Origin of the sequence: Pectobacterium carotovorum, from assembly GCF_033898505.1 — a bacterium.
GTDB lineage: Bacteria > Pseudomonadota > Gammaproteobacteria > Enterobacterales > Enterobacteriaceae > Pectobacterium > Pectobacterium carotovorum_J.
The window spans coordinates 57,672-173,014 of record NZ_JAXAFK010000005.1; the positions used below are offsets into that span (position 1 = coordinate 57,672).

A 115,343-nucleotide genomic window follows, 5' to 3' on the forward strand; every position below is an offset into this window, starting at 1 on the left:
GGTGAGGATATCGAACAGTCCGATAATGATGACGAACGAGGTGTTCTTCATGGCGGCGATAATATGGTTGGTCATGGCAGGCAGGCAGATACGCAGCGCCTGCGGCAGGACGATTTTGGTGGTCGTGTGCCAATAACCGAGATTGAGCGCCATTGCCGCTTCGTATTGCCCGCGTGGTACGGACTGCAAACCACCGCGAATCACCTCAGCCTGATAACAGGCGAAAAATAGTGCGATACCGATGATGATGCGCAGCAGTTTGTTGATTTCCATCCCGGCGGGCAGGAATAGCGGGAAGACGTTAACGGCGACGAACAGAATCGTGATGAGCGGCACGCCGCGCAGGCTTTCGATAAAAATAACCGATAGGCCGCGCAGAAAGGGCAGCGGCGATCGCCGCCCCAGCGCCAGAAGAACCGAAACCGGCATCCCGATGACGACGGTGCCGCTAAACAGCAGAATCGTCAGCGGCAGTCCGCCCCATTCGCTGGAAGGTACATAAGATAATCCCAACACGCCGCCGGACATCAGGATAGCGATGCCGACGACGGCGACGATCCACAGCGGTAAGAGGATGCGCGAGTGCCAGAAGCGCGGCATCAGCGACAGGCCAAGAGCCAGAAACCAGATTCCCATCGCCAGCACCAGACGCCAGTGTTCATCGTAAGGATAAAGGCCAAACAGAATAGGACGATGTTTTTCCACGATCACTGCCCAGCAGGCGCCAGCGGCTGCACGGCAGATGTCCGGGTCAGCGGTGTACCACACGGCATCGAGAATACCCCAGTGCAGCAACTTAATGCCGACATTCCACATCAGTACCGCCAGTAATAACGTGAGCACCGTTTGCGGCACGCTGCTGAACAGGTGACGACGCAGCCACAGCAGTGGTGTGCGCAAGCGGGGAGGAACGGCGGAGAGTGACAGGGACGGAAATAGCATGCGGTGCTCCTCAGCGCTCTTTGATGGCGACGACGCGATTAAATAAGTTCATCAGCAGCGATGTCACGATACTGACCGTCAGGTAAACCACCATCATGATGGCAATCACTTCGAGTGCCTGACCGGTCTGATTCATCAACGTATTGCTGATATTCGCCAGTTCCGGGTAACCGACCACGACCGCGATCGAGCTATTTTTTGACAGACTGACATATTGACTGGTCAGGGGCGGAACGATGACGCGCATGGCCTGCGGGATAATGATGTGGCGCATCATGTGCCACGGCGAAAAGGACAGCGCACGTGCCGCTTCCAACTGGCCTTTTGGGATAGACTGAATCCCCGCCCGCACGATTTCTGCGATAAACGCGGAGGAATAGAGTGCAATGCCGAGCAGCAGCGCCGTAAATTCAGGGCTGATGGTAAAGCCGCCGCGAAAGTTAAAACCGCGCAAGATCGGGCGATCGAGCTCTGCCGGTGCACCGGAAAGCCACCAGACCAGCAGCGGTAGCCCGATAAGCGCTGCCAGCGTCCAACGGCCTGTCGGCAGAGCGCGCCCTCGACTTTCCCGAACATAGCGCGCTACGCGATTCAGGATCAGGCTAAGCAGTAGGGCGGCGAGCAGGGCGATTCCCGTCCACAGCCAGCCGTAGTGTGCGGCGGGAACGGCAAAAGACAGCCCACGATTGGTCAGAAAGCCCAGATTACCAAGCTCGATCGCATCCCGCGGCGAGGGCAAATTGCGTATCACCACCGACCAGAAAATCACCTGCAAGATCACCGGAATATTGCGCATCATCTCGATGTATCCTCCGGCGAGTCGCGCCAGCAGCCAGTTGCGAGAGACGCGGGCGATGCCGACGGAGAAGCCCAACAGCGTGGCAAGTACGATGCCACACAGTGTGATGTACAGGGTATTCATTAACCCGATGCCCAGCGCGCGCAGATAGCTGTCGCGTGGGGTAAACGCGATGCGCTTTTCACCAATTTCAAACTGTGCCGCGTGGTCGAGAAAGCCAAAGCCTGTCGCGATATTCTGCGAACGCAGGTTTTCGACCACATTGGCGTACAGCCAGTAGCTGAAAACGACAATCAGGAGGCCGAGCAGGCACTGATAAATCCAGGCGCGCAGCGCTTTGCTGTCAAATGCGTTCAACAGACGGCGCGAATAAGATAGCGCTCCCGGCCACGGTGGTGCAGAGGCTGACAACAGCGTCTTGTTTGGTGATTTCATTACCGGCGGTCTTTTCTTCTGGTGATTACCGAGTAGAACACGCACCCGGTGACAGCGATGCGTGAATGCGGTGGTATGACGTCAGCCGACGATTTCCCTGCTGACGCCAGTAGCATGGCGACTTAACGAATAGGCAAGCCGTAGAGCAGTCCGCCTTTCGTCCAGAGATTATTCAGGTCGCGCTCCAGCGGAGCCGGGGTGTCTGGTCCGAAATGACGGTTATAAATATCGCCGTAATTCCCCACCTGCTTAATCAGGTTGTAAGCCCACTGATTATTCAGCCCCAGTTTCTGACCATAATCACCGGTGACCCCAAGCAGCGCCTGTTCATCCGGATCTGTTGATTTGAGTTTGCTGTCCACGTTCTTTTGGCCAATGTCCATCTCTTCCGCGTTGAACGTGGCGTACACCACCCATTTCACAATGTCGTACCACTGGTCGTCACCCTGACGAACCGCCATCGCCAGCGGTTCCTTGGAGTAAATCCCCGGCAGAATCACGTGGTCAGCGGGTTTTTCCGCATCAAAGGTGCGCACGCCGGGCAACGCTACTTTGTCACGGGCAATGACGTCGCAGCGTCCAGACAGATAGGCCGCGACATATTCTTTATTGTTCTCAATAACCACCGGGGTGTAATGCAGGTTACGCGACGCGAAAATCTGCGCGACGTTGCGTTCGGTGCTGCTGCCCGGCGTGATGCAGACGGTTGCGCCATCCAGATCTTCCACTTTCTTCACATTGGCGCTGGTTCGCACCATAAAGCCTGTTCCGGTATAGAAGGTTGGCGGCGCGAAATTCAGCCCCAGCGAGGTGTCGCGCGACAAATCGGCGGTGATATTGCGTGACAGCACGTCCACTTCACCAGATTGAATTGCCGGGAAACGTTGCGCGGTAGACAGAGCGGCAAAACGCACTTTGCTCGCATCGCCAAAAATAGCGGCGGCTAAGGCGCGGCAATAATCGACGTCCAGCCCGGTCCACTGTCCTTTGCTATCAATCGCGGAAAAGCCGTGGCGCGCCGGGTGTACGCCGCAAACCAGTTCACCGCGTGCTTTGATCTTTTTGAGCGTTTCGCCATTTCCTGCATCAGCGGCATTGGCGTGTACGACGGGCAGCAGAAGACCCCCTAAAGTCAGCGCTGTGGCTGTCGTCAACGAGAGTAGTTTTCTCAGCATAAGTATCCTCAGAATGATTGGTGTTGTTTTAACGTGTTGTAATTAATTGTTTTTATTGTGATGCGTTCTTTTGTATACAAATGTTCTCAATGTTACATTCAAATGGCAAATAGCATATTTCTCTATCTAAAGCTGAATAGTAGATATAGCCATCGTGGAGAGGATTCGAAGGGGAAAAGCGAGCTGTACCTTGTGCTGTCAGCAAGGTACAGCGGGGAGGGATTAGTGAACGAGCAGGCCTTGTACGCCTTGCCAAATGAGCTGGGTACTGAGAATTAACATGGTGAGGCGAAAGGTCGTACGGAAGAGTTTTTCGGGCAGATTATCCAGTAGGCGCGTACCCAGCCAGGTACCCAATACGCCGCTGATAATCATCGCCGCCAGCATCGGCAGCCAGTCGTGATAGGCAAACCCCATCAGCCCGAATGCCAGAATCTTCAAGCCGTGCTGTAATACCATGCAGAGCGCATGAGTGGCGATCAGCGGCTGTTTGGTCAGCCCTTGAGAACTGATAAGCCCTGCGACCATCGGGCCTGTTGCGCCGACGATCATGGTGCCGAGACTGGTGAGCGCGCCGCCCAAAATGAAGAACAGCCGGTTAACCGGTTTTGGTGCGGTACGTTTACGAAAAACTGACCACAGAATGAAAAGAGCCAGCGCGATTTTTGCCACGTTGTCTGGGATCCAGACTGCAATAGGGGCACCCACTGCGATGCCAATGACGCTGCCGATAAAAAACCACAGCGCCAGCGGCCAGACGATATACAAACGTTGGATCAGGCTACGGCTGAGGTTGGAGCCTAGCTGGACAATGCCGTGCACTGGCAGCAGGCTGCTGACTGGCATACCCAGTCCCATGATGGCAAGCAAGGTGACGCCGCCGCCCAAGCCCAGCGCTGCCGTTAGCGCCGATGTCAGGAAACTGCAAAAAATCAGGATACCGGCAAAGAGCGGTGAGATATCGGGTGGAACAAGATCTAGCATGGTGGAACCCATCGCGTGGTAGAGCAAATGATAATGCCTGATGCGATCGAGACGTATCAAGCATCCTTACTGCCGTTAACGATAATTGTCGTGCAGCAGACGTTGGTACAGTGCCAGCGCCTCGGTGCGCGGCAACGCCTGACTGGCGCAGTCGATAAATTTCTCCGCAATCAGGTTGTCCGGCAGCGGGTTCTCCGCGCTGGAGCCGAGTGCGCCCGCCACGCGACGATGATAGGTGTTCCCGTCATGAGCCACCAGCGTGACGTGCGCCGTATGCGTAGTGGTTTCGTCATGGCAGATCAGCTCAACGCGCGCCATCAGCGACTGCGTGGTCGGGTCGTGTAGTGCTGCATCGTCAATAAAATCATCCAGCATCAGCTTCCCTTGCACCCAAGCGCGGGCAATGCAGTAATGCAGGCTGAATTTCCCCGCCAGCGGCGTATCCGGTGCTGGAATGTTGATATGTGGAAAGCGGATGGGGTGGATGGCAATCTGAATGCGTTCCAGCGACTCGGGAGCCAGCCCGGTTTCCTCACGCAGCGCCAGCAGCCCGTCCAGCGGTGCCAGAATGGCGTAGCAGCAGGGGAAATATTTAAAATTATTGCCTTTTACGGGGTCGAGGATGTGGGACGGTGCAGACCAGGGTTCGGTTAACGGCGTGGTGTCGACGTTTTCAGCTGCGCGGTTGTAGACGTTGAAATAGCCGTGGTGATGTTCAAACGCGGTATCTCCCGCACTATATCCCTGACGCGCCAATAATACTGCCATGACGGCGCTGCGGTTGGCGTGGCCGACCGCCAGTGATTTCGTCTGGCTGCCAAAGTTGGATTTTATGCCGGAGGCTAGCGATGCGGTGATTGCAAAGGCGATTGCCGTTTCTGCTTCGCTAAGCTTCAACAGTACCGCGCAGGCGGCTACGCCCGCGAAAATGCCGACGGACGTTGTCGGGTGCCAACCGTTGCGATATTGAAAAGGGCTGACGGCTTTGCCCATGCGTACCGCAGTTTCATAGCCGCACAGGTAGGCGTGTAGGATCGCTTCGCCATCAGCTTCCTGCTCGTCAGCCAATGCCAGCAGTGCGGGCAGCACGGCAACGGAAATATGTCCATGCAGCCAAGAGTTGGAATCGTCGAAGTCGAGCAAATGCGCGGATGTGCCGTTTAATAACGCTGCATCCAGCGCGTTGAGTGTGAGATCGGTACCGAAAATCCTGCTCTTTCCCACGGCAGCAGAGGGAACTATCACCGCCCTGAGTTTTTGTGCACCGTCCTGAATTCCTCCCGCGAGCGTGACGCCCAGCGTGTCAATCACAGCGGTTCGTGCGTGAGCCAATACGTCGGCAGGGAACGTCTGGCGAGAAAATTCCAGCAGATTATGGGCAAGCTGGCGGGCAATGGTCATGAAAGTATCCTGTCGTTATCGTGAAATTTTTTATGTTGATTGGTTTATGCCGAGTGGTTTGTACCGAATTGCTTATGTCTAACGACAGCGCATTAGCCCGCCAGCAGCTCGGTGAGCGTCGCGAGCGAACCCGGCTGCTCAAAGTGGAAAGCCGCCTGATAAAGTTGATCGCTACGGGCTTCCCCCAATACGGGGAGGGTTAGCGCGTCAAATTTGGCGCGCAGTTCGGCGTCGGTCAGTGGGTTTTGCGGATGGCCGCGATAAACATCGGTTTCCGCATGCAATATTTCGCCGTCTTCCAGTTCGATATCAATAAACGCGGAGCTGGCCGATTGCCCCTCGACCGTGTCAATCTGTAGGCGCGGTAGTAGCTGGCGCGGTGTCGGATCGTCAACGGTCTGCTGCGTAAAGTCCGTATCGGTGAGGCGGTAGCCGCTCAGTGCCAGTGCAATACAGTGTGGGATGCTGAATTTGCTCTCCAGCGGGTTTTTTGGGTTGGCGATCCCAGCATTCACCATCCCCATCGGATGGACTTTGGCATGAATACGGGCGATGGCACGTCCTTTCAACTGCGGGTAGAGCTTAAGTGCGGTTTCGATTGATGCATGCGTTCCCCGACAGCTGGCATACAGCTTGTAGCCGTTACCCAGTAGCTCCCAGCTCTCGCCAAAATCGAGCGGCGGGATAACGGCACTACCGTCCTGCACGAATGTTTTCACCCAGCCATCGGTTTCATAAAAGTGATGGGCGGCAATGAAGCCCTCATCAGCCAGTTCTGCTGCTGTGATGCCGTCCATTGCCGCTTTACCAGCATGAAACGGTTTGCCGTGCGTACCGGATGATTTCTGTAATCCCCCCATCATGGTCGCAGCTGCACCCAACGCATTGGCAATCGCGTTGGGTTCAAGGCGTAGGATAGAAGCGGCAACGGCAGCAGCTCCCGCGCGCCCGACAATCGACGTCGGATGAAAGCCCCGGCGTTGCAGGCTGCGGCCCACGCCGGGCACCCAGCCGCCACCCAGTCTGGCCATGACTTCAAAGCCGGTGATGAAAGCGATAAGCGTCGTGCGCTCGTCCGCCCCGTAGTGCTGTGCCATTGCCAGTGCGGTAGACCAGCAGGGGCCGCTGGGGTGCCCCGCACCAGCCGGATGCGTATCATCATAATCAGCCGCATGAGAAAGCGTGCCGTTGATCAGGGCCGCCAGCGCTGGCGTGGTTTTCGCACCGAGAATGATTTGTGCATTCCCTTGAGCCTGCCAGCGTTGTGCCACGCGTTGAACCGCGCTGGCTGCGTTGTCTTCAACCGCGCCAATGGCGACGCCCAGATAGTCAATGAGCGCTCGCTTGGCTTCGTGCCATACGGCATCGGGTATCGTAATGGTGTGGGCGGTGTGAATGAACTGGCTGAGTGCGTCGCTGCGGGGAAACGTCGGGATGGCAGACATCGTAGGAGCTCCTTAAACGAAAACGCGATGGTATTGCCAGTACAGCCGAGCGGTTCTGGGATTCACGTTTTGTCTTGTTGAATGCATTTGTATACAGTGTGTGGCGAAAAGCATATGCAATCGCCCATTCAGTGACAAAGACGCTTTTTCGCTAAGCTAAGCACAAAATATGCGATGCGATATCTTGCTAAAGGCAGGGCGTCGGGCAAACTTGAATTTTTCTCAATGCATGACGATCCGTAGTGCAGCATGAATGTGCGAACCACCACGAAAGGCGAGGAGTTTTTCCCGTCTGCACGTGGCTTTATTCCGACCGTCACACGATATATCAAGGGACTATGAACTTAACACTTAACGATAAAGCGCTGGCGCTGTCGCCGTTCGAGATATTGATTAACGCGATAGAGAAAGGCGAGCTGTTGCCTGGCGAACGTTTACAGGAAACGCGGCTGGCGAAGCAGTTTGGACTAAGTCGCACGCCGATTCGTGAGGCGCTGCACCGTCTGGAGGCCTTGGGGTTGGTGGAACCGGGCCCACAGCGTGGACTGATGATCGCGCAGATCAGCTATGAGCGGCTGCGTCAGCTTTTCGCTGTGCGTGAAGGGTTAGAGCGGCTGGCGATGGAGCTTTCTGTAGCTTCTGCGTCGGCAGAAGAACTGGAACTGCTGCAGGATATGGTCGCCGTGGAGAAGACACTCACTGACAGCAGGCAACTGCACGATCATAATCGGCTTTTTCATCGTCAGATTTATCGGTCGACCCATAATCCGTATCTGAACGAGATGCTGGAGAACCTGCGTATTCATCTGTCGCTACTGCGCGGAACCACCTATGAATCGACGGAACGTACCGAAGAAGCGCGGCGTGAACATCAGGCCATTGTGGAAGCGCTGGTGCGGCGTGATAAGGATGCGGCACAAGATGCAGCCTGCCAGCATATTCGTAATGGCTATCGTGCCCGACTAAGCATGTTAAATCAGCAGCTTTGATCGAACTGTCGGAAAAACACGACACTTGGGGTGATCTGCTGTCGCAAAAAAGAGACATTTAATTCATTGATTAATAATGGTTAATATTTTTTATGATAAATCCGTCTCTGAATAGCGACATATTTTGTGAGCGGGGTCTCGTTTTTATCACCTGGTGTTCGTTTGCTTTTCTTCCCGTGAATAAATAAAAATAACATTGATTATTAGCGGGTTATCATTGAATTGAGAGGCGATGGTAATAAAATTATGTATGTTGGCATAATTTGTGCTTAAATATACGGGTAGATGCTCATTCCACCTTCTATGTTTGCTTCGGCTTCATAATCCTGGGAATGACGCAGAGCCAATTTGAGGTGCCTATCGTCCAACTCCAGATGAAGATGCAAATCTCCATCGGGCTTTCCGGACATAACGTTGAGTGAGGCACCATTCTGTTGTCTGACAGACCTGATATTTTCAACGCTTACCGTTTATCGGTAAGCGTTTTTTTTCGTCTGATGAAAATGTTCGGTAGCCGTCTTCTGTCGGGCTATACAACGCAGCCAATAAAAAGAAATAAGGCTCCAAAAGGAGCCTTATGAAAGGGATGCGTAGCGATCAGTCTGCAGGCTGCTGTAGCGTGAGCAGTAGCCCTTCGCGCCGCATTTGTGCGGCTTCATCCGGCAGACGCAACCGATCGAGAGCGTCGGCGCGCCAGGCATAATCATAAGCGTCCGGGCGGAGCTCCAGCGCAGTGCGGAAGGCGTCGCTGGCCTGCTGCCATTCGCCGTGTTTCATCAGCAATTGCCCTAACGTGCTGCTCAACAGCGGCGTTGCTCCCTGCTGCTTGATGTACTGGTGTAGCACTTTTTCCAGCTGTTCCGGGTTTCCGGCTTTGAGGCGTGGCATCAGCAGGATCAACCGCTCGTCATATTGACGTTTCAGGCCGTCGAGAATGATCTTTTGAGCGGTATCATGATCGTCACACTCGATCAAATGCTCAGCCATCGCGACCTGAAGCGGAATCTCATGGCGCACTTTACGGCTCTGATTATTCCACCACGACTTCAGCCCTTCGCTGCCGCCATCCGCCATCGCCTGATTCATCAGACCGATATAGGCCTGCTGCTGTAGATCCAGCAAACGTTCTTCAGGGTACAGATTGATCTTGCGCATCGCAGGCAGAATATCCAGCAGCGCGCTATAGGCGTGAGTACGCAGGAAAGCCTGCTCCGCTAAACGCAGCACCTCAGGGTGGCGGGGCGCGACCTCCAGCAGTTTGTCCACGCCGTGACGCGCGGCATGATCTTCATTACGCGCTAGCTGAATGCGCACGCGCGTAATATCCACCGGAAGCTGGTCGGTATCTGCAACCTCGGCGGCACGCTCCAGATATTGCTTGGTGCGGAATTCGTCGCCGCGCTGCTGAGCGGCTTCGGCTGCCAGCAAATAGTTCACCACGGGTTGCTCGGCATGGTCGGCATTGCGCGTCAGCAGCTTCTCTACCTGCAAATAATCTCCCTCGGCCAGCTTGAGCAGCGCGGCTTTGGTCTGCTTTCTGGCGCGGGTACGTTTGCGGCCGAGGAACCAGCCGCGCGTGCGGGATCCGGTACGAAAGAGCCGGCGGAGCACCCATTCCACCGCCAAAAAGGCGAGAAAGAACAGGACCAGCATGATGACCAGACCGGTCACGCTGGTTTGAATGTCGTAGTTATCCGTTTGGATCAGGACATAGCCCTGATGGCCTGCGATCATTGGGCCGACTACGACGCCTGCGATCAGGATCAGGAACAACAATAAGACTTTTAGCATGTTCATTCCCCCTGCTGCGTGGCTGGCGCCTGAGCCAGCAGGTTACGAACGCGCGTTTGCATCAGTTTTTCCAACAACGCCTGACTTTGTAGCTCCATTGGGACATCCAGTGAAACTGACTGTTGGCTTAAGGCATCGAGCTGATCCAAAAAGGCCTGCGTTGTGGGGTCGGTAGTATCGAAGTAGGCGCGAACCCAGGTTGCAGCCGTTTCCAGAGACTGTTTGTACACTTCATTCTGGTGACGAGGAATGGCCTGGGCGGCAACCAGCAGACGTGAACGGATATTCTCACGCAGGTACACATCCTGATTCGGTGCCAGCAGCGGTTCGGCAGCGCTGTCGCGGCGACGGATGGTGATAAAATCCGCCATGAAATTGTGCCAGCTCTTGCTTAGATTTTGTCGCCATTCGCTCAAGGAGGCGGAAAGCTCGGTGCTGTTGGCGTCCATCGGTGCTTCATCGGTGTTGTTATCGGCGAGCTGCAAGTTGTCCAACTGGTCGGTGAGCTGATTCACTTTCAGGATAATGCCGTCAAAATCCACCTGGCTCACGCCTGCCAGCGCACCGATGTCGCTGGTCAGCGCGCGACGGATTTCTATCAGGCTGGGATCGTTCATTTCCGCCAGACTCGCGTCCGCGCTTTTCAGCAACGCGCCTGCGGTGGTGACGTCTTTGTCGCTCCACAGCTTACGTCCTGCCAGTTTTACCAGAAAGTCTGCCTGGGCGATCAGCCAGGTATTGGTGTCATGGCTGGAAAGTGCCGCCAGCTTATCGCGCAGTTCATCTGACTGACGCGTTAGCGCCTCAAGACGCTGTGCGGCCGTGTCCTGCGCTTTGCTTTGCTGCTGCTGAGCGTCCTGCCACTGCTGTTGTTCCTGCTTGTGCTGCTGCTGCAAGGCATTTAACTGTGCTTCCAGACGTTGAAGCGTGGCAGTTTCTTTCTGCGCCTGCTGGTGCCCGTGGTAATACAGCCCCGCACCTATCGCCAGCGCAATGACAATCGCGATTGCCCCCAGCACGGCACCACTGCGTTTGGGCTGCGGAGTGGGATCCTGCTGCTGATGCGCGGGTTCAACCCGTTCAGCAACCTCGTCGGATGGAGCTGTGGGGGTATTGTGTTCCGTCATAATGGTACATCCCATGATCAGGTTTATTGTAGTGCGCGCACGAGCGCATCGTTATCGGCGTTATCGGCGACCCGGATATCGCGCCAGCCAAGCTGACGAGCCTGTTCTGCCAGCCGTTCGCTGACGACGATCAATTGGCAGCCGAGTAACCAGGAAGCCCGATAGTAATCAGGTACTAAAGTATAGATCCGTTGTAGCATTTCTCCGCTGGTGATCACCAGTTTGTCGATGCCTATTTGTTGCCAGTGGCGGCTTTGCTCTGGCCCATCATAATGAACGTCTCTGCGCTGATAACATTCGCAGTAGGTCACCTGCACGCCGCGTTCAGTTAGCGTTTCTCCCAGCAGTTCCCTGCCGCCGTTGCCGCGCAGTAATAATGCGCGCTTGCCGGAAATATTTTGCAGTTCAGGTAGTTGCAGGAGTGTTTCGCTGGTTTCGCGTTCGGGAGGGTAGATTACCGGATGGGCGCTGGTTTTATGCAGCGCCAGTGCCGTGGTGCGGCCAATCGCATAATAAGCGAGATGGGCGGGCCAACTGATGCCCGCTCGTGCCAGCATCGGATCGGCGTAGTGAATCGCGTGTTGTGAGAGCGCAAACACCAGATCGTCGGCGCGTAGTGCCTGTAACAAAGCAGGCAGGCGAGCGAGTTCTCGTCCGGGTGAAAATTCGATCAGTGGACTGTGCCAGGCGTTATAGCCAAGCTTTCTTAAACGGGTCACCAGTTGTTCGCCAGTTGGTGACGGACGGGTAACCAGAATCGTCATGATGAGCTCGACCCGTGATAAACGGCCTGAAGGATAGCGCTGGCCCCTTTTGCTAATAGCTCTTCAGCCAGCGCAATACCGATTTGTTCGGCGTCGGAGACGCTTCCTCTACGTTCACCGACGATCATTTGGCTACCGTCCGGGGCGCCAACCAGCGCACGGAGCCACAGCGTATCGCCTTCCAGCTCGGCGTAGCTGCCAATCGGTACCTGACAGCCACCTTCAAGACGCACATTCATGGCGCGTTCAGCCAGAACGCGGGCAGCGGTAGCGGAGTGATTGAGTGGGGCAAGGAGTTGGCGGATACGATCGTCATTTAAACGGCATTCGATGCCGATAGCGCCTTGTCCGACGGCGGGCAGAGAGTCTTCCGGGCTCAAGGCGCTGCGGATACGTTCTTCAAGGCCGAGGCGTTTCAGACCGGCGACGGCAAGAATAATGGCGTCATAGTCGCCGTTATCCAGTTTTGACAGGCGCGTTCCGACATTGCCGCGCAAATCACGAATCACCAGATCGGGGCGTCGGGCGCGCAGCTGACATTGGCGGCGCAGGCTGGAAGTGCCAACACAGCTGCCTTTCGGTAACTGTTCGAGGCTGTCGTAATGATTGGAAACAAAAGCGTCGCGCGGGTCGTCGCGTTCGCAAATCGTGGTCAGGCCAAGGCCATCCGGGAATTCGACGGGTACATCTTTCATGGAGTGGACGGCGATGTCGGCGCGCCCTTCAAGCAGTGCCAATTCCAGCTCTTTAACAAACAATCCCTTACCGCCGACCTTTGCCAGTGGTGTATCCAGAATGATGTCGCCGCGGGTCACCATCGGCACCAGTTCCACGTGTAAATCCGGGTAGAGGCGATTCAGACACTGCTGTACATATTGTGCTTGCCACAGGGCTAGCGGGCTTTGTCGGGTGGCAATTCTAATAATATTGGCTAACATGCTTGATACCGTTTTTATCATTTTCCGCCATCGTATCATTGATGGTGCGTTGGTGTCAGGTTGTGGGCATTAGCGGTGCGCCTTTTAAAACGGTCTGGAATTCGGGTGCCGCAAACATAGATAGGAGACCGTGCTGATGCAGTCGGGTAGGTAAATTCGTAATAAAGCAAGATAGATAAGTCTAACTTTCTTTACTTTCTTTACGCCCATTCAGCAAGGTGTTAAATTGATCACGTTTCCAGCAATAATTCGCTAAACATTCTTCTAATTTCATCATGCGGATTTGGAACACGGGGTTTTTCTAGGCACTGGGATAAATCAGGCGAAACGTCTTGTACTTCTACATCGAGACTTTGAAGCAAAGACTGGATGCGATCAACCAACTGCGTGTTGACCGTGCTCTGGGAGCAATGAAACCCGCTTTTCAGCAGGTTTACAGTCTTCTGCCCATTTTATTACATCATCATCACCCGTTGATGCCCGGCTACCTTGAAGGCAAGGTGCCTCACGGTATCTGCACTCACACGCCTGATGAAAAACAACAACAGTACCTTGATGGCATTGCGCTGCGCTGGGGTCAGTTTGACTGTTCTCATCCGCAGGGCGAACTGCCGATCACGGGCATCTATTCCATGGGAAGCACCTCGTCTATCGGGCAGAGTTGTAGCTCCGATCTCGATATCTGGGTGTGTCACCAATCCTGGCTGGACAGCGAAGAACGCCAGCTCCTACAGAAGAAATGTACGCTGCTGGAGCAGTGGGCCGCAGCGCAGGGCGCTGAGGTCAGCTTCTTCCTGATGGATGAAAGCCGTTTCCGCCACAATGAAAGTGGCAGCCTGAGCGGTGAAGACTGCGGCACGACGCAGCATATTCTGTTACTCGACGAATTCTACCGTACCGCTGTGCGTATGGCGGGTAAACGCATCCTGTGGAACATGGTGCCGGTCGAAGAAGAATCTCACTACGACGAATATGTGCTGTCGCTGTATTCACAGGGGGCGCTGGCACCTAACGAGTGGATGGATTTAGGCGGCCTAAGTACGCTGTCGGCGGAAGAGTATTTCGGTGCGAGTCTCTGGCAGCTGTATAAAAGCATCGATTCTCCTTATAAAGCCGTACTGAAAACGCTGCTGCTGGAAGCCTATTCCTGGGAATACCCCGATACCAGCCTGCTGTCGACCGAAATTAAAAAACGTCTGCATGATGGCGAGATCGTCTCCTTCGGTCTGGATCCTTACTGCATGATGTTGGATCGCGTGACGCATTATCTGACGGCGATCAACGATCCCACGCGCCTCGATCTGGCGCGTCGGTGTTTCTACTTAAAAGTCTGTGAAAAGCTCTCCAGAGAAAAAGCCTGCGTTGGCTGGCGTCGCCAGATTCTGAGTCAACTGGTGCAAGAATGGGGCTGGAGCGACGAACATCTGGCGATGCTGGATAACCGCGCTAACTGGAAAATCGAACAGGTACGCGAAGCGCATAATGAACTGCTGGACGCGATGATGCAGACCTATCGCAACCTGATCCGCTTCGCCCGCCGTAATAACCTGAGCGTCAGCGCCAGCCCGCAGGATATCGGTGTCTTGACCCGTAAACTGTATGCCGCGTTTGAAGCGTTGCCAGGCAAAGTTACCCTGCTGAACCCACAAATTTCGCCCGATTTGTCGGAACCGAACTTAACCTTTATCTATGTTCCGCCGGGTCGTGCGAACCGTTCTGGCTGGTACCTGTACAATCAGGCGCCGTCGATGGATGCCATCGTCAGCCATCAGCCGCTGGAATATAACCGCTATCTGAACAAGCTGGTGGCGTGGGCATATTTTAATGGTCTGCTGACACCAAGCACGCGTCTGTACATTAAAGGCAACGAGCTGTGTGATATCACGCGCCTGCAAGCGCTGGTGGATGATGTCGCCAGCCACTTCCCGCTGCGACTGCCTGCACCCACGCCGAAGGCGCTGTACAGCCCGTGTGAAATTCGTCATCTGGCGATTATCGTCAATCTGGAACACGATCCGACGGCGGCTTTCCGCAATCAGGTCGTACATTTCGATTTCCGTCATCTGGATGTCTTTAGCTTCGGCCAGCAGCAGCAGTGTCTGGTCGGCAGTATCGACCTGTTATATCGCAACTCGTGGAACGAAGTGCGTACCCTGCATTTCAGCGGCGAGCAGGCTGTGTTGGAAGCACTGAAAACCATTCTGGGCAAAATGCACCAGGATGCGGCGCTGCCGGAATCACTGGAAGTGTTCTGCTACAGCCAGCACCTGCGCGGGCTGATTCGTACCCGTGTGCAGCAATTGGTGTCCGAATGCATTGAGCTGCGCCTGACCAGTACGCGCCAGGAACCGGGTCGCTTCAAAGCAGTGAAAGTGGCGGGTCAAACCTGGGGCTTGTTCTTCGAGCGGCTGAGCGTGTCGGTGCAGAAGCTGGAAAATGCGGTCGAATTTTATGGCGCGATTTCCAACAACAAGCTGCAAGGCCAGCCGGTTCAGGTTGAAACTAACCATGTACATTTACCGCCGGTGGTCGATGGCGTCGCCAGCGAAGGGATCATCCAATTCTTCTTTGAAGATCTGACAGAAAATCAGGGCTTTAATATCTATATTCTGGATGAATCGAATCGCGTTGAGGTGTATCACCACTGTGAAGGCAGTAAAGAAGAGCTGGTGCGCGATGTCAGCCGCTTCTATTCGTCTTCGCACGATCGCTTTACCTATGGTTCCAGCTTTATCAATTTCAACTTGCCGCAGTTCTACCAAATTGTGCAGTTGGACGGCCGCACGCAGGTGATCCCGTTCCGCAGTAGCGCGCTTTCTCATCTGTGCATCACGCCCGTGGTGGATGATGAGATGATGACAATGAAGCAGCGACTACAGATTTTATAACCACTCTATACTCGGCTTTCAGCGTACTCAGAAAGGGATGTACTGATGGATTCGTTGCAACGCCGAAACCTGATACTGCTGGCGCTCGGACAAGGGCTGACCGGCAGTATTATTTCCCTGATGACGCTATGTTCTACGCTGGTTGGCGTATCTATGACGCCGGTTCCGCTGTTGACCACCTTGCCGATTACCGCGACGGTGTGCGGCGCGGCGCTGATGATCTACGCCGTTTCGTCGCTGATGACAAAATATGGCAGGCGCAATGCGTTCATCATCGGCACGCTGCTTGGGCTGTCGGGGGCGCTTCTGGCGGCGTTGGCGATTGTGCTACACAGCTTCTTCCTCTTTGTGTTCTCGACGTTTGTTCTGGGGATGTCCTGCGCCTTCAATCAATATTATCGTTTCGCCGCGGCTGAAATTTTTACCGACAATCAGCAGAAAAATCGTGCCATTTCATGGGTGATCAGCGGCGGTGTTCTGGGGGGCTTCCTCGGTCCGTTCGCGGCGAGTCAATCGTCTCTGCTCTGGGCACCGTACCCGTTTTTCGGCAGTTTTATCGCGGCGGCGTTCATCTGCGTCATCACATCACTGCTACTGCTTGGTCTTAAACTGCCTCCGATGTCCGTTGCCACGGCCAACGCTCAGCGTAGTGAACCGCTATCGTCCATCCTGAAAAGTCGGGCGTTTGTCTTGGGAACGGCGAGCTGTTCCGTCGGATTTGTGGTGATGACGTTATTAATGAATTCCGTGCCGCTGGCGATGCATCAGCACCACTTTTCCGTCAGCCATAGCGCGACGGTGTTGCAATGGCATTTTGTGTCCATGTATGCGCCCGCGCTGCTGTTAGTGCTGCTGACGCAACGGCTGACGCCGATTCAAGTTGTGGCGATTGGCATGGCGTGTAACGTGGTGGGCGTGGCGGTCGCGCTGAATGGTTTGACGTTCTGGCACTTCCTCTTTGCGCTGGCGCTGTTCGGCATCGGGTGGGCGTTTATGTTCAACGGCGGGACATTTATGCTGAATGCATTTACGCATTCCGTGCATAAATCCCGTTTGCAGGGCATTAATTCGCTGATGATTTACGTGCCTAACGCCTTGGCCTCGCTGTCTGCCGGGAGCCTGATGGCGCTGACCAGCGGCTGGCCGCTGGTGAATATGGTCGGTATCGGTATGATGTTGTTACTGCTACTGGCACTGGCATTACTGGGGCGGCGCTGAGGTACGGTGCAGTGCCATGGAAAAGATGGCTGTTACCCGAAGCGAACGGTTTCCCCGGCCTGCGCCGAACAGGCTGATGACAGCAGCGCGATAAAATCCTCACCGCTGCGATCGCATATCCAGCGTGCGTCCTGAAGGTTGAAGTGGTAACCACCTGCTTTGGTCGCCAGCCAGATTTGGTGCAGCGGCTCCTGCCGATTAATCACGATTTTGCTGCCGTTCTCAAAACTCAGCGTCATCACGCCGCCGTTGGTTTCGTAATCGATATCGGCATCACCCTCAAATCGATCCAGCGTTTCTTCCAACTGAAGCATGAGTTCGTCGGCTAATTGGTGGAACTCGCTATCGTTCATTTTCGATTCCTATTGATTTTCATGATCCACCTGCGATTATAGAGAGCATACGAGTATTAATGACAGGTCTTAACGTGATGAAGAACGTATTTCGCCAGTTTTTTCTGGTGTTAGCAGTAGTGAGTTTATTCGGTTGTGGCCTGAAAGGTCCGTTGTATATGCCTGCCGATGGCAAATCCGGTGCGTCAACGACTCAGCAAAACGAGAGCCAGCCGCCGCAAAAGAAAACGTCAATGCGTCCTTAATGCGTGACGACAAGAATACATAACAGGTCACGTAGATGTTTATCGCGCCCGGTTAAGCAAGCGGGGGAGTCAGGATAATGCAGTTCGCTAAGATGCACGGATTAGGCAACGATTTCATGGTTGTTGATGCCGTTACGCAAAACGTTTATTTTTCACCCGAATTGATTCGCCGTTTGGCGGATCGGCACTGTGGTGTGGGGTTTGACCAACTGCTGGTCGTTGAGCCGCCCTACGACCCTGAATTGGATTTTCATTACCGTATTTTTAACGCGGATGGCAGCGAAGTGGCACAGTGCGGTAACGGCGCGCGCTGCTTTGCCCGCTTTGTTCGCCTGAAAGGGTTGACCAACAAGCGTGATATTGCCGTCAGTACGCAGACGGGCCGGATGGTGTTGTCTGTGACGGATGATGAACTGGTGCGCGTTAATATGGGCGAACCGAATTTCGAGCCGCAACAGGTGCCTTTTCGCGCGGTCAAAGCAGAGAAAACCTACATCATGCGTGCCGACGAACACACGGTGCTTTGCGGCGTGGTGTCGATGGGTAACCCGCACTGTGTGATTCAGGTTGAGGATGTGGACACGGCGAAGGTGGAAACGCTGGGGCCGCTGTTGGAAAGCCACGAGCGTTTTCCCGAGCGTGCCAACATCGGTTTTATGCAAATTGTTGATAGCCACACGGTCCGTCTGCGGGTGTACGAACGCGGTGCGGGAGAAACACAGGCGTGTGGTAGCGGCGCGTGTGCCGCCGTGGCAGTAGGAATCCAGCAGGGGTTATTGTCCGCGAACGTTCGCGTATCTCTGCCGGGCGGGGATTTGGATATCCAGTGGGATGGGCCGGGACATCCGTTATTCATGACCGGGCCTGCAACGCATGTCTACGATGGATTTATTCATTTATGAAGAATGTCGAGGAACAGGCAGAGCGCGAGATCGCACTCAGTGACGAGATGGTTTTGCAGTTCCTGCAACAGAATCCCGATTTTTTTATCCGCAATGCGCGTCCCGTTGAGCAGATGCGCATTCCTCACCCCGTCAGGGGAACCGTGTCGCTGGTGGAATGGCAACTGGCGCGTCAGCGTAACCACATTACTCAGCTTGAGGAAGAAATCACGCTGTTGATGGAGCAGGCAGGCGCGAACGAAGCGTTGTTCAATCGCCTGCTTGGGTTACAAACTGAATTGGCGTCGGCGGATAGCCTGACTGACATGCTGGATCGGCTACAGCGCTGGGCGCGTCAGCTTGGTCTAGCGGGGGCGACGGTTCGTCTGTTCAACGATAAATGGCGCATTGGCGCGCCGTCTGGTTTTACCCATCTTGGGCTAAACCGCACCACGTTTGAGCCGCTGCGCATTCAGCGTTTCGGACAAAGCAATCACTATCTTGGCAGTCTGAACGGGCCGGAGCTGCTCCTGCTGCTGCCGCAGGCCAGGCAGATTGGGTCAGTTGCGCTGTCGCTGATGGGCAATAATCACGATTTGGGCGTGCTGATTTTCAGCAGCCGTGACAGCCACCATTATCAGGATGGCATGGGAACCGTACTGCTTCAGCAAATGGCCATGATGCTGCCAGCGATGTTGGCGCGCTGGGTTGAGCGGGTATGAGCCGACAGCCCACGTCACCGGAGGCACCTTCCTCTTCCCCTCTACAAGCCGATGTTGAGGCTTTCCTGCGTTACTTGAAAGTAGAACGTCAGCTTAGTCCGCTCACGCAGACCAGCTATTTACGTCAATTGTCAGCGATTATCACGATCCTCTCCGCGGCGGGTGTGGCTGACTGGCGTAAGCTCGATGCCGCTGGCGTGCGTTCCGTGGTGTCCCGCAGTAAGCGCGATGGCCTGCATTCGGGGAGTCTGGCGCTGCGCCTATCGGCATTGCGCAGCTTTCTCGACTGGATGGTGTCACGTGGCGTACTGGCGGCGAACCCGGCGAAAGGGATATCCACGCCGCGATCCGGACGTCCATTACCCAAGAATATGGATGTGGACGAAATGGGCAGGCTGTTGGAGATCGATCTGGACGATCCCCTTGCCGTGCGCGACCGCACGATGCTGGAAGTGATGTACGGGGCGGGGCTGCGTCTGGCGGAGCTGGTCGGTATGGACTATCAGCATATCGATCTGGCAAGCGGTGAAATCTGGGTCATGGGAAAAGGCAGTAAAGAGCGTAAATTGCCGATAGGAAAAACGGCGGTAACCTGGCTGGAACGCTGGTTGGCGCTGCGCGAACTGTTTGGTCCACAGGATGACGCCGTGTTTATCTCCAATCAGGGACGACGCATTTCGATGCGTAACGTGCAGAAGCGTTTTGCCGAATGGGGGATTAAGCAAGGCGTGAATAGCCATGTTCATCCGCATAAGCTGCGCCATTCCTTTGCGACGCACATGCTGGAATCCAGCGGTGATTTACGGGCGGTACAAGAGCTGCTCGGCCATGCCAACCTGTCCACGACGCAGATTTACACCCATCTTGATTTTCAACATTTAGCCTCCGTGTACGATGCTGCGCATCCACGCGCCAAACGAGGGAAACCCTGATGCATTTTTACCGATCTCTTGGCCCGATCCGTGCGATCACGTTCGATCTGGATGACACGCTGTACGACAACGCGGACGTCATTCGGCGCACAGGGCAAGAGTCAATCCGCTTTCTGCAACAGTACCATCCTGCACTTCGTGACTTTCAGGCGGATGATTTTCAGAACTTACGCCAGACCTTGCTTGAGCGCGAGCCGGACATCTATCACGACGTGACCGAATGGCGTCGCCGTGCGGCTGAACTGGCCATGTTAGAACGTGGACTGAGTGCGGCAGAAGCTAAGGATGGCGCAAAAGCGGCAATGGAAAATTTTGCCCACTGGCGCAGCCAGATTACGATTACCGAAGAGACGCACCAGACGTTAGCGGCGTTAGCCGAGAAAGTGCCGCTGGCCGCCATCACCAACGGTAACGCTGAGCCACACCGTTTTGGCCTCGATCGCTATTTTTCGTTTATCCTGCGCGCTGGCCCGCACGGTCGCGCCAAACCGTTTGATGACATGTACCATCTGGCCGCGGAAAAGCTCAACCTGCCTTTGCATGCGATCCTGCATGTGGGAGACGATCTCACGACCGATGTGGCGGGGTCGATCCGCTGCGGTATGCAAGCCTGCTGGATTAACCTGCGTGAAGGCAGCCTGACGCAGATTGGGGATGCCCGACTGCTGCCGCATATTGAAATTTCGCGGTTGGCATCGCTGTCGGCATTGCTATAATCACAGCATTAATCTGTATAAATCACCAGTGGAAACGCCCTTGTCGATGCGGCGTTTCCCTCACCGGATAACCCGTACCTATGGACGTTTCTGATCTGCTCGATGGCCTCAACGACAAACAGCGTGACGCGGTAGCCGCGCCGCGCAGCAATTTATTGGTGCTGGCAGGGGCAGGCAGCGGCAAAACGCGGGTACTGGTACATCGCATCGCCTGGCTTTTGTCCGTCGAAAACTGTTCGCCGTACTCCATCATGGCGGTGACGTTTACCAACAAAGCGGCGGCGGAGATGCGTCATCGTATCGATCACTTGATCGGCACCAGCCAGGGCGGCATGTGGATCGGCACCTTCCATGGGCTGGCACACCGCCTGCTGCGTGCGCACCATATGGATGCCAATCTGCCGCAGGATTTCCAGATTCTGGACAGCGAAGATCAGCTGCGTCTGCTGAAACGCCTGATTCGGGCACTCAATCTGGATGAGAAACAGTGGCCGCCGCGTCAGGCTATGTGGTTCATCAATGGGAAGAAGGATGAAGGTCTGCGTCCGCAGCATATTGAAAGCTACGGCAACCCTATCGAGCAAACGTGGCAGCGCGTGTATCAGGCCTATCAGGAAGCGTGCGATCGCGCCGGGCTGGTGGATTTCGCGGAACTGCTGCTGCGCGCCCATGAACTGTGGCTGAACAAGCCGCACGTGCTGAACCACTATCGTGAACGTTTTACCAATATTCTGGTGGACGAATTTCAGGATACCAACCGTATTCAGTACGCCTGGATCCGTATGCTGGCGGGCGACAGCGCCAAAGTGATGATCGTCGGCGATGACGATCAGTCGATTTACGGCTGGCGCGGGGCGCAGGTCGAAAATATTCAACTGTTCCTGAAAGATTTTGCCGGCGCAGAAACGATTCGTCTGGAGCAGAACTATCGTTCGACCAGCAATATTCTAAAAGCGGCGAATGCGCTGATTGCCCACAATGGCGGGCGACTCGGCAAGAACCTGTGGACCGATGGCGTAGAAGGCGAGCCCATCTCGCTGTATTGCGCGTTTAACGAGTTGGATGAGGCGCGTTATGTCGTCAACCGGATTAAAACCTGGCAGGAAAATGGCGGAGCGCTGAAGGATAGCGCCATTCTGTATCGGAGCAACGCCCAGTCGCGCGTGCTGGAAGAAGCGCTGTTGCAGCAAAGTATGCCGTACCGTATTTACGGCGGCATGCGCTTCTTTGAGCGTCAGGAAATTAAAGATGCGCTGTCTTATCTGCGCCTGATCGCCAACCGTAACGACGATGCGGCGTTTGAGCGCGTGGTGAATACGCCGACGCGCGGTATTGGCGATCGCACGCTGGATGTCGTGCGTCAGACGTCGCGCGATCGTCAACTGACGCTGTGGCAAGCGACGCGGGCGCTGTTGCAGGAGAAAGTGCTGGCAGGACGTGCAGCGGCATCGCTACAGCGTTTTATCGAATTGATCGATGCGTTGGCCTATGAAACGTCGGAACTGCCGCTGCATGTACAAACTGACCGGGTTATTAAAGATTCCGGCCTGTGGAGCATGTACGAACAGGAAAAAGGTGAGAAAGGGCAGGCGCGGGTAGAAAACCTGGAAGAACTGGTGACGGCGACGCGCCAGTTCAGCTATCAGGAAGAAGATCAGGACCTGATGCCGCTTCAGGCTTTCCTGTCGCATGCCGCGCTGGAAGCGGGGGAAGGTCAGGCGGATGCCAATCAGGACGCGGTACAGCTCATGACGCTGCACTCGGCGAAAGGGCTGGAGTTCCCGCAGGTGTTTATCGTCGGTATGGAAGAAGGCATGTTCCCCAGCCAGATGTCGCTGGATGAAGGCGGGCGTCTGGAAGAAGAGCGCCGTCTGGCTTATGTCGGCGTGACGCGCGCGATGGAAAAGCTGACGATAACCTATGCGGAATCCCGCCGTTTATACGGCAAAGAGGCCTATCATCGGCCTTCCCGGTTTGTCGGCGAGCTGCCTGAAGAGTGTGTTGAAGAAGTGCGGTTACGCGCGAGCGTCTCCCGCCCGGTCAATCACCAGCGTCTCGGCACGCCGGTCACGCAAAACGACAGCGGCTACAAATTGGGGCAGCGGGTTCGCCATGCGAAATTTGGTGAAGGCACGATCGTGAATCTGGAAGGCAGCGGCGATCACGCCCGTCTTCAGGTCGCGTTTCAAGGGCAAGGGATTAAATGGCTGGTTGCCGCCTATGCCCGGCTGGAAACGGTGTGATTGTCACGATGCGGCTTGAAGTATGACGGGGTTATATAACTTATAAAAACCCTGTCTTAGTCTTTATCGTCATTTTCGACAATGCTAGGTGGTCTGCCGCGTATCCATGGATGTGTGGTATCACAATAAAAAAGGAGCATGCCCATGACGCTAGATCAGATTATTGCCGAATTACAGAAGAAGAAATGGGTCGATCTCACGCATACGGTGACGGAGTCGATTCCTATTTTCAGCGCGTTTGAAGGCGTGTTGCAGCGCAAGACCTTATTCAACGTCGAAGATCACGGATTTTATGCACAGTCTGTGACGTTTGCGACGCAGACGGGGACGCATATTGATGCGCCGGGGCATTTTGTCGCGGGTAAACGCTATCTGGATCGTATTGATAATAAAGAGCTGTTGCTGTCGTTAGTGGTGCTCCACAAGCAAGACGCTGTCGCACGTGATGCTGACTACCGTTTGTCGGTTGACGATATCCTGGCGTTTGAGCGTGAGCACGGGGAAATTCCGTCAGGTAGCTTTGTCGCGTTTGCCAGCGGCTGGAGTACACGCTGGCCCGATATTGATGCCTTCGCCAATAGAGACGAACAGGGCAACAGCCATACGCCGGGGTGGTCGCTTGAGGCGCTGACGTTCCTGTTTGAAGAACGTCGTATTAGCGCGGTTGGGCATGAAACGCTGGATACGGATTCCGCCGCTGATTTCCGTCGCAACAACGGGCTTATTGGCGAGTTCTTCGTGCTGAACCAGAATGCCTGGCAGGTTGAGGTACTGAATAACCTACATCAGCTGCCGCCTACCGGTGCTTATATCCACGTCAGCTACCCTAATTTCGCCGGTGCGCCCGGCTTCCCTGTCCGTGCCATTGCCTATCTACCGGACAACGTCTAATCGATACACGCGGTTCCTTTTTGCTTTGGGGACTGCGTTTCTTGCCGATTTCTGCGCTGTATTTATTGGATAAACCTTATTCGTTTGACCAATATTTTACAGCGTGTTTCAGCCGAGGTTTTAAAGTTGAAGTCTTTTTCATCTCGGCGTAACATGCGCGCATCATTATTCTCGGAGGACTAACGCCTTGGACACACCCAGTCGATACTGGCTCACTAACCTGTTCATTAGGTACAACTTCTAAGGCTATCTTCCTCTGCTGATAGCCTTCGTGGTTGTCAGCGACGCTGTTTTTGTCGCTACGAGTCAGATCCGTCGAACGGACTGAAACCTGCTGGTGACACCTCACCTTTGTTTCTGTGCTTCAATCGCGTTGTCCATCTCTGCTACTGAAAGGGGAGCTATGGCCCATGCTGAGCGCATTTAAACTGGATAATTGCCGTTTATCTCGTCTGGAACTGGATGACTCCGATGATCTCACCACGTCAGTTTGGGTCGATTTGATCGAACCGGAAGACGATGAGCGTGAAAAAGTACAAAACGAACTGGGACAAAGCCTGGCAACCCGTCCGGAACTGGAAGATATTGAAGCGTCGGCACGTTTTTTTGAAGATGAAGATGGCCTGCATATTCACTCCTTTTTCTTTTTCGAAGATGCTGAGGATCACGCCGGTAACTCCACGGTGGCGTTTACCATCCGCGATGGTCGCCTGTACACCCTGCGTGAGCGTGAACTGCCCGCGTTCCGCCTGTACCGCATGCGCGCCCGCAACCAAACGCTGGTGGACGGCAATGCTTATGAACTGCTGCTCGATCTCTTTGAGACGAAAATTGAGCAACTGGCGGACGAAATCGAGAACATCTACAGCGATCTGGAATCGCTGAGCCGCATCATTATGGAAGGGCGGCAGGGCGAAGAGTACGACGATGCGTTGTCCACGCTGGCGGAACTGGAAGACGTGGGCTGGAAAGTGCGCCTGTGTCTGATGGATACCCAACGTGCGTTGAATTTTCTGGTGCGTAAAGCCCGCTTGCCATCCGGCCAGTTGGAGCAGGCGCGCGAAATTTTACGCGATATCGAATCTCTGCTGCCGCACAACGAATCCCTGTTCCAGAAAGTTAACTTCCTGATGCAGGCGGCGATGGGCTTTATCAACATCGAGCAGAGCCGGATTATCAAGATCTTCTCGGTGGTCTCCGTGGTGTTCCTGCCACCGACGCTGGTGGCGTCCAGCTATGGGATGAACTTTGAGTTTATGCCAGAGCTGAAGTGGTCGTTTGGTTATCCGGGCGCGATTGTGCTAATGATTCTCGCCGGACTGGCTCCGTACCTCTATTTCAAACGTAAAAACTGGCTGTAAATCTTCCCGTATGCGCCTGATGGGGTTGACCCCTCAGGCGCGTCAACACGCCTTTCTCATTTAACGTTTTCCGCCCCACCATTCCTGTTTATTATCCCGCGCCTGTTCATTCTCCGGCCATCTTGTTTAGAATGGCGGACAGTCTTTCTATTCTTACTTTCCACTCTTACTTTCTATTACTAAAAACAGGTCGTGTGCATGAAAGGGATGTCTCCTTGGATGCAATGGGGAATATTGCTGTCGGTTTCGTTATCACTGGGGTTTGGACTACAGATTTACCACGTTCCCGCCGCGCTGTTGCTGGGGCCGATGATGGTCGGCGTCGTCATGGGGTTAAACGGCGCGACGATTCGCATCCCGCCCGTCTGCTTTGCGGGCAGCAATGCCGTTCTGGGCTGTCTGGTTGCACAAAGCCTGTCATTCTCTATCCTGAAACCGCTGATGAGCGAATGGCCGCTGGTGCTGTTCATTCTGCTGGCGACGCTGGTGGCCAGCGGGCTGTCCGGCTGGCTGCTGGTCAAATTTAGCGAACTGCCCGGAACAACCGGAACCTGGGGGGCATCGCCGGGCGGTGCGTCGGCGATGGTCGCTATGGCAGGGGAATTTGGCGCAGACGTGCGGCTCGTTGCCTTCATGCAATATTTACGCGTGCTGATGGTTACCGCCTCGGCAGCGTTTGTGGCGCGCCTGAGTTTGGGTGACGAGGCGGCAGAAAACAGTGCGATGCTGGTCTGGTTTCCTGAACTGGACTGGCGCTTTCTGGCAACGCTCGGCGTGGCGTTTGGCAGCGCGTGGCTGGGAAGACGCCTGCGTATTCCATCCGGGGCGCTGCTGGGGCCGATGATCATCGGTTCAATGCTGCATGCCAGCGGCACCTTGCACTTGCAAACGCCAGAGTGGCTGCTGGCGCTGGCCTATGCCTTTATCGGCTGGAGCGTCGGGCTCTGCTTTACTCGCCCTATCTTTTTGCTGGCGATACGCACACTGCCGCACATGATGGCGTCGATAGTCGGATTGATGCTGCTGTGTGGCGGAATGGCGTGGATGGTGACGAAAATGATGCCGGTGGATATGCTGACCGCCTTTCTGGCGACCAGCCCCGGCGGGCTGGATTCGATTGCGATTATTGCCGCAGGCAGTCGGGTCGATATGGCGTTTGTCATTGCCATGCAGACGCTGCGGCTGTTTTCGACGCTGCTATTCAGCCCGATCTTATCGCGCTTTATTTCCCGTCGTGTTGAGGCTGGGAAGGTGTAGCTGGCGTACGCCGTAGCTTACGCTGCGTATAAAGCGCATCCAAAATGAACAGCACCAGCGCGCCCCAGATGAAGGCAAAAGTGACGAGCTTGTCGCTGCTGAACGTTTCACCGTAGAACACTACTGCCAGCAGGAACATGATCGTAGGGCCGAGATACTGGAAAAAGCCGAGCGTTGACAGGCGAAGGCGCATGGCCGCCGCGGTGAAAAACAGCAGCGGCACCGTAGTGACGATACCCGCCGAGAGCAGCAGCAGGTTCAGCGACCAGGGATTGGCTGTCAGATGGCTGCTTGGCGTGTCGGCAATAAAAAACAGATAAATGACCGCGACCGGCAGCAGCCACAGCGTTTCGATCAGCATACCGGTTTGCCCGTCGATACCAATCTTCTTACGCAGCAGGCCGTATAACGCGAAGCTGAATGCCAGCCCCAGCGCGATAACCGGCAGCGAGCCGAACGTCCATAACTGAACCAGTACGCCCGTCACCGCGAGCAGCACGGCCAGCCATTGCAGACGGCGAAAGCGCTCTCCAAGGAAGATCATGCCCAACATAACGTTGACCAGCGGGTTGATAAAATACCCCAGACTGGCTTCCAGCATGTGATGGTTGTTGACCGCCCAGATGTACAACAGCCAGTTTCCGCCGATAAGCACCGCCGTTAATGCCAGCAGAAACAGATGCTTGACGTTGCGGCAGGCATAGCTCACCTGACGCCATTTCCGGCCGATGGTCAGCAGGATCAGCATAAAGAAGAATGACCAGATAATACGGTGCGTCAGTATTTCATTGGGTGGAACGTGCTCAAGCAGCTTGAAATAAACGGGAGCAATTCCCCAAATAAAATACGCACCGAGGGCGAAAAATATCCCCTCACGGGTTTGTTGCGCGTTCATGGGTGACTCGATAAGGACGGCGGGAAAACGTTAAGTCTACCCAAAACTGTGAGCGCTTTCACGTAAAGTGTTAATGACAACATTACCCGGCAACCATGTCTGCCCACGAGAAAGGCTACCCGACAATATAGGTTGCGGTGGCGCTGGCCAGATGCGAGCCCTGTTCGTTATGCAATTCGGCGCGTGCGACGGCGATTTTATTGCCGCCGCGCAGCAGCGTGCTGGTAATGGTGAAGTGTTCTCCATAGCCCGGACGCAGATAATCGACCCGCATATCAATGGTTCCCATGCGGGCGAGCCGGTGATGAAACTCCTGATCGCTAATCGTCTCATGACGCAGCAGCGTGTTGCCGACGCACACCAATCCGGCAGCGACGTCCAGTCCGGCGGCAATCACGCCGCCGTGCAGAATTTTTTGTGCCGCATTGCCGATGAGCTTCTCTTGCCGGGCGAATGTCAGGACGGCTTTGTCGGCTTCAAACTGCTGTAATTCAAGACCTAATTCGATGTTAAACGGCATTTTGTAAATGAAAATCTCGCCAACAAGCTGGCGCACGGTATCTCTGGTTAATGTGGCTCCCTGAAATGGGGGGATGCCCTGAAATGATGGTACGTCAGCCATAGTCGTTTCCCGTCCAAGCAATAAGAGATACGCATTAAGTGTGGTTAATTTGATGCAATAAGGTTATGCAAGTGTTTATTTTATGCATTGATTTTGTTTCTTTCCAGAAAAGGCCGATAAACGAGGGAGTGCTAATTCAAACGTTGTTGAACTGTGTAGAATGGCGGGCTTGAGTGGGGAATGGCCGATTAGATAAACGAGTTTATTTAGATAAAAGACTTTATTTATAAAAGAATGCTGGAGAAAAACATGTCGGAGAAAATAAATGCATAAAATAGGATTCGTATTGGCAGCATTACTGATGGCGCAGGCTCATGCTGAAGTCACAACGAACGCGCCAGCGCCAAATCAACCGGCGGTACGCGGCAGCATTATCGCCAGTCTGTTACAAGAGCACGATACCCCGTTTGTCCTCTATCCTTATGAAAGTAACTACTTACTCTACACCTATACCAGCAACATCAATAAAACCGCGATCCAGAGCTATAACTGGGGCGATGAAGCACGTAAAGATGAAGTGCATTACCAGTTGAGCCTGGGGTTCCCGATCTGGCGTGGCATTCTGGGCGATAACTCGCTGCTGGGCGCTTCCTATACGCAGCGCTCATGGTGGCAGTTGTCGAATAAGAGTGAGTCTTCTCCGTTCCGTGAAACGGACTATGAGCCACAGGTCTTTTTGGGCTGGGCAACGAACTACGACTTTGCGGGCTGGACACTGCGGGATATCGAAGTGGGCTTTAACCACCAGTCTAACGGCCGTTCCGAACCGACGTCACGCAGTTGGAACCGCGCTTATACCCGCCTGATGGCGCAGAACGGCAACTGGCAGATCGATGTGAAACCGTGGATACGTTTCTCCGATAGCCAGGACGATAACCCGGACATCACCAAATACATGGGCCATTATCGCTTACGCGTCGGCTATGTGTGGGGCGACAGCGTCTTTAGCGCGGAAGGGCGTTATAACTGGAACAGCGGCTACGGCGGTGGTGAACTGGGCTGGAGCTATCCGCTGACGCGTCATGTTCGCTTTTATACTAAGGTCTTTAGCGGCTACGGCGAATCTCTGATTGACTACAACCACCGCCAGACCCGCTTCGGCGTTGGGGTGACGCTGAACGACATGTTCTAATGATCGTGTGTTTTAGCGATTGCCGTTTTTAGCCATCGTCGTTTTACCAAACTTAACCATTGCAGTTTTACCAAACGGCGCTGAAAATAGCGCCTGTTTGATTTCATTGAATTGGGGAAGGCGTGTCTACGGCGGAAGTATTGAATAAGGAAGCGCTGGCGGTTCAGGTTCTGCGGGACACGTTCGGCTACCAGCAATTCCGACCGGGTCAGCAGGAAATTATCAGCGCGACGCTCAGTGGGCAGGACTGTCTGGTTATCATGCCAACAGGCGGCGGCAAGTCGCTGTGCTATCAAATCCCCGCGCTGGTGATGGACGGGCTGACGCTGGTGGTGTCTCCGCTGATTTCGCTGATGAAAGATCAGGTCGATCAGCTTCAGGCCTACGGTGTGTCGGCTGCCTGCCTGAATTCGACGCAGACGCGTGAACAGCAGCTTGAAGTGATGGCGGGTTGCCGTACCGGTCAAATCAAGCTGCTGTATATTGCGCCGGAACGTCTGACGACAGATAGCTTCCTCGATCATCTCGCCCACTGGCAGATCGCCCTGATCGCGGTGGATGAAGCGCACTGCATTTCCCAATGGGGACACGATTTCCGCCCTGAATACCGCGCTCTGGGGCAGATTAAACAGCGTTTTCCCCATCTTCCTTTCATCGCTTTGACGGCCACCGCTGACGAGACCACGCGCAACGATATCGTTCGCCTGCTGGATCTGCGGTCGCCGCTCATTCAGATCAACAGTTTTGACCGCCCGAACATTCGCTACACGCTGGTAGAGAAGTTTAAACCGCTCGATCAGCTCTGGATGTTCGTGCAGGGGCAGCGTGGGAAAAGCGGTATCATCTACTGCAATAGCCGCTCCCGCGTGGAGGATATTTGCGCGCGTTTGCAGGCCCGTGGGCTGAGCGCAGGAGCGTATCACGCTGGTCTGGATAATGAACGGCGTGCGCAGGTGCAGGAAGCGTTCCTGCGTGACGATCTTCAGGTGGTGGTGGCGACCGTCGCATTTGGTATGGGCATCAACAAACCTAACGTGCGATTTGTGGTGCATTTTGATATTCCGCGCAATATCGAATCCTACTATCAGGAAACGGGGCGTGCCGGACGTGACGGCCTCGCGGCTGAAGCCGCGTTGTTCTACGATCCGGCGGATATGGCGTGGCTGCGCCGCTGTCTGGAAGAAAAACCCGCTGGGCCGCAGTTGGATATCGAGCGCCATAAGCTCAATGCGATGGGCGCGTTTGCCGAAGCACAGACCTGTCGGCGTTTGGTGCTGCTGAACTATTTCGGTGAAGGACGCCAACAACCCTGCGGTAACTGCGATGTTTGTCTCGATCCGCCGAAGCGCTATGACGGGCTGGTTGAAGCGCAAAAGGCGCTGTCCTGCGTGTATCGGGTCGGGCAGCGCTTTGGTTTAGGGTATATCGTCGAGGTGCTGCGCGGCGCAAATAACCAGCGTATCCGAGATTTTGGTCATGACAAGCTGCCGGTTTACGGCATCGGTAAGGACAAATCGCAGGAGCATTGGGTCAGCGTACTGCGCCAACTGATTCATCTGGGTTTGCTGAACCAGAACATCACGATGCATTCCGCTGTACAGCTTACCGAATCGGCGCGTCCGGTATTGCGCGGAGAAGTGCCGCTACAGCTGGCCGTGCCGCGTGTGATTAACCTGAAACCCCGCGCGAATCAAAAATCTTACGGCGGAAATTACGACCGTAAGCTGTTCGCCAAATTGCGCAAACTGCGTAAATCCATCGCGGATGAAGACAATATTCCGCCTTACGTGGTGTTCAGCGATGCGACGCTGCTGGAGATGGCGGAACTGATGCCGATCACCGCGGGTGAACTGCTGAATATCAACGGGGTAGGACACCGTAAACTCGAACGTTTCGGTGCGCCTTTCATGAACATGATTCGCGATCATGTCGATAATGATGACGAGTAACGCTCGTCTTGTCTGACTGCATTTAAAAACAGGAAAACCAACATGCTGATGCTATTTCTGACGGTGGCGCTGGTGCATTTCATTGCGCTGATGAGCCCGGGGCCGGATTTCTTTTTCGTTTCACAAACCGCGGCCAGCCGTTCCCGACGTGAAGCGATGATGGGCGTGCTGGGTATTTCTCTGGGCGTGGTGGTCTGGGCGGCGATCGCGCTGCTGGGGCTGCATCTGCTGTTGCAAAAAATGGCCTGGCTACATACGGCTATTACCGTCGGCGGCGGGCTGTACCTGTGCTGGATGGGCTGGCAGATGCTGCGCTCCGCACGGCGTAAAGCGCAACTGGAAACCACGCAGGAAACGGCGGTGGTCTTGCCTCAGCGTGGCAAAACCTTTATGCGCGGGTTATTGACGAATCTGGCTAACCCGAAGGCGCTGATCTATTTCGGCAGCGTGTTCTCGCTGTTTGTTGGCGACAGCGTCGGCAGCGGTGCTCGCTGGGGATTGTTTGCGCTGATCTCGATTGAAACGCTGATCTGGTTCAGTCTGGTCGCGATGGTTTTCGCCCTACCGGCCATGCGTCGCGGCTATCAGCGTTTGGCGAAATGGGTGGATGGCGTAGCAGGTGTGCTGTTTACCGGATTTGGTCTACACCTGATTTTCTCTCGCTAATTTTTCCCTGCGAGGATGTCTCCCAGCGCACGTTCTGTGGAGAAAAAGCCGTAGGAAAACCCTTTCTCCGAGAAAAAAGCGCGCCGCCATTCACGACTGCGCGCTCTTTCATCAGGCCTTTCTCGCCGTGGCGAGTAACGCGCCAACCAGCACAAACAGTGAACCGAATATCCGGTTGAGCATCTTCATCTGCCGTGGGCCTTTTAGCCAGCCGGCGATGCGCGTGGCTAGCGTGGCATAGCCAATCATCACGATAATATCGACTACCACGGTGGTGACGCCCAACACCAGATACTGTGCGGCCTGCGGCTGGTGGGGGATAATGAACTGCGGGAACAGCGCCGCCAGAAACACGATGCTTTTCGGGTTGGTCAGATTCACCAGCACCGCGCGTTTAAAGAGTCTACGGCGCGGCATCGCGCTGGCGATCGCCTGAAGATCCAGTGCCCCCGCGGCACGCCATTGCTGAATCCCCAGCCAAATCAGATAAGCAGCGCCCAGCCATTTCAGCATATCGAAAGCCAGTACGGACTGGTTAAGCAGCGCGCCTAGCCCGATGCCGACCAGTACGATATGAATCGCCAGCCCGACCTGTAAACCACAGATCGAGGCCGCCGCGCCGCGGTAGCCGTGGCTAATGCCGGTGCTCATGGTGTTGATGGCACCAGAGCCGGGTGACAGGCTGAGAATAAGCGTTGTGAGTAAATAGGTTAACCACCAATCCAATGTCATAAAGCATGCCCCTGAATCACGTTCTGTATTACGAGAGTCTGTCTGTTTTTTATGTCACAATACGCTTGTGCTCCACTGCTTGTCATGTTCTTCCGCTAGCTTTAGTTTTCCCGCGTCACCGGAGAGGTGTGATGATTCAACGCCACAATACGTTGTTTACGTCGGAACGGTTAACGCCTGAAGGGTTAACCTTGAACCTGTTAACGCGAGAAGCGCAGTTTGCCGCTTTTGCTACCGGAGAATTACTGGATTTCTGGCGTCAGCGCGAAGAGGGCGAATTCTCTGGCGTTGATGACGTACCTATCCGGTTCGTTCGTTTTACCGCGCCACAGCACGACAAGATTGTCGTTGTCTTTTCAGGCCGTATCGAAAGCTATGTCAAATATAGCGAAGTGGCTTATGACCTCTTTCATAGCGGCTATGATGTACTCATCATGGATCACCGTGGGCAAGGTCGGTCTGGACGGGTGCTGCAAGACGGCCACCGTGGACACGTCGTGCGCTTCAGTGATTATGTTGATGATGCCGAAACGCTGTGTCAGCAGCACATTGGCCCTAAGCAATATACCCATCGGTTTGCGTTAGCGCATTCAATGGGGGGCGCGATTCTGGCACAGTTGCTGATTCGTCAGCCCGCGATGTTTGATGCCGTGGCGCTGTGCGCGCCGATGTTTGGTATCCGCTTGCCGCTTCCTCATTGCGTCGCCGGGTGGATTGTCGATTGGGCAGAGCGTCGCCCGGCGATACGCGATTATTACGCCATCGGCACCGGACAGTGGCGTCCGTTGCCTTATCGGATGAATGTGCTGACGCACAGCCGTGAACGCTACCAGCGCAGCATTCGATTTTATGCGGATTCACCAGATTTGCGCGTAGGCGGCCCCACTTATCACTGGGTACGTGAAGCGATACTGGCGGGGAAACAGTTGCAGGCACAGGCCAGCACGGTCACTACGCCGCTTCTGCTGTTACAGGCGGGGGAGGAACGCGTGGTGGATAACCGCAGCCAGAATGCGTTTTGCCAGGCGCTGGCGCAGAGCGGTAACGCCAATGCGAGCGGCGTTTTACAGGTTATCCCCGGGGCGCGGCATGAAATTCTCTTTGAAACGGATAACCTCCGCGCTCAGGCATTTGCGCTGATTCTGGCGCATTTTGCGCGTTATCATTGATTTTAGGCTGTTGGTAAACCGCTTAATGGACGCGGAGTAACCTCGTTAATTTTTTGCGGCGCGTGCCGCTATAACACACCAGAAGTGAGATCTCATCGTTATGTACCATGTCGTTGCTTCCGATTTAGATGGCACACTGCTGTCACCTGACCACTCGCTGTCCCCGTATGCAAAAGAAACCCTCAGGCTGCTGACGGAAAAAGGGATTCACTTTGTGTTCGCGACCGGACGGCACCACATGGATGTCGCGCAGATCCGCGATAATCTCGGCATCAGCGCGTTTATGATTACCTCGAATGGCGCGCGAGTGCACAACTCGCAGGGCGAGCTGATTTTTAGCCACAATCTGGATCAGGATATCGCCCGCGACCTTTACAGCGTCGTACACACTAACCCCGATATGCTGACGCACGTGTACCGCGATGATGAGTGGTTTATGAACCGTCCACGAGTGGAAGAAGAGCGTTTCTTCAAAGAGTCGATCTTTAAATACAAGTTGTTCGAGCCTGCGTTGCTGGAAACCGATGGCGTCAGCAAGGTGTTCTTTACCTGCGATTCCCATGAACAGCTGCTGCCGTTGGAAGAAGCGATCAATGCGCGTTGGGGCGACCGCGTTAACGTGAGCTTTTCGACGCTCACCTGTCTGGAAGTGATGGCGGGCGGCGTATCTAAAGGCCATGCGCTGGAGCAGGTGGCGAAGATCATCGGCTTCTCGCTCAAAGAGTGCGTAGCGTTTGGCGATGGTATGAACGACTACGAAATGCTGTCGATGGCAGGTAAAGGCTGCGTCATGCAGAACGCACATCAGCGCCTGAAAGATTTACTGCCGGATCGCGAAGTGATTGGTTCTAACGCAGACAGCGCGGTGCCGAATTACCTGCGGGAACTGTTTCTGAAGTAAGCCGTATATTCTCGAACCGACGTACCATCGGGCACGTACTGCCCGATGGGATCGCTGAACTTCAGCGCGGTTTTTTCAGAAAATCGACCGCTTTGTCGGGGAAATCGGTGAACAGCCCGTCAACATCCGCCTGATAGTAGAGAATATCGTAGAGCCGATCGATATCCTTGGCGTACGCCGGTAGCCTGTCGGCCCTTGCCGTGAACGGGTGTACCTGAAGTTTATGTTGATGGGCGTCCTTCACCATGTCGGTAAAGGTGATGTTGTCAGACGTCGAACCTTTCTGGACGAGCATGTGGTAGTCCGGCCCGATACCATCGGCATAGGTTGCAATCTGCTGCATGGCGCCGGGCTTTTGCATCCAGTCGTAGTTGTAATTCACCCACGTCCCATCGGCCTGTTTCTCGTAGGTTTCATGCCAGTCGGTATAGGCAATCAACTGAATCAGGTTTAGGTCCATCTTCATCTGCGGCTGCAATTCGGTTTTGATGCGCTTTAGCTCGGCAACATCAAACGATTGCAGGAAGACCTTATCGCTTTTTTTCGTATAGCCATACTGCTTCAATACGGCCAGCGTTTCGCGCGCGATGTCTTTCCCTTCCTGATGGTGAAACCACGGTGCTTTGATTTCGGGGTAGAGGCCGATGTTCTTGCCGGTTGAGTGGTTCAGTCCCTGAATAAATTCAATTTCTTCCTGAAAGGTATGAATACGGAAGTCGGATTTCCACATCGGAAAACGGTTCGGGTAGCTCTGTACCTGCTTGCCGTCTTTGATGTCGAATCCTTCGGTAAATTTCAGTGACTTGATTTCTTTCAGCGTGAAATCGATGGCGTAAAAGCGTCCATCTTTGCGGGCACGTTGCGGAAAACGTTCCGCAACGTCGGTCACGCGATCCAGATAGTGGTCATGCAGGACAATCAGTGCGTTATCTTTGGTGAGCACCAGATCCTGCTCCAGATAATCGGCACCTTGAGCGTAGGCCATTGCCTTGGCCGGAAACGTATGCTCGGGCAGATAGCCGCTGGCACCGCGGTGGGCAATAACGATTTTGTCGGTTGATGAAGCGGAGCCACTCGCGTGACTGGAAGCACTAAGGGAAACGGAGAGTGCGAGGGCGGAGAGTAGGGATGTTACGGTAACGTTCATGCGATCAAACCTCTTTCTGTTGAGAGAAAGGAGGCGTCATCATGACGCCGCCAGAGGGATGCTTACAAGAGCGGGTTAAGCGCGGTTGGCTAACTCTGCTTTATGTTTTTTCTCATTCAGCATAACAACAATCAGCAGAAGTACCGCCAGAATGCTGCCGCCGATCATGACCATGAAGCCGCCATCCCAACCGAAGAAGTCAACGGTGTAGCCGACGATGGCGCTGGCGGCAACGGAACCACCGAGGTAGCCGAACAGACCGGTAAAGCCTGCTGCTGTCCCTGCTGCTTTCTTCGGTGCCAGTTCCAGCGCGTGCAGACCAATCAGCATAACCGGGCCGTAGATCAGGAAGCCGATGACGATCATACAGGCCATATCCACACCCGGATTACCGGCTGGGTTCATCCAGTACACGATGGTCGCTATCGTCACCAGTGTCATAAAGAACACGCCCGTTGCACCACGGTTGCCTTTGAACACTTTATCGGACATCCAGCCGCACAGCAGCGTACCCGGAATACCCGCGTATTCGTACAGGAAGTAGGCCCAGGACGATTTATCCAGTGCGAAGTGTTTCACTTCTTTCAGATAAGTCGGTGACCAGTCGAGGATGCCGTAACGCAGCAGGTAAACGAAGACGTTGGCGATAGCGATGTACCACAGCAGTTTGTTCGGGAAAACGTACTGCATGAAAATCTGCTTAGCTGTCAGTTCTTCTTCGTCTTTTTCATTGTAGTCAACCGGATAGTCGTTTTTGTACTCTTCAATCGGTGGCAAACCACAGGATTGCGGGGTATCACGCATCAGGGCAAATGCGATTAGCGCAACCAGAATCGCGGCGAAAGCAGGCATGTAGAGTGCGGCTTTCCAGTCGTTAAACCAGGCCATACCCAGCAGGAACAGCAGAGGCGGAAGCCCGCCGCCGACGTTGTGAGCACAGTTCCATACGGATACGATGCCGCCACGCTCTTTCTGCGACCACCAGTGAACCATGGTGCGTCCACACGGTGGCCATCCCATTCCCTGGAACCAACCGCACAGGAACAGCAGGACGAACATAATCGCGATGCTTGATGTCGCCCACGGCACGAAGCCCATGAACAGCATCACGGCGGCCGCCAGAATCAGACCGGCAGGCAGGAAAACCCGTGGGTTGGAACGGTCAGATACCGAACCCATGATGAATTTGGAAAAGCCGTAGGCGATAGAGATACCGGACAGCGCAAAGCCAAGGTCACCGCGTGAGAAGCCCTGTTCAATCAGGTAAGGCATTGCCAGTGTGAAGTTTTTGCGTACCAGATAGTAGGCGGCGTAGCCAAAAAAGATCCCCATGAAGATCTGCCAGCGCAGACGGCGATAGAGGGGATCGACACGATCCTGCGACACGCGTGGCTGGTGGGCGGCGGGCCTAAAAATACTCAGCATAGATATCTCCAATGCGAAAAAAAACGATAGCTTTTTTGTTCTATTACGAACGTTATTGTAAGGGGCTAGCGTGCAAATGAGTGTGATTCATGACGCTAATGTTACACTTTTATGAAACTGTGACGATTTTTGCGCTCATGTTAACAGAATCGGAAAATTCCACAGTGTGGTTTTAGTGATGTAAATCACACTTATTGTTTTTAAACGCCCCTTTGTTTTCGTTTAGTGTTCGTTTTTGCTCTTTATCAAACATTAACCCTTCTTTCTGTGTCCCAATAGCAACATATATCCCCTCCGCCTTAAGCGAGAACACAATGCGAACAAACGAGAACTGGCGTGAAACTGACGTGGTTGTCATCGGCGGTGGTGCGACGGGGGCAGGTACTGCACGGGATTGCGCCCTGCGCGGACTGCGCTGCCTGTTGCTTGAGCGTTATGATATTGCGACTGGGGCAACCGGGCGTAATCACGGCCTATTACACAGCGGCGCCCGCTATGCGGTTACCGATGGCGAGTCTGCCCGCGAATGTATTGAAGAGAATCAGATTCTCCGGCGGATTGCCCGCCACTGTATTGAACCTACCGACGGTCTGTTTATCACGTTGCCGGAAGACGATCTCGGCTGGCAGGCGCAGTTTATTACCGCCTGCCAGCAGGCGGGGATTCGCGCGCAGGCGATAGATCCGCAGGAAGCGCTGCGGCTGGAACCCGCGGCTAATCCGGCGCTGATTGGAGCGGTGCGCGTGCCGGATGGTTCTGTCGATCCCTTTCGCCTGACGGCAGCCAACATGATCGATGCCTGCGAGCACGGCGCGGAAGTCTTGACCTATCATGAAGTTATCGGACTGATTCGTCAGGGCGATCGGGTTACCGGCGTGCGCGTTTTCGACCATAAAAAAGGTGTGGAAACGGAAATATACGCACAGGTGGTCGTCAACGCTGGCGGTATCTGGGGACAACACATTGCGGAATATGCCGATCTGCGCGTGCGTATGTTTCCGGCAAAAGGCGCACTGCTGATTCTTGGGCACCGCATCAACAACATGGTGATCAACCGCTGCCGTAAACCGGCGGATGCCGACATTCTGGTGCCGGGCGATACCATTTCGCTGATTGGTACGACCTCAACTCACATCGACTACGACCAAATCGACAATATGCTGGTGACGCCTGCTGAGGTGGAAACGCTGATGCGCGAAGGTTCCATGCTGGCGCCGTCGCTGGCGAGCACGCGAATTTTGCGCGCCTATGCTGGCGTCCGTCCTCTTGTTGCCAATGACAGTGACCCCAGCGGGCGTAGCGTAAGTCGCGGCATTGTGCTGCTCGACCATGCCAGCCGCGACGGGCTGGAAGGGTTTATCACGATCACCGGCGGCAAGCTGATGACCTACCGACTGATGGCGGAGTGGGTGACGGACGCCATCTGCAAAAAGCTGGGCCATGACGTGGCCTGCTCGACAGCGCAGACGCCGCTGCCCGGTTCTGAATCGCTGGATGAAGTGAAAACCGTTCCTCACGCCCTGTCTGCTTATCCTGCGGCAAAACCGCTCTCGGCCCCGCTGCGTGGTTCAGCGATTTATCGCCACGGTGAACGTGCTGGAAGAATGCTGTCCGGCGAGCGTCTGGACCGCAGTCTGGTGTGCGAATGTGAGGCCGTGACGGCAGGGGAGGTGCGCTACGCCGTGGAATCGTTGCAGGTGAATAACCTGATTGACCTGCGTCGGCGTACTCGCGTGGGTATGGGCACCTGTCAGGGGGAACTGTGCGCCTGTCGTGCGGCGGGTCTGCTGTGCCGTCTGGGCACGGCGACGCCGGAGCAGTCGCTTACGCAACTCAGTCAGTTTTTGAACGAACGCTGGAAAGGCATTCGCCCGATTGCGTGGGGCAATGCCCTGCGTGAAAGCGAGTTTACCAGCTGGATTTATCAGGGTTTGTGCGGCCTGACGGCCAGCGACAGTCAGGAGGATCGCCATGCGCTATGACGTTGTAATTATTGGCGGAGGGCTCGCGGGGCTGACCTGCGGTATTCGCTTAGCGGAGCAGGGAAAACGCTGCGCCATTGTCAGCGCCGGGCAGAATGCGCTGCATTTTTCTTCCGGTGCGCTGGATTTACTTTCCCATCTCCCTGACGGGCAGCCCGTGAGTCAGCCGCTTGAGGCGTTGGATGAGCTGGCGCGTCAGGCTCCTCACCACCCTTATTCCCGTATGGGTGCGGCGGCAGTGGCGGCCCTGTTGCCACAGGTTGAGGCGCTGCTGACACGCAGCACTATCTCCTTGCAGGGCAATCATCAGCAGAACCACTGGCGCATGACGCCGCTAGGTAAGTTTCGTGCCTGCTGGCTGAGTCCGGTCGATGGCGTAACGCGTGGTCTGCCGGATTCTGGCTTTGGCGACAATCCGCTGATTGCAGGTATCGACGGTTTTCTGGATTTTCAGTCCCGAATTGTTGCCGGTACGCTCCAGGCACAGGGGATCGCGGCGCGCAGTGATGACCTCAAGCTGCCGGTGCTGGATCGGTTACGCCAAAATCCCAGTGAATTCCGTGCGGTAAATATCGCCCGCGTGCTCGACCGGCCGGAAAATCGTTCGGCGCTGGTGGAGGAGTTGTCGCTTCTGGCCAACGGTAACGATGCCATCATCATGCCCGCCTGTCTGGGATTGGATACCCCCGAGGTGGTGGGTGAACTCGCTGAGGCGCTAGGTAAACCGGTGATGTTGTTGCCGACCTTACCACCTTCAGTGCTCGGGTTGCGCTTGCATCAGGCGCTGTCGCAGCGCTTTCGCCAACTGGGTGGCATGGTGATGCCGGGCGATCGTGCGGTGCGTGCCTCGCTGTCGCCGCAGGAGATTGCCGTCCATAGCCACCATCACCGTGATATTCCGCTGCGGGCGAAGCATGCGGTGCTGGCGAGCGGCAGCTTCTTCAGCAACGGGCTGGTGACGCAGTTCGATCGGGTGACTGAACCGGTCTTTGGGTTGGACGTTCGGTTCGCTGACCAGCGCGAGGGCTGGAGCCAGCAGGATGTGTTTGCGCCGCAGCCTTATATGCAGTTTGGTGCGATTGTCGATGAGCATCTGCACCCGCGTATTGGAGGCAAAGCGATCGGTAATCTGTACGCCATCGGCGCGGTGCTGGAAGGTTTCGACCCGATCGTGCAGGGATGTGGAGCTGGGGTTTCCTTGCTCAGCGCACTTCATGTTGCCGAACAGATTTTGAAGGAGGGCAACCCATGAGCCTGCTTAGCGATAACAGTTTTGAAGATTGCATCAAGTGTACGGTCTGTACCACGTACTGCCCGGTTTCGCGCGTGAATCCGCTTTATCCCGGCCCGAAACAGGCCGGACCGGACGGCGAACGCCTGCGGCGCAAAGAGCCGGCGCTGTATGATGATGCGCTGAAATACTGCACCAACTGCAAACGTTGTGAGGTCGCGTGCCCATCGGATGTCAAAATTGGCGACATTATTCAGCGTGCAAAAGCGACGCACAGCAGCCACAAGCCGACATTGCGCGACGCGATTCTGAGCCATACCGACCTCATGGGATCGATTGCCACGCCGTTTGCGCCGCTGGTCAATACGGCTACCAGCCTGAAGCCGGTGCGCCAACTGCTGGATAAAGCGTTGAAAATCGACCATCGTCGCCAGTTGCCGAAATACTCGTTCGGCACCTTCCGGCGCTGGTATCGTCAGCAGGCGGCAAAGCAGCAGGCCTATGATGAGCAGGTCGCTTATTTCCACGGCTGCTATGTGAACTACAACCATCCACAGCTGGGTAAAGATCTGGTTCAGGTCTTTAACGCGATGGGTATTGGCGTCCAGTTGCTGAATAAAGAGAAATGCTGTGGCGTACCGCTGATCGCCAATGGTTTTCACGACAAGGCCAGAAAGCAGGCACGCGCGAATATCACGTCGCTGGATGAGGCAATCAATCAGAAATCCCTGCCGGTGGTCGCGACGTCATCCAGCTGTACGTTCACGCTGCGGGATGAATACCCGCATCTGCTGGGCGTGGATAACGGCAACGTGCGCGATGGCATCGAACTGGTGACGCGCCAGCTCTATCGTCTGCTGGAAGAAGAGGGACGGACGCTGCCGCTGCGTAAATTGCCGCTGCGGGTGGCGTATCACACGCCATGCCACCTGGAGAGGATGGGGTGGACAGCGTATACCCTGGCGCTGCTGCAACGCATCCCCGGTCTTGAGCTGGTGATGTTGGACTCCCAGTGCTGCGGTATTGCGGGCACCTACGGCTTCAAGAAAGAGAATTACGCCACGTCGCAAGGTATTGGTGCACCGCTGTTCCAGCAGATTGAAGAGAGCGGGGTCGATATCGTGGTGACGGACTGCGAAACCTGTAAATGGCAGATTGAGATGTCGACCAGCAAAAAGTGCGAACACCCGATCACCCTGCTGGCAAGGGCATTGGCGCAGCCAGAGTAGCAAACAGAAGGGGAGCAAAACGGGCTGTTCCGCAGTCCGTATTGAGAATAAGAATTTATCGCAAAAAGCACTTTACAAGTGCGAATGATAATGATTATTATTGCTGTGCGTTCCGGGGAACGATGTCATGCGCCTGTGTTAGTTATTGATAGTGTTCATGACGATCCGGCTTCCCTGTGAAGGCACGACATTGCTCACATTGCTTCCAGTATTATTTAGCCAGCTCGGGTGCTGGCTTTTTTTTTTGCCTATCGAACGCTCCCAGAGCACTCCGTTTAAGATCTTCTGAAAGTCTCTTTCCTTTCCGCTGCCATAAGCCATTTACTGCTGTTTAACCGACGCGTTGCGCTGGATATCTCATGCCTGAGATACGTTTCCACCCAGCAGCATGAAGGATGCGAAGGCGATCACAACAAAGTAAAAACGGTGTTTCATTTTCTCTTTAGAGAGCCGATAGTCGCTAGTGTTCAATGAATTTTTAGTGTCTAGTGTCTAAAAAAGGATGGACACTATCCTGCTCACCACGGTGGAATCCGCTCATGGCTTTGTCAGCGAAAGATAAACTGTTCCAAAGTATCATCACGCACTATGCCAGCAATGCGCATGGATTTACGGCGCTGGATTGTGCGGATTTTATTCAGGTGAGCCGTAGCGTTATCAGCCATTACCTTAATCGCCTGTGTGACGAGGGTAAGCTCTATAAGAAAAATACCCGTCCTGTCCGTTTTTATGTTGAAACCCGACATCTGAAAACCGAACCAGAGATCAGCGTACCACCAAAGCATGACGATGTTTTTAGCGAACTGATTGGCGCAGGAGGGAGTCTGGAGAAAACCATCTCTTCTTGCCGCGCCGCAGTGAATTACCCTGGTCGTGGGTTGCCGATACTGATCTCTGGCGAGAGTGGCGTCGGGAAAAGCCATTTGGCGGCAATGATCCATCGCTATGCGCAGGATCGCGGCATTGTTGCCTTGGATAAACCGCTGGTAGAGCTCAACTGTGCCGACTATGCCAATAATCCTGAACTGCTTTCCGCTACGCTGTTTGGCTATATCAAAGGGGCATTTACCGGTGCCGATCGGGATAAAAAAGGCGCCTTTGATGACGCTGACGGCAGCTTCCTGTTTCTTGATGAAGTGCATCGCTTATCTGCGGAGAATCAGGAAAAACTCTTTTTATTTATGGATAAAGGCTATTTTTATCGCTTAGGGGATAACCGAACCCGCCAATCGGCGGCGATCCGTTTTATTTTTGCCACGACGGAAAATGTCGATACCGTGTTGCTGAATACTTTTCGCCGAAGGATTCCCGTTCGTATCGCATTACCGAACTTTATTTCCCGCCCGCTAACAGAACGCGTTGCTCAAGTAGAGTATTTTTTACGGCGTGAGGCACGCGATCTGAACTGTGATATTCATATGGATAGTCTGTTGATGCACCAGTTGGTGGCGTCTCCTGTTCGGGGCAATATTGGCGAATTGAAAAATCAGATCAGGGTGATGTGTGCCAGTGCATGGAATGAAAGTCAGCACTCAGAATATATTGCATTGCAGTCTCCTCAGTCCGGTCAAATGAATGGGGAAACGTTGGTATTCTCCGCGCGAAAATTTTCTACCTCCCTCGATGTATCCTCTCTGTTGCCAAAAGCGATGCGAGATGACGTGATATTCAAGGAGTTTTGCCACAGCGGGAATACCTTATTATTAAACCGGAAACTTGAACACCTGCTCACCACGCTTAATTGCACTGTTCAGCAAGATGAACTCTATTGTGGTTATATCTGGCAAAACACGATGCGAGCCATCAATGAGCTGGAGAATCAAACGGGTATCGAATGCAACGCGGATTATCGAAAAACGGTCTGGCTTTGCCTGCATTACGCTATGAGCAATACGTGGGAAGAGCAACATATCAATGAACTTTCCTCTATCACCGATTACGTTTCTTCGAAAGCCAGATTGCTGGCGCTTGAATGTGTATCCTTGCTGAAAAAACAGGTGACAAACACCGATTATCCTTTGCTTATGCCGCTGCTGAGCTGCGCCATGAACAAATTATCCGGTGAAGATGACCTGATTCAGGGCGTTATTGTCTCCCACGGTCGCTCGACGGCTTCCAGCATTGCTGGCGTTGCTAACCAATTAACCGGGGGATACTACTTTAAAGCGTTTGATATGCCCAATTCGACGTCGACACGTGAAATTATCGATATGTTGATCGCTCACCTGGATAGTATTAAGCAGCGTGCAGGGCTGATTATATTGGTCGATATGGGATCGCTGAAGGAAATCTATGAAGAAATAAAATTGCATCTTCATGGTGAGCTGCTCGTGATTAATAATGTCAGTACCGCGATGGCGCTGGATATTGCCTCTAAAATTCAGCATCGGTTGCCAATGGAAGAGATCATCGACAGCGTAAAAGGTGCTTATGAGGTTGAAACTCGCTACTATGCAGGTATGCTTCCCGGCAATAAAATTATTATTTCATGTATATCTGGAGAAGGCATTTCCAGAAAATTAAAAGATATTGTATTCCGTTATCTGGCCTCTGACACAATAGATATTGTTACAATGGAATATGATGATTTGAAATATAAATTATCACAGGCCGATCCGGCATTAAATGGTACGCGCCTTGTCATCACCACGACCGATCTCGATGCGGGTTATATCCCCATTATTAGCGTGGAGCAATTGATAAAAGAGAAATTTGACATTCTGCATCGGGATTATTTTACCGATCTGCTTGTTCCCGGTGGAATGGAACCGATGATTGATGAAGTGGTTAAATTATTTACGGTAGAAGGTGTTGCTGGCCGTCTTAATTTTCTTAATCCGGTTATTATTATCGATGAAGTTGAAGCAGTCATTAAGCAGTATGAGTTTTTCTATAAAATTCATTTCGAAAGCTATTTGCGTATTAATCTGTTTATGCACATTGCACTGATGATTGAGCGGGTTATGGTCAATACAGGAATGTGCCATCGTGATGATTCAGAACTGACGGCAGAGCAGCTGGCGTTTGTCGAGGTTCACGATACCTTTTTCCAGGTACTTAATCGTAAATATCATATTGTCGTTCCACTGACAGAAGTGCTGATGATTTATGAAATCATGGAACCCTGGATTTCCTCAGACCCCGCGTTGTCATGATCGGGGGCTGGTTAATCGGCTCGTACTACCTTTCGACACTCGGTGATATGCCGCACTAGACAGTCTTTTTCAGCGTCTAATAAACGAATAAAACCAAATAAAAACAGATGGATAATTCGACGGCATAGTTATTGCTTTCTTGTTTAAGCAAGAAGCACGTCAGCGATCGTCATCAAGCAGCCTTGATGCGGAAGTTGTCGCAATAACAAAGAAGAAGCCAAACCGTCTAATGCCGATCGTTTAAGCATCGAGATACACGGGGGAAACACAGGGGTGAGTCGTCCCTGCGGGAACCTCCCCTGTGTTTCCCCTAATAACAGGCTTAAGTGACCAGTATTAACCAAACCGTCTTCTTTTCATCACTCCAGTGGGGATAGGTTATGTCGTATTACGCCGCAGGTTTCACCTGCCAGCCTGAAAAATTTGATCAGATATACACCTCGTCAGTTAGGGAAAAATTATCATCATTGTGCCATTTGCATCCCAACGTGATTACCCCTCTGAATTTTGAGCAAGAATTGCCTGCACTGAAAAACGTGGAAGTCATTTTTTCTACCTGGGGAATGTTGACGCTAAGCGAGGCGCAGCTAGACCAATTACCGAAGTTGAAAATTATTTTTTATGCCGCAGGAGCAACGGGCTATTTCTCCGCCCCTTTTATTTCCCGGGGAATAAAAATAGTTAGCGCCTGGAGAGCCAATGCTGTTCCTGTCGCGGAATTCTGTCTGGCACAAATCCTTTTGGCATGTAAAGGCTATTTCCATAATCTGCGTAACTATAATCGTCCTGAAGATTTTCATTCTATTACGGCTGATTATCCTGCTCCGGGAATTTACGGTGAGCGCATTGCGTTGATTGGTGCCGGAGCTATATCTCAGGTGCTGGCTGAGTTACTGATGCCTTTTGCGCTGGAGGTGGTGACTATCCCTTCGCGGCAGGAAAGACGGACTATCTCTTTGGAAGCGGCATTTAGCACATCCTTTGTTGTCAGTAATCACCTTCCTAACCGCCCCGATAATATTGGCGTGCTGAATGGCGATTTGTTTCGGCTTATGAGCCCCGGCGCGGTATTCATTAACACAGGACGAGGATTACAGGTTAATGAAAAAGATCTCATTGACGTATTCAGCGAACGTACAGATTTAACGGCGCTGTTGGATGTGACGAAACCCGAACCGCCATTGCCAGGCTCACCGCTTTATGACATGCCGAATGTGTTGCTGACCAGCCATATTGCCGGCGCACTCAATAATGAAACACGGCGACTGGCAGACTGCGTGGTTGAGGAATTTCAACGCTGGATTCATGGTGTGCCGCTTAATTATGAAATTACGGGAAAGGCGTGAAATGCGAATTTTTCATTTCTCTGTTTTATCGTTTCTTATTGGTTATTGATGATCAATGACATCATGTGTGCCCGTCGCTTCTCAATTTTTTTGTAGATAATTCTGTGCTGACGTAAATACGGCGGCACAGTGTTTCGACACATCGCTGCATACCAATCTGGACAGTATTTTTAGCGTCTAATAGCGATAATAAAACTCAATAAAAACAAATGAATATAGAGATGGCATGGTAAGTGCATTAATGCTGTCAGTTGCCGTAAATAAATTTAAGGAACGCATTATGCGAGAAGTTTATATCGCCAGTCATGGCAGATACGCCGAAGGGACGGTATCCGCCCTGAATTTACTGATTGGCGAGGATCATGCGATTCAACCTATTTGCGCCTATTGTGGCGATATTGGCTCTACGGCTGAATTGGCCGAGCGTTTCAGTGAGATTGCACAGGAATCGGCGCGACGTGGCAATGAACTGGTTATTTTCACCGATATGCAAGGTGGAAGCGTCAATAATACTGCCGTGCAATTGATGGTGAAATATCCGCATATGCACGTTATCAGCGGTGCAAATCTAATCATGCTGATGGAATTTTGCCTGTCTGAAAACAACGATACCGCTGTGCGGGTGCACGAGGCCATTACGATGGCGGTAGACGGCATGCAATATATGAATACCGTCCCAGAGCTTCAGGCAGCGCGTGAAGCGAGCTTTAATACCGAGCAGGGCGGCTCCGATGATTTTTTTACTACGGAGCTGCCGCAATGACGATCGTTCTTGAACCTTTGAATGCCCGCTATGAGGCACATCAGCCACCGCTTTCTCAGGCGTGGCTCAACGATGCCATTCAGGATGTCCTGAAAAAAGTGGATGAGATGTTGCCACGTTTTAGCCACACGTTTCCTGCCGCCAGCGCCAGAGAGGGTCGCTATCCGGCTGTCGAAAAGGTCGATTGGACGGAGGGATTCTGGACCGGCATGTTGTGGCTGGCCTGGGAAGTGACCGGGGACGATAAATACCGTCAGGTGGCAGAGGGGTTGCTGGATAGCTTTGAAACGCGTCTGGATAACAGAATCAAGGTCGATACCCACGATTTAGGATTCTTGTATCTGTTGTCCTGCGTGAATGCGTGGCGCCTCACGGGTAACGAACGTGCCCGTTCACTCGCGTTACGTGCTGCTGAACTGCTTTATCAGCGCTATAACGAAACCGCGGGAGTGATCCAGGCGTGGGGCGATCTTAGCGATCCGGCACGTCAGGGGCGCATGATTATTGATTGCAACCTGAACGTTCCTCTCTTGTTCTGGGCCGCTAACGAAACGGGAAAGGCACATTATCGGCAGGCTGCGCAGCGCCATCTCGCGTTGGCTGCGCGCCATCTGGTCAGAGACGATGCGTCAACCTTCCATACGTTTTATATGGATATCCACACTGGCCGACCGCTGCATGGCGATACCCATCAAGGGTTTAGCAATGACTCCTGCTGGGCGCGTGGACAGGCTTGGGGTATTTATGGCTTTGCGCTGGGGTTCAACTATACCGGCGATGGCGAGCTTCCTGAGCTGTCCCGCAAGCTGACTCATTATTTTCTCAACCGGCTGCCGGAAGATTACGTCTGCTATTGGGATCTCATCTTCACGCCGCAGGACAACGCGTTTCGTGACACCTCTGCGGCGGCTATTGCGGTGTGTGGGATGGCGGAGCTGCTCAAGCAGTTGCCGATTACCGATCCGCTGCGCCCCGCCTATCACCATGCTATCACGCAGATCGCGCAGAATTTGCGCCAGCACTACTTTGCCCATCACTCCGATGGGTTGCTGCGCGAAGGTGTTTATAACTTTGGTCGCAACATGGGGATTAACGAGCCCAATCTTTGGGGCGATTACTTTTGGTTCGAAGCCCTGGTTCGCCTTACCCGAATCTGGACCCCCTACTGGTAAATTCTAATAACAGGAGTAACACCATGATTTCTCTTATTCGTATTGACGATCGTCTGATTCACGGACAGGTCGCCGTAGTCTGGACAAAACACCTTGGTGTTAATCGCATTCTGGTTGCGAACGATCAGATTGTGAATAACGACGTACAAAAGATGTCATTACGTATGGCCGCTCCAGATACGGCCAAATGCGCCATTATGACGGTGGCTGATGCTGTTGATGTACTGAATGACGCCCGCTCTGACAGCATGAAAATTCTGATCATCATTAATAACGCTGCCGATGCCCGACGCCTGATTGAACAGGTTCCTGCGATAAAAACGTTAAACGTTGCGAACTACGGACGTATTACCGACAACCTGGCGGCCAAAACGAGAATCAGCGACACCGTTTATGTCACTCCGGAGGATGTGGCTGATTTTCATGCGATTGCTGAACGTGGCGTTGCGGTGGAGTATCAGGTCTTACCCTCACATCCAATAAAAAACCTGATTGAAATGCTGGATAACGCCCATTAAGCGAGGTCACCATGTTAACAACAGCGCTTCTTATTGCTTTGGTGATGTATATCGCCAAATTTGCCGACCATACGCTGGGGCAACCATTGATTGAACGTCCGCTGGTGTGTGGCGCGATGGTCGGGTTCGTGCTGGGCGACTTCCAGCAAGGGATTATTATCGGTGCTGCGTTGGAGCTCATTTTCCTTGGCACCATTACCATCGGTGGCTCGGTGCCTGCCGATCTTGCGGTCGGTTCGGTGCTGGCTACCGCCTTTACTATTTTAACGAACGCAGAGCCTGCCGTTGCCGTGGCGCTGGCATTACCGATTAGTCTGCTGGCGGTTTTTGTCTATCAGGTTGAGAAACTGGTTTATACCGGTTTGGTCGAGAAATATGACGCCCTACTTGAAAAGGGCAGGGATCGTGCGGCGCTCGGTATGACGCTGGGGATGACCCTGTTCTACGGCGTACCGTTTGCGGTGATCGCGTTCTTTGGCGTGCTGTATGGCACGGATGTCATCCGGAGTTTGGTGGAAAGCATCCCCGGTACTGTCATGCGCGGTATGACCGCGGTGGGCGGCATGCTTCCTGCTCTGGGCTTCGCCATTCTGCTCCAGGCGTTGTGGAACCGTAATATCGCCGCGTTCTTCTTTATCGGTTTCGCCATGGCGGCCTACTTAAAGCTGCCGATTATGGGGATCGCGATTATTGCCGCCTCTATGGCTGTTTACCTGTGTTTTAACGAGTTCAACCAGCTCAAAGCCAACAAACAGAATACTGCTGCTGCTCCTGCGGCTTCTGTAGACGATAAGGATGGGTTCTTCAATGACTGATATCCAAACAAACTCTGCCAGCGACACAAAGCATGGCGGCGCATACAACGATGATAAGAGTGAGAAAAAACTGTTTCGTCAGCTGTTCTTCCGCCAGTTTCAGCTACTGGGGTCGATGAATTTCACCCGTATGGAAGGGCTGAGCTACGGCTGGGCGTTGGCTCCGATGCTGAAAAAAATCTACCCGGATCCGCATCGCTATCTTGATGCGTTAAAGCGTAATAGCCAGTTCTTTAACACTAACCAGCACTTGGCTCCCTTCATTATGGGGTTGACGCTGTCGATGGAAAAAGAGAACGCCAGTAACCCTGACTTTGATAAATCCAGTATCAACGGCATCAAAGTCGCCCTGATGGGGCCGTTTGCGGGAGTGGGGGACTCTTTCTTCTACGGTGTGTTGCGCATCATTGCGACGGGGATTGCCATCGGGCTTGCTTCTCAGGGTAACCCGCTCGGCCCCTTGCTCTTCTTGCTGGTCTACAACATTCCAAGCTATCTGGTTCGCTACTATGGCGGAGTGATGGGATATCGGCTGGGGTCAAAATATATTGCGGAGGCGACCCAGTCAGGCCTATTGGGCTGTATTACCAAAGCCTCGTCGATTATGGGCTTGATGATGGTCGGCGCGATGAGCGCCAGTATGGTGAAGTTTACCGCGACCTATAAAACCACCATCGCCGGACAGCCTTTTGTCTTGCAGGAGATCCTCGACAAGATATGCGTCGGCCTCATTCCGCTGCTGCTGGTATTGGGGTGTTTCAAGCTGCTCCAGAAGAAAGTCAGTCCTAATCGGGTGCTTATCCTGTTAATTGTTTTAGGCTTCGCTGCGGCGGGCGTTGGCATCATCTAAATCTCCCCTCCCTCATTCGAGGGAGGCGTTTCTTATTGTCGTCAGGCGGAGCGCGGCGTTGATATGCCGCGTTCTCGTTCGCGTCAAGAAAGAGAATGAACAGGAAGAGGCAATGAGATTTAAATTGCTAGCTATCGATCTGGATGGCACGTTGCTGACGTCACAAAAAGCAGTGACGCCAGCGACACGCGAGATACTGCGAGAAGCGCTCGATAGAGGGCTCCATGTGGCGCTGGTTTCAGGAAGAACGCTGCCCAGCGTGTTGCAAATCATGGTGGAGTTAGCGTTAGACGGCGATCGCTGCTGGGCTATCGCCTGCAACGGGGCATTGACCTGGAGTCAGGAAAACTCGGCCATCATCAGCGCCCATGTTTTGCAACATGACGATATTCTGAGGCTGACACAGTTTGGTCGCAGCCTGAATTTGGAGTGCTATCAAATTGATGGACAGCAACTGGTCGCCAGCAGGCCTGTTCCGCCAGACGCGGGTGCCTTGCGGTATTGCCGTATGCCAGTGGTCAGCCTGCCCTCAGGCTGGGAAACCCATTCCCGGCGGCAGACGCCAAAAATGATGTTTATTGAGGGACGAACCACGATTGATACCCTTACCGCGCGCATCTCCCCCTCTCTTTCCCGCCGCTATTATTTCGTGCGCAGCGAACCCAACTATTTTGAAGTCATGCAGCGCGGCGTTAACAAAGGCGCGGCCTGTCAGGCACTGGCTGCCCATCTCGCGATTCCTCCAGAGGCGATTCTGGCGATAGGCGATGAGGAAAACGATAGAGAGATGTTAGCGTTCGCCGGTACGGGGATCGCGATGGGTAATGCGGTGCCAAAGATTAAAGCGATTGCGGATTGGGTAACGACCAATAATGACCAGGAAGGCGTGGCTGTTGCGCTGCAACGCTATGTTATGTCAAACGAAAGCGCACGTTGATAGTGCGACCGCTTCTCATGCTTTCCTACGGAAAATCCTGTTCCATCAAAAGGCGTCAGTATGAAAAAAATGTGTAACTCCATTCAGTATTACGCATGGGGTAGCAAAAGTGCGCTCACCGCGTTGTACGGTCTCGACAATAAAGACCAACTCCCGATGGCTGAGCTTTGGATGGGCGCGCATCCTAAAAGTAGTTCCCGGATTGTGGATGAAAATAATGATGTCGTTAGCCTGCATGACTGGCTTGCTCAGGATTTGTCCGGCCGTTTAGGCCATCAGGTCGCGCACCGCTTTGGCGAACTGCCTTTCCTGTTCAAAGTGCTGTGTGCGGAACAACCGCTTTCCATTCAGGTGCATCCTGGCAAAACCGCGGCGGAGCAGGGCTTTGCCCGGGAAAATGCGGCTGGTATCCCGCTTGATGTGGCGGAACGAAACTATAAAGATGCCAACCATAAACCTGAATTGGTCTTTGCATTGACGCCGTTTCAAGCCATCAATGGTTTCAGGCCGCTACCGGAGATCGCTGCATTGGTAGAGCTTGTGCGCGATGCTCACCCTGCCATCGCAGCGTTCTTGCAGCAGCCTGATACTGTAGGTTTGGCTTGTCTGTTTACCGCGCTATTGGATATGACAGAGGAAAGGAAAGCACAGGCGTTGGAGACACTGCGGAAAGTGCTGACCGAGCAAACCGGTGAACCTTGGGATACGATCCGCGCTATTGCGCATGTCTACCCGTCAGATAACGGCCTCTTTTCGCCTTTGCTGCTGAATGTGATAACGCTAAAACCGGGTGAGGCGATGTTTTTGTATGCGGAAACGCCCCATGCTTATTTGAACGGCGTGGCATTGGAAGTGATGGCCAATTCGGACAATGTGCTCCGGGCTGGGCTGACGCCTAAATATATCGATATTCCTGAACTGGTCGCGAATGTTCGCTTCGAGTCTTCTCCTGCTGATCGATTATTGACGATACCGGAAATCACTGACCATACGCTGAGTTTCCCTATTCCCGTTGATGACTTCGCTTTTTCTGTGCATCACCTTAGCTCTGAGTCTCAGAGCCTTAAACAGGACAGTGCTGCGATAGTTTTCTGTATTGAGGGGGACGCGCGACTACAGAGCGGTGGTGAACAGCTTAAGCTGAAATCGGGCGAATCCTGTTTTATCCCTGCGAATCACGCGCAGGTAACGGTGCAAGGGCAGGGACGCCTCGCTCGCGTCTTCAACCCGCTTTCGATGTAAACCCTCTCCCGTATCGGTTTAGGTGTGGGAGGAAATGAAAGGCCTGCGTGGGGAAAATAGGATTGTGAGGCTGTGCACATTTCTCCACTATTTTTCACGGGAGTGGGAAATAATGAAAAAGTAGTGTCGATGATATCGTTAAAAGATGGCCGCACTACATGATGTCAAAGGCGATAATTAAGCGTAGCTATGATTATTTTGTGAGCTATGTATCGCTTAGCGTCTGAGTATCCGTAGACACTAATAACGGACGCATTTATTTTTGAACACTCTATTTTAGTTTTTTGAAAGTAAAAGCTTTTCTCTTCTGGCATCAGCCTTGCTTATTCCTGTCGGATAATAAAATACACAGGAAGATATGCGAATCATGAATAGAACCTCTCTGGCTATAATGATTACCTCCATTTTTATGATCAATCCTGCGCAGGCAGCTGTTCCTGAAGCTCATGAATTTAACGCCATCAATATATTTACTCGCGACACAGTCATTAAAAATTTAAAAAAAGATCATCCAAGATTATTGATGAATGAAGAGGATATAAAAAGCATCAAAGCGCAGGCTAAAAGCGATGAAGGAATGAAAAAACTGGTTGATGAAGTCGTCAGAAGGGCGGAGGAAAGCCTTAAAGAACCCGTCATTCATTATAAATTGACCGGAAATGATGCATCACCTTCATTACTGGATACCTCACGCAAGGCCATAAAGATTATCTTAGATAATGCCTTTTCGTGGCAGATCACTGGCGACATGCGTTTCGCTAACAAAGCCAAAGAAACCATGATTGCGGTTGCCGATTTCCCTGACTGGAATGCGAAATCCCGCTTTCTTGATGCGGGCGAAATGATGTTTGCTATTGCTATCGGCTATGACTGGCTTTTTAGCCAACTCTCCTACGAAGAAGAAAAGAAAATTCGGGAAGCGTTGCTTGAGAAAGGCATTAACTGGGGATTAAAGGCTTATGCTGAAAAAAATCCCGCGGCCTCCAGCTTGGGTTTTCCGTGGTGGGCAACCAACTGGAATGAGGTCTGTAACGGTGGGGTACTCGCCGCCGTTCTCGCGACGGCTGAACATTACCCCGAACAGGCACAGGCGTTGCTCAACACGATTATCCCTTCGCTGAAAATGGGGCTGGATGCCTATAAACCTGACGGTGCAAGCGCCGAAGGCCCTATTTACTGGAGCTACGGGATAACCTATCGCATTCTCGCGCAGGAAATGCTGAACAGCGCGTTTGGTCAGGATTATGGTTTATCGTCTGATACGGTTCTGGAAAAAACGCCCTGGTATCGTTTTGCTATAGAAGGTTTCTCGGGTGAGGGTTTTAACTATGGTGATGCGGTAGAAGATCAGGGCTATACCCCAGCTTACGCATGGTTTGGCAATCGCTATAAACAAGACCTGATTATTAATGCTGCCAGAGGGCAAATGCAGAAAGCGCTGTCGCGCTCGGCGGCAGGGAAAGCGTGGGGAGAATTCGATCGCTTTCTGCCGTTATTTGCGCTGTGGTATCCACAAGCGGTTAATGTCAGTCGCGCAACGACACAAGATAAATTTTTGTTTCATGGACCCTCGGCACTTTTTATTTATAAAAAGCGATTTTCAGATGAGGGAAACGTCTGGTTAGGTATTAAGTCTGGTGACAATAAAGCGAATCATGCCCATCAGGATCTTGGTTCTTTTGTTCTGGAATATGACGGCATTCGCTGGGCTAACGATCTCGGTAAAGATTATTACAATCTCCCCGGTTATTTTGATGGTGCTGTGCGGCCGTCGTATTTCCGCGTGTCTGCATTGAGCCATAACACCCTAACTTTTGATGGGGAAAATCAGAGTCCTGACGGTGTGGCGACATTAATGTGGGATGAAAAGCAATCAACTGCAATGCTTGAGTTAACGCCTGCCTATCCTCATGTCGCGGAAAAAATAACCAGAACATATCGAGTAGATGGAAAGAAAATAACCATAAGCGATTCAATACAGGGAACCTACAACCAAAAAATATACCGCTGGGCGATGGTGACAACGGCTGAGATCAATATTAATGGCAACACTGCACTATTGACCAAAGATGGCAAGGCTATCAGGGTGATCAAGCATGATGATTCTGCTGAATTTCGCGTGTTATCGACAACACCTGCCGATAGCCGACAAAAGAATAATGTGGGGACATCAATGTTGGCAGTACAAAAGACAATACCTGCAAAATCTGATTATAGAATCGCTATCACTATTACTCCGTGATTTCTGTAATCTGATATCAATCGACGAAAAGGAAACCGTTTATGGATAGCTTCTTGAGTAAGAAAAAGAGTACATTTTTCTTAATAATAACGTTGCTGAGTCTGTTTTTTTGCGGGCTGAAAGTTAGCCATGCAGCGACCAATGATAAAGCGTTCCTGCACCCAGGTATGCTGTATACGCAGGCCGATCTGGAGCGAATGAAGGCGGGAGTCAATAATAAGCAAGACCCTTGGTATACGGATTGGCAGCTATTGCAATCTCACTCTTTGGCGAGCTCCACGTATTCGGTCACCCCAAAAGCGGTGGTATACCGAAACGATCCTACGAATGGCAACGTGGGAAACGGCGAGTTACAGAATAGTGCTTCAGCCGCATTGTCGCTGGCGATTGAATGGGCGATGACAAAGAACCCTGCTTATTCTAATGCGGCGATAAAAATTCTTAACGGCTGGTCCACGACATTAACGGCAATTAAAGGCAACGACGCGCAGCTTGCTGCCAGCCTTTATGGCTATAAATTGCTTAATGCGGCTGAAATTCTGCGTTACACCGGAAGTGGCTGGACGTCGGCTGATATTGCGCAATTTAGTAAAATGATGACCGACGTATTTTACCCATTGACCCGTACCTATGGTCAGGTTAATGGCGGCTGGGCCAATGGCAATTGGGACGCTGCTGATACAGTATTTAACCTGAGCTTAGGCGTCTGGCTGAGCGATTCTGAAATATATAATAATGCCGTAACTTATTTTAAGCAGGGCGAGGGCAACGGCTCGGTTATCCATTATGTACAAAATGATAATGGCCAATTGCAGGAGAGTGGCCGCGATCAGGCGCATGCGCAAGGGGGATTAGGCTTATTGGTGATGGCGGCGCAGATTGGCTATAACCAGCGTCAATATCATACAAGCGGTGCAGATATGGTGAGCTACCCGAATAATAGCTATCCGCTTGTTAAGGCAGCGGAATATACCGCGAAATACAATCTGGGATATACGGTTCCTTATACGCCGATTCCTGGCAAAGGTTATACGCTTGCGGATATGGGAAAAGGGAACTCATGGACGCCGGGTTTAACGATATCCCCGCGCTTTCGCGGAGAATTCAGGCCAATATATCGGGGAATTTTCAGCTTATTTACCGCTGCTGGCGTGTCTGATACTAAGCTGTCTTACACGAAAGACGTCATCAGTCGCATGCCGATAGGCAAATTCTATTTTGATCATCCCTCGTATGAAGGGCTTATTAATGCCACGGAGGCTTCCGTCTCAAGCCCTATGTCTATCGTCCTGCAATCTGTCAGCAAATCGAGAAATCAGGATAATACCGGGACACTGGCCACGGTTACCGGCGAATCAACGCCCATTATCGTCAATGGGGTCAATCCATCTGTAACCAGCGGGATTCAGGCAATTTACCTGACGCAAAATAGATTCGCTTTTCGTTCGATACAGACCGGAAAATATATTTCTGTCTCCGCAGAAGGGCATTTATTGGCATCTGCCAGCAATGTGACCGACAGCGAATCCTTTATTTATACCGATTCTGGCAATGGCAATGGGACGCTGCTGTCTCTGTCTACTCGTCGCTATGTCATTATGGATCCTGATACCTATCAAATTTCAGCGACCGGAACAGGCGTTAATAATGATAACGGTCGGTGGACCATGTTATATCCCAATCCGATAGAGTTAGGTGTTGTTAAGTAATCACTGAATACGGAGCCGGAGCTAACCTCCGGTTCCTTCATTTCTCAACGCGGCATCCTGTTCTGATTTTTCGAACAGAGCGATGAGTTTTTTGCGCTATCTTATTTGCCACCGCCCGTTACACTTTCCTTATCAAAAACGCGTGAGGAAATAACATGATCTATTTACGTCAAGCGCAAGATCGCGGACATGCGAATCACGGCTGGCTCGACAGCTGGCACACGTTCTCATTTGCCGATTATTACGATCCTGATTTCATGGGATTTTCGGCACTGCGCGTCATTAATGAAGACGTTATCGAAGGCGGTCAGGGCTTTGGCACACACCCGCATAAAGATATGGAAATTCTGACCTATGTATTGTCCGGTGCGGTTGAACATCAGGACAGCATGGGAAATAAAGAGCAGGTGCCGGCGGGTGAATTCCAGATTATGAGTGCAGGCACGGGCATTCGTCACTCTGAATACAATGCCAGCAAAGACGAACAGCTGCATCTGTATCAAATCTGGATTATCCCGGAAAAAACCGGGCTGACGCCGCGCTACGAGCAGAAGCGCTTTGATGTGCAGCAAGGGCGTCAGCTGGTGCTGTCTCCGGATGCGCGTGAAGGCTCGCTGAAAGTCTTTCAGGACATGACGCTGTGGCGCTGGGCGCTGAAAGCGCAGGAGCAATCGGTGTATCAGATTCAGGCTGACCGTCGCGTCTGGGTTCAGGTGGTGCGCGGTACGGTAGAAATTAACGGTCAGAAGGCGGAAGCCAGCGATGCGTTCGCAGTCTGGGACGAAACGGCGATCTCCGTACACGCCAGCGAGGACAGCGAAATTCTGCTGTTTGATCTGCCGCCAGTATAACGGCGAGTGAGAAAAGTGAAGAAGCCCACGTAGGAAAGGACGCGGGCTTTTTATTTGTCACGACCTGATTTCATCTTTCAGATTCTGCCCCTCAGCCTTTACTTTCCTGACGTTTTTTTTGTTAGACTTAGATTACTGTTTTTCAGGCATTTTAGTCGACGATGAAGAAAAAAAGACCCGTTCTCCAGGACGTTGCTGACCGTGTTGGAATTACCAAAATGACGGTAAGCCGCTATTTGCGTAATCCTACGCAGGTGTCAGCCGCGTTGCAGGAAAAGATCGCTATTGCATTGGATGAGCTGGGCTATATTCCCAATCTCGCGCCGAACATGCTCGCCAGCTCCACCAGTCGGGCGATTGGGGTGCTGTTGCCGTCATTAACCAATCAGGTTTTCGCTGAGGTATTGCGTGGTATTGAACGCACGGCGGAAGCGCACGGTTACCAGACCATGCTGGCGCACTATGGCTATCATCCTGACAGAGAAGAACAGCGTCTGACCTCACTGCTGTCGTATCACATCGATGGGCTTATTCTGGCCGAACGCACCCACACGCCGCGAACGCGCCAGATGCTGGACGTCGCTGGCATTCCGGTGGTGGAACTGATGGATTCTGTTTCGCCCTGCCTGGATATGGCTGTTGGGTTCGATAACGTTGAAGCGGCCCGCCAGATGACGCTGCGTATGGTTGCGCTGGGGCACCGTCATATCGTTTATCTCGGGGCGCGGCAGGATGAGCGTACGATTATGCGCTGCCGGGGCTATGAACAAGCGATGTGGGAAAGCGAGCTCAAGAGCTATTGCGTGATGAGCGAACGGGCATCTTCCTATTCGCTCGGTGGCGAACTGCTGCGGCAGACGCAGGCGGAATACCCGCAGGTCGATAGCGTATTTTGCACCAATGACGATTTAGCCGTCGGCGCAATGTTTGAATGCCAGCGTCAGGGATTGCGCGTGCCGCAAGATATTGGCGTAGCGGGTTTCCACGGACACGACATTGGTCAGGCGATGGTGCCGAAGCTGGCTAGCGTACTGACGCCGCGTGAGCACATGGGGCGCGTTGGCACCGAGCATTTGCTGGCTCGTCTACGGGGCGAGCCAGTGGCGCAGGGCATGGTCGATGTCGGTTTTACCGTGTTGGATGGCGAAAGCCTTTAAGCGGCTGCGTTAGCCTGCCGCGCGCAGTGCGTTAACGCAGCGCTGTACGACTTCTTCCCGGGTGCCGTCAATATCGATCTTCAGGACATCCGGTTCATCGCTGCCCGGTTCTTCCAGCGCATCGAACTGGCTTTTCAGCAGCTCCGTCGGCATGAAGTGGCCTGCTCTGGCTTTGTGACGCTCCAGAATCAGCTCAAAGCTGCCTTTCAAATAGATAAACACCATCTTTTCGTTCCCTTCGCGCAGGCGGTCGCGGTAACGCTTTTTCAGCGCGGAACAGACGATGATGCCAGTCTCGTTTTTGTGTGCCAGGCTATAGGCGACATCGCTAAGACGCTCCAGCCACGGTGCGCGGTCGTCATCGTTCAACGGCGTGCCGCTGGCCATTTTCTGGATATTCGCGCGCGGATGCAGATCGTCGCCGTCAATAAATTTTGCCTGAATGGCGCGGCCAAGTTCAGCGCCAACTGAGGATTTTCCACTGCCTGACACGCCCATCAGAATAATGCTTCGACCTGACATAATTTGATCTCTATCTCAAACTGTAAATTAAATGATACTTAATGGTTCCATACTTTAACATGTTACCCGTATCATGTTACCGGTATCAAATGATGATGTGATACACCTCACAAACAATCAGCCAACCCAGACTGGATGCCCTAAAGAGAGTATTAACGATGACAGAAATCACATCCGCCTATAGCGCCAGTGTGTTATTGACCATTGCCGCAGGCGCAGTCGCACTGTTACTGGTGCTGATTATGCGCTTTAAAATCCACGCGTTCCTCGCACTGACGCTGGTCAGTTTGATCACCGCGCTGGTAACGAAAACGCCTTACGAAAAGATAGTTCCGATGTTGCTCAGTGGTTTCGGTAGCACGCTGGCATCCGTTGCTCTGCTGGTGGGACTGGGGGCCATGATTGGTCGCCTGCTGGAGGTGACCGGCGGCGCTAATGTCTTGGCCGATACCCTGATTAATAAATTTGGCGAACACCGTGCGCCTTTCGCGCTGGGTGTCGCTTCTTTATTGTTCGGTTTCCCGATCTTCTTTGATGCGGGTCTGGTGGTGATGCTGCCGATTATTTTTAGTGTCGCAAAACGCTTCGGTGGTTCGACATTAAAATATGCTTTCCCTGCCGCGGGGGCATTTGCAGCAATGCACGCATTGGTTCCTCCTCATCCTGGCCCGGTTGCTGCCAGCGAATTGTTAGGTGCTAACATTGGGTTGCTGGTCATTATCGGTACAATCATTGCGCTGCCAACCTGGTATTTCGGTGGCTATCTCTATGGCCTGTATGCGGGGAAAAAGTTCGATATCAAGCTGCCGTCAAGTTTTCTGTCTGCTGTTGAAACCGATTCGACGGTTAAACCACCGCGCTTTTCCGTGGTATTGAGCATCCTGTTGCTGCCATTGGTGTTGATCTTCCTTGATACGGGGCTGAATACGCTGACGGTGATGGGTATCGTGAGTGGCGATAATGGCGTAGTACAGTTCTTGCGCATGTTGGGGAAAACGCCGGTTGCGCTATTGATTACGGTATTTTTCGCGCTGATGGTCTTTAGCGGCCGCAAGAGTGGCTCACATCTTGAAAAAATTTGTGACGGGGCGTTAGGACCGATTTGCTCCATTATTCTGGTGACGGGCGCAGGCGGCATGTTCGGCGGCGTCCTGCGTGCTAGCGGCATCGGCAATGCGCTGTCGGGTGCCTTGGCGGATACAGGAATGCCGGTGATAGTGGCGGCGTTTGTCGTGTCGATGGCGTTGCGTGTTGCACAAGGTTCTGCCACGGTAGCGCTGACGACGACAGCCGCGCTGATGGCTCCTACTGTTGCGGCAACCACGGGATTAAGCCAGTTTGACCTGTGCTTTATTGTGGTAGCAATTGCGGGCGGCGCGACCGTGCTGTCGCATGTGAACGATTCCGGCTTCTGGTTGGTCAGTCGTTTCCTCGAAATGGATGAGAAAACGACGCTGAAAACCTGGACGGTGATGGAAACGCTGCTCGGCACCATCGCGTTCCTGCTGGCGGCGATAGGCAGCATTTTGCTCTGATGTGTTTAACCCCTCCCTCTTACAAGGGAAGGTTTTGACATTAATCCGGCGTAAAAATTATGCAGCGGTGATCATGAGCACCGAGTGAGCGGCATGGATGCCGCGAAAGCCAGTGCGGCGTCGGGAACGCCTCACTGGTGGCTCGAAGGGTGATCATGAACGCCGATGGCACCGCGTAGCGGCATGATTTAGCTGGAAGCCTGGGTTCGCAGGGCGGCGGCGACTGAGCGCCCTGCGTCGGGCGCGTGCTACGGAGTAGCATGGAAATTACGGTGTTATCGCGCACGAAACCGTCTCTTAGTTGGCATAAAAATGTGACTAAAACACAGAGGGCAATGACGCGGCTATAACTTCATATAAGCACGCACACCGTCGAGGAACATCTGCGTCGACAGCATCACCAGAATCAATCCCATCAATTTCTCCAGCGCACTCACGCCTTTCTCACCCAGCAAACGCAAGAACACATCTGACATCAGCAGGATGATGAACGAAATCGTCCAGGCGATAAACAGCGCCAGCGTCAGGTGAGGTAGCTGATTAGGGTACTGGTGGGAAAGCAGCATCAGCGCTGCAAGGATCGACGGCCCTGCCACCAGAGGAATCGCCATGGGCACCAGAAACGGCTCTTCGCCGGCTGGCAGACCGCTGCTGTTGCCTTCCTGCGAGGGGAAAATCATACGAATCGCGATGAGGAACAGCACGATACCGCCAGAAATCGACACGGTTTCGGTACGCAGATTCAGGAACGCCAGAATACGTTCACCCGCGAACAGGAAAATCAGCATCAGCCCGAGCGCGATCAGCATTTCACGGATCAACACCACACGTCGGCGTTTGGGATCGAGATGCTTGAGCACGGACATAAAAATCGGCAGGTTGCCGAGTGGATCCATAATGAGCAACAGCAGCACCGTTGCAGAGATCATTTCTGTCATGTTGGTTTTTACTCCCGAAACCTTGTTTCCTGACCTGGGCCATCTTCACGGGCTGGCCAACGTTATTATCCTGTGCCAGGTCGATGATATTAGAATGACTGCTGAAAAATGCCGTACTATCGAATAAATTCACTTGCGACTTGATGTACATTTTGTAAGGCTGAATGACACAATTATTTACGGGTTTACGACACGACACGCGCACCCTCTGCCGCAGATCACTGAGTCAGCAATAACCAGGCGCTATCGACGTTAGCCACAATTTTTTTGTTACCCCCAAAGCAGGACAGTTACCATGAAAAATGTTGGTTTTATTGGCTGGCGCGGTATGGTCGGCTCGGTTCTCATGCAGCGCATGGTGGAAGAACGCGACTTTGATGTGATTCACCCGGTATTCTTCTCGACTTCTCAGCACGGCGAACCTGCTCCGGCGCTGGGCGGTCATAAAGGCGTGTTGCAGGATGCTTATAATATCGATGCACTGCGCGCGCTGGACATCATCATTACCTGTCAGGGCGGCGATTATACCAATGAAGTTTACCCAAAGCTGCGTGAAAGTGGCTGGCAGGGTTATTGGATCGATGCTGCATCCTCACTGCGTATGAAAGATGACGCGATTATTATTCTGGATCCGGTTAACCACGGGGTGATTCAGCAGGGTCTGGATAAAGGCATCAAAACCTTTGCCGGCGGTAACTGTACCGTTAGCCTGATGCTGATGTCATTGGGCGGCCTGTTCGCTAACAATCTGGTTGAGTGGGTTTCTGCCGCGACGTATCAGGCGGCTTCTGGCGGCGGTGCACGTCACATGCGTGAACTGCTGACCCAGATGGGTGCGCTGCACGGTGAAGTGGCGAAAGAGCTACAGGATCCGGCCTCTGCGATTCTGGATATCGAACGTAAAGTCACCGCGCTGACCCGTAGCGGTTCGCTGCCGACCGATAACTTCGGCGTGCCATTGGCGGGTAGCCTGATTCCGTGGATCGACAAACAGCTGGATAACGGCCAGAGCCGCGAAGAGTGGAAAGGTCAGGCGGAAACCAACAAAATTCTGGGCACCAGCAGCGTCATTCCTGTTGACGGTCTGTGTGTACGTGTCGGCGCACTGCGCTGCCACAGCCAGGCGTTCACCATCAAACTGAAGAAAGACGTAGCGCTGCCGGAAATCGAACAACTGCTGGCAACGCACAACGACTGGGTGAAAGTGGTGCCGAACGATCGCGACATCACCATGCGTGAACTGACGCCTGCTGCGGTAACGGGCACGCTCTCCACGCCAGTGGGGCGTCTGCGTAAGCTGAACATGGGGCCGGAATACCTGTCCGCCTTTACGGTCGGCGATCAGCTGCTGTGGGGAGCCGCTGAACCGCTGCGCCGTATGCTGCGCATCCTGCTGTAGTTATCTTGATGTAGTTATCTTGCTTTCTGGCGCAACAGCGGTTGGTGTTGCGCCAGTTTCTACTCGTATGTCTTCGAGAACCGCGACGGGCCGGGCATTTCAGAGCGGCCAGCGTCCAAGGCGGGTATCACTCACTGTGACTTTCAGCAAAGAACCAGACCTCTTTGTTGCAGGCACTGGTTTAGCTGATCCACTTTATCTTTAGCCGTCGTGGTGCAGATAAAACGTGGGTTTTCATGTAAATAGACGTCGCCGTTCTGAAGTAATCCTACTTCAAGCAGCTGCAATTCAGCTTGTTGTAACTGTTGCTGTAACACTGGCAGGTAAAAACCGGATGCATCATAAAAGAACTCTTCAGGCGTGATGTCTCCGATTGGGAAACCCTGTTCGTCAAACAAACTGTCTATAGATAACGCGATCCCTGCTTGCTTAATAGGGGTTAAAGCTTCCAGAGCCCGCAGATCAAATTCTTTCCATTCGATATAACAAAGAAAATCTTCCCCCAATAAATCATCCAGCCAATAGATCTGTGCATATTCGCCATGCGATTTATTCAATGCTGGCGTAATGATGTCTTGTGCTGAAAATCCGGGCACTGCCTGTTCAAATGCGGCATAAAGTGCGGTATCGGTCATAACGCCTCCTTGTATTGATAAACTGATTTTGCTCTGCCGTCACGGTAGCCTGCTATCTGGCCCACAACGCCTTTATTTCCCCATCATGCCACGCTATCCAGCTGTTCCAATGCCTGGCGGGGTGAAATCAGCGGGACGCGCACTTCGACCCGGGTGAATTTATCCGCTTCGCTGACCACCGTGATGCCATAGCGGTTGCCGTAGCGTGCTTTGATACGGCGATCGACCAAATTCATGCCTAGCCCATCGCCGCCGCTGCGAGGCTGATAGGTGCCGGCGTTATCTTCTACTGACAGCTCCAGCGTGTTGGCGTGCAGGCGTCCGCTGATGTGGATGTGCCCACTTTCAATCATCTGTGAGATACCGTGCTTAATCGCATTTTCGACAATCGGTTGCAGGGAAAACGCGGGTAATCGTGCCTCACGCAGCGCTTCCGGCAGAGAAATGTCTACCGTCAGATGATCGGCAAAGCGCGCTTTCTCGATTTCGAGATAGGCGTTAACGTGCTCCAGCTCGTCATTGAGCGACACCTCATCGTTGCTGCGCTTGAGGTTTTTACGGAAAAACGTCGACAGAGACAGCACTAACTGACGGGCGTGAGCAGGATCGCGCCGTATCACGGCGGACAGCGTATTCAGCGCGTTAAACAGAAAATGCGGGTTGACCTGTGCGTGCAGCAGCTTGATTTCCGACTGGGCCAGCAGCTGTTTCTGCTGTTCAAAACGGCCTGTCAGAATCTGTGCGGAAAGCAGGTGTGCGATCCCTTCGCCCAGCGTACGGTTAATGCTGGAAAACAGCTTATTCTTGGGCTCATAAAGCTTGATCGTGCCGACAACGCGCTGATCTTCGCCACGCAGCGGGATCACCAGCGTAGAACCGAGTTTGCAGTGTGATGACACCGAACAGGTATAAGACACCTCGTTGCCGTCGGCATACACCACCTGATTGTTGTCTATCGCCCGGCGCGTGTGTGATGAAGTGATAGGGGCACCAACATTGTGGTGGTCGTCGCCTAGACCGATGAAGGCCAGCAGTTTGTCGCGATCGGTAATCGCCACGGCACCGACGCCCAGCTCTTCATACAAAATGCGGGCAACGCGCATACTGTTCTGTGGGTTGAATCCCTGACGCAGCGCCCCTTCGGCGCGGGCGGCGATTTGCAGCGCCTTGGCGGAAAACGCAGAAGTGTATTTTTCAAAAATGGCGCGTCTGTCGAGCAGAATGCGCATAAACATAGCTGAACCGATGGTATTGGTGATCATCATCGGCAGCGCAATATCCCTCACCAGCTCTGCGGCGTTATCAAATGGACGCGCGACCAGTAGGATAATCGCCATTTGCAAACATTCTGCAACCAGTGCGGTCAGGCCGACGACGAGGGGCTGAAACAGGAGATCGATACGATTACGGCGTGCCAGATAGCGATGCAGTAACCCGCCGAGCAGGCCTTCGGCGATGGTCGACAGCATACAGGCCAGCGCGGTCATGCCGCCCATCGAATAGCGGTGTAATCCGCCCGTTAACCCGACGAGAAAGCCAACGGAAGGGCCGCCCAGCATGCCTCCGAGCACGGCACCGGTCGCACGGGTATTGGCAATCGAATCGTCTATATGCAGACCGAAGTAGGTTCCCATAATGCAAAACACGGAAAAAACCAGATAGCAGACCAGCTTGTGCGGCAGACGGATAGTGACCTGCATGAGCGGGATAAATAGCGGTGTCTTGCTGAGCAAATAGGCGATAACCAGATAAACACACATCTGCTGTAACAGGGAAAGAATCAGATCAACCTGGCTAACCATGGGCGGGGTCTCTTCACACGAAATCCTCCAAATTGTACTGCTTTTTGCCAGTGGACGAATCGATCTTTAAACAAAAGATGCTAATTATCTCGTGTCATAACTTATTCATATAAATATAAACGGAAAAATTTCATCCGTTCTCTGATATTTCTCGGTTCTTTGACTACGCTGAATTAGGGGGCGTGGCTCAAGAACTCTTTCATACTATTCATTATTTTTACACGTCGCCGTTATTCATTAGCAAGCTAATAACCCGTTATTTTTATTGGTTTTTTGTTAAAAATAAGTAGCGGGAGAATATAAGTGCAACGTAATGCGCTTTTATATTACTTATTTATTTAATTCAAATGGTTAATCAGAGGATGGATACCATGTCAGCGTTTTCTGATGCGATTAATTCACTTATTTCCGGGCATTATGCCGATCCGTTTTCGCTGTTAGGTATGCATCATTCTTCTAAAGGCCTTGAAGTTCGGGCACTGCTGCCGGATGCGCAGGCAGCCTGGGTGGTTGATGCCAGCAATGGACGAAAAATTGTCGAGCTGGAACGTATAGACGAACGCGGTTTTTTTTGTGGTCTGGTGCCGCGCCGGAAAAATGCCTTCCGTTATCAATTGGCCGTGACCTGGCGTGAAGAAACCTGGGTGATTGAAGATCCTTACCGCTTTGGCCCGCTGTTGCAGGATATGGACATCTGGCTGTTGGCCGAAGGCACCCACCTGCGGCCTTACGAGCGGCTGGGTGCCCATCTGGAAACGCTGGACGGGGTTGAAGGCACGCGTTTTGCCGTCTGGGCACCGAATGCGCAGCGCGTCTCGGTGGTGGGGCAGTTCAACTTCTGGGACGGTCGACGTCACCCGATGCGGCTGCGTAGAGAAAACGGCATTTGGGAACTGTTTCTGCCCGATGTGAAAGCGGGGCAGCTCTACAAATATGAAATGATCGACAGCCACGGGAACGTCCGGTTAAAGGCCGACCCGTATGCGTTTGAAGCACAGATGCGCCCCGATACCGCATCGCTGATTACGCTACTGCCTGAGAAAGTCCCGACCAGCGATGCCCGGCGTGAGGCGAACAGCCTGCGTTCACCTATCTCCATTTATGAAGTTCATCTCGGTTCCTGGCGGCGGCATACGGATAACAATTTCTGGCTGAGCTATGAGGAACTGGCGAAGCAGCTGATTGATTACGTGCAGTATATGGGCTTCACGCACGTGGAGCTGATGCCGATTAACGAACATCCGTTCGATGGCAGCTGGGGTTATCAACCTCTGGGGCTCTATGCGCCAACGCGCCGTTTCGGCACCGCACAGGATTTCAGAGCGTTTGTTGATGCGCTCCATGACGCGGGCATTAACGTCCTGCTGGACTGGGTGCCGGGGCATTTTCCGGGCGACGAATACGGTTTGGCACAGTTTGACGGCACCGCGCTGTATGAATACGCCGATCCGCGCGAAGGCTATCATCAGGACTGGAACACGCTGATTTATAACTATGGCCGTCATGAAGTGCGTAACTATCTGGCGGGCAACGCGCTGTTCTGGATGGAACGCTATGGCATTGATGGACTGCGGGTGGACGCCGTGGCTTCCATGATTTACCGCGACTACAGCCGTAGCGAAGGGCAGTGGGTGCCGAACCATTACGGCGGTAAAGAGAACCTCGAAGCGATTGCGTTTCTGCGCTACACCAACCACATGCTGGGCCATGCCGCGCCTGCGGCGATCACGCTGGCCGAAGAGTCTACCGATTATCCGGGCGTCACGCTGCCGCCGGACTGCAACGGTTTAGGGTTTCACTACAAGTGGAATATGGGCTGGATGCACGACACGCTGACCTATATGCAGCACGATCCGGTTCACCGCAAATACCATCACGATTTGCTGACATTCGGCATGCTGTACGCCTATAGCGAGAACTTTGTGCTGCCGCTGTCTCACGATGAAGTGGTGCACGGCAAGCGCTCGCTGTTGGATCGCATGCCCGGCGATGTCTGGCAGAAATTTGCCAATTTACGCGCGTATTACGGCTTTATGTGGGCGTATCCCGGCAAGAAGCTGCTGTTTATGGGCGGCGAATTTGCACAAGGGCGTGAATGGAACCACGACGCCAGTCTGGACTGGCATTTGCTGGATGAGCCGGAAGGCTGGCACCGCGGCGTGCAGACGCTGGTGCGCGATCTCAACCATTGTTATCGCCAACAGCCGCCGCTGTATCAGCTGGATTTTCAGCCGCAGGGCTTTGAATGGCTGGTGGTGGATGACCGGGAAAACTCGGTCTTTGCCTTTGTGCGGCGTGACGAGCAGGGCAACGAAGTGCTGGTGGTTAGCAACTTTACGCCGGTTCCACGCTATGGATACCGCATCGGTATCAACCAGCCCGGCGGCTGGCGGGAAGCGATCAATACGGATTCTGGCTATTACAACGGCAGCAATCTGGGCAATGTCGGAACGATTTACAGCGAGGAACGGGGCAGCCATCAGCGCCAGCATTCTCTTGTGCTGACCATTCCGCCGCTTGCCACGCTGTATCTGGTGAAGGAGGCGTGAATGGCGGAATTACAGACGGGTAAGCCGACGCCGCTGGGAGCCAGTTTTGATGGACAGGGCGTGAATTTCGCGCTGTTTTCGGCGGATGCCGAGCGGGTCGAACTGTGTGTTTTTGATGAACGCCAGCAGGAACAGCGCATCGAGCTGACCGCACGCAGCGGCGATATTTGGCACGGCTACCTTCCCGCTGCACAGCCGGGGCTACGCTATGGTTTCCGGGTCGACGGGCCGTTTGAACCGTCTCAGGGGCTGCGCTTCAACCCGAATAAACTGCTACTGGATCCCTACGCGCGCCAGCTTGACGGCTGGGTAGTGGATGATGATTCCCTGCAAGGCGGCATTGACCAGCGGGATGAACGCGATAGCGCTGACATCATGGCGAAGTGCGTGGTCACGACGGAAGAGTACGACTGGCAGGGCGACCAACATCCGCACACGCCCTGGAGTCAGACGGTGATTTATGAGGCGCACGTACGCGGCCTGACACAGCTGCATCCCGATATTCCCGAAGACATTCGCGGTAGCTATGCCGCGTTGGGTCACCCGGTGATGATTGACTATCTGACGTCGCTGGGCATCACGGCGCTGGAGCTGCTCCCGGTACAGCAACATGCCGATGAGCCCCGTCTTCAGCAACTGGGGCTGCGTAATTACTGGGGCTATAACGTGCTGCTGCCCTTCGCCGTAGATAACAGTTTGGCCGCGGGTGACGATGCGCTGAATGAATTTCGGGATGCGGTGAAAGCGCTGCATAACGCAGGTATCGAAGTCATTCTGGATGTGGTGTTCAACCACAGCGCTGAACTGGACGTCGAAGGCCCCACGCTGTGCCAGCGCGGTATCGATAATCGCAGTTATTACTGGCTGAGTGAAAACGGGGAATACCATAACTGGACCGGCTGCGGCAATGTGCTGCGCCTGAACCATCCGGCGGTCATTGATTGGGTGATGGACTGCCTGCACTTCTGGCGCGAAGTCTGCCACGTTGACGGTTTTCGCTTCGATCTGGCAACGGTGCTGGGGCGTACCCCGGATTTTACCGCCGCCGCGCCGCTGCTGTCCGCCATGAAAAATGATAGCCGCTTACAGGGCTGCAAGCTGATTGCCGAACCGTGGGACATCGGGCATGGCGGTTATCAGTTAGGTCAGTTCCCGACGCCGTTCGCGGAGTGGAGCGACCGCTACCGCGACGATATGCGTCGCTTTTGGCTGCACGGTGACATTTCCCTCGGCGCGTTCGCCCGTCGCTTTGCTGCCTCCAGCGACATCTTCCAGCAGCGTGACCGCCTGCCTTACGCCTCCGTCAACAAACTGACGGCCCATGACGGCTTTACGCTGCGCGATGTCGTGAGTTTTAACCACAAGCACAACGACGCCAACGGCGAGGGTAATCGCGACGGCACCGACAGCAACTTCAGTAATAACCACGGCACGGAAGGTCTGGAAGCGGACGACGACATCCTCCAGCGTCGGCTGGCCAGCCAGAAGGCGCTGCTGACGACGCTGATTCTGTCACAGGGAACGCCCATGCTGCTGGCGGGCGATGAACTGGGGCACAGCCAGCAGGGCAACAACAACGCCTACTGTCAGGATAACGAATTGACCTGGCTGCACTGGGAAAACGCGAACCGCGAACTGCGCGAGTTTGTCGCCGGATTGATCCAACTGCGCCGCGCGATCCCTGCATTACAGCAGGAGACGTGGTGGCAAGAAGGGGACGGCGCAGTGCAGTGGCTGAACAGAGAAGGTCAGCCTTTGACGCCGCAGCAGTGGGAGCATGGGGAACATCAGCTACAGGTTTTACTGTCCGGTCGCTGGCTCGTGGTGTTTAACGCCAGCCTGCATACCGGTGCGTTCATTTTGCCAGAAGGCCACTGGCAGGTTTCACCGCCGTTTGATGAGACGAACCCGCCCGAGGGCGGAATTTGGCACGGACAAGCGCAGGCGGTATGCGTCTTGATAAAACAGACCGCCTAAGCGCAAGCCATTAAAAGAATAATCAGGAGATAGCCATGGTGAATAACGACAAGCATGACCCTCTGATGTTGGCAAGACAACTCCCTCTGAAATCCGTGGCATTAATTCTGGCCGGAGGCCGTGGAACGCGATTGAAAGGGCTGACGGCGCTGCGTGCCAAGCCTGCCGTCCACTTTGGCGGCAAATTTCGCATTATTGATTTCGCGCTTTCTAACTGTCTGAATTCCGGTATCCGCCGTATTGGTGTGATTACCCAATATCAGTCGCATACGCTGGTACAGCATATTCAGCGCGGCTGGTCATTTCTGAATGCGGAAATGAACGAATTTGTTGATTTGCTTCCCGCTCAGCAGCGTCATTCTACCGATCACTGGTATCGGGGAACGGCGGATGCGGTTTGTCAGAATCTCGACATCATTCGGCGCTACCGTGCGGAGTATGTGGTGATCCTCGCGGGCGATCACATCTACAAGATGGACTACTCACGTATGCTCATCGATCACGTAGAGAAGGGGGCGGAATGTACCGTTGCCTGCCTGCCCGTGCCGCTGGAAGAAGCCAGCGCCTTTGGCGTCATGAGTGTGGACAAACAGCACCGCATTCTCGATTTTGCCGAAAAGCCGGATAACCCGACGCCGATGCCGGATAACCCCGACATGGCGCTCGCGAGCATGGGGATCTATGTTTTTAATGCAGACTATCTTTATCAATTGCTGGAAGCGGATCGTAATGCGCCGGACTCTAACCACGATTTCGGGCAGGACCTGATCCCGAAGATCGTCTCGCAGCGTCTGGCCTGGGCGCACCCTTTCACCCTGTCGTGCGTCACGTCGGGTGAAGATGAAAACCAGTATTGGCGGGATGTCGGCACGCTGGAAGCCTACTGGCGTGCCAATCTCGATCTGGCGTCCGTCACGCCGGAGCTGGATGTGTACGATCGGCACTGGCCGATTCGTTCCGCGATTGAATCGCTGCCGCCAGCCAAATTTGTTCAGGACCGTTCCGGCAGCCATGGCATGACGATGAACTCGCTGGTATCGGGAGGCTGCATCGTCTCCGGCTCTGTCGTCACGCATTCGGTGCTGTTCCCGCGCGTGCGGGTCAATTCATTTTGCAGTATCGATTCGACGGTAATTTTGCCGGATGTCAACGTAGGGCGCTCCTGTCGTTTACGCCGTTGTGTGATCGATCGCGCCTGCCACTTGCCGGAAGGCATGGTGATTGGTGAAAACGCGGAAGAGGATAGCCGCCGTTTTTACCGTTCGGAAGAGGGGATCGTGCTGGTCACGCGATCGATGTTGGAAAAGCTGTAAACACCATCGGAACAAAACGGGAGTAATAATGCGGGTCTTACATGTTTGTTCAGAGCTCTTTCCACTGTTGAAAACCGGTGGACTGGCGGATGTGGCTGGTGCGTTGCCCGGCGCGCAGATTGCGGCGGGGATGGATGTCCGCGTCATCCTGCCTGCCTTCCCCGATCTGAAAAAAGGCATCGCCAACATACAGGTTGTGCGTGAGCTGGATACCTTCGCCGGGCACGTCACGCTGCTGTTCGGCCATTTTAACGGCGTCGGTATTTATTTGATTGATGTGCCTGAGCTGTATGAGCGTGCGGGCAGCCCTTATCACGACCCGGCGCTTTACGCTTATGCCGATAACTATCTGCGATTTGCGCTGCTGGGGTGGATGGGATGCGAAATGGCGTGCGGCCTGGATCACTATTGGCGGCCCGATATCGTGCATGCCCATGACTGGCACGCGGGGCTGACCTGCGCCTATCTGGCGGCGCGTAACCGTCCGGCGAAATCGGTCTTTACCGTCCACAACCTTGCTTATCAGGGGCTGTTTGATGCCCGGCATATGCCGAATATCCAACTGCCGAGCGATTTCTTTCAGGTGTACGGGCTGGAATTTTACGGCCAGATTTCCTATCTCAAGGCGGGATTGTACTACGCTGACCATATCACGACCGTGAGCCCAACCTACGCGCATGAGATTACGCTGCCGGCGTATGGCTACGGTATGGAAGGCTTGCTGAAGGCGCGTGAAGAGGAAGGACGCCTGTCCGGTATCCTCAATGGCGTAGACGAGATGATTTGGAACCCGGCGCACGATCCTTTACTGACTAATCATTACAGCCGTGATGCGCTGGCGAATAAAGCGGAAAACAAGCGCCATCTGCAAACGGCAATGGGCCTGAAGGTTGACGACAAGGCGCCGATTTTTGCCATCGTCAGCCGTCTGACCAGCCAGAAAGGGCTCGATATCGCGCTTAGCGCGATACCGGATCTGCTGGAGCAGGGCGGGCAACTGGTGGTACTGGGCGCAGGAGATGCCGATTTGCAGGAAGGCTTTCTGGCTGCGGCGGCCGAATATCACGGGCAGGTTGGCGTACAGATTGGCTATCACGAAGCTTTCTCGCACCGCATTATTGGCGGCGCGGATGTCATCATGGTGCCCAGCCGGTTTGAACCTTGCGGGTTAACCCAGCTCTATGGCCTGAAATATGGCACGTTGCCGCTGGTACGCCGTACCGGCGGGCTGGCGGATACGGTATCAGACTGTTCGCTGGAGAATCTGGCGGATGGGCTGGCAAGCGGGTTTGTCTTTAACGATTGCAGCGTGGGGTCGCTATCCCGCGCGATTCGTCGTGTGTTTGTGCTGTGGTCCCGACCTACGCTATGGCGCTATGTGCAGCGTCAGGCAATGGCGATGGACTTTGGTTGGCAGGTTTCTGCTCAGGCTTATGGTGCGCTATATCAACGCTTGTATACCCACTAGTTTTCCTGCTGCGCGTCATCCTCGTGCAATCTGAAAACGACAGGGTATGGTAACACTCACTTGGGAATGAATATTATGAACTCTCCGTTTATCTATACTTCGCCAACGATCAGTGTGGAAGCGCTGAAACACTCTATTGCTTACAAGCTCATGTTTACCGTGGGGAAAGATCCCTCCATTGCGAATAAACATGACTGGCTGAACGCCACGCTGCTGGCCGTGCGTGACCGGATGGTGGAACGCTGGCTGCGCTCGAACCGCGCACAGCTGTCGCAGGATGTGCGACAGGTGTATTACCTGTCGATGGAATTTTTGCTGGGGCGGACGCTGTCGAACGCGCTGCTGGCGATGGGATTGTATGACGATCTGAAAGCGGCGCTGGATGGCATGGGGCTGGAACTGGACGATCTGCTACAGGAAGAAAATGATCCCGGCTTAGGGAACGGTGGTCTGGGGCGTCTGGCGGCCTGTTTTCTGGACTCGCTGGCGACGATGGCGCTGCCGGGACGCGGCTACGGTATTCGCTACGAATACGGCATGTTCAAACAGAATATTGTTAACGGCAAGCAGGCGGAATCGCCGGACTACTGGCTGGAATACGGCAACGCATGGGAATTCCCGCGTCACAGCACGCGCTACAAAGTGCGCTTCGGCGGCCGAATCCAGCAGGAAGGCAGTAAAATGCGCTGGCTGGAAACGGAAGAGGTTATCGCGTGCGCTTACGACCAAATCATTCCCGGTTTTGATACGGATGCCACCAATACGCTGCGCCTGTGGGGCGCGCAGGCCAGTAACGAAATCAATCTGGGTAAATTCAATCAGGGCGACTATTTTGCGGCGGTAGAAGATAAAAACCACTCGGAAAACGTGTCGCGCGTGCTGTATCCCGATGACTCTACCTATTCAGGTCGCGAGCTGCGTCTGCGTCAGGAATACTTTCTGGTTTCGGCCACGGTGCAGGACATCCTGAACCGCCACTGGATGATGCATAAAACGTACAGCAATTTGGCGGAGAAGTTCGCCATCCACCTGAACGATACTCACCCGGTGCTGGCTATCCCTGAGTTGATGCGTTTGCTGATCGATGAGCACAAATTCAAATGGATAGAGGCGTGGACCGTGGTGAGGAAAGTCTTCTCCTACACCAACCATACGCTGATGCAGGAAGCGCTGGAAACCTGGCCTGTCGATATGCTGGGCAAAATCCTGCCGCGCCATCTGCAATTGATTTTCGAAATTAACGAACATTTTCTGGAATACGTTCAGAAAGAAGCGCCTGATGACAACGATCTGCTGGCGCGGGTTTCCATCATTGATGAAAACAACGGGCGTAAGGTGCGGATGGCGTGGCTGGCCGTGGTCGCCAGCCATAAGGTCAACGGCGTATCGGAGCTGCATTCGGATCTGATGGTGCAGTCTCTGTTTGCCGATTTCGCCCGCCTCTTCCCTAATCGGTTCTGTAACAAGACCAACGGTGTGACGCCACGTCGCTGGCTGGCGCTCGCCAACCCATCGCTCTCCAAGCTGCTGGATGACACGATAGGCCAGACCTGGCGTACCGACCTGAGCCAACTGAGCGAGCTGAAACAGCACATCGATTATCCGGCGTTTGTGCAGAAAATCAGTAAGGTGAAGCTGAAGAACAAAGTGCGCTTAGCGACCTATATGGCGGAAACGCTGAATATTGTGGTTAACCCTGAGTCGCTGTTTGATGTGCAGATTAAGCGCATTCACGAATACAAACGGCAACTGCTGAATGTATTGCACATCATCACGCTCTATAACCGCATTAAAGACGATCCAGAAGTTGCGCGAGTGCCGCGCGTCGCCATCTTTGCAGGCAAGGCGGCCTCGGCCTATTACATGGCGAAGCACATTATTAACCTGATCAACGACGTTGCGAAGGTGATCAACAACGATCCGGCACTGCACGATCGGCTGAAAGTGGTCTTCATCCCGAACTACAGTGTGAGTCTGGCACAGTTGATCATCCCGGCAGCCGATCTCTCTGAACAGATCTCGCTGGCGGGGACGGAAGCATCCGGGACCAGTAATATGAAGTTTGCCCTGAACGGCGCGCTGACGATTGGCACGCTGGATGGGGCGAATGTCGAAATGCTGGAACACATTGGCGAAGAGAACATGTTTATCTTTGGCAATACGGCTGAGCAGGTCGAAGCGCTGCGTCAGAGCGGCTATAACCCGCGACAGTATTACGATCAGGATGAAGAACTACGCCGTGTACTGACACAAATTACCACGGGTGTCTTCAGCCCTGATGACAGCCGACGCTACAGCGACCTGTTTGATTCACTGGTGAATTTTGGCGATTACTACCAGCTACTGGCGGACTATCGCAGCTATGTGGATACGCAGGATCGGGTGGATGAGCTGTATGAGAAAAAGGACGAATGGGCGCGTTGTGCCGTCCAGAATATTGCCAACATGGGCTATTTCTCGTCCGACCGCACCATCGGCGAATATGCAGCAGATATCTGGAATATTAAGCCGATACGGTTGTGATTGTGTGCCGGTGATATGAAAAAGCGCCGTAGGTTTTTGCCTACGGCGCTTTTGTATTTGCGGCAGTAAAAGACGCTGCGGTAACCGCCGATTAACCCGCTTTTGCCAGTTGCTGTTGGCGGTGGTTGGCTAACCAGTCGCTGATGCGTTGTTTCTGCGCGTCATTCAGGCGCATGCCCAGCTTGGTGCGGCGCCAGATGACGTCGTCCAGCGTGACGGCCCATTCTTTCTCGACCAGATAGCGCAGTTCCGCTTCATACAGGTCATGACCGAAATCTTCACCCAGATCGCCGAGGCCTTTCACGTCTGTCAGAATCAGTTCGCTGTTTGAACCGTAGGTACGGCTGTAACGGCGCGTCAGTGATTCCGGCAGGTTGAAGCGGCGACGCAGCGCGGCGGCATAGTCATCACGTGTGCCTGCGATATCACCACCCGGCAGGACTGCTTCTTTCGTCCAGGCTTTACCCGCTTGCGGATAGTATTTGTGCAGTTTTTCCAGCGCGTGTTCTGCCAGCTTACGATACGTCGTCAGCTTGCCGCCAAATACGGAAAGCAGCGGAGCCTGGCCGTTATCATCATCGACCGACAGCGTGTAATCACGGGTAATCGCCTGCGGAGAATCGGACTCGTCATCGCAGAGCGGACGCACGCCGGAGTAGGTCCAGACGATGTCGTCACGTGTAAGTTGCTGTTTGAAATGGTCGTTATACACATCCAGCAGATAGCCAACTTCGTTATCATCGATCTTCACATCGTGCGGATTGCCTTTGTATTCCACGTCGGTTGTGCCGATGATCGAGTAGTCATCCTGCCACGGGATCACGAAGACAATACGGTGATCTTTGTTTTGCAGAATATACGCCTGCGGCTGGTTATGGACTTTTGGCACCACGATGTGGCTGCCTTTGATCAAACGGATGCCGTAAGGCGATTTCAGTTGCAGTCCGTCATCAAAGAATTCTTTCACCCACGGGCCAGTGGCGTTCACCAGGCCTTTGGCACGCCAGGTAAAGGTTTCGCCGGTCAGTGAATCAACCGCATCCACAATCCATACGCCTTGCTCACGGCGGGCACGGGTGACTTTGGTGCGGGTACGGACTTCGCCGCCGCGTTTTGTCACTTCCTGCGCGTTTAACACCACCAGACGCGCATCATCCACCCAGCAGTCCGAATATTCAAAGCCCTGCTTCAGTTCAGGCTTAAGCACGGAATCCGCACCGAATTTCAGTCCCTTACTGGCAGGCAGGCTGACGCGTTTACCAATGTTGTCGTACATGAACAGGCCGATACGAATCATCCAGGCCGGACGGAGGTGCGGCTGATGGGGCAAACGAAAGCGCATTGGGAAGATGATGTGTGGGGCCATTTTCAGCAGCGTTTCGCGCTCAGACAGCGCTTCGCTGACCAAACGAAACTCATAGTGTTCAAGGTAACGCAGGCCGCCGTGAATCAGCTTGGAGCTGGCGGAGGACGTGGCACAGGCAAGATCCTGCGCTTCCAACAACAGGACTGATAACCCTCGCCCAGCCGCATCTGCGGCGATGCCTGCACCGTTAATTCCGCCGCCGATAACGATTAGATCTTTGGTTTCCACGTTTCTTCCTCCACCCTCGAATAAATCAAAATGTTCGTTTTCGAGCATTATAATAATCGAAAACAAACAAATCAGCCAATGGTTAACCAAATAAAAACATTTATGCGTGATGGAGCTAACAATATGATGATAATTGTCACATTAAAATAAGGGATAATAAGGGTTTTGGGACTATCTTGGACGGCAAGCCCGGTCGGGGTTACGACTGCTCTATATATTGGCTGAAGCGCAGGAGATAGCCATCAGGGTCCTGAACCAGAAATTCTCTCTGGCAGGCTTGGGTTGGCTCTGTCTTATCTTCGCCAGTTTCTATTGTGTAATAGTTATCTCTCAGCGGTCGGTAAAGCGGAATGTGGTGATGTGCCAGACTGTCTACTAGGGGCATTACGTCGTCCACCTCAATCTGAAGATTGATACCGCGTCCCAAAGGTTTGATTAGCTCCCCTGTTTTCCATCCTCCCTCGTGAAACGCTTCCAACATCAGCTGCGCTTCACCCAGGCTAAGATAGACAAAATCTGGGTTCTCACGGCGGATCGTTACGGTGAAACCTAGTATGTGCACATAAAAATGTATCGAAGCGGAAAAATCCGTCACCGTGAGTTCAGGTACCATGCGGTTCCAGTAAGTCTGTGTCATATAGTTACCGTTTTTATCGTCACACTTCACGTTAGTGAAGCACTGTTTTTATAAATAACCTTATAATCATATAGGTTTTATGCCGCTGAAGGCGGGTTACAATGACGCCAGTTGTTACTAACATCCTGTCCATTATTAACAAGGTTGTCACTTTCGATGGAACAATTTGAAGCTATTAGTATTGAGCAAGCCCATTCCCGCTGGCAGGAAGGGGGCGTTGTCGTTGATATTCGCGATCCACAGAGCTTTGCCGCGGCCCATGTTCCCGGCGCGACGCACCTGACCAACGAGACGCTCTCTGACTTTGTACGCGGCGCTGACTTTGAAGCACCGGTCATGGTGATTTGCTACCACGGCATTAGCAGCCGCAATGCGGCACAGTACCTGATTAGCCTGGGGTTCGATTCGGTGTACAGTATCGATGGTGGCTTTGAAGCCTGGCAAAATCGCTACCCGCAAGACACGCAGGCGCAAGCCTGATCGCATGACGATGACAGAATTTTTATTATCATGTTCCTAACTCAACCCACCCACTGGCGCTTCCCGCTATGATGATTCGCGTTATTGCTCTCTCCAACCCGCGTCTGGCTCAGGCATTTGTTGATTACATGCGTACGCAGCAGGTCCATCTGGAGATGCGGCCCCAGGGGCATGAAGCTGAGCTGTGGCTGGAGGATGAAACCCAACTGGGCAAGGTTCAGGAAGCGCTGGAAATTTTTCTGCGTGACCCGACGAACCCGCGCTATCTGGCGGCCAGTTGGCAAACCGGATCGATGGACACCGGTATTCAATACCAACGCTACTCTTACCTGCAAACGCTGAAACAAAAGGCAGGGCCGCTGACGCTATCCGTGATGGTCGTGACGATTGCGGTGTTTATCCTGATGCAGATTTCAGGCTATGAGAGCGTGATGACGTGGCTGGCGTTCCCGGCGGAGGGGCAGCAGCTACAGCTGTGGCGCTGGTTCAGTCATGCTTTGTTGCACTTTTCCCTGCTGCACATTTTGTTCAATCTGATGTGGTGGTGGTATCTGGGGGGACCGGTTGAAAAAGTGTTGGGGACCGGCAAGCTGCTGGTCATCACGCTGGTTTCCGCGCTGGTCAGCGGCTGGGCGCAGTCTTGGTTCAGCGGCACGTATTTTGGCGGCCTGTCTGGCGTAGTTTATGCCCTGATGGGCTATGTCTGGCTGCGAGGGGAAAGGGAGCCTGACGGCTACTTATCTATGCCGCGTAGTCTGATGGCTTTCGCTTTACTGTGGCTGGTCGCCGGATATTTCGATATTTTAGGCATGTCGATCGCCAATGCGGCGCATGTGGCTGGGCTGATTGTCGGGCTATTGATGGCCTTTTGGGACACGTATAATAAAACCAACCCCCGGTAAACCGGGGCGTCTTAGGGGATAAATGTGAAGCAGACACAACGGCATGACGCCATTATTGAACTGGTGCGTCGGCAGGGGTATGTCAGTACTGAAGAGCTGGTGGATCATTTTGCGGTGAGCCCGCAGACCATCCGTCGCGATCTGAACGATCTGGCCGAACAGAATAAAATCCATCGCCACCACGGCGGCGCGGCCTTGCCGTCCAGTTCAGTGAATACGGCCTACCATGACCGTAAAATGATGTGGTCGGACGAAAAAGCGCGCATTGCCCGTCGGGTGGCGAGCCAGATTCCAGACGGTGCCACCTTGTTTATCGATATCGGCACCACGCCTGAAGCGGTGGCCTATGCGCTCATGCAGCATAAGGATCTGCGCGTGGTGACCAATAACCTGAACGTGGCAACGCTGCTGACGGCAAAAGAGGATTTTCGCCTGATTTTGGCCGGTGGCGAAGTGCGCACCCGTGATGGCGGTATCATGGGCGAGGCGACGCTGGATTTTATCTCTCAGTTCCGTCTGGATTTCGGCATTTTGGGTATCAGCGGTATTGACATGGATGGGTCATTACTGGAGTTTGATTACCATGAAGTGCGCACAAAACGGGCGATTATTGAAAATTCTCGCTGCGTCATGCTGGTGACGGATCATTCCAAATTTGGCCGTAATGCGATGGTGAATTTGGGCAACATGGATTTGATCGACTATCTTTTTACCGATCAGTCACCACCGCCCAGCGTACTGAAAATCATTGAACAACATAAGGTACAGTTGGAGTTGTGTTGAGCCCGATGTGCCTTTTCCATGACGGACAACGGAGGAGGCACGATGTCAGATTCTTCAAGAAAGTCGGGTTCTACAAAGCGATCAGGTTCGTCAACACGTTCTGCGGCTGCAAGAAAGCCAGATGCTTCAACGCAGCCTGTTTCCTCCTCTCATCCCGCCATTGCCTTTGATGCATCAGAATTTGCCACCGCGCTGCGCCGCCAACAGCGGCTCGGTGGCGTCGCGTCGCTTAACGCGATGACGCCAGTGCAGTGCTGGCGCGCCATCAGCCTTGCACTGTCTGAACAGTTGTTGATGCATACCGCGTCGCCAGCGTCTTCCACTACCAATACGCCTCAGCGCCATGTGAACTACCTGTCGATGGAGTTTCTGCCCGGTCGCCTGACGGGCAACAACCTGCTGAATCTGGGATGGTATGACGCCGTTGCTGCCGCGCTCGCCGAGCAGGGGCTGAACCTGAGCGATATCCTTGAACAGGAAACCGATCCGGGCTTAGGCAACGGTGGATTAGGTCGGCTGGCGTCCTGCTTTCTGGATTCGATGGCGACGGTGGGGCAGCCTGCAACGGGGTATGGTCTCAACTATCAGTATGGCCTGTTTCGTCAGCACTTTGCGCAAGAAAAGCAGCAGGAAACCGCCGATGACTGGCAGCGTGACGCCTATCCGTGGTTTGTACCGCGCGCGGAGCTGGCGGTGGATGTCGGGTTTGGCGGGCGTCCGCAACCCCAGACGGACGGCACCCTGCGCTGGTTGCCGGATACCGTTTTCAGAGGCGAAGCCTGCGACCTGCCGGTGATTGGCTATCACAACGGCGCCGCGCAGCCGCTGCGTCTGTGGCGTGCGACGCATCGCGATCCGTTTGATTTGACGTTATTCAATGAAGGGCATTACCTGCGTGCGGCTCAGGCGGGCGTTTCCGCCAGCAGCCTGACCAGCGTGCTGTATCCGAATGACAATCATGCGGCGGGCAAACGCCTGCGCCTGATGCAGCAATATTTCCACTGCGCCTGTTCGGTGGCCGACATTCTGCGCCGCCATCTTAACGCGGGGCGCGCGCTGTCCACGCTGCCGGATTACGAAGTCATCCAGCTTAATGATACTCACCCGACGCTGGCGATCCCTGAACTGATGCGCCTGCTGCTGGATGAGTATCAGATACCGTGGGATGACGCCTGGTCGATAACCGGACGTACCTTCGCCTATACCAACCATACGCTGATGCCGGAAGCGCTTGAGCGCTGGGACGAACGGCTGTTTGGCCGCCTGCTGCCTCGCCACCTGTCTATCATTCGGCAAATTGATACGCAGTTTAAGGCGCAGGTTGAGGACAAGTGGCCCGGCGAGCGGCAGGTATGGGCGAAGCTCGCGATTCGCCATCAGCGCCAGATTCGCATGGCAAACTTGTGTGTCGTCAGCTGTTTTGCGGTCAACGGCGTGGCGGCGCTGCACTCGGAACTGGTGGTGAAAGATCTGTTCCCTGAATACCACCAGCTGTGGCCGACCAAATTCCATAACGTCACCAACGGCATTACGCCACGCCGCTGGCTAAAACAGTGTAACCCGGCGCTGTCCGCGCTGATCGACGACACGCTGCACACGCCGTGGGTGAATGATTTACCCGCGCTGCAAGGGCTGGAGCCCTATGCTGACGATGCCGGCTTTCGTGAGCGCTATCGACAAATCAAAGCCGATAATAAAACGCAGCTGGCAACCTACCTGCGCCAGCAGTACGACATTGTTATCGATCCGCAGGCGCTGTTTGATGTGCAAATCAAGCGATTGCATGAATACAAACGCCAACATTTGAATCTGCTTCATATTCTCGCGCTATATCGTCAATTGCGTGACAATCCGCATCTGGATATAGTGCCGCACGTCTTTTTGTTCGGTGCCAAAGCGGCGCCGGGCTATGTATTAGCGAAAAACATCATTTACGCCATTAACCGGGTCGCTGCGGTCATTAATCAGGATCGCCGCGTTAACGATCGCCTGAAGGTCGTCTTCCCGCCGGACTATCGCGTATCGCTGGCTGAACGGATGATTCCTGCCGCGGATGTGTCTGAGCAGATTTCAACGGCAGGTAAAGAGGCATCCGGCACGGGCAATATGAAGCTGGCGCTGAACGGTGCGCTGACCGTCGGCACGTTGGACGGGGCGAATGTGGAAATGGCGCAGCAGGTCGGTGAAGACAATCTGTTCATTTTCGGCCACACCGTCGAGCAGGTAAAAGCGTTACAGGCGCAGGGCTATGAGCCGTCTGACTACCTTGCCGTGACGCCTCTGCTGCGTGAAGTGCTGAATGAGCTAGCGAGCGGCGCGTTCAGTCAGGGGGATAAAAACGCGTTTGCCCCGCTGTTGGATAGCCTGCTGAAGCTGGGCGATCCCTATATGTTAATGGCCGATTTTGCACCGTATTGCGAGGTGCAGCAGCGTGTTGATGCGCTTTACCGTGAGCCGGATGAATGGACGCGTCGCTGTGTGCTGAATACCGCCAGAATGGGGATGTTCAGTTCGGACCGGGCGATTCATGATTACCAGACGCGCATTTGGCAGGCGCATCGTTAGGAAAAGGAGAGGGTGTTCAAGGTGGATAAACTGGCAAGCCAGCAGACAGGCATCGCGGAAAGCTATACCGATGCCTATGGCAAAGAGCACATTGTTGCGGCCGCAATCAGAAATCAGATTCAGGCAATGATGGACGTTTCTGATAGCGGCAATGCGCCCTTGCCGCCTGTTCGTGTCTTTTTGCAGGGCCGGGATGCGATCATCGAGCTTGCTGGTCACGGTGAATTCCTCTGGACGCTGATGTATGAAAACGGCGGTCAAATTCAAGGACAGATAACGGGCGGCTCAACGCTGGCTTTGCCGGGCGTGCTGCCGCTGGGTTACCACTACCTGACGCTGACGCAGGCCGACCAGCGCTGGAGCTGCCGGATTATTGTCGCACCGCACCGCTGCTATGAGCCTGAAGCCTTACAGCAGGGAAAACGCTGGTGGGGCGTGACCGTCCAGCTTTATACCTTGCGCTCGCAGAACAACTGGGGCGTCGGGGATTTTGGCGACCTGCGCCAACTGGTGGAGCAGATTGCCCGACGCGGCGGTGCCTTTGTGGGGCTGAACCCGCTGCATTCGCTGTATCCCGCGCTGCCAGAGGCCGCAAGCCCTTATAGTCCTTCCTCCCGACATTGGCTGAACATTATTTATATCGATGTGAACCGTATTGATGATTTTCAGCAGAGTGAGGAAGCGCAGGCATGGTGGCACCGCGAGGATACGCAAAGTGCGGTTGCCGCGTTACGGGCGGGGCGCTGGGTCGATTATGAACCGGTGACGGCGCTTAAGCTGGCTGCCTTACGGCTGGCGTTCCGCTACTTTACGACCCGCAGCGCGCTGGACCCGCGCATCAGCGCCTTTCGTCAGTTTGTCGTCAGCGGTGGGCAGAGCCTGCAACTTCAGGCGACGTTTGATGCGTTGCAGGCTTACCTGAAAAAGCAGGGCGAGAACTACGCAGACTGGCACCAATGGCCAGCCAGTTATCATGACGTGCACAGTGAAACCGTGAAGTCATTCCGCCGTGAAAACAGCGATGAGATTACGTTCTACAGTTGGCTGCAATGGGTGGCGCATGAGCAACTTGCGGAGTGCTATGCGCACAGTAAACAGCTTGGCCTGCCGCTCGGTCTGTATCGTGATTTAGCCGTTGGGGTTGCACAGGGCGGCGCGGAAACCTGGGACGAACGGCAGCTCTATTGCCTTGATGCCTCTATCGGCGCACCGCCGGACCCGCTTGGGCCACAGGGACAAGACTGGCAGCTCGCGCCGATGAACCCCACCATGATGCAGCTTCGTGGCTATCAACCGTTTATCGATGTCCTGCGCAGCAACATGGCGCACTGTGGTGCGCTGCGTATCGATCACGTGATGGCGCTCTTGCGTCTGTGGTGGATCCCTAAGGCGGCGTCGGCAGGCAACGGGGCTTACGTACATTATCCGGTTGACGATCTGCTGGCGGTGCTGGCGCTGGAAAGCCAGCGCCATCGCTGCCTGATTATCGGTGAGGATTTAGGCACGGTGCCGCCGGAAATTGTCAGCAAGCTGCATGACTACGGTATCTATTCTTACAAGGTGCTGTTCTTTGAAAAGGACGATGAGAACCATTTCCGCGCACCGGAAGACTACCCGCGTCAGGCCATGACAACCATTACGACGCACGATCTCCCGACGCTGCGCGGCTACTGGCAAACCGTGGATTTATCGCTGGGGCGGGAGCTGGGGCTGTACCCGACGGAAGCGTTACTGCAAGAACAAATGCAGCAGCGTGAGAAAGCGAAACAGGGGCTGCTCAACGCGTTGCACGAATTCGGGCTATTGCCGCAGCGGGTTGGCCGCAACTCGGCGCTGACGACAATGGGCGCACCGCTGAGTCGTGGCGTTCATCGCTATGTCGCCGATAGTGCAAGCGCACTGGTGGGATTCCAGTTGGAAGACTGGCTGGATATGGCTACGCCGGTCAATGTGCCGGGTACTAATCGTGAATACCCCAACTGGCGGCGCAAGCTCACGCGTCCGCTAGAGTCGATCTTCGCTGACCGCTGCCTTGAACGGCTGGTTCGGGATATGGATTTGCGTCGTGGCGCACCGATGAAAGCGCAGAAAGCCTAAGGCAGAACGAATACGCTTCCTCCCCTGAGTCGGAGAGGAAGCAGAAAGATAAATCAGCAGGAGAGGGGATTAATAGTAGGAGTGTTCGCCGCGCTGGTGCTCGGTGAGATCTCTCACGCCTTTCAGCTCAGGGAATTTTTCCAGCAGCTCTTTCTCGATCCCTTCTTTCAGCGTGTAATCGACCATAGAACAGCCGTTACAGCCGCCGCCAAATTGCAGAATCGCCATGCCGTCATCGGTAATTTCCATCAGCGTTACGCGGCCGCCGTGGCCAGCCAGCTGTGGGTTGATCTGCGATTGCAGCACGTACTCAACGCGTTCCATCAGCGGAGCGCTGTCGTCCACTTTACGCATTTTGGCGTTTGGCGCTTTCAGCGTGAGCTGAGAACCTAGCTGATCGGTCACGAAGTCAATTTCAGCGTCTTCCAGGTAAGGTGCGCTGAGTTCGTCCACGTAAGCGGAAATCTTTTCAAACTTCAGTACGGTATCGCTGGCTTCTACGGCATCCGGCGGGCAATACGAGACGCCGCACTCGGCGTTTGGCGTACCTGGATTGATAACAAATACGCGAATCTGTGTGCCTTCTTCCTGTTTTGCCAACAGTTTCAGGAAATGCTCCTGAGCAGCATCGGTAATACGGATCATAATAGTAAGCTCGATAGTTGACTGCACTTATCGGTTATAATACGCCCATCCTCCCCCCGACTACAAGGTTCGGCACAAACACCAGACCTGAACGCCCGCTGCACCTTGAGCCAGCAGCAGCCTGCTGATTTCGGCGGCGGTACTGCCCGTCGTGACCACATCATCCAGTAAAACCACCTGCTGCCCAGACAGCGAGATATCACACGAGAATGCGCCCCGCAGGTTTCGCCGCCGCGCGCTGGCGCTGAGCGTTTGCTGTAGCGGCGTGCGGCGGGTGCGCTGCAATCCGCGGGGCTCGTAAGCACAGTTCAGCCAGCGGGCGAGAGGACGGGCGAGCAACTCGGTCTGGTTGAAGCCCCTGCGCCACTGGCGGTTCCGGTGCAGGGGAACGGTGAACAGGCGGTCAGGGCGGAACAGGGGAACCTGTACGGTGAGTTTCCGCTCGCGGTAGGTCATCAGCCAGCGCAGTAATAGCTGCCGGGCGAGCACCGCTGCCAGCTCGGTTTTACCGTGGAACTTAAACTGCTTCAGCAGCGTGTTAAACGGCGGCACGTAGTCGCTGATAAAGGTGATGGATTGCCAGGGAGGCGGATTTTGCAGGCAGCGCCCGCACTGACGCGTTGTGTCGCCGGAGGGCAAGCCACAGCGCGGGCAGCAGGTAGGCAAGCGAGGCAAATGGCGCTGGCAGTACGAGCAAATACCCTGCTGGCCGTGATGAAGCGGCAATAAGCATAGCCAGCAGCGTGCGGAGATGGTTAACATTGTTTTCCTTAACGATAACGATCGTTTTCCCTGAAATATATTGACCCCGCGCAAACGTGAAGGGGTGTCCTGAAGAAGGAAGATAACTGATGGCAGCGTTGTATTGGCAGACCGAAGGCGCAGGAAATACGGATCTTGTGTTGCTGCACGGATGGGGATTGAATGCGCAGGTATGGCAAAGCATTACTGCGCGACTCGCCCCGCATTTTCGTTTGCATATGGTCGATCTGCCGGGCTATGGCAGAAGTCAGGGGTTTGGGCCGATGTCGCTGAGTGATATGGCGAACATCGTGCTGGCGCAGGCACCGGAACGCGCCGTCTGGCTAGGATGGTCGCTGGGCGGACTGGTTGCCAGCCAGATTGCGCTGCTCGCACCTGAGCGGGTGGAAAAGCTGATTACCGTGGCGTCATCTCCTTGTTTCAGCGCACAGGACGGCTGGCCAGGTATCAAGCCGGACGTATTGCAGGGGTTCCAGCAGCAGCTCAGTGAAGATTTTCAGCGTACGGTCGAGCGGTTTCTGGCGCTGCAAACGCTGGGAACGGAGAGCGCACGGCAGGATGCTCGACTATTAAAAAGCGTGGTGCTGGAACAGCCAATGCCGTCAGTCGAGGTACTAAACGGCGGGCTGGCCATATTGCGTGAAGCCGACTTACGCCAGCCGTTAGCCGACTTGGCCGTGCCGTTCCTGCGGCTCTATGGTGCGCTAGACGGGCTGGTTCCGCGCAAAGTTGCCGGGTTGCTAGATGCGCAGTGGCCGAACTCGACCTCGGTGGTGATTCCAAAGGCCGCGCATGCGCCGTTTATCTCGCATCCCGATGCCTTTACCGAGCAGGTGATCGCGTTTGCTCAGGCCTAGCCGACGATAATTTACATTTTCTCCTCAATTTCTCCACGATTTAGCCGATGTCGGCAGTTAAGGTAATTCGGCACGCTGTATGCATGATGTCGGTCGTTTCAAGATCGAGATGCCGGGGGCTACCACGGTGTGAGGCATCCCTACGGGAACCCCATCGCCGTGTTTCCCCCTATAAAATGCAAACGCATTTTAAATGCCACTTGTGGCAGCCCGTCAGGGCGAGCACAGGAACTGGGCGAGTAAACCCATGCTGAAGTGATCGGCATTACCTGGTATGCAGGGTTTTCTCTGGGTTGAATGAACCCGATGCTGTTCGATTATAAGTAGGCTGCTCATAAAGTAGCCACGTTAAAATATGGCTGAGGAGTGTTGGAGAGATGGCGAACTTTTTTGTCGACCGTCCTATTTTTGCGTGGGTGCTGGCTATCCTTCTCAGCCTGTGCGGTATGTTGGCGATCAAGTCATTGCCTCTGGAACAGTATCCCGATCTGGCACCGCCCAGCGTGCGGATCACGGCGAGCTATCCCGGCGCATCGGCGCAGACGCTGGAAAATACCGTCACACAGGTTATTGAGCAGAGTATGACCGGGCTGGATAACCTGATGTACATGTCCTCGGACAGCAGCAATACCGGGCAAGCGCGCGTCATGCTGACCTTCGAGGCGGGTACCAATCCCGATGAAGCCCGCCAGCAGGTGCAAAACCAGCTTCAATCCGCTATCCGCAAGCTGCCGCAGGAAGTCCAACAGCAGGGCGTCACCGTGAGTAAAACGGGCGATACCAATATCCTGATGGTCGCGTTTGTCTCTACCGATGGCAGCATGGACAAGCAGGATATCGCTGATTATGTCGCGACGAATATTCAGGAACCGCTTAGCCGTATCAGCGGGGTGGGCGAGGTTTCTGCGTATGGATCGCAGTATGCGATGCGCATCTGGCTGGATCCGGCCAAGCTGATGGATTATGCGCTGACCACCAGCGACGTGGTACGGGCCATCGAATCGCAGAACAGCCAGGTTTCGGTAGGACAAGTCGGCGGTGTACCGTCGGTGGATAATCAGGCGCTAAACGCGACGATCAACGCACAATCCCTGTTACAGACGCCACAGCAGTTCCGTGATATCACGCTGCGCGTCAATCAGGACGGCTCCGCTGTGACGTTAGCTAACGTTGCAGAAGTCGAACTGGGTGCCGAACGCTACGATTTTCTCAGCCGTTTCAACGGCCAGTCCGCTTCTGGTCTGGGGGTGACGCTGGCGTCTGGCGCGAATGAGCTGGAAACGGATAAGCGCGTCAGGGAACGTATCGATGAGCTATCACGCTATTTTCCGCACGGGCTGGAAGCCAAAATTGCTTTCGAAACCTCCCCCTTTGTTAAAGCTTCTATCACCGATGTGGTAAAAACCCTGTTTGAAGCGGTGCTGTTGGTCTTTCTGGTGATGTACCTGTTCTTGCAGAATTTCCGCGCCACGCTGATTCCTACGATTGCGGTGCCGGTGGTGTTACTCGGTACGTTTGCCGTGCTGTACGCCTGTGGATTCAGCCTGAACACCCTGACAATGTTTGCGATGGTGCTGGCGATTGGCCTGCTGGTGGACGATGCCATCGTGGTGGTGGAAAACGTGGAGCGGGTGATGAGCGAAGAGGGGCTCTCGCCACGGGACGCGACGCGAAAATCGATGGGACAGGTGCAGGGCGCGCTGGTGGGGATTGCGCTGGTGCTATCCGCCGTGTTTGTGCCGATGGCCTTCTTTGGCGGCACCACGGGCGCGATCTACCGTCAGTTCTCCATCACGATTGTGACCTCAATGATTCTGTCGGTGCTGGTGGCGATGATTCTGACGCCTGCGCTGTGCGCGACGCTGCTCAAACCGCTCGCTAAAGGCCAACATCATGGCCGTAAAGGGTTCTTCGGCTGGTTTAACCGGAGCTTTACTCGCACATCGCTGAAGTATGAGCGCGGCGTCGGCAAGATATTGATCAGCAGCGGACGCTGGCTGCTGTTGTATATGGGCATCATCGGCGTTATGGCTTTCCTGTTTTTTCGGCTGCCGACCTCGTTTCTGCCGCAGGAAGATCGGGGCGTGTTCACGACTCAAGTGCAGCTACCGCCAGGGTCGACGCAGCAGCAGACCTTACAGGTGGTCCACAAGATCGAGCAGTATTATCTCACGCAGGAAAAAGACACGGTAACGTCCGTGTTTTCCACCATTGGCTCGGGGCCGGGCGGAAACGGGCAAAACGTGGCGCGGCTGTTTATACGTCTTAAAGACTGGAACGAACGCACCACGCCGGAGAGCAGTTCGTTTGCGGTGATCGAACGCGCGACCAAAGCCTTTCGTCATATTCAGGAAGCGCGCGTGTTTGCCAGTAGCCCGCCGTCAATTAACGGGCTGGGTAGCGCTGCCGGTTTCGCCATGCGGTTACAGGATCGCGCGGGGCTGGGACACGATGCGCTGATGGCCGCACGGGATCAGCTGTTAAACATGGCTGATAGCAATCCCGAACTGACGCGCGTGCGTCACAACGGTCTGGATGACAGTTCGCAGCTGCGGATTCATATCGATCAGCGTAAAGCACAGGCGCTGGGCGTGTCGGTGGATGACATTAACAGCACGCTGAAAACGGGCTGGGGCTCGACCTATGTTAATGATTTCCTTGACCGTGGCAGAGTGAAGAAAGTCTACGTTCAGGCGGCGGCGAAGTTCCGTATGCTGCCGGACGACATCAGCAAATGGTATGTGCGCAACAACCGTGGCGGCATGGTGCCGTTCAGCGCGTTTGCGCAAACCGTCTGGGAAACCGGCTCGCCGCGTCTTGAGCGTTACAACGGTTACTCCTCGCTGGAGATTGTCGGTGAAGCGATGCCGGGCGTCAGTACCGGTACCGCCATGACGGTCATGGAATCGCTGGTGGCGAAACTGCCGGAAGGCTTTGGCTTAGAGTGGACCGGCATGTCGTTGCAGGAGCGATTGAGCGGGGCGCAGGCTCCCGCGCTGTATGCGATTTCTCTGCTGGTGGTGTTTCTGTGTCTGGCCGCGCTGTATGAAAGCTGGACGGTGCCGTTCTCCGTCATGCTGGTGGTACCGATGGGCGTGCTGGGGGCGCTGCTGGCAACCTGGGCGCGCGGTCTGGAAAACGATGTCTATTTTCAGGTTGGGCTACTGACGGTAGTCGGGCTATCGGCGAAAAACGCCATCCTGATAGTGGAATTCGCCAACGAGATGAATCAGAAAGGGAAGGAGCTGGTTGAGGCCACGCTGGAAGCCTCCCGCCAGCGACTGCGGCCGATATTGATGACGTCGCTGGCATTTATTTTCGGCGTTCTGCCGATGGCGACTAGCAGCGGCGCAGGCTCGGCCAGCCAGCATGCAGTGGGAACGGGCGTGATCGGCGGTATGCTGGCTGCGACCTTCCTCGCGATTTTCTTCGTGCCGCTGTTCTTTGTCGTCGTGCGCCGCCGCTTCCCGCTGAAGGAGAAGGTACTGGAGTAGGCATCGGCGACATTGCCTGACGACCTGATGGCATTCGTCAAAGGGTGGCTTGCTGAGTGTCCATAAACAACACGATTTAGTCCGAACTGTTCATTTCTTCACACTGAACAGTTCGCTCTAATACCTCTGTAAAAGAGGAGATGTTATGGATATTCATGTATGGTTTTACTTCGCGCTTGCCTGTTGCGGTCTTGCTCTGACCCCTGGGCCGAATGCGCTACTGGTCATCACGCACAGTATTCGATTCGGGCCTGCTATCACCCTGTATACCGTTTTGGGCGGCATACTGGCCTTCGCGCTGTTGATGACGGTGTCCCTGTTTGGCATTGACGTGTTGCTTAACATGTACCCTTCTTTCCTGACTTACCTAAAATTTGCCGGCGGCATGTATCTTATCTGGCTGGGTTTCCGGCAGTGGCGGTTAAGGACGTTTAATATCGGTGAGTCTGCGCCATTGGCCGCATCGATAAATCGGTTATCTCTTTTTACTCAGGGTGCTGCGTCGGCAGGGGCAAATCCGAAAGTCTTCTTATTCTTCGGGGCATTTCTCTCTCAATTTATCGATCCGACAAAAGACACATTACTGCAATTTGTCGTGATGGTTGCCACCTTTGCTGCCGTAGAGTTTCTGGTTGAAATGGCTATCAGCCTGACGGCGGGACGATTCCGGGCTTACCTTGCCGAGCATGGCAAAGCCTTTAGTCTGGTCTGCGGTGCTATCTTTATGACGGTTGGCGGGCTGGTGCTGTTTATGCAGTAAACGGTGCTTGCGCTAAAAAGACGCTTTCCCTCGCTGAGCGTTAAAATAGGGTTATCTCTGTCTGGATTGCGTTGTCGTGATCCGTTTTTTGAGCAGGCGTAAAATGGCTGATCCCCTGGTAAAATTTGTTCTGCTGCTGATGCCGGGGTTTTCCCTGCTGTCGGTCGGCGGGTTTCTTGACAAGCTAAGGTTCTCTGGCGATGAGGAGGACTATAGCCGTCAGATGAACTGTTCCTGGACGCTGACCTCGTTGGATAACCAGCCGGTGACAGCCAGTTGTGGGGCCGTACTCGTACCAGACGACGTGGTTTCAACGCAGAAAATACATGCTGGAAACTGCGATTATTTCGTCATTTTCGGTGGGAATACGCCCACCAAAGTAATGTCTGATACCGCCTCTTATCTCCCCTTGCTGCGGCACCTTCGGCGCAGCAAGATCCCACTTGTGAGTGTCGATAACGCCGCCTTTCTTCTCGCGGAGACGGGATTTTCCGGCAAACGCATTCTGGTTCACTGGCGTCATTTTGGTGAGTTTAAAGCCCTGTTTCCGTCTATTACCCCCGTTACGGACAGGAACGTCATGGAGGAAGGAAACCTCTATTCTTGCCCCGGCGGCAGCGCCACCATCGAGCTGGCCGCCTTTCTGCTGGAAAAAAAACTGGGGAGAGAACGGGCTATCAAGGGATTGTCAGATATGTTGGTCGGTGGGTTTGTTCCGCCGTCCAGCCTGACATGGAACAGCCCTGAGCTTGAGGGCGCGTCGACGTCGGTACGACGGGCGCTGACTATCATGCGCCAGAGTCTGGCAAGCAGGCTAACTTCTAAAGAGATTGCCCAGCGCAGCGGCCTGTCGCGGAGACAGCTGGATAGATCGCTGCAAAAGCGCATTGGCCGTACTATCCAGCAGACGTACATGGACATGAGGATCGCTCAGGCCTGTTGGCTGATGCTGCGGACTTCCCGTACTTTGTCCCAAATTGCGGCAGATACCGGTTTTTCCGATCCCAGCCATCTGAGTCGTATTTTCCAGCAACATCTGGGGTTGTCGCCCGGCAAGTGGCGTCGGGTGAATGCGTTCGAAACGTAAAAACCAGCAACACGCTGATTACATGTGTTATCAACAATAGATACAGATGCAATAATTTATGGTGAAATTCATCAAACTGTAAAAAAAAGTAACTACGTTATGTCCTGCTAAACTACGCAACCAAGGACATAACAATGAAAGCTCGCTGGTTACTGCCTTTACTGATTTCTGCTGCGCTGCCAGGAATGGTGCAGGCTCAGGCCATTTATCCCATTGACCGCGCCACCATGCTGGCAGGCGGAAAATTCGATTTTAAAGTCGAGTTTGATGAAGTACTTAAGCCGGAAGATATCCGTATTCTGATCAACGGCAAGGATTACCAGCAGGTGCTGGGCAAAACGGCCTCGTTTGTTGAGCGTGAAGATGGTGGCAACGCGTCCACGATCTGGCTGCGGGACGTGAACTTGCCGGAAGCGGGCAAGTATGTGGTAGAGGCGGAAGCCAAAGGCAAAAAGACGCAGGTGAACTGGGAGGTTTATTCGGCGTCCGGTACGCGTAAAGCCAAAAACGTCATTCTGTTCATCGGCGATGGCCTGTCCGTTGCGCACCGTACTGGCGCGCGCATCCTGTCAAAAGGGGTGACGGAAGGGAAAGCCGACGGTCGTCTGGCGATTGATGATCTGCAATATATGGCGTTTGCCGGTACGTCCAGTACCGACTCTATCGCGGCCGACAGCGCCAACACCATGAGCGCCTACATGACTGGTCACAAATCCGGTGTGAACGCACTGGGTGTGTACGTCAGCCGTAGCAAAAATTCACTGGAACACCCAAAGCAGGAAACGCTGGGTGAGCTGTTGACCCGTTCTACCAAGATGTCTGTCGGCGTAGTCAGCGATGCTGAACTTCAGGACGCCACGCCAGCGGCAGTTGTCTCTCATACTCGCCGTCGTGCGGATAAAGCCGAAATCGTCGAGATGTTCTACAACGTGCAGCCTACCGTCATGCTGGGCGGCGGTTCCGCTTACTTCCTGCCGAAAAGCACACCGGGCTCGAAGCGTAAAGACGAAACCAACTACGTTGAGAAATTCCAGCAGGCGGGTTATTCACTGGTCACCGATGCGGATTCACTGAAGAAAAACGCGGCACAGGCCACCAAGCTGCTGGGGCTGTTCCACACTGGCAACATGGATGGCGTGATAGATCGTCGTTTCCTGAAAAATGACGTTGCCAAGAAATTCCCTAACCAGCCTGATCTGACAGATATGACGCAGGCGGCACTGGATGTGCTGTCTAAAAACAAGGACGGTTTCTTCCTGGTGGTAGAATCCGCGCTGATCGATAAAGCGTCTCACCCGCTGGATTGGGAACGTGCTTTCACCAGCACCATCATGCTGGATCAGTCTGTTGCCATCGCTAAACAGTTCGCAGAGAAAAACCCGGATACGATGATTATCGTGACGGGCGACCATACTCACGGTCTGTCTATCATCGGTACTGTGGACGATAACAAGCCGGGTACGGAGATGCGTGAGAAGGTTGGCGTGTATGAAGAGGCGGGCTATCCGAACTATAAGGATGCCAACAAAGACGGTTATCCGGATGACCTGAACGTCTCCAAGCGTCTGGCCGTGTTCTTCAACAACTACCCAGACTATTACGAAACATTCCGTCCGAAGCTGGATGGCCAGTTCGTTCCTGCTATCAAGAACGAAAAAGATGAATACGTTGCCAACAAAGCCTACGAGAAAGTGCCAGGCGCGGTATTCCGTGAAGGGATTCTGCCACGCTCTTCCGATACGGGTGTTCATGCCGTTGACGATATGGTGATTCAGGCTAGCGGCCCAGGCGCAGAACGTATCCGTGGCTACATGGAAAACACCGATCTGTTCCGGGTGATTGTGGACGCTCTTGCGGTTAAACCGCAGGACAAAAAGTAATCCTACGACGCTATGAATAATGCGAAATGCAGCAAAGCGGGGGCAACCCCGCTTTTATTCTCTTGGCTGCGTGCGGTGCTGGTGCTCCTCCTCCTCGGCGGTATTGCCCCGGTGAAAGCCGCGCAGTCTGAACTTTCCTTCGATAAGCTGTACGCCTCTTACGGCGTGCTGGGTCTGGAATTCTCCAATGAAGTTAAAGCGCTCTCCGGTAAACGGGTAAAGATGCGCGGCTTTATGGCGCCGCCGCTCAAGGCGGAGTCACAATTCTTTGTATTAACCAAAATGCCGATGGCGCTGTGCCCCTTCTGTTCGTCTGATGCGGACTGGCCTGAAGATATTGTCGTTGTCTATCTCTCCAAACGTCAGACCTTCGTACAGAACAACACCATGATTGAGGTGGAAGGTGTGCTGGAGCATGGATCGTGGACCGATCCTGAAACGGGTTTTGTCAGCCTGCTGCGACTGCGTGAAGCCACGTTCGATACCCTTTAGGAGCGCTGATGGCTGAGTTATTGATTCAACACCTAAGTGTGACCTTCCCCGATACGTCTGAGGCAGTGCTGGATATTCCCGCGCTGTCTATTCGTTCTGGCGAGCGGGTTGCGGTGATGGGGCCTTCCGGTTCCGGTAAGACCACGCTGGTGAATGCTATTACCGGGATGGATCACAGCGGAACGGGCAGTGTGCAGTGGGAAAAGCAGGATATCTGGCAGATGAACGAAGCGGAACGCGACCGCTGGCGGGCGCAGCATATTGGATTGGTGATGCAGGATTTCCATCTTTTCCCCGGTCTGAATGCGCTGGAAAACGTCTTGCTGCCCGCACAGTTTCACCACTGGCGGATCCCCGCATCGCTCAGGCAGCGTGCGGCGGATTTGCTGGCACAGGTGGGGCTGGATACCGCGAAACGCCCGATTGAAGTGCTATCACGCGGCGAGAAGCAGCGGGTTGCCGTCGCGAGAGCGTTGCTCAGCAAGCCAGATATTATCGTTGCCGATGAACCAACAGCCAGTCTGGACGCGCACAGCGGCGAGCAGATTGCCGATCTGCTGGTGACGCTGGCGCGCGATAGCCGTGCAACGCTTATCGCGATTACGCACGATGTGCGTCTGGCTTCGCAGATGTCGCGCTGTATTCAACTGGAAAAAGGACGCCTCGTGGCGGACACGCCGTATCAGGAGGATCGCGCATGATTCCTTGGCGTCTTATCTGGGTCGACTGGCGTCGGCTCTGGCCGGGTGTGCTGGTCGTGGTGTTGCTGATCGCGATGGCGACAGCGTTAAGTATTTCGGTGAGTTTGCAGGAAAGAGCGCTGCGCATGGGCAGTGCCAAAGCCGCTGACCGTTTTGATCTGGTGATTGGCGCGCCGGGGAGTGAAACCCAACTGGTGCTGTCGTCCGTGTTCCTGCAACCGTCTGCGCTGACGTTGATTCCCGCGCAGGTGCTGACCGATCTGGAAAAGAACCCACTGGTCGCCTGGGCGGCACCGGTTGCGTTTGGTGATTTCTATCAGGGGATGCCGATTGTCGGTACCACGCCACCGCTGGTTACGGATAACGGTAAGCGGCAGCTTACCGCCGGACGCGTGTTCAACGACGGCTTTGAGGCCGTAGTAGGGGCGCAAACGGGGCTGACCGTGGGGAGTACGTTCAGTCCCATTCATGGTCAGGTGGGCGTGGAAGGGGCGCATGCGCACGATGACGTCATCTACACCGTTGTCGGCGTGCTGCCTGCTGACGGCAGCGCGTGGGATAAAGCGATTCTGGTGCCGGTGAACGCGGTATGGCGGGTACACGGCATCCACCCACCGCATGGTGCGGACGATGCGCACCACGATCATGACGCACATGAGCATGAGGGGGAGCATGACGAACATGGGCATGATGAAACCGCACATACGGAAGGCGAGCAGCATGCTGATGAGCACCATAATGATGCTCATCCCGCGGAAGGTGCAGAAAGCGACGATCATCATGCCGATACTGATGCCGCTCAGCCGGTAACGGCTTCACACGCTGACGAACACGACGAGGCAGAAGCACACGGCCATGCGCATCAGGCTGGTTTGCCCGCTATCGTGGTGAAACCGAAAACAATCGCGGGGGCCTATCAGCTGCGTTCGCTGTATCGCAGCAATACAACGCTGGCGGTGTTCCCCGGCGAAGTGCTGGTGAAGCTCTACTCGATGCTGGGCGATATTCGTGAACTGCTGACCTATATCTCGCTGGGGACGCAGGGGCTTGTGGGCGTCGCGGTGGCGATGGTGGCGGTTATCCACCTGCGGCAGCGGCAGAAACAGATCGGCGCACTCCGTGCCTTTGGCGCACCGCGTTACGGCATTTTCACGCTGATTTGGAGTGGGCTGATGTCGCTGGTGAGCGTCGGCGTACTGCTGGGCGTCGGCCTGGGCTACCTTGCGGCCCGTGCGATTGCGGTGGTCATGAGCGAAAAAAGTGGCTTCGTTCTGCCAGTGACGCTGGAATGGGAAGACATCCACTTCGTCCTGCTTCTGTTGCTGGTCGCCGCCGTGGTGCTCACGATTCCGGCTATGCTGTCCTACCGTCAATCACCCGCAACGGCGCTACGCGGCGAGTAAGTGCGGTGAATAACGGTGTGCGCCGTCGGAAATGATGGCGCACGTCTACATCCATAGTAAAACATACGTTGTTTTGAAAAGGTATCCCGACAGATTCACACTGTGGGATACCTCATTCTTACTGCCTAACCCCGTGATTACTGCTCGAAATAGCTGCGGATTTTCTCGATGTCGTCGCCGTTAGACAACGCCAGCGAAAGCAGAATGCGTGCTTTTTGCGGGTTGTAGAACCCGCTGCCGATAGCGCCATCTTTCTTCTTATCGGTCACATAGCCGTTGCCGGTGCGCGTGCTGATCACCACCGGAATGCCTTTGGCTACCGCTTTCTTGATGTCTTCTTTGATACGCGTGGGCGTAGAACCGTTACCGCTGCCCGCGATAATGATGCCTTTTGCGCCCTGTTCAATGGCGGCATTCAGCAGGCCGCTGTCTTGATCCTGATAACCGTACAGAATGTCGACTTTCGCCAGCGTTTCCTTATTGCTTACGTCAAAGAACGGTTTGTTTTCGGGGGCGGCTGGCTGGTAAAAGAAGCGCGGAACGCCGCCGTAGAATGCGCCCAGATAGCCTTGTTCATTGGCTTTGAACGTGTCCAGCGACGTGGCGTTGGTTTTAGTGGTATAGAAGGCGGAGCCGATGCGATCGTTCAGCAGCACCATCGCACCGCGTTTTTCCGCGTTCTTACTCGTCGCCAGCGTGACGGCTTCCAGCAGGTTCATGGAACCGTCCGCGCTGATGGCGGTGGCGGGACGCATCGCGCCAACGATAACTACCGGCTTATCGCTTTTTACCGTCAGATCTAAAAAGAACGCCGTCTCTTCTAACGTGTCAGTGCCGTGAGTGATGACGACACCGTGCGTGTTTGCATCGCTTAACTGTTTGTTAATCGCTTTGGATAGCTTCAACAGAATGGCCTGGTCGATATTGCCGCTGGCGGTGTTGGCGATTTGCTCGCCTGTCACCGTCGCGACATCGCCAATGGCTGGCACGGCATTCAACAGTTCCTGAATGCCGATAGCGCCTGCCTGATAACCTGTCGTGGCCGTATTGGATTCTGCCTTTCCGGCGATGGTGCCGCCGGTAGCGTATATCGTGACGCCAGGTTTGACGTCATCGGCCAGCAGCGCATGGGACGACAGCATTAGACAAGCGGCGGTGATGGTGCGAGCGATGAATGAAAGTTGCATTGGCAGGTCCTTGTTTTTGTATGGGAAAACAAGAACGAAGCAACTTCTATACCAATGCTTATTCATCTATTAGTAAGCTAATTAATGGCGGAAAGCCTTTGGTTTGGTGCACAGCGTGGGGCGTTGGCAGCTGTATTGCACTGCAATGGTGAGCGCAGCGGCAGTGAAGGGGATGAAAGGGGCGACTGGTGTTGATAACCTGGAATGACGTCATGCGACGTCCTACTGACGTGGTATTAAAACAGGGTGAACGAGGCTCACCCTGCTGTATTTTACGATCAGCTGTAACCGCTGACCGATTAGCGTAAATCCAACATTGCGATATGGTCCATATCGTCAAACGTCAGGTTTTCGCCGATCATGCCCCAGATAAAGGCATAGTTTTTCGTGCCGACGCCGGTGTGAATCGACCAACTGGGGGAGATTACCGCCTGCTCGTTATGCATCACCAGATGGCGCGTTTCATGCGGCTCACCCATCATATGGAAAATAATGGTGTCTTCCGCCATGTCAAAATAGAAGTACACTTCCATTCTGCGTTCATGGGTATGTGTCGGCATGGAATTCCAGTTGCTGCCTTCCGCCAGACGCGTTAATCCCATACTCAGCTGGCAGGTGTCCACCACTTCCGGCACCAGATATTTGCAAATCGTCCGCTTGTTGCAGGTTTTGACGTCTCCCAACGGTGCTTTGATCGCATCGTCCTGCGTAATGATGCGTGTCGGGTAAACGGCATGCGCCGGTGCGCTGTTATAATACAGTTTTGCCGGTTTGGCTTTATCCAGGCTGCTGAATGCTAAGGCTTTGGTTCCCTTTCCGACATAGAGCGCTTCCTCATTGCCAACTTCATAGCTTGTGCCGTCGATGACAATTTTTGCCGGGCCGCCGATATTAATCAGCCCCAGTTCACGCCGCTCAAGAAAATAGTTCACGCCAAACTGTTTGCCGATACCGTCGTCAAACGTTATCTCGCCATCCACTGGCATAATTCCGCCCACCACAATACGGTCGATATGGCTGTAAGTCATGGTGTACTGATTTGGCGTAAATATCTGCTCAATCAGAAATTTCTTTCTCAGCTCAGTGGTATCAAGCGTTTTCGCATGTTCACTGTGTACACTTTGTCGTACGTCCATTTTGTTACCTTTTATGCGTGTTTAGGTGAAAAGCGTTTTGCCCATAATGCCGTGATGACGGGCACCAATACTGACGTCACGATGACGCTGGTGGCGACTAGCGCTGTCGCCTGTTGAGCAACCGGCGCGAATTCTGGAGCCATATTGGCGATGAGCAGAGGTGTGGCGACGGCGGCACCTGCGCTGCTGGATGCGGCCACGCCTGCGGTTCCATTACCGCCGCCGATGAATTTATCCGCCAGAATCAACGGAATACCCGTAACCACAATCACCAGCAGGCCGAGGAAGATACCCGCGAAGCCAGTTTGAAGGATCACGGCTAAATTAATCGTGTTGCCCAACGCAAAAGCGAAGAAAGGAATCAGCGTTTGTACTGAATTACCGAACAGCTTTCTCAGGTCCGGGTCCAGGTTGCCTAGTGCGAAACCAATCAGGAAAGGCAGGACCGCGCCGACAAATAGCTGAGGTTCAAAGGTGGCAATGCCGCTGGCACCCAGAATGACCATGGTCATCAACGGGCCGGATTCCAGAGACATCAGGACGAACGCGCCTGCCTCTTCTTTCGAGCCGTATTGGTTCATCAGTGCGGCGTACAAACCGCCGTTCGTCATGTCCATTGCCGCGACTAGCGCCAGCACGGAGATCCCGGCCAGCATACCGTTTTGGATGCCATCTCCCGGCAAGAATGTGCCCGCGATCAGCGCCACAACCCAGGCCGTGGCGATTTTGGTGACTACCAGAACGCCTGATTTTCTCAGCATCGTTCCCGTCGCTTTAAATTCGATGGACGCACCCATGCAGAAAAACCAGACTGCCAGAATAGGGATAGTGCCGGTAATCAGGCCGTTACTGAAAGACCCTAAATATTTCCCCGCGCCTGGCGTAAAGGTATTACAGAGTGCGCCCAAAAAGAGCGGCACCAGCATTAATCCCCCTGGGATTTTATCAATAGCTTGTTTGATTTTCATAAAAGACCTCATTAAAAGATAAAAGCATGTTCAGCCCGCTTTCAGTGAAAGCAGAAAGATGTTTGATATAAAGTAATATATGTAAATAAAACCTAATCGGTTATTACCCGATTCCATTAAATAGTGAAGATGGCTACCCTTATTATTAAATTGATAATGAATACTATTCGTTGTCTTGATATTTATGGTCTTAGCCATTTTTCAGGTATAAATGGCCTTCCCGTAATGCGTAATTCGCGCTTACGGGTTTTTATGTCGTGACGATTACTGAATGACGTTCAAGACGTCACTCATTAAAATTGACTATGGCTGTTTTCGATAAATATATTATCTAATATCAATATTCCGGCTGTTAATATGATCGGTAATTGCTTTGCTGGTTTTAATCAGGCTTGCCAGATGCTTCTCTTTTTTTCCATTAGCATATTGTGATTGCATACCGTTAACGCCGATGGCAGCGATGACCTCGCCGTTTTGGTTAAAAATCGGTGCGGCCATACAGCAGATTTCTTCTATATCTTCGCCGTCATCTATAGCCCAGCCCTGTTCCTTGACGATTTTCAGGTGCTGTAGGAAATCTTCTTTATTGGTAATCGTCCGGGGTGTCAAATATTCGAAGGTACAATCGGCAATGAGTGAGTCAATTCTTTCCTGTGGTAGCCAGGCCAATAGCACTTTTCCCAGAGACATACGGTTAAATACAATTTTCTTACCTTCCCAGGATGTTTTTACGATGGCCTTGGGAGATTCCACTTTACTCAGGAAGAAACCGTTATCGCCGTCCAGAATACCGAGATGGCAGGTCAACTCCGTCTCTTTGACCAGTTCATGCATAAAATTAATGGTGTCTTTACGCAGATCGATATTCTTTATTACCAGACCGCCCAGCTCAAACAGTCTTAATCCCAAAACATAACGGCCATCAGCACGCTGGCGCAGCAACTGTGTCACCACCAATACTTCTAACAGGTGGTGTACGCTGCTTTTCGGGATAGACAAATCAGTACAAATCTCAGTGAAGCTGGCTTCGTCATGTTTAGCGATGTAGTCAATAATCATCACCAAACGGACGGCTGCTGGCGCTTTACTGTGTTCGAGCTGTTGGAATATATTCATGATTGTTCTATATATAAAACTACGGTTTCCTATATAGAACAATAATAACGCAACGGTAATTTATTTACCTAGATGCAGATCACAAAATAACCGTGAAATGGTTGAATATTTCAATATAAATGAAACGTAGTTTTATTAGGGAAACAAGATAGCGCTATTTTGGCGAGAAAGAGAAAGATGCCAGACCTTATGAAAATAAGGTCTGGCTAATAGTAGAATGGTTATTAGCGAATATAGGTCACTTAAGCCCGTTATTAGGGGAAACACAGGGGGGAGGTTCCCGCAGGAGGCCTCACCCCTGTGGTCGCCCCGTGTATCTCGATGCTTAAACGATCGGCATGAGGTGATTAACGCTTTTTAAAGGCGGCGGCTAACGCATCACCCATCGCGCTGTTGCCTGTAGCGGGTGCGTTAGCCGGACGAGGACGTGATTTACCTGCTGGCTGACGCGATGAGGTGTTGTTATCGCCGCGCGCATTGCCACCGCCACGGCGCGATGACGTCTCACCCGGCTGTTCATCAAGGCGCATGGTCAGCGCGATGCGCTTGCGTTGCAGATCCACTTCCATCACTTTCACTTTTACGATGTCGCCTGCTTTCACGACCTTGTGCGGGTCATCGACGAAATGATCGGCCAGTGACGAAATGTGGACCAAACCGTCCTGATGGACGCCGATATCCACAAACGCGCCAAAGTTGGTGACGTTGGTGACCGACCCTTCCAGAATCATGCCCGGCAGCAGATCGTTTAAGGTTTCCACTCCCTCGGCGAAGCTGGCGGTTTTAAACTCAGGACGCGGATCGCGGCCCGGTTTTTCCAGCTCTTTGATGATGTCGGTCACGGTCGGTACACCGAAACGCTCATCGGTGAAATCTGCTGGTTTCAGGTTACGCAGCGCGTTGGGGTTCCCCATCAGCGCCTGCAACGCCTGTTCGGTTGCCGCCAGAATGCGCTCTACGACCGGATACGCTTCCGGGTGGACGGTAGAAGCATCCAGTGGGTTATCGCCGTGGTTGATGCGCAGAAAGCCCGCACACTGTTCAAAGGCTTTTGGCCCCAGACGGCTGACTTTCAGCAGCTGTTCGCGGTTGTGGAAGCGGCCATTCTCATCGCGCCAGGTCACAATATTTTGCGCCATCATGCGCGTCAGTCCGGCGACACGCGTTAACAGCGCCACGGACGCGGTGTTCAGGTCAACGCCGACGGCGTTTACGCAGTCTTCGACCACCGCATCCAGTTTCTTCGCTAGCAGACTCTGGCTTACATCATGCTGATACTGGCCCACGCCGATGGATTTCGGGTCGATCTTCACCAGCTCCGCCAGCGGATCCTGCAAACGACGGGCGATCGACACCGCGCCGCGCAGCGAGACATCCAGATCGGGGAATTCCAGCGCAGCTAGCTCGGAGGCGGAATACACCGACGCGCCTGCTTCGCTGACGATCACTTTCTGTGCTTTGATATCTGGGAACTGTTTCTGCGTGTCGAGGAAGAAACGCTCGGTTTCACGTGAGGCGGTACCGTTGCCGATCGCCACCAGCTCAACCTGATGCTTGAGGCACAGCGCGGCCACAACCGTAGCCGCTTTAGCTGCCTGACCGGTATGCGGATAAATGGTGTCGGTCGCGACCAGCTTGCCCGTGGCATCCACCACCGCGACTTTTACGCCAGTACGCAGGCCGGGATCGAGACCCATCGTGGCGCGCATGCCTGCCGGAGCGGCCATCAGCAGGTCGTGCATGTTGCGGGCGAAGACGTTGATTGCTTCATCTTCGGCCTTTTCGCGCACGCTGCCCATCAGTTCGGTTTCAAGGTGCAGCAGCACTTTAATACGCCACGTCCAGCTAATCACCGCGCGTCGCCAGCTGTCTGCTGCGGCATTCCCCAAACGCAGGTTTAGGTGGTCGATAATAATCTGTTCGCAGTAGCTCTCACGCGGCGCTTCTTCATGTTGCGGATCGGCATTCAGCGCCAGCTGCAGCACGCCTTCGTTACGGCCACGGAACATCGCCAGTGCGCGGTGTGAAGGCACCTGAGCAATCGGTTCATGATGATCGAAATAGTCACGGAACTTCGCGCCTTCTTCCTCTTTCCCTTCCACGACACGGGAAACCAGATGGGCGTTTTTCCACAGGTAGTTACGCACTTTTGCCAGCAGCGTGGCATCTTCGGCAAAGCGTTCCATCAGGATGTAACGCGCGCCGTCCAGCGCGGCTTTCACGTCCGCTACGCCTTTCTCGGCATCGACATAAGCCTGAGCCGTCAGCTCCGGATCCTGGCTTGGGTCTTGCCACAGGCCGTCGGCCAGCGGTTCCAGACCGGCTTCAATCGCGATTTGGCCGCGCGTGCGGCGCTTCGGTTTATACGGCAGATAGAGATCTTCCAGCTCGGTTTTGCTCAGTGTGCCGTTAATGGCAGTGGCGAGCTGTGGGGTTAATTTTCCCTGCTCGTCGATGGATTTCAGAATAGTCTGGCGTCGATCTTCCAGTTCACGCAGGTAGCCGAGACGCGTTTCGAGCTGACGCAACTGGGTGTCATCCAGCCCGCCGGTCACTTCTTTACGGTAACGGGCGATAAAAGGGACGGTATTTCCTTCGTCCAGCAGACGGACTGCGGCGTCTACCTGCTCCGTACGCGCCTGCAATTCGCTGGCGATAATGTGGCTTAATGAATCATTCATGGGTCTGATATCAGTCGTCATCAAGTGAATTAAATAAGTGAGGACAGTTATACGGATTGAGCGTGCAAAATGCCAGCCGCTGCCGTCTGGAAAACGCGGATGATCTCGCGTTGTTCAGTGCAACAAAATTTACCTAAATCAATATTCCGTCAGATTCTTGCAATCCACGCACGATTTTAGCGTATGACATACGTTGGCTTGTTTCACGGTGAATTGAGTGTCGCTGTAAATGGCGTGTCGCGTTAATCAGGGTATGTAGCACGGAATGACCTATCCAGAAGCCCGTGAGAGCGAACGAGAACAACATCATTATTCGGGCAGGAGAAAGGTTCATGACAGTCAGAACGTCCACGTTGACGGCAGAAGGGCAGGCGAGTATCGCGCTGGAGATGCGTTCCGGCGTGCTGGGGAAAGCGGCGGTGGATATTCGCCCGCTTGGTGAAAATGGGCTGTGTAGCTATGATCCCGGTTTTGCCAATACGGCAGGATGTGAATCGGCGATTACCTATATTGATGCGGTGAATAGCGTGCTGCTGCATCGGGGTTTCCCTGTCGAACAGCTTGCTGAGCAGTGTGACTTTACCGAAGTCTGTTACATCCTGCTGCATGGCGAAGCGCCTTCGGCGGAGGCGTATGCGAAATTTGCCGACAACATTACCCGCCATACGCTGGTTCATGAGCAAATTACCCGGATGTTCAGCGGTTTTCGTCGCGATTCCCATCCGATGGCGCTGATGTGCGCGGTGGTGGGCGCGCTGGCTGCGTTCTATCACGATGTGTTGGATATCCATAATGCGGAGCATCGCGAGCTGGCGGCGGTGCGGCTGCTGTCGAAAATGCCGACGCTGGCGGCGATGTGCTACAAATATTCCATCGAACAGCCGTCTGTTTATCCCCGCAATTCACTCTCTTATACCGGCAACTTCCTGCACATGCTGTTTTCAATTCCGGCGGAGAAATATGAGGTGAATCCGGTGCTGGAACGGGCGATGAACCGTATCCTGATTCTGCATGCCGATCATGGTCAATGCCCGTCAACGATGGCGGTCAGAGCGTCTGGTTCTTCCGGCGCAAACCCGTTTGCCTGCATTGCGGCTGGGTTGGCATCGATGTGGGGGCCGCTGCACGGCGGAGCGAACGAAGCCTGTATGCGCATGCTGGAAGAGATCAAAACGGTCGATCGCGTCCCTGAATTCGTACGACGTGCGAAAGATCGCTGTGACTCATTCCGCCTGATGGGGTTCGGTAACTCGGTCTACCAGCATTTTGATCCCCGCGCGGCGATTCTGCGTAAAACCTGTTACGAAGTGCTCAATGAACTGGGTACGGAAGACAGCCTGTTGCAGGTGGCGATGGAGCTGGAACATATCGCCATGACCGATGCGTATTTTCTGGAGAATAGACTGTATCCGAGCGTCGATTTCTATACGTCGGTCATCCTGAAAGCGATGGGGCTGCCGCCGTCCATGTTTACGGTCATTTCCACCGTCGGCAGGACGATCGGTTGGATTGCGCATTGGGATGAGATGCACAAGCAGGATGAAATCAGCATCTACCGTCCGCGCCAAATTTATACCGGACAGCCGCGCCGTGATTATGTTTCCAAAAAAGACTGATGTTTCCCAAAAGTTTCCAGTTAGAGCAATGACGTGATTGTCACCATGATGCCGATGCCGTGGCATCATGGTGATAGTGAACAGGAATAAGCCTAGAATTTTTCCCAGTTATCCTGTGTGTTGCCGACTGGCGCGAGGGCTAAGCGAGCCGGTTGTGCTTTCTTCGCCATCGGTGCCGGGCGGGCTGCTGGTGTGCCGCGCAGGTGGAAATGGTTCATGAGCGCAACCAGATGGGATGACTGTTCGCGCAGGCTGGTTGCCGCATTGGCGGATTCTTCCACCAGCGTCGCGTTCTGCTGGGTAACCTGATCGAGCTGGTTCACCGCATCATGAATTTGCGAAATGCCGGATTCCTGCTCCTGCGTTGTCGTCCCGATCTCGCTGATTAAATCCGCCACGCTGCGTGCCTGACGCACTAGCTCATCAATGGTGCTGCCGGTGTCTTCAACCAGACGGTTGCCCGCTTCCACTTTTTCGACGCTGGTATTGATGAGTAACGCAATCTCTTTAGCGGCGGAGGCGGAGCGCTGTGCCAGCGAGCGCACTTCCCCAGCCACCACGGCGAAGCCGCGGCCTTGCTCACCAGCACGTGCGGCTTCGACCGCCGCATTCAGCGCCAGAATGTTGGTCTGAAAAGCGATGCCGTCAATGACGCTGATGATATCGCGGATTTTGTGTGAGCTGTCGGAGATTTCTTTCATGGTAATCACCATATCGCCTATCGCCTCGCCGCCCTTGGTCGCGGTTTCACTGGCCTGGCTGGCAAGCTGAGTGACGCTACGCACGGTATGCGCATTCTGACGAATCGCCTGACTCATCTGTTCCATCGACGCCGCGGTCTGCTGCAGGCTGGCGGCCTGTTCTTCCGTGCGCTGGCTCAGGTTTTCGCTGCCAGCGGCGATTTGGCTGGAGCCGGAAGCGATAGCTTCGCTGCTCTGCCGCACCTGCTCAACGATATCGCCCAGGTTATTACTCATGTGGCGCATGGTGGCTAACAGGCTGCTGTGATCATCCGGCTTGATGTGGATATCAACGGCCAGATCGCCATCAGCCACCTGCCGGGCAACGTGGGTGGCGTAGAGCGGTTCGCCACCCAGCTGATTTTTCAGCGTGCGGGTAATCAGCCAGGCCACGACCGCGGCCATCGCAGCGGCGGCAAGGGCGAGAATCAGCATAATCACGCTGCCGGAGTACGCGCTATGCTGTGCGTGGCTGACAATCTCGTTGGTATCCTGCTGCTGTGAGGCCATCATCGCGTCCAACACTTTGAACAATGCGTTTTGCGCGGGCTGCATCTCATTGAGAATAATGGCGTTACCTTTCAGACGCTGCTCGGGATCGGTGGATTGCACCAGTTCTATGGCTTTCAAAAAGGCCGCAAGGTACGGCGGGCGAGTGTCCTGAAACTGTTTCAGCAGCGCGCTGGTGCCTTCGGTATCCAGCTGTTGCCCCAGCTTTTTCAGATTAGCGGTGTTGCGGGCGATTTGCTCATCGACGAACTGCTTTTCCTGCCTGATTTGCTCAGGGTTGGTGCTGATTGCAATGTTGCGGATCAGGCGGGCATTGGCGTCAAAACCGGCTTTCACTTCCTGAATCAATAACATGTTCGCTAACGTCGTGCCGGAAAGCCGGTTGATGTCGTTACCCAGCCCAACCAGTTGGAGTCGTCCGAAGAATGCCACCATCAAGCTGATGATGATAACCAGAGAAAATCCCATACCCAGCATCTTGCCGAGTTTGATTCTGTTCAGCATATTCATAAACATCCTTAATTTTTTGACATGCTATGAAGGCATAACGGAGGGGGCTTGCTATCGTAATTGATGCAAGTAATGACAAGGAATTATAGCTATGTTTTGCATTTTCGGGATACATCGGTAACTCCCGCGCTCAAAAACATATCGATAAGAATATCTTTAATATCGGCAGGAAAAGCGTTCAGTTGATCACGTAAATTACGGCAAACGGGATTTCGTATGAAATGTGTGATCTGAGAGACAAAATGCGCGGTGTTATGGTGTGGGTTAATGCAGGCGGTGCGTTAGCTCGTTATAAGCTAACGCACCGGTCAATCAAGAAGCACTATCGCTAACAAATGGAGCGATATAGCGCTGATAACGTGATTCTTTCAGCTGTTGCAGGTCGACCAGCACCAGGCCGTCGATGCAGTTATTGAAATCGGGGTCGATGCCGAAGTCAATAAACCGCACGCCTCCCGGTTCACACAGCTCCGAATACTGCTTGTAGAGCGTGGGGATCGCGCAGCCCATGTTGCTGAGCATGCTTTTCAACCTTGTGAGATCCTGCTGGTAGTCCGTTCCTTCAAACTGTTTCAGCACGTCAGGCAGCGAGGCCGGATACGGGCGACGCGACGTTGCCAGCGGCTGGTCGGGCGTGAAGTGCAGGCGGTAAAACGCAACCAGCAAATCGCGGGCATTTGACGGTAGGGTTCCGGAAAGCGACACCGGACCGAACAGGTAGCGGTGTTCCGGGTAACGCGCCAGATAGGCACCAATGCCTAGCCAGAGATAATCCAGCCCGCGCTTACCCCAATATTTGGGCTGAATGAAACTGCGCCCCAGCTCAATGCCCGACGCCAGTATCGGATCCATTTCGTCACCGTACTGGAACAGGCTGTGGCTATAGAGACCGCTTTTCCCTTTTTCGGCGATCAGACTTGCCGTCGAGACAAAGCGATAGGCACCGACAATCTCCAGTTCGCGCTCGTCCCACAGGATTAGGTGCAAATAATCATCATCATAGCTGTCCAGATCGCGGCGTTGCCCTGAGCCTTCGCCCACGGCCCGGAAGGCGATTTCGCGCAGGCGTCCGAGTTCGCGCAACAGCGGCACGTAATCTTCTTCACCGCGACGATACAGATAGACAATCTTGCCATCCGGTGTGGTGCCCAGCGTTTCACACTCTGACAGCGCGCGCTTCAGCAGCACGCGGTCTTCGGCCAGCGCAATGGGTTTTTCACCGGTAAAACAGCCGGGCTTTCCTTGTCCCAGACGATAAACGTGACGTCGGAAACGGGCCGCCAGATCGTTAGCGTTCCACTCGCCCTGACTCCAGGACGCGTAGGGAATTCTGGCACCGATACGCAGCTTGAGGGTTTGGTCGCGCTGACCAAACATTTCTCTCACCAGCAAGAGGGTGGATAGCGGGCGATAAACCATGGAGGAGAGATAAAACAGCGCGCTGTTGCGTCCGCCGATATGAATCGGGACCACAGGCGCGCGGGCTTTGCTCGCCATGCGGATAAAACCATTATGCCAGTGACCGTCGCGAATCCCTTGCAGGCTGACGCGTGAAACCTCGCCCGCCGGGAAGACGATGATCGCGCCGTCTCCTTCCAAATGCTGCTGGATGGCGTTGACCTGTTGGCGTTTGGTACGGTTATTGAAATTATCGACGGAAAAAAACAGATTTTTGAGCGGGGCGACATAAGAGAGTAGCTGGCTGGCGACGATGCGGACATCGGGCCTGACGCTGGCGACGGTGCGCAGTAGCGCCAAACCGTCCAGTGAGCCAATCGGGTGGTTGGCAACCAACACCACCGGCCCCTGACTGGGGATATTTTCTAAATCCCCTTCGACCATTTCACAATTGAAGTTGAAGTAATCAAGAATCTGCTCAACCAGATCCAAGCCTTTCAAATGTGGGTAACGCCGGGCAAATTGCTGCATTTCATTTTCAAATAGCAGAGAACGCAAAACCGTTTTCTGCCAGGGTGGCGTATGGCGATGCGGGGCAAGATCTTGCAGAATGGCGTCTAAGCTAAACATAAATCGTTCTCCGTAGCTCTCCGTGGCTAAAAGTACGGGATAGAAATGACATATTTATGTCTGTTGATAGATTATTAGCCAAAACTGTAAATCTGTGTAATGAACGCGTGATTTTTTCGGGCGAGGGATATCGAAGCATGTTGTACGCACTAAGAGCCTAACGGGGTTAATGACTTGAAAACCAACCTGATTACCCGCGAGGGGTATGACAAACTGCGGGCAGAGCATGATCATCTCTGGAATGTAAAACGCCCGGAAATTACGAAAATTGTCTCTTGGGCAGCTAGCCTGGGGGATCGTTCAGAAAATGCAGACTACACCTATAACAAGCGTTTATTGCGCCAGATCGACAGGCGTGTTCGTTACCTGAGAAAATGCCTGACGGAATTGAAAATCGTTGATTATTCGCCGCAGCAGGATGGCAGCGTATTTTTTGGCGCCTGGGTCGAGATCGAAAATGAGCAGGGTGATGTGAAGCGTTTTCGGATTGTCGGCCCGGACGAGATCTACGGCGACAATAAAGACTATATTTCGATCGATTCCCCGATGGCGCGCGCTATGCTGAAAAAAGCGGTTGATGAGGAATTCACCGTGAATACGCCAGACGGCCCGCGTGAGTGGTTCGTCAATTCCATTGATTACGTTAAGTAATAAGCCGCCCGGTAGCGACACATCGATGAAATGCATGTGGCACACCGGGCAAGTGCACGTTAGCCCTAATGGGAAGGTTCTTAGTCATCTATATTTTTCGTCCGCAGCAGCTGTCTGGCCTGCTCAATAACGGGTAAATCCACCATCTCGCCGTTTATCTGGAAAGCGTAGCTGTGTTCGGCCGCTTTCAGAACCTGCTTTGCCCAGTCTATTTTGCTGCGATCCGTTGCGAATGCCTGCTGAACGGCATCGATCTGTGAAGGGTGAATACAGAGTTTGGCCGAGAAGCCGAGCGAGCGCGCATGTAATGCGTCGGCTAACACCCGGTCATGATGTGTGAAGTCAGGGTTGACGCAATCTATTGGCGGGGGCAAATCGGCCAGTCTCGAAGCCACGACAATACGGCTTCTGGCATACAGCAAGGCATGCAGAGATTGATCGCAATGAATATCAAGTGAGAAATCCAGTGAACCAAATGCGACTCTTTCTACTCCTGCCGCACAAATTTCTTCTGCATTATGCAACCCGCGTGCGGTTTCAATAATCGCAATAATATTCACGTTTCCCAATCTATTACGATTTATCATTTCCCGTGCTTCATTCAGCATTTCTGCTGATTCTATTTTAGGTAAAACAATTTCCCATGTGACTATTTTATGTTTGGATAGTACGTTATTTCTTAATTTCTCTTTATTGTTGAGTTTATTCAGAAACTCGATGTCTTCACTGAATTCCATTGAACCAAACTTGTTTAAACGTATATATCTTTTGCAATTTATTTCAGAGACGGGAGTATCGTTTTTATCCCACTGGATAATATTTTCTCTGGCTTGGTTTTTCTCATCAGGATGAACAGCATCTTCTAAATCAAATATCACGGCATCGGCCCCGCAACTGACGGCATGTTGAAAGCGGTGGGGCGCATTACCAGGCACAAAGAGATAGGTTTTAGCGTGTTCCATGCTGCTCTCCTTTTGTTAATTAATTGATTAAAAGACATTTTATTAAAATGTAACTAATTAGTTGCGAATAAGAATGATACCTATTTACATTGACATTGGTGATATGCTAGCTTTCCGTTCATTATTTTTCAATCCATCTATCACGACATTTTTATTAAGTTTCGGGATGTGTTAACCCGAGCTTTAATGACACCCTTTTATACGTTACTGCAATCAATTTTTACTTGTTTTATCGGTATGAGGAGTGGTTATGAATATCAAGGCTGACGACGTTAAACACAGGGATATACATCGGAATGCAGATGATTTTCTCTCTGATTATTCAAATAAAAATGCGTTAAGGCGATTGATTCGCTGCTTTTTCGCAGAAGGGATTTTGAATAAAAATGACCTGAATTTTATTGAGGGTAATTCCAGGGGTGCAACGCTGACTTTGCGGGGTAGTAAAGGTGTATTGAAATTTGATGATATTTCCCCAGCACCGGCAAACACATATATTAATAATGGAAATATTTATCTCATTAATTCAGATGGCACCTCTTTTCCCGTCACCAGTCACGAACGGCTGATTGATTTACTTCGCGATAATTTCGATTTTCTCCCTGAAGAGAGCGGCATCAGCGGCCTGAAAAAAGATGTGGGTAACAGTATTCGTAATGATACCAATGCCCGGCGCTATCGCTGCCGATGGCGTGCTGAGGTGGCTGATGCCATGCAGCGGGACGGGCAGAACCATTTCACACAGTGGCTGCGTCGGCAGTTAAGCATTCGCGATGCTGCCATGCTTCTCGATCAGTGGGGTTCGCTGGAAGGGCATCCCTACTATCCGACCTGGAAATCCCGCCCTGGACTGAGTGACGAAGACGTCCAAAAGCTATCACCCGAATTCAATGCCCGCGTACCGCTGCGTATTACCGCGCTGCGCCGCGATATGGCATATGTCGAATGTATGCCGCACGTCGATGATTTTCATCAGTGGTTTGCTCAGGCGTTCCCCGCGCTCTGGCAGGACTGGAAGCAGCGCCTGAATCAACAGGGATTGGATGAGACGCAGTGGCTCCCGCTGCCCATCCACAGCTGGCATCTGGAAAACTGGGTGAAATCTCACTATGCGGATGAGATCGCCGAAGGGATTCTACTGACCGATGGTCCCGATCTCATCACGCTGCCGGGTATGTCGTTCCGTACCGTTTTGCCCGTTGAACCGCCTGCGTCCCCCTTCATCAAACTGCCTGTCGCCATCTGGATGACCAGCGAAATGCGCAGCCTACAGGCGAAATCCATCCACATGGGGCCACGTATCAGCACCATTATCGAAGCGATTCTGGCGCAGGAAGGTGGGTTCGAGCAGCGGCTGGAGTTTTTCCGCGAAGAGGCGGCGTTCCACTACAAGCACGCGGTTCATCAGGATGATGCGCCGGGCAAACACCTCTCCGTCGTGTTCCGCGATGCACATGCCTATGAACGCTCGGATGGCGCGCTACCCGTGACCGTCGCCACGCTGTTTACGGCGTTGCCTCATCGCGACCAGCCGCTGTTCACCGAGTTGGTCACGCTGTCCGGGCTTGGCCCCGAAGCGTGGTTCCGCCAATACGTGCGTGCCGTGACCCGGCCTGTCATCGCTATCTATTTGCTGTACGGCATCGGGCTGGAAGCGCACCAGCAGAACAGCCAGATCCTCTTTTCATCTGAAGGCGTCGCGCAGGGATTATTAATCCGCGATTTCGGCGACGGGCGTACCTACGCGCCGCTGCTGCGTCAGGGCGGCTATCACCTGCAACCTTACGTTTGGCCCGGCATTCTGCCCACGGTGTTTGAAGGCGATATCGAGCCAGTGAGGATGTTTGTCGTCGATGCCTGTTTTGTCAGCCACCTGCATGAACTGGCGCTGGCGCTCAGTGCGGAATATGGCTTTGCCGATGCCCGGCTGTGGCAGGTGATGAAAGAGGAAACGGCTGCGGCGTTTGACGCAGTGAAGTCGCGCGTTGACGGCGAACTGTGGCAGACCGAACGCGACATGTTTTTGACCCAGCCCTGGTACACGCGCTCGCTGCTGCGCATGCACATCCAGGAATACCGCGACTACCGGATTCAGCACGGTCTGAGCAATCCCTTCCTCACGGCAGGGGAAGAAACCCGCATCGGATCGTGATGTATGGCGATGCTCCCGCCTCACCGGCTGAAAACACGGGAGCATCTTTTTTCACTCCTCATTTTGAGATGGATAACTTAGTTGATGAACGCCAGGAAGAACTTCACTCCACCTACCGGGAAAACGCGTTTTCCTATTCCCTCCGCGTTGGCCATCGCCGTAACGGCTGTGCTAAGCGGCATCGCGATACCCGCGCAGGCTGAAACGGGCGAGCGCGATGATTCCACTATCGTGGTTGAAGCCAAAAATGCGGAAGCCGTACAGGGGCTGGTGGCGGGCGGCATGTCGGCGCGATCGTCCAGTACCGGGCTGTTGGGCAAAAAGGACGTGATGGATACGCCGTTTAACGTCAGCAACGTGACCTCATCGTTTATTGAAAACAAACAGGCGCAAACGCTGGGGCAGGTGGTGGCTCATGACGCCTCGGTGCGGGTGAGCAGTTCTCAGGGCGGTCTGTTGGATTCTTATTACATCCGCGGTTTTCCACTCAATGAAGGAAACCTGAGCGACATCGCCATGAACGGCGTCTACGGTGTTGCGCCCAACTATCAGCTGATGACCGACTACATCGAGCGAGTGGAAGTGCTGAAAGGACCGTCGGCGCTGCTGTATGGGCTGTCGCCGAACAGCAGCGTGGGTGGCGTGATTAATGCCGTCACCAAACGCCCGACCACCGTCGGCAATCTGACCCGACTGACCACCAGTTGGCAGTCTGATTCTCAACTCACGCAGCATGCGGATATTTCCCGCGTCTATGCGCTGGAGAACAACAACCTGCTCGGCATTCGTTTTAATGGTAACTATGGCTATGGCGATACGGTGTGGGACGGCAGCGACAAGCGCACGCAGGTCGGCGCGCTGGGGCTGGATTTCTCGTCAGAACGTTTCCGCGCCACGCTGGATCTCATCACTCAGCACCTGAAAACCCGGGCACCGTCGCGTCCTTATTCGTTTGCGGCCGGTGTGACCGTGCCCGACGCGCCGGATGGCAACACCAACATCTCCCAGCCGTGGGGATTCTGGCATTCCAAAGACCAGTCGGTACTGCTGCATACCGAATACGATCTGGCGGATAACGTCACCTGGTTTACCGATCTCGGCGGTTCCAGCGCACACGTGAGCCGACTGTCGGAGCAGGTGCCGCAGGTGATTAATAACAACGGCGACATTCGTTCCGGCGTGGGGAATTATCGCTTTACCACCAGTCGTTACAATTTCGCGACCGGCGTTCGCGCAGATGTGGAAACCGGATCGGTCACTCATAAGCTGTCGGCCCAGACCAGCTACTATCGCGATCGTCAGGCCAGCGCCAGCAGAGCGGGAACGGCAATTGATTCAAATATTTATAACCCTGTCTCTGCGCCAGCACAGGATATCGCCGCGCCGTCGAGTATCTACAAACGTTCGTCCACCGCGCTATCCGGCATCGCGCTGGCGGATACGCTTGGCTTCTGGAACGATGCGCTGCAAGTGACGGGTGGGCTACGGTATCAGCAGATCAACTCGGATAACTTCGCAGCGCCAGATGGCGGAGCGCGCTCTTCTTATGACAAGAGCGCAATCACCCCGATGCTCGGGGTGATTGTTAAACCCTGGCAGCACATCTCGCTCTATGCCAACTACATTGAGGGGCTGAGTAAAGGGGACGTGGCCCCCACGACGGCGAGCAATGCGGGGCAGGTACTGTCGCCGTATAAGAGCAAGCAGTACGAAGCTGGGGTGAAAGTGGATGCGCTGGGGACGATTTCCACGCTGAGTGTCTTCCAGATTACCAAGCCGAGCGGCGCGCTGGTTAACGGCACATTTGTTGATGCCAACGAGCAGCGCAATCGGGGTATCGAGCTGGATGTGGTTGGTTCACCGCTAGAAGATCTGCGTCTGACCGGTGGCGTGATGCTGCTGGATGCCGAGCTAACCAAAAGCGTGACGCCGGGGGCGCAGGGCAAGCGCGCGCCGGGCACATCGCGTTTTCAGGCTAACGCTGGCGTGGAATATGACCTGCCGTTCCTGCGCGATCTGACGCTCAATGCCAACGTCACCCATAACGGGAAGCAGAACGTCAACACCATCAATACCCAATCTATTCCTTCCTGGACCACCGTTGATTTCGGCGCGCGCTACAAGACGCGAATCTACAACGCGCCCACCACGTTCCGTGCGGATGTACTCAACGCCTTTGACCGCAATTACTGGTCTGGCGTGACATCGTTCAGCACGGTATCGCAAGGAACGCCGCGGACGCTGATGCTGTCCGTTGCGGTTGATTTCTAAGGATAGGCATTTTTCAGGAACCGAACGTTAAGGAGATAGCGATGAGCAACCTGTTTAGCTTTGCCGCAGTGTCTTCCCCCTCTGTCGCACAGGCCCACTGGCCTGAGAGACTGACGCCTTATCTGGATAGTGAGATTGAGCAGTTTCTTTTCAACTCGCCGCAAAGGCTGTCATGGCTGGTTGAGCAGTATGGGTCGCCGCTGAATATTGTCTGGCCGCACACAGTTGCCAACAATATCGCGGCATTGCGAACCGTGTTGCAGCGTCATGATGTGGACTGCCGTCTGTACTACGGTGCCAAGGTGAACAAATCACCGGGGCTGGTACAGGCGGCCGTTAACGCGGGCGTCGGCGTGGATGTTTCCAGCTTACAGGAACTGAAAGATGCACTGCGGGCAGGCTGTGACGGCATGCGGCTGTGCGCCACCGGTCCGGCGAAGACGCGCGAATTCCTGACGGAGCTGGTTTATCACCGCGCGCTTATCGTGCTGGATTCGCCGGAAGAGTTCGACGAGCTGCTCGCGCTGGCGGATTTGCTGCGCGTGACGGAGCCGGTGCGGGTTTTGCTGCGCTATCGCCCGTCGTTCGCTCAGGCCAGCCGGTTTGGCATGCTGGCTGATGAGATCGCTATTTGCCTGGAGACGTTGGGTGCCAGACTGAATGCGCTTCATCTGGAGGGCT

The 115,343-nt window shown here is 53.9% G+C and carries 91 protein-coding genes (2 of these 91 cut by a window edge); 59 read left to right on the forward strand and 32 right to left on the reverse strand.

Annotation, left to right across the window (positions count from 1 at the left end; all coding sequences use genetic code 11):
- The 6 genes from R9X49_RS18680 to R9X49_RS18705 all read right to left on the reverse strand — a co-directional run.
- Positions 1 to 942, reverse strand: the 5' portion of a protein-coding gene (locus R9X49_RS18680; RefSeq protein WP_319849831.1) for an amino acid ABC transporter permease. Its footprint begins 168 nt before the window's first position; 942 of the gene's 1,110 nt are visible here — the first part of the coding sequence; its start codon is at positions 940 to 942; its stop codon lies off the left edge, out of view.
- Between the two features lie 10 nt (positions 943 to 952).
- Positions 953 to 2,176, reverse strand: coding sequence for an ABC transporter permease subunit (locus R9X49_RS18685; RefSeq protein WP_319849832.1), 1,224 nt, complete (start codon positions 2,174 to 2,176; stop codon positions 953 to 955).
- 122 nt (positions 2,177 to 2,298) lie between these two features.
- The gene (locus R9X49_RS18690) at positions 2,299 to 3,351 is read right to left on the reverse strand and encodes an amino acid ABC transporter substrate-binding protein (RefSeq protein WP_319849833.1); all 1,053 of its coding nucleotides are present in this window, start codon (positions 3,349 to 3,351) and stop codon (positions 2,299 to 2,301) included.
- A 222-nt stretch (positions 3,352 to 3,573) separates the two neighbouring features.
- A complete protein-coding gene (locus R9X49_RS18695; protein ID WP_319849835.1) occupies positions 3,574 to 4,335 on the reverse strand; it encodes a sulfite exporter TauE/SafE family protein in 762 nt (253 codons plus the stop codon).
- Positions 4,336 to 4,410: 75 nt separating this feature from the next.
- Positions 4,411 to 5,736 carry an MmgE/PrpD family protein gene (locus tag R9X49_RS18700; protein WP_319849836.1) on the reverse strand — a complete coding sequence of 442 codons (1,326 nt, stop codon included), beginning with the start codon at positions 5,734 to 5,736 and terminating at the stop codon, positions 4,411 to 4,413.
- Positions 5,737 to 5,828: 92 nt separating this feature from the next.
- Positions 5,829 to 7,181, reverse strand: a complete 1,353-nt coding sequence (locus R9X49_RS18705) for an MmgE/PrpD family protein (RefSeq protein ID WP_319849838.1) — start codon at positions 7,179 to 7,181, stop codon at positions 5,829 to 5,831.
- 338 nt (positions 7,182 to 7,519) lie between these two features.
- On the opposite strand from R9X49_RS18705, the gene R9X49_RS18710 reads away from it, so the two are divergent.
- Complete coding sequence (locus R9X49_RS18710; RefSeq protein ID WP_319849839.1) at positions 7,520 to 8,170, forward strand: GntR family transcriptional regulator; 651 nt, start codon at positions 7,520 to 7,522, stop codon at positions 8,168 to 8,170.
- Positions 8,171 to 8,767: 597 nt separating this feature from the next.
- Here R9X49_RS18710 and hemY read toward each other — a convergent pair.
- The 4 genes from hemY to hemC are packed head-to-tail and all read right to left on the reverse strand — an operon-like array spanning position 8,768 to position 12,790.
- A complete protein-coding gene (gene hemY, locus R9X49_RS18715; protein ID WP_319849840.1) occupies positions 8,768 to 9,961 on the reverse strand; it encodes a protoheme IX biogenesis protein HemY in 1,194 nt (397 codons plus the stop codon).
- 2 nt (positions 9,962 to 9,963) lie between these two features.
- Positions 9,964 to 11,088, reverse strand: coding sequence for a uroporphyrinogen-III C-methyltransferase (gene hemX / locus R9X49_RS18720; protein ID WP_319849841.1), 1,125 nt, complete (start codon positions 11,086 to 11,088; stop codon positions 9,964 to 9,966).
- Between the two features lie 23 nt (positions 11,089 to 11,111).
- On the reverse strand, positions 11,112 to 11,852 hold the full coding sequence (hemD, locus tag R9X49_RS18725; protein WP_319849842.1) for a uroporphyrinogen-III synthase: 741 nt from the start codon (positions 11,850 to 11,852) through the stop codon (positions 11,112 to 11,114).
- A complete protein-coding gene (gene hemC / locus R9X49_RS18730; protein ID WP_319849843.1) occupies positions 11,849 to 12,790 on the reverse strand; it encodes a hydroxymethylbilane synthase in 942 nt (313 codons plus the stop codon). Before hemC ends, hemD begins: the two co-directional genes overlap by 4 nt.
- A gap of 332 nt (positions 12,791 to 13,122) precedes the next feature.
- Here hemC and R9X49_RS18735 point away from each other — a divergent pair, with 332 nt between their 5' ends.
- Both R9X49_RS18735 and R9X49_RS18740 read left to right on the forward strand, forming a co-directional pair.
- Positions 13,123 to 15,678 carry a class I adenylate cyclase gene (locus R9X49_RS18735; protein ID WP_319849844.1) on the forward strand — a complete coding sequence of 852 codons (2,556 nt, stop codon included), beginning with the start codon at positions 13,123 to 13,125 and terminating at the stop codon, positions 15,676 to 15,678.
- A 45-nt stretch (positions 15,679 to 15,723) separates the two neighbouring features.
- Positions 15,724 to 16,896 carry an MFS transporter gene (locus R9X49_RS18740; RefSeq protein WP_319849846.1) on the forward strand — a complete coding sequence of 391 codons (1,173 nt, stop codon included), beginning with the start codon at positions 15,724 to 15,726 and terminating at the stop codon, positions 16,894 to 16,896.
- 32 nt (positions 16,897 to 16,928) lie between these two features.
- Here the strand turns inward: R9X49_RS18740 and cyaY are convergent, their stop codons facing one another.
- The gene (gene cyaY, locus R9X49_RS18745) at positions 16,929 to 17,249 is read right to left on the reverse strand and encodes an iron donor protein CyaY (RefSeq protein ID WP_319849848.1); all 321 of its coding nucleotides are present in this window, start codon (positions 17,247 to 17,249) and stop codon (positions 16,929 to 16,931) included.
- 59 nt (positions 17,250 to 17,308) lie between these two features.
- Here cyaY and lptM point away from each other — a divergent pair, with 59 nt between their 5' ends.
- From lptM to R9X49_RS18790, 10 genes are all read left to right on the forward strand, one after another.
- Positions 17,309 to 17,494, forward strand: coding sequence for an LPS translocon maturation chaperone LptM (gene lptM / locus R9X49_RS18750; protein ID WP_319849850.1), 186 nt, complete (start codon positions 17,309 to 17,311; stop codon positions 17,492 to 17,494).
- A 77-nt stretch (positions 17,495 to 17,571) separates the two neighbouring features.
- Entirely contained in the window at positions 17,572 to 18,396 is an 825-nt protein-coding gene (gene dapF / locus R9X49_RS18755; protein WP_319849851.1) for a diaminopimelate epimerase, read from the forward strand.
- A complete protein-coding gene (locus R9X49_RS18760; protein WP_319849853.1) occupies positions 18,393 to 19,097 on the forward strand; it encodes a DUF484 domain-containing protein in 705 nt (234 codons plus the stop codon). Before dapF ends, R9X49_RS18760 begins: the two co-directional genes overlap by 4 nt.
- The gene (xerC, locus tag R9X49_RS18765) at positions 19,094 to 20,029 is read left to right on the forward strand and encodes a tyrosine recombinase XerC (protein WP_319849854.1); all 936 of its coding nucleotides are present in this window, start codon (positions 19,094 to 19,096) and stop codon (positions 20,027 to 20,029) included. The genes R9X49_RS18760 and xerC overlap by 4 nt, the downstream gene beginning before the upstream one ends.
- Positions 20,029 to 20,745, forward strand: a complete 717-nt coding sequence (yigB, locus tag R9X49_RS18770) for a 5-amino-6-(5-phospho-D-ribitylamino)uracil phosphatase YigB (protein ID WP_319849855.1) — start codon at positions 20,029 to 20,031, stop codon at positions 20,743 to 20,745. The genes xerC and yigB overlap by 1 nt, the downstream gene beginning before the upstream one ends.
- 80 nt (positions 20,746 to 20,825) lie before the next feature.
- Entirely contained in the window at positions 20,826 to 22,988 is a 2,163-nt protein-coding gene (gene uvrD / locus R9X49_RS18775; protein ID WP_319849856.1) for a DNA helicase II, read from the forward strand.
- Positions 22,989 to 23,132: 144 nt separating this feature from the next.
- Positions 23,133 to 23,879, forward strand: coding sequence for a cyclase family protein (locus R9X49_RS18780; RefSeq protein ID WP_319849857.1), 747 nt, complete (start codon positions 23,133 to 23,135; stop codon positions 23,877 to 23,879).
- Positions 23,880 to 24,066: 187 nt separating this feature from the next.
- Positions 24,067 to 24,123: a YsgD/CorL family protein gene (gene ysgD, locus R9X49_RS23195; protein ID WP_349814568.1), complete on the forward strand. Its 57-nt coding sequence runs from the start codon at positions 24,067 to 24,069 to the stop codon at positions 24,121 to 24,123.
- 166 nt (positions 24,124 to 24,289) lie between these two features.
- Entirely contained in the window at positions 24,290 to 25,240 is a 951-nt protein-coding gene (gene corA / locus R9X49_RS18785) for a magnesium/cobalt transporter CorA (protein WP_225086096.1), read from the forward strand.
- 198 nt (positions 25,241 to 25,438) lie between these two features.
- A complete protein-coding gene (locus R9X49_RS18790) occupies positions 25,439 to 26,497 on the forward strand; it encodes an AbrB family transcriptional regulator (protein ID WP_319849858.1) in 1,059 nt (352 codons plus the stop codon).
- Here the strand turns inward: R9X49_RS18790 and rarD are convergent.
- Together rarD and R9X49_RS18800 are read right to left on the reverse strand one after the other, a co-directional pair.
- The gene (rarD, locus tag R9X49_RS18795; protein ID WP_319849860.1) at positions 26,463 to 27,392 is read right to left on the reverse strand and encodes an EamA family transporter RarD; all 930 of its coding nucleotides are present in this window, start codon (positions 27,390 to 27,392) and stop codon (positions 26,463 to 26,465) included. The two genes, R9X49_RS18790 and rarD, sit on opposite strands and share 35 nt — an antisense overlap.
- Before the next feature lie 115 nt (positions 27,393 to 27,507).
- Positions 27,508 to 28,014, reverse strand: a complete 507-nt coding sequence (locus R9X49_RS18800; protein ID WP_319849862.1) for a thioesterase family protein — start codon at positions 28,012 to 28,014, stop codon at positions 27,508 to 27,510.
- A gap of 265 nt (positions 28,015 to 28,279) precedes the next feature.
- Between R9X49_RS18800 and pldA the strand changes: the two genes are divergently transcribed.
- From pldA to rhtC, 3 genes are all read left to right on the forward strand, one after another.
- Positions 28,280 to 29,146 carry a phospholipase A gene (gene pldA / locus R9X49_RS18805; RefSeq protein WP_319849863.1) on the forward strand — a complete coding sequence of 289 codons (867 nt, stop codon included), beginning with the start codon at positions 28,280 to 28,282 and terminating at the stop codon, positions 29,144 to 29,146.
- A 122-nt stretch (positions 29,147 to 29,268) separates the two neighbouring features.
- Positions 29,269 to 31,095 carry an ATP-dependent DNA helicase RecQ gene (recQ, locus tag R9X49_RS18810; protein ID WP_319849864.1) on the forward strand — a complete coding sequence of 609 codons (1,827 nt, stop codon included), beginning with the start codon at positions 29,269 to 29,271 and terminating at the stop codon, positions 31,093 to 31,095.
- A gap of 42 nt (positions 31,096 to 31,137) precedes the next feature.
- Positions 31,138 to 31,761, forward strand: coding sequence for a threonine export protein RhtC (rhtC, locus tag R9X49_RS18815; RefSeq protein WP_010284889.1), 624 nt, complete (start codon positions 31,138 to 31,140; stop codon positions 31,759 to 31,761).
- 111 nt (positions 31,762 to 31,872) lie between these two features.
- Here rhtC and rhtB read toward each other — a convergent pair whose 3' ends face one another.
- On the reverse strand, positions 31,873 to 32,493 hold the full coding sequence (rhtB, locus tag R9X49_RS18820) for a homoserine/homoserine lactone efflux protein (RefSeq protein ID WP_225086091.1): 621 nt from the start codon (positions 32,491 to 32,493) through the stop codon (positions 31,873 to 31,875).
- Between the two features lie 131 nt (positions 32,494 to 32,624).
- On the opposite strand from rhtB, the gene pldB reads away from it, so the two are divergent.
- Complete coding sequence (gene pldB / locus R9X49_RS18825; RefSeq protein ID WP_319849866.1) at positions 32,625 to 33,662, forward strand: lysophospholipase L2; 1,038 nt, start codon at positions 32,625 to 32,627, stop codon at positions 33,660 to 33,662.
- 100 nt (positions 33,663 to 33,762) lie between these two features.
- The gene (gene yigL, locus R9X49_RS18830; protein WP_319849867.1) at positions 33,763 to 34,563 is read left to right on the forward strand and encodes a sugar/pyridoxal phosphate phosphatase YigL; all 801 of its coding nucleotides are present in this window, start codon (positions 33,763 to 33,765) and stop codon (positions 34,561 to 34,563) included.
- Between the two features lie 61 nt (positions 34,564 to 34,624).
- On the opposite strand, the gene glpQ is transcribed toward yigL, so the two are convergent.
- Both glpQ and glpT read right to left on the reverse strand, forming a co-directional pair.
- On the reverse strand, positions 34,625 to 35,710 hold the full coding sequence (gene glpQ / locus R9X49_RS18835; protein WP_319849869.1) for a glycerophosphodiester phosphodiesterase: 1,086 nt from the start codon (positions 35,708 to 35,710) through the stop codon (positions 34,625 to 34,627).
- Between the two features lie 75 nt (positions 35,711 to 35,785).
- Positions 35,786 to 37,135 (reverse strand): glycerol-3-phosphate transporter, encoded by a 1,350-nt coding sequence (glpT, locus tag R9X49_RS18840; RefSeq protein ID WP_319849871.1) that lies wholly within the window; start codon positions 37,133 to 37,135, stop codon positions 35,786 to 35,788.
- A gap of 314 nt (positions 37,136 to 37,449) precedes the next feature.
- Between glpT and glpA the strand changes: the two genes are divergently transcribed.
- From glpA to gntR, 16 genes are all read left to right on the forward strand, one after another.
- Positions 37,450 to 39,117 (forward strand): anaerobic glycerol-3-phosphate dehydrogenase subunit A, encoded by a 1,668-nt coding sequence (gene glpA, locus R9X49_RS18845; protein ID WP_319849872.1) that lies wholly within the window; start codon positions 37,450 to 37,452, stop codon positions 39,115 to 39,117.
- Positions 39,107 to 40,369 (forward strand): glycerol-3-phosphate dehydrogenase subunit GlpB, encoded by a 1,263-nt coding sequence (glpB, locus tag R9X49_RS18850; RefSeq protein ID WP_319849873.1) that lies wholly within the window; start codon positions 39,107 to 39,109, stop codon positions 40,367 to 40,369. The genes glpA and glpB overlap by 11 nt, the downstream gene beginning before the upstream one ends.
- Positions 40,366 to 41,577, forward strand: a complete 1,212-nt coding sequence (gene glpC, locus R9X49_RS18855; protein ID WP_319849874.1) for an anaerobic glycerol-3-phosphate dehydrogenase subunit GlpC — start codon at positions 40,366 to 40,368, stop codon at positions 41,575 to 41,577. Before glpB ends, glpC begins: the two co-directional genes overlap by 4 nt.
- 539 nt (positions 41,578 to 42,116) lie before the next feature.
- Complete coding sequence (locus R9X49_RS18860) at positions 42,117 to 44,732, forward strand: sigma 54-interacting transcriptional regulator (protein WP_319849876.1); 2,616 nt, start codon at positions 42,117 to 42,119, stop codon at positions 44,730 to 44,732.
- Between the two features lie 488 nt (positions 44,733 to 45,220).
- On the forward strand, positions 45,221 to 46,078 hold the full coding sequence (locus R9X49_RS18865) for a hydroxyacid dehydrogenase (protein WP_319849877.1): 858 nt from the start codon (positions 45,221 to 45,223) through the stop codon (positions 46,076 to 46,078).
- Positions 46,079 to 46,358: 280 nt separating this feature from the next.
- Complete coding sequence (locus R9X49_RS18870; RefSeq protein WP_319849878.1) at positions 46,359 to 46,841, forward strand: PTS fructose transporter subunit IIA; 483 nt, start codon at positions 46,359 to 46,361, stop codon at positions 46,839 to 46,841.
- Entirely contained in the window at positions 46,838 to 48,013 is a 1,176-nt protein-coding gene (locus R9X49_RS18875; RefSeq protein ID WP_319849879.1) for a glycoside hydrolase family 88 protein, read from the forward strand. Before R9X49_RS18870 ends, R9X49_RS18875 begins: the two co-directional genes overlap by 4 nt.
- 23 nt (positions 48,014 to 48,036) lie before the next feature.
- Entirely contained in the window at positions 48,037 to 48,531 is a 495-nt protein-coding gene (locus R9X49_RS18880) for a PTS system mannose/fructose/N-acetylgalactosamine-transporter subunit IIB (protein ID WP_261846324.1), read from the forward strand.
- An 11-nt stretch (positions 48,532 to 48,542) separates the two neighbouring features.
- Positions 48,543 to 49,346: a PTS sugar transporter subunit IIC gene (locus R9X49_RS18885; RefSeq protein ID WP_319849880.1), complete on the forward strand. Its 804-nt coding sequence runs from the start codon at positions 48,543 to 48,545 to the stop codon at positions 49,344 to 49,346.
- Positions 49,339 to 50,196, forward strand: coding sequence for a PTS system mannose/fructose/sorbose family transporter subunit IID (locus R9X49_RS18890; protein ID WP_319849881.1), 858 nt, complete (start codon positions 49,339 to 49,341; stop codon positions 50,194 to 50,196). Before R9X49_RS18885 ends, R9X49_RS18890 begins: the two co-directional genes overlap by 8 nt.
- Positions 50,197 to 50,308: 112 nt before the next feature.
- Complete coding sequence (locus tag R9X49_RS18895) at positions 50,309 to 51,133, forward strand: Cof-type HAD-IIB family hydrolase (RefSeq protein WP_319849882.1); 825 nt, start codon at positions 50,309 to 50,311, stop codon at positions 51,131 to 51,133.
- A gap of 60 nt (positions 51,134 to 51,193) precedes the next feature.
- The gene (gene manA / locus R9X49_RS18900; RefSeq protein ID WP_319849883.1) at positions 51,194 to 52,375 is read left to right on the forward strand and encodes a mannose-6-phosphate isomerase; all 1,182 of its coding nucleotides are present in this window, start codon (positions 51,194 to 51,196) and stop codon (positions 52,373 to 52,375) included.
- Positions 52,376 to 52,742: 367 nt separating this feature from the next.
- Positions 52,743 to 54,617 (forward strand): heparinase II/III family protein, encoded by a 1,875-nt coding sequence (locus R9X49_RS18905; RefSeq protein WP_319849884.1) that lies wholly within the window; start codon positions 52,743 to 52,745, stop codon positions 54,615 to 54,617.
- A gap of 41 nt (positions 54,618 to 54,658) precedes the next feature.
- Positions 54,659 to 56,326 carry an alginate lyase family protein gene (locus R9X49_RS18910; RefSeq protein WP_319849885.1) on the forward strand — a complete coding sequence of 556 codons (1,668 nt, stop codon included), beginning with the start codon at positions 54,659 to 54,661 and terminating at the stop codon, positions 56,324 to 56,326.
- Between the two features lie 155 nt (positions 56,327 to 56,481).
- Positions 56,482 to 57,177: a pirin family protein gene (locus tag R9X49_RS18915; protein WP_039311591.1), complete on the forward strand. Its 696-nt coding sequence runs from the start codon at positions 56,482 to 56,484 to the stop codon at positions 57,175 to 57,177.
- A 161-nt stretch (positions 57,178 to 57,338) separates the two neighbouring features.
- Positions 57,339 to 58,334: a gluconate operon transcriptional repressor GntR gene (gene gntR, locus R9X49_RS18920; RefSeq protein WP_319849887.1), complete on the forward strand. Its 996-nt coding sequence runs from the start codon at positions 57,339 to 57,341 to the stop codon at positions 58,332 to 58,334.
- A gap of 9 nt (positions 58,335 to 58,343) precedes the next feature.
- Here gntR and R9X49_RS18925 read toward each other — a convergent pair whose 3' ends face one another.
- On the reverse strand, positions 58,344 to 58,856 hold the full coding sequence (locus R9X49_RS18925) for a gluconokinase (RefSeq protein ID WP_319849888.1): 513 nt from the start codon (positions 58,854 to 58,856) through the stop codon (positions 58,344 to 58,346).
- A gap of 158 nt (positions 58,857 to 59,014) precedes the next feature.
- Here R9X49_RS18925 and R9X49_RS18930 point away from each other — a divergent pair, with 158 nt between their 5' ends.
- Positions 59,015 to 60,391 (forward strand): GntP family permease, encoded by a 1,377-nt coding sequence (locus R9X49_RS18930; RefSeq protein ID WP_319849889.1) that lies wholly within the window; start codon positions 59,015 to 59,017, stop codon positions 60,389 to 60,391.
- A gap of 344 nt (positions 60,392 to 60,735) precedes the next feature.
- Here the strand turns inward: R9X49_RS18930 and R9X49_RS18935 are convergent, their stop codons facing one another.
- Complete coding sequence (locus R9X49_RS18935) at positions 60,736 to 61,329, reverse strand: YhgN family NAAT transporter (protein WP_014916905.1); 594 nt, start codon at positions 61,327 to 61,329, stop codon at positions 60,736 to 60,738.
- Between the two features lie 295 nt (positions 61,330 to 61,624).
- On the opposite strand from R9X49_RS18935, the gene asd reads away from it, so the two are divergent.
- On the forward strand, positions 61,625 to 62,728 hold the full coding sequence (asd, locus tag R9X49_RS18940) for an aspartate-semialdehyde dehydrogenase (protein ID WP_319849891.1): 1,104 nt from the start codon (positions 61,625 to 61,627) through the stop codon (positions 62,726 to 62,728).
- 143 nt (positions 62,729 to 62,871) lie between these two features.
- Here the strand turns inward: asd and R9X49_RS18945 are convergent, their stop codons facing one another.
- Positions 62,872 to 63,363 carry a hypothetical protein gene (locus R9X49_RS18945; RefSeq protein ID WP_319849892.1) on the reverse strand — a complete coding sequence of 164 codons (492 nt, stop codon included), beginning with the start codon at positions 63,361 to 63,363 and terminating at the stop codon, positions 62,872 to 62,874.
- A gap of 83 nt (positions 63,364 to 63,446) precedes the next feature.
- Complete coding sequence (locus tag R9X49_RS18950; RefSeq protein ID WP_319849893.1) at positions 63,447 to 65,165, reverse strand: sensor histidine kinase; 1,719 nt, start codon at positions 65,163 to 65,165, stop codon at positions 63,447 to 63,449.
- Positions 65,166 to 65,536: 371 nt separating this feature from the next.
- Here R9X49_RS18950 and glgB point away from each other — a divergent pair, with 371 nt between their 5' ends.
- The 5 genes from glgB (at position 65,537) to glgP (ending at position 74,995) form a co-directional block, all read left to right on the forward strand.
- On the forward strand, positions 65,537 to 67,714 hold the full coding sequence (glgB, locus tag R9X49_RS18955; protein ID WP_319849894.1) for a 1,4-alpha-glucan branching enzyme: 2,178 nt from the start codon (positions 65,537 to 65,539) through the stop codon (positions 67,712 to 67,714).
- The gene (gene glgX, locus R9X49_RS18960; RefSeq protein WP_319849895.1) at positions 67,715 to 69,691 is read left to right on the forward strand and encodes a glycogen debranching protein GlgX; all 1,977 of its coding nucleotides are present in this window, start codon (positions 67,715 to 67,717) and stop codon (positions 69,689 to 69,691) included.
- A 35-nt stretch (positions 69,692 to 69,726) separates the two neighbouring features.
- Entirely contained in the window at positions 69,727 to 71,004 is a 1,278-nt protein-coding gene (gene glgC, locus R9X49_RS18965; protein ID WP_319849896.1) for a glucose-1-phosphate adenylyltransferase, read from the forward strand.
- A 28-nt stretch (positions 71,005 to 71,032) separates the two neighbouring features.
- Positions 71,033 to 72,472, forward strand: a complete 1,440-nt coding sequence (glgA, locus tag R9X49_RS18970; protein ID WP_319849897.1) for a glycogen synthase GlgA — start codon at positions 71,033 to 71,035, stop codon at positions 72,470 to 72,472.
- Positions 72,473 to 72,547: 75 nt separating this feature from the next.
- Positions 72,548 to 74,995, forward strand: coding sequence for a glycogen phosphorylase (gene glgP, locus R9X49_RS18975; protein WP_319849898.1), 2,448 nt, complete (start codon positions 72,548 to 72,550; stop codon positions 74,993 to 74,995).
- Positions 74,996 to 75,086: 91 nt separating this feature from the next.
- On the opposite strand, the gene glpD is transcribed toward glgP, so the two are convergent.
- Positions 75,087 to 76,589 carry a glycerol-3-phosphate dehydrogenase gene (gene glpD / locus R9X49_RS18980; protein ID WP_319849899.1) on the reverse strand — a complete coding sequence of 501 codons (1,503 nt, stop codon included), beginning with the start codon at positions 76,587 to 76,589 and terminating at the stop codon, positions 75,087 to 75,089.
- A gap of 199 nt (positions 76,590 to 76,788) precedes the next feature.
- A complete protein-coding gene (locus R9X49_RS18985) occupies positions 76,789 to 77,226 on the reverse strand; it encodes a bleomycin resistance protein (protein ID WP_225181835.1) in 438 nt (145 codons plus the stop codon).
- 156 nt (positions 77,227 to 77,382) lie between these two features.
- Here R9X49_RS18985 and glpE point away from each other — a divergent pair, with 156 nt between their 5' ends.
- The 5 genes from glpE to malQ all read left to right on the forward strand — a co-directional run bounded on the left by glpE (position 77,383) and on the right by malQ (position 84,053).
- Positions 77,383 to 77,706, forward strand: coding sequence for a thiosulfate sulfurtransferase GlpE (gene glpE / locus R9X49_RS18990; RefSeq protein WP_015842027.1), 324 nt, complete (start codon positions 77,383 to 77,385; stop codon positions 77,704 to 77,706).
- Between the two features lie 68 nt (positions 77,707 to 77,774).
- Positions 77,775 to 78,608 (forward strand): rhomboid family intramembrane serine protease GlpG, encoded by an 834-nt coding sequence (gene glpG / locus R9X49_RS18995; RefSeq protein WP_319849902.1) that lies wholly within the window; start codon positions 77,775 to 77,777, stop codon positions 78,606 to 78,608.
- A 24-nt stretch (positions 78,609 to 78,632) separates the two neighbouring features.
- Complete coding sequence (locus tag R9X49_RS19000; protein WP_005969330.1) at positions 78,633 to 79,391, forward strand: DeoR/GlpR family transcriptional regulator; 759 nt, start codon at positions 78,633 to 78,635, stop codon at positions 79,389 to 79,391.
- Positions 79,392 to 79,433: 42 nt separating this feature from the next.
- The gene (gene malP, locus R9X49_RS19005; RefSeq protein WP_319849904.1) at positions 79,434 to 81,956 is read left to right on the forward strand and encodes a maltodextrin phosphorylase; all 2,523 of its coding nucleotides are present in this window, start codon (positions 79,434 to 79,436) and stop codon (positions 81,954 to 81,956) included.
- 12 nt (positions 81,957 to 81,968) lie between these two features.
- Positions 81,969 to 84,053 (forward strand): 4-alpha-glucanotransferase, encoded by a 2,085-nt coding sequence (malQ, locus tag R9X49_RS19010; protein ID WP_319849906.1) that lies wholly within the window; start codon positions 81,969 to 81,971, stop codon positions 84,051 to 84,053.
- Positions 84,054 to 84,122: 69 nt separating this feature from the next.
- Here the strand turns inward: malQ and nfuA are convergent, their stop codons facing one another.
- Positions 84,123 to 84,698 (reverse strand): Fe-S biogenesis protein NfuA, encoded by a 576-nt coding sequence (nfuA, locus tag R9X49_RS19015; RefSeq protein ID WP_015842023.1) that lies wholly within the window; start codon positions 84,696 to 84,698, stop codon positions 84,123 to 84,125.
- Positions 84,699 to 84,758: 60 nt separating this feature from the next.
- Positions 84,759 to 85,460, reverse strand: coding sequence for a DNA utilization protein GntX (gntX, locus tag R9X49_RS19020; protein ID WP_319849907.1), 702 nt, complete (start codon positions 85,458 to 85,460; stop codon positions 84,759 to 84,761).
- 89 nt (positions 85,461 to 85,549) lie between these two features.
- Between gntX and bioH the strand changes: the two genes are divergently transcribed.
- From bioH to R9X49_RS19060, 8 genes are all read left to right on the forward strand, one after another.
- On the forward strand, positions 85,550 to 86,317 hold the full coding sequence (gene bioH / locus R9X49_RS19025) for a pimeloyl-ACP methyl ester esterase BioH (RefSeq protein ID WP_319849908.1): 768 nt from the start codon (positions 85,550 to 85,552) through the stop codon (positions 86,315 to 86,317).
- A 377-nt stretch (positions 86,318 to 86,694) separates the two neighbouring features.
- Complete coding sequence (acrD, locus tag R9X49_RS19030) at positions 86,695 to 89,811, forward strand: multidrug efflux RND transporter permease AcrD (protein ID WP_319849909.1); 3,117 nt, start codon at positions 86,695 to 86,697, stop codon at positions 89,809 to 89,811.
- 145 nt (positions 89,812 to 89,956) lie between these two features.
- The gene (locus R9X49_RS19035; RefSeq protein WP_319849910.1) at positions 89,957 to 90,571 is read left to right on the forward strand and encodes a LysE family translocator; all 615 of its coding nucleotides are present in this window, start codon (positions 89,957 to 89,959) and stop codon (positions 90,569 to 90,571) included.
- Between the two features lie 103 nt (positions 90,572 to 90,674).
- Positions 90,675 to 91,658: a GlxA family transcriptional regulator gene (locus tag R9X49_RS19040; protein ID WP_319849911.1), complete on the forward strand. Its 984-nt coding sequence runs from the start codon at positions 90,675 to 90,677 to the stop codon at positions 91,656 to 91,658.
- A 134-nt stretch (positions 91,659 to 91,792) separates the two neighbouring features.
- Positions 91,793 to 93,538: an alkaline phosphatase gene (locus R9X49_RS19045; protein ID WP_319849912.1), complete on the forward strand. Its 1,746-nt coding sequence runs from the start codon at positions 91,793 to 91,795 to the stop codon at positions 93,536 to 93,538.
- Between the two features lie 12 nt (positions 93,539 to 93,550).
- A complete protein-coding gene (locus tag R9X49_RS19050; protein ID WP_319849913.1) occupies positions 93,551 to 94,030 on the forward strand; it encodes a hypothetical protein in 480 nt (159 codons plus the stop codon).
- An 8-nt stretch (positions 94,031 to 94,038) separates the two neighbouring features.
- Positions 94,039 to 94,731, forward strand: a complete 693-nt coding sequence (locus tag R9X49_RS19055) for an ABC transporter ATP-binding protein (RefSeq protein WP_319849914.1) — start codon at positions 94,039 to 94,041, stop codon at positions 94,729 to 94,731.
- Positions 94,728 to 96,134 (forward strand): FtsX-like permease family protein, encoded by a 1,407-nt coding sequence (locus R9X49_RS19060; protein ID WP_319849915.1) that lies wholly within the window; start codon positions 94,728 to 94,730, stop codon positions 96,132 to 96,134. The genes R9X49_RS19055 and R9X49_RS19060 overlap by 4 nt, the downstream gene beginning before the upstream one ends.
- 137 nt (positions 96,135 to 96,271) lie before the next feature.
- Here the strand turns inward: R9X49_RS19060 and R9X49_RS19065 are convergent, their stop codons facing one another.
- The 5 genes from R9X49_RS19065 to R9X49_RS19085 form a co-directional block, all read right to left on the reverse strand.
- Complete coding sequence (locus R9X49_RS19065; RefSeq protein ID WP_319849916.1) at positions 96,272 to 97,321, reverse strand: asparaginase; 1,050 nt, start codon at positions 97,319 to 97,321, stop codon at positions 96,272 to 96,274.
- Between the two features lie 299 nt (positions 97,322 to 97,620).
- Positions 97,621 to 98,457, reverse strand: coding sequence for a 5-dehydro-4-deoxy-D-glucuronate isomerase (gene kduI, locus R9X49_RS19070; RefSeq protein ID WP_319849917.1), 837 nt, complete (start codon positions 98,455 to 98,457; stop codon positions 97,621 to 97,623).
- An 11-nt stretch (positions 98,458 to 98,468) separates the two neighbouring features.
- Positions 98,469 to 99,425 carry a 2-keto-3-deoxygluconate transporter gene (gene kdgT, locus R9X49_RS19075; RefSeq protein WP_319849919.1) on the reverse strand — a complete coding sequence of 319 codons (957 nt, stop codon included), beginning with the start codon at positions 99,423 to 99,425 and terminating at the stop codon, positions 98,469 to 98,471.
- Between the two features lie 327 nt (positions 99,426 to 99,752).
- Positions 99,753 to 100,541, reverse strand: coding sequence for an IclR family transcriptional regulator (locus tag R9X49_RS19080; RefSeq protein ID WP_319849920.1), 789 nt, complete (start codon positions 100,539 to 100,541; stop codon positions 99,753 to 99,755).
- A 347-nt stretch (positions 100,542 to 100,888) separates the two neighbouring features.
- On the reverse strand, positions 100,889 to 103,222 hold the full coding sequence (locus R9X49_RS19085) for a Tex family protein (RefSeq protein WP_319849922.1): 2,334 nt from the start codon (positions 103,220 to 103,222) through the stop codon (positions 100,889 to 100,891).
- 332 nt (positions 103,223 to 103,554) lie between these two features.
- Between R9X49_RS19085 and R9X49_RS19090 the strand changes: the two genes are divergently transcribed.
- Positions 103,555 to 104,838, forward strand: coding sequence for a citrate synthase (locus tag R9X49_RS19090; RefSeq protein ID WP_319849923.1), 1,284 nt, complete (start codon positions 103,555 to 103,557; stop codon positions 104,836 to 104,838).
- 92 nt (positions 104,839 to 104,930) lie between these two features.
- Here the strand turns inward: R9X49_RS19090 and R9X49_RS19095 are convergent, their stop codons facing one another.
- Positions 104,931 to 106,598 (reverse strand): methyl-accepting chemotaxis protein, encoded by a 1,668-nt coding sequence (locus R9X49_RS19095; RefSeq protein ID WP_319849924.1) that lies wholly within the window; start codon positions 106,596 to 106,598, stop codon positions 104,931 to 104,933.
- 312 nt (positions 106,599 to 106,910) lie between these two features.
- Positions 106,911 to 108,626 carry a lysophospholipid acyltransferase family protein gene (locus tag R9X49_RS19100; protein WP_319849926.1) on the reverse strand — a complete coding sequence of 572 codons (1,716 nt, stop codon included), beginning with the start codon at positions 108,624 to 108,626 and terminating at the stop codon, positions 106,911 to 106,913.
- Between the two features lie 174 nt (positions 108,627 to 108,800).
- Between R9X49_RS19100 and greB the strand changes: the two genes are divergently transcribed.
- On the forward strand, positions 108,801 to 109,277 hold the full coding sequence (gene greB / locus R9X49_RS19105; RefSeq protein WP_319849927.1) for a transcription elongation factor GreB: 477 nt from the start codon (positions 108,801 to 108,803) through the stop codon (positions 109,275 to 109,277).
- Between the two features lie 80 nt (positions 109,278 to 109,357).
- On the opposite strand, the gene R9X49_RS19110 is transcribed toward greB, so the two are convergent.
- Complete coding sequence (locus tag R9X49_RS19110) at positions 109,358 to 110,239, reverse strand: CoA ester lyase (protein ID WP_319849928.1); 882 nt, start codon at positions 110,237 to 110,239, stop codon at positions 109,358 to 109,360.
- Positions 110,240 to 110,489: 250 nt separating this feature from the next.
- On the opposite strand from R9X49_RS19110, the gene R9X49_RS19115 reads away from it, so the two are divergent.
- The 3 genes from R9X49_RS19115 to R9X49_RS19125 form a co-directional block, all read left to right on the forward strand.
- Positions 110,490 to 112,391: an IucA/IucC family protein gene (locus tag R9X49_RS19115; protein WP_319849929.1), complete on the forward strand. Its 1,902-nt coding sequence runs from the start codon at positions 110,490 to 110,492 to the stop codon at positions 112,389 to 112,391.
- Positions 112,392 to 112,475: 84 nt separating this feature from the next.
- Entirely contained in the window at positions 112,476 to 114,662 is a 2,187-nt protein-coding gene (locus tag R9X49_RS19120) for a TonB-dependent siderophore receptor (RefSeq protein ID WP_319849930.1), read from the forward strand.
- 41 nt (positions 114,663 to 114,703) lie between these two features.
- Positions 114,704 to 115,343, forward strand: partial view of a Y4yA family PLP-dependent enzyme gene (locus tag R9X49_RS19125; protein ID WP_319849931.1) — the 5' portion only. Its footprint extends 764 nt past the window's final position; only the first 640 of its 1,404 coding nucleotides appear in the window; its start codon is at positions 114,704 to 114,706; the stop codon falls past the right edge of the window.

What these genes read in the sequence shown, in the direction of transcription:
- asd (WP_319849891.1), top strand. Translation starts at nt 61,625, where the DNA reads ATGAAAAATGTTGGTTTTATTGGCTGGCGCGGTATGGTCGGCTCGGTT.
- glpE (WP_015842027.1), top strand. Translation starts at nt 77,383, where the DNA reads ATGGAACAATTTGAAGCTATTAGTATTGAGCAAGCCCATTCCCGCTGG.
- R9X49_RS19090 (WP_319849923.1), top strand. Translation starts at nt 103,555, where the DNA reads ATGACAGTCAGAACGTCCACGTTGACGGCAGAAGGGCAGGCGAGTATC.
- R9X49_RS18915 (WP_039311591.1), top strand. Translation starts at nt 56,482, where the DNA reads ATGATCTATTTACGTCAAGCGCAAGATCGCGGACATGCGAATCACGGC.
- glpA (WP_319849872.1), top strand. Translation starts at nt 37,450, where the DNA reads ATGCGAACAAACGAGAACTGGCGTGAAACTGACGTGGTTGTCATCGGC.
- R9X49_RS19110 (WP_319849928.1), bottom strand. Translation starts at nt 110,239, where the DNA reads ATGGAACACGCTAAAACCTATCTCTTTGTGCCTGGTAATGCGCCCCAC.
- dapF (WP_319849851.1), top strand. Translation starts at nt 17,572, where the DNA reads ATGCAGTTCGCTAAGATGCACGGATTAGGCAACGATTTCATGGTTGTT.
- R9X49_RS18685 (WP_319849832.1), bottom strand. Translation starts at nt 2,176, where the DNA reads ATGAAATCACCAAACAAGACGCTGTTGTCAGCCTCTGCACCACCGTGG.
- yigL (WP_319849867.1), top strand. Translation starts at nt 33,763, where the DNA reads ATGTACCATGTCGTTGCTTCCGATTTAGATGGCACACTGCTGTCACCT.
- xerC (WP_319849854.1), top strand. Translation starts at nt 19,094, where the DNA reads ATGAGCCGACAGCCCACGTCACCGGAGGCACCTTCCTCTTCCCCTCTA.
- R9X49_RS19055 (WP_319849914.1), top strand. Translation starts at nt 94,039, where the DNA reads ATGGCTGAGTTATTGATTCAACACCTAAGTGTGACCTTCCCCGATACG.
- glgC (WP_319849896.1), top strand. Translation starts at nt 69,727, where the DNA reads ATGGTGAATAACGACAAGCATGACCCTCTGATGTTGGCAAGACAACTC.
- rarD (WP_319849860.1), bottom strand. Translation starts at nt 27,392, where the DNA reads ATGAACGCGCAACAAACCCGTGAGGGGATATTTTTCGCCCTCGGTGCG.
- R9X49_RS18760 (WP_319849853.1), top strand. Translation starts at nt 18,393, where the DNA reads ATGAAGAATGTCGAGGAACAGGCAGAGCGCGAGATCGCACTCAGTGAC.
- R9X49_RS18905 (WP_319849884.1), top strand. Translation starts at nt 52,743, where the DNA reads ATGAATAGAACCTCTCTGGCTATAATGATTACCTCCATTTTTATGATC.
- rhtB (WP_225086091.1), bottom strand. Translation starts at nt 32,493, where the DNA reads ATGACATTGGATTGGTGGTTAACCTATTTACTCACAACGCTTATTCTC.
- hemX (WP_319849841.1), bottom strand. Translation starts at nt 11,088, where the DNA reads ATGACGGAACACAATACCCCCACAGCTCCATCCGACGAGGTTGCTGAA.
- R9X49_RS18875 (WP_319849879.1), top strand. Translation starts at nt 46,838, where the DNA reads ATGACGATCGTTCTTGAACCTTTGAATGCCCGCTATGAGGCACATCAG.
- kdgT (WP_319849919.1), bottom strand. Translation starts at nt 99,425, where the DNA reads ATGAAAATCAAACAAGCTATTGATAAAATCCCAGGGGGATTAATGCTG.
- R9X49_RS18910 (WP_319849885.1), top strand. Translation starts at nt 54,659, where the DNA reads ATGGATAGCTTCTTGAGTAAGAAAAAGAGTACATTTTTCTTAATAATA.
- manA (WP_319849883.1), top strand. Translation starts at nt 51,194, where the DNA reads ATGAAAAAAATGTGTAACTCCATTCAGTATTACGCATGGGGTAGCAAA.
- R9X49_RS19085 (WP_319849922.1), bottom strand. Translation starts at nt 103,222, where the DNA reads ATGAATGATTCATTAAGCCACATTATCGCCAGCGAATTGCAGGCGCGT.
- uvrD (WP_319849856.1), top strand. Translation starts at nt 20,826, where the DNA reads ATGGACGTTTCTGATCTGCTCGATGGCCTCAACGACAAACAGCGTGAC.
- acrD (WP_319849909.1), top strand. Translation starts at nt 86,695, where the DNA reads ATGGCGAACTTTTTTGTCGACCGTCCTATTTTTGCGTGGGTGCTGGCT.
- malP (WP_319849904.1), top strand. Translation starts at nt 79,434, where the DNA reads ATGTCAGATTCTTCAAGAAAGTCGGGTTCTACAAAGCGATCAGGTTCG.
- glgB (WP_319849894.1), top strand. Translation starts at nt 65,537, where the DNA reads ATGTCAGCGTTTTCTGATGCGATTAATTCACTTATTTCCGGGCATTAT.
- R9X49_RS19065 (WP_319849916.1), bottom strand. Translation starts at nt 97,321, where the DNA reads ATGCAACTTTCATTCATCGCTCGCACCATCACCGCCGCTTGTCTAATG.
- R9X49_RS19050 (WP_319849913.1), top strand. Translation starts at nt 93,551, where the DNA reads ATGAATAATGCGAAATGCAGCAAAGCGGGGGCAACCCCGCTTTTATTC.
- R9X49_RS18880 (WP_261846324.1), top strand. Translation starts at nt 48,037, where the DNA reads ATGATTTCTCTTATTCGTATTGACGATCGTCTGATTCACGGACAGGTC.
- R9X49_RS18870 (WP_319849878.1), top strand. Translation starts at nt 46,359, where the DNA reads ATGCGAGAAGTTTATATCGCCAGTCATGGCAGATACGCCGAAGGGACG.
- glpB (WP_319849873.1), top strand. Translation starts at nt 39,107, where the DNA reads ATGCGCTATGACGTTGTAATTATTGGCGGAGGGCTCGCGGGGCTGACC.
- R9X49_RS19100 (WP_319849926.1), bottom strand. Translation starts at nt 108,626, where the DNA reads ATGTTTAGCTTAGACGCCATTCTGCAAGATCTTGCCCCGCATCGCCAT.
- R9X49_RS18885 (WP_319849880.1), top strand. Translation starts at nt 48,543, where the DNA reads ATGTTAACAACAGCGCTTCTTATTGCTTTGGTGATGTATATCGCCAAA.
- R9X49_RS18780 (WP_319849857.1), top strand. Translation starts at nt 23,133, where the DNA reads ATGACGCTAGATCAGATTATTGCCGAATTACAGAAGAAGAAATGGGTC.
- rhtC (WP_010284889.1), top strand. Translation starts at nt 31,138, where the DNA reads ATGCTGATGCTATTTCTGACGGTGGCGCTGGTGCATTTCATTGCGCTG.
- glpT (WP_319849871.1), bottom strand. Translation starts at nt 37,135, where the DNA reads ATGCTGAGTATTTTTAGGCCCGCCGCCCACCAGCCACGCGTGTCGCAG.
- hemY (WP_319849840.1), bottom strand. Translation starts at nt 9,961, where the DNA reads ATGCTAAAAGTCTTATTGTTGTTCCTGATCCTGATCGCAGGCGTCGTA.
- R9X49_RS19115 (WP_319849929.1), top strand. Translation starts at nt 110,490, where the DNA reads ATGAATATCAAGGCTGACGACGTTAAACACAGGGATATACATCGGAAT.
- yigB (WP_319849855.1), top strand. Translation starts at nt 20,029, where the DNA reads ATGCATTTTTACCGATCTCTTGGCCCGATCCGTGCGATCACGTTCGAT.
- corA (WP_225086096.1), top strand. Translation starts at nt 24,290, where the DNA reads ATGCTGAGCGCATTTAAACTGGATAATTGCCGTTTATCTCGTCTGGAA.
- glpG (WP_319849902.1), top strand. Translation starts at nt 77,775, where the DNA reads ATGATGATTCGCGTTATTGCTCTCTCCAACCCGCGTCTGGCTCAGGCA.
- R9X49_RS19035 (WP_319849910.1), top strand. Translation starts at nt 89,957, where the DNA reads ATGGATATTCATGTATGGTTTTACTTCGCGCTTGCCTGTTGCGGTCTT.
- glpQ (WP_319849869.1), bottom strand. Translation starts at nt 35,710, where the DNA reads ATGAACGTTACCGTAACATCCCTACTCTCCGCCCTCGCACTCTCCGTT.
- R9X49_RS18690 (WP_319849833.1), bottom strand. Translation starts at nt 3,351, where the DNA reads ATGCTGAGAAAACTACTCTCGTTGACGACAGCCACAGCGCTGACTTTA.
- R9X49_RS18705 (WP_319849838.1), bottom strand. Translation starts at nt 7,181, where the DNA reads ATGTCTGCCATCCCGACGTTTCCCCGCAGCGACGCACTCAGCCAGTTC.
- R9X49_RS18925 (WP_319849888.1), bottom strand. Translation starts at nt 58,856, where the DNA reads ATGTCAGGTCGAAGCATTATTCTGATGGGCGTGTCAGGCAGTGGAAAA.
- R9X49_RS18945 (WP_319849892.1), bottom strand. Translation starts at nt 63,363, where the DNA reads ATGACCGATACCGCACTTTATGCCGCATTTGAACAGGCAGTGCCCGGA.
- R9X49_RS18950 (WP_319849893.1), bottom strand. Translation starts at nt 65,165, where the DNA reads ATGGTTAGCCAGGTTGATCTGATTCTTTCCCTGTTACAGCAGATGTGT.
- R9X49_RS18935 (WP_014916905.1), bottom strand. Translation starts at nt 61,329, where the DNA reads ATGACAGAAATGATCTCTGCAACGGTGCTGCTGTTGCTCATTATGGAT.
- R9X49_RS18790 (WP_319849858.1), top strand. Translation starts at nt 25,439, where the DNA reads ATGAAAGGGATGTCTCCTTGGATGCAATGGGGAATATTGCTGTCGGTT.
- gntR (WP_319849887.1), top strand. Translation starts at nt 57,339, where the DNA reads ATGAAGAAAAAAAGACCCGTTCTCCAGGACGTTGCTGACCGTGTTGGA.
- R9X49_RS19095 (WP_319849924.1), bottom strand. Translation starts at nt 106,598, where the DNA reads ATGAATATGCTGAACAGAATCAAACTCGGCAAGATGCTGGGTATGGGA.
- R9X49_RS18710 (WP_319849839.1), top strand. Translation starts at nt 7,520, where the DNA reads ATGAACTTAACACTTAACGATAAAGCGCTGGCGCTGTCGCCGTTCGAG.
- glgP (WP_319849898.1), top strand. Translation starts at nt 72,548, where the DNA reads ATGAACTCTCCGTTTATCTATACTTCGCCAACGATCAGTGTGGAAGCG.
- R9X49_RS19080 (WP_319849920.1), bottom strand. Translation starts at nt 100,541, where the DNA reads ATGAATATATTCCAACAGCTCGAACACAGTAAAGCGCCAGCAGCCGTC.
- R9X49_RS18930 (WP_319849889.1), top strand. Translation starts at nt 59,015, where the DNA reads ATGACAGAAATCACATCCGCCTATAGCGCCAGTGTGTTATTGACCATT.
- glgA (WP_319849897.1), top strand. Translation starts at nt 71,033, where the DNA reads ATGCGGGTCTTACATGTTTGTTCAGAGCTCTTTCCACTGTTGAAAACC.
- lptM (WP_319849850.1), top strand. Translation starts at nt 17,309, where the DNA reads ATGACAGGTCTTAACGTGATGAAGAACGTATTTCGCCAGTTTTTTCTG.
- kduI (WP_319849917.1), bottom strand. Translation starts at nt 98,457, where the DNA reads ATGGACGTACGACAAAGTGTACACAGTGAACATGCGAAAACGCTTGAT.
- R9X49_RS19120 (WP_319849930.1), top strand. Translation starts at nt 112,476, where the DNA reads ATGAACGCCAGGAAGAACTTCACTCCACCTACCGGGAAAACGCGTTTT.
- hemC (WP_319849843.1), bottom strand. Translation starts at nt 12,790, where the DNA reads ATGTTAGCCAATATTATTAGAATTGCCACCCGACAAAGCCCGCTAGCC.
- glpC (WP_319849874.1), top strand. Translation starts at nt 40,366, where the DNA reads ATGAGCCTGCTTAGCGATAACAGTTTTGAAGATTGCATCAAGTGTACG.
- pldB (WP_319849866.1), top strand. Translation starts at nt 32,625, where the DNA reads ATGATTCAACGCCACAATACGTTGTTTACGTCGGAACGGTTAACGCCT.
- nfuA (WP_015842023.1), bottom strand. Translation starts at nt 84,698, where the DNA reads ATGATCCGTATTACCGATGCTGCTCAGGAGCATTTCCTGAAACTGTTG.
- R9X49_RS19060 (WP_319849915.1), top strand. Translation starts at nt 94,728, where the DNA reads ATGATTCCTTGGCGTCTTATCTGGGTCGACTGGCGTCGGCTCTGGCCG.
- pldA (WP_319849863.1), top strand. Translation starts at nt 28,280, where the DNA reads ATGCATAAAATAGGATTCGTATTGGCAGCATTACTGATGGCGCAGGCT.
- R9X49_RS19040 (WP_319849911.1), top strand. Translation starts at nt 90,675, where the DNA reads ATGGCTGATCCCCTGGTAAAATTTGTTCTGCTGCTGATGCCGGGGTTT.
- R9X49_RS18860 (WP_319849876.1), top strand. Translation starts at nt 42,117, where the DNA reads ATGGCTTTGTCAGCGAAAGATAAACTGTTCCAAAGTATCATCACGCAC.
- gntX (WP_319849907.1), bottom strand. Translation starts at nt 85,460, where the DNA reads ATGTTAACCATCTCCGCACGCTGCTGGCTATGCTTATTGCCGCTTCAT.
- R9X49_RS18985 (WP_225181835.1), bottom strand. Translation starts at nt 77,226, where the DNA reads ATGACACAGACTTACTGGAACCGCATGGTACCTGAACTCACGGTGACG.
- R9X49_RS18800 (WP_319849862.1), bottom strand. Translation starts at nt 28,014, where the DNA reads ATGGCTGACGTACCATCATTTCAGGGCATCCCCCCATTTCAGGGAGCC.
- R9X49_RS18890 (WP_319849881.1), top strand. Translation starts at nt 49,339, where the DNA reads ATGACTGATATCCAAACAAACTCTGCCAGCGACACAAAGCATGGCGGC.
- cyaY (WP_319849848.1), bottom strand. Translation starts at nt 17,249, where the DNA reads ATGAACGATAGCGAGTTCCACCAATTAGCCGACGAACTCATGCTTCAG.
- R9X49_RS18695 (WP_319849835.1), bottom strand. Translation starts at nt 4,335, where the DNA reads ATGCTAGATCTTGTTCCACCCGATATCTCACCGCTCTTTGCCGGTATC.
- R9X49_RS18740 (WP_319849846.1), top strand. Translation starts at nt 15,724, where the DNA reads ATGGATTCGTTGCAACGCCGAAACCTGATACTGCTGGCGCTCGGACAA.
- glgX (WP_319849895.1), top strand. Translation starts at nt 67,715, where the DNA reads ATGGCGGAATTACAGACGGGTAAGCCGACGCCGCTGGGAGCCAGTTTT.
- R9X49_RS18700 (WP_319849836.1), bottom strand. Translation starts at nt 5,736, where the DNA reads ATGACCATTGCCCGCCAGCTTGCCCATAATCTGCTGGAATTTTCTCGC.
- R9X49_RS19045 (WP_319849912.1), top strand. Translation starts at nt 91,793, where the DNA reads ATGAAAGCTCGCTGGTTACTGCCTTTACTGATTTCTGCTGCGCTGCCA.
- R9X49_RS18895 (WP_319849882.1), top strand. Translation starts at nt 50,309, where the DNA reads ATGAGATTTAAATTGCTAGCTATCGATCTGGATGGCACGTTGCTGACG.
- bioH (WP_319849908.1), top strand. Translation starts at nt 85,550, where the DNA reads ATGGCAGCGTTGTATTGGCAGACCGAAGGCGCAGGAAATACGGATCTT.
- hemD (WP_319849842.1), bottom strand. Translation starts at nt 11,852, where the DNA reads ATGACGATTCTGGTTACCCGTCCGTCACCAACTGGCGAACAACTGGTG.